Here is a 98643-nt window from a genome sequence, read left to right as displayed (position 1 = left end):
GTCATCGCCAAGCGCCTAATACTGATAAAGCCCTAACACAATGTGTTAGGGCTTTTTCTTTGCCTAAAAAAAGTTCAACCGCGGGTTTGGACACATCAACAGTTGATAGTGTGAGCGATTTGCCCATGTAAAAATAGGTCATTGCCAAGCGCCCCATATCTTTAAAATAGTGCCTCTTAATTGAGAGCAGATAGCCCGTTACTTACGTAACGGGCTTTTTTGTGTCTGGAATTTGAGCGAGATATCTAGCCGCTTATGGAAACAGATAGTGTAGTCGATATGCTCATGTAACAGTAAATAATCCCTGACTCACTGAGTCAGGGATTATTTGGTTAAGCGTTATCATTAACTAGCTGTGAAAGTAGGGTGTAATGTCTGTGTTATTAAAGCATCGCTTTATACGGACATGGCACGCGGAGGATTTTTCCTCAGCTGAACATCGCCAAGCGCTTAATTTCTCTTAATTGAGAGCAGATAGCCCGTTACTCACGTAGCGGGCTTTTTTGTGTTTAATGTGGCTTAATGAATCTGTACACCGATATGGGGTAAACTCCCCTTAAGATAAATTGGTGTAAAAATGATGACAACTCAACCTACTTACTCAACAGAATTCAAAATTGATGCGGCTAACCTTGTGATTAAACAAGGCTATAGCGTTCGAGAAGCTTGTGAAGCAACAGGCGTAGGCCCAACGGCTATTAGGCGGTGGGTTGCACAACTCAAAGAAGAATTTAGTGGTATTACACCATCAACAAAAGCGCTAACGCCCGAACAAAAGAGAATTCAAGAGCTTGAGGCTCAAATAAAGAAGATTGAATGGGAGAAAGATATCCTAAAAAAGGCTACCGCTCTCTTAATGCAAGACAACATCAAACGATAGCGTTAATTGAGTCATTATCAAGAGAGCAAAGCATTGTTAAGCAACTATGTCAGTTGTTTGAAGTGCCACGAAGTAGCTATCACTATCACCTAAAACATCGCGGCATTGTTAATCCAGATTATCAGCGATTATGCCAGCAAGCTGTTGTGATACACAGTGATAGTCGAGGCTCTGCGGGGGCTAGAACCATTGCAGGTCAATTAAATCAGCAAGGCGAAAATATCGGTCGCTATAAAGCGGCTGGTTTGATGAAGCATGCAGGTCTGGTTAGCACTCAGCTCAGAAAACATCGATACAAAATAGCGAAAGATGAGTCAAAAATTGCCCCTAACCTGCTTAAAAGACAGTTTAATGTAAAAGCGAAAACCCAGGTTTGGTGTGGCGATGTCACCTATATTTGGTCTGGAACAAAATGGTTATATTTAGCGGTAGTCATGGATTTATATGCGAGGAAAGTGGTTGGCTGGGCTTGTGCTGATAGTCCGAATACAGATTTGACCTGCGCGGCTTTAAGAATGGCTTTTGAAAGTCGTGGGCGGCCTAAAGGTCTACTATTTCATTCAGACCAAGGTTGTCACTACAGCAGTCTCCAATATCGACAGATGCTTTGGAAATATCAAATAAATCAGAGCATGAGCCGTCGAGGGAATTGCTGGGATAATGCCGTAATGGAGCGTTTTTTTAGAAGCTATAAAACGGAATGGATGCCAAAGAACGGATATCAACATTTTGATGAAGCAAAGCATGATGTGTTGAACTACATATTGAAACATTACAATACAAAGCGCGGGCATAGTTACAATAATTATATGATCCCAACGGCAGCTGAAATGGCGGCATAAGAAAATCCCCCCTAAGCGTGTACAGATTTACTTGACCACATCAGTTTGGAATTATGATATTTAAACTAAGATTTATGGGGAATTGTTGGTGTGCAAAAGATGAATTAACGAAGTTGTTAGTTGTACTTCAAGTCGAGTGTTGACATAAATCTTGTTGATTAGGCTGAAACAACTCAAATGCCTAACTTAATTAGCTATCAACTCCAAAAATTTATCAATTATTGGTTGGTTAGCTTTTGGGAAATCATAATTTTTAAGTTCCGAAGAAGGAATCCATTTAATTTGTTGTCCTTCGATACCTTCTGCATTGCCTTGGAAGTCCTTTACTAGGTGTATGCCTAGCAATACATGCTTATCAGGATAATCATGTGATATTTCCATAAATGAAGTTGTAGCGTGAACATCTAAATTTACTTCTTCTTTAAGCTCTCTAATTAGAGCCTGGGAGACACTTTCTTTATTTTCCACCTTACCACCTGGAAATTCCCACTTTCCACCTTGGTGAAGGTGCTGGTGTCTTTTAGCAATTAATATCTCTTGCTCTGTATTAACTATAATAGCAACTGCAACATGGATTCTTTTCATTTTTTTTATTCAATGTTTGAAAAAATCGCCTTCATCGAAACCTTCACTATCCAGTGTTTCGTGATCAAATTCTGGCTTCACAGGTATGGCATGTTTTTCACTTGCCCAGTCACCCAGATCTATCATTTTGCAACGCTCACTACAAAAAGGTTTAAATTTTTCGTCAGGCGTCCAGTCAACATTTTCTTGGCAGGTTGGGCATTTTACAGATATAGGCATATAAATTACTCACTGTTAGTTACAGGGAGATAGTAAAGATTTTAGTGGCAAGTTGCTAGTTTGAATTTAACTAAATTATCTGTGTGTTTTTGGTTTTCAAAACCGACAAAGTGGATGGCGTATCTATTTTTATGTCCGCTAATTGTTGGATAACAACTTTGGCTGCAATCTATTTTTACTCTTATCAAAGACAAGGTTTGAACGCTGTTTCCTTGATAAAACCCCTGCAGAGCTTCAGAGGAACGAAACTCAGCAGTACTTCTCGTTAGATCTAACAATAGCTTTATCGGTGTCAATATTGGTACAAAATTTTCAACCCAACTGCGAAGATCTGCTTGTCTTTGTGGCCAATCTTTTGATAACCAAAAATGCAATTGTGGTAAATCAAAATTACAGCAGGCTCCAGGCATGCCAAATCTTTGTTTCAGCGCTGCAATAAATCTATCTTTTTTTAAATGACAACCAATTCGCTCATTGGTTTGAAGGGGGGCTTTTGAGGCATTGAGTTGATCGATGATATGTTGAATTTGTTTTTTATCTACGTGAGGTAAAGCGTGCCACTTACTTAAAACAATGAGTTGCTTATCAATGTCTTTGAGAATATCTGTTCGATAATCACATCTGTCTGTTAATTCGGCAAGAGAAAATAATGGATAAAAACAATGGTGTTGATGATCTGATTCCGTGTGCATCGCTAACTGGTCAGCCAAATACTCTAAACGAAGGTAGCTTCTCGTTTTTTCGTTAAGCGGTTGCTCGTAAATCAGTTCGTTATTCATTATTATTATCTATGCTGTTGATACTTGGTCAAGGTAGCTTGAATGTAATAACTGAACAGTTTTCCGTACTTCTTCTAGGGGAAGTGTGTTGTCAATGACTGCATCAGCCTTTGATAATCTTAATTTCCTAGATATTTGACGGTTTATGATTTTTTCAACTTGTGTTGAATTAACCCCATCTCGCTTAGCTGTTCTTGCTACCTGTTCATGTGGTGGAATATCCACCACTAAAGTCGTATTGACTAAACTATCTAACCCATTCTCAAATAGCAAGGGTACAACCATAATAACATAGGGAGAATTAGCATTTTTGACTGCTGCTAACATTTTTTTTCTAATCAAAGGGTGCAGTAAATTATTTAACCATTGCCTTTCTTGCTCATCGTCGAAAACTTTAGACCTTAATTTAGTTCTATCGAGCTTTCCTGATGAATCTAAAATATCCATGCCATAGCGCGAAATAATCTGACTTAAACCTGTTGTACCTTGCTCAACGACTTCTCGGGCAATAATATCGGCATCAACAAGTTCAATACCGAGTTCTGAGAATTGATTCGCTATTGTGGTTTTGCCTGAGCCAATCCCCCCAGTTAAGCCAACTATGAAGTTTGCCATATTAAATCAGCGTTCCTAAATACCAATTAATGATATCTTGACCCCAAATAAGTGCTATCCAACCAGCAATCGCAATATAAGGACCAAACGGAATTGGATTATCTCTACCGAGGTTTTTAGCCAGCATCATTGATATACCCACAATTGCGCCAACTAAAGATGACAGTAGAATAATTAAAGGAAGAAATTGCCAGCCTAGCCACGCACCAAATACAGCGAGTAATTTGAAGTCACCGTATCCCATGCCTTCTTTTCCGGTCACTATTTTAAATAGCCAAAATACAGACCAAAGGCTTAAGTAACCCGCAGTCGCGCCAATAATCGCATCTGCTGGACTTGCATAAATTCCTTTTAGATTAATAATCAGGCCTAGCCATAAAAGAGGTAAGGTTAATTGATCTGGCAATAACATTTCATCTAAATCAATGCCGGTGAGTGCTACTAATACAAAAGTAAGTATTGAAGCAAACAGGAATTGCCACGTTGGCCCGAAATGCCACGCTAATGTGGCAATAAGCAAACCTGTTATTAATTCAAAAACTGGATATCTGGCATTAATTTTAATTTTGCAGTTAGCACATTTACCGCCCAGCGCTAGCCAACCTAAAATTGGTAAGTTATGCCAAGGCTTAATATCTGCTTTACATTTAGGGCAAGCGGAACCAGGAATAACTAGATTATATTTCTTTGGAAAATCATCGATGGGTTTATTTAACCTTTTCTCACCCACTTCTTTGACTATATCTGGGTGATACTCAGTGAGATAATAATTGCACTCACTTTGCCACTCACGTTTCATCATCACAGGAAAGCGATGAATGACTACATTTAAAAAGCTGCCAATAGTAGCTGCAAAAATAAAGCTGATTGAAATAAAGAGCCAAGGGCTTTGGCTCATCGAATTAAAAAAAGTGTTCGTAAATTCTGTCATTATAATTCTTATTTTTCATTTAACTGTCAGATTAGCTAACAACTTTACCCATTTGGAAAATTGGTAAATACATAGCAACAATTAATCCACCAACAACAGTTCCAATAACAACCATCATAATTGGTTCAATTAGGCTTGAAAGACCATCTACTGCGTCATCAACTTGCATTTCATAGATATTAGCAATTTTATTTAGCATATCATCTAATCCACCGGACTCTTCACCAATCATTACCATTTGAGTTAGCATGTCAGGAAAAAGACCAGTTGTTCGCATGGCTACATTCATTTGCATACCAGCCATTACTTCTTGTCGAACTTTAAGTAATGCTTTTTTATATACAGCATTACCAGAAGCGCCAGCAGCTGATTCCAGTCCGTCAATCAATGGTACACCAGCTGCGAATGTAGTAGCTAAAGTTCGAGCAAATCTGGCCATGGCTCCTTTGTGTAAAATAGGGCCTATAGCTGGTATCTTCAGAATGAAAGCATCTACTTTATCTCTAAAAGTTTTTGAGTTTCTATGTGTTCTTACAAATGCAAATATTAACGTAAAAATAATTGCAGCGATGATATACCAATATGATTGAAGTGCTCTTGATATACCTAGAACAAACTGTGTGAAAGCAGGTAGTTCAGCACCAAAGCCTGCAAAAATTTCTTCAAATTGTGGAACTACGAACAGTAGTAATAATGTGGTAACAGCTATAGCTACAATAACTACAGCTGCTGGATAAAACATCGCTTTTTTAATTTTAGATTTCAGAGCTTCAGACTTTTCTTTATATGTTGCAATTCTATCAAACACTGCATCTAAAGAACCTGAGTGTTCCCCTGCAGCGACAAGGTCAACATATAAGTCATCAAAGTAAAGTCTGTTAGGCCTTAAAGCGTCTGATAAAGGTATTCCTGATTGTATATCTGTCAAAATACTCCCAAGTAATTCTCTCATCTTAGCCTTTTCGTGACCGCGCCCTAATAATTCCACTGTGGTTACTAATGGTACGCCCGCTGAAAGCATGGTCGATATCTGCCGAGTAATCATTGCAATGTCCATAGCAGTGATTTTTTTCTCAGATTTGAATAAAGAAGCTGACTTTTTGCGGACACCTTTAGGGGTTACGCCTTGGGCCTTTAGTATACTTCTAATTTCAGAAATTGTAGCGCCTCGAAGCTCACCTGAGGTTCTTTGACCGTCCCTGTTGACACCTTTCCATTCGAAAGTAAAAACCTTAGGTTGATGTTTTATTTCTTTTTTTGTTCTGGGCTTTCTTTTTGCCGATGCTGTTGCCATAAAGCAAATCCTTTTCTATTTATTATGTGCAATGCTTAATTCAAGTAATCACAATTTAATTGAAACTTGTCACTCGATTTACTTCTGCAATACTAGTAATACCTTTAGTGACCTTCAATAAACCAGATAAGCGTAAGTCACGCATACCACTTACCTTAGCTTGACTCGCTATTTGCAAAGAGTTGCCACCTTCCATAATTGTTCTTGATATTTCGTCTGTCATTTTCATTACTTCATAAATACCCACGCGGCCTTTATAACCGCCAGAGCAATGCTCGCAGCCAATGGGCTTATAAACAGTGAAGCCTGTGTTAATAGAATCTTCTGTAAAACCTAAACGCTGTAGCTCTTCTTTTGGTACATCTTCTGGTGATTTACATTCAGGGCATAAACGCCTTGCTAGGCGCTGTGCAATTATCAGGTTTACTGAACTAGCGATGTTATAACCAGGCACCCCCATATTGATTAAGCGGGTTAATGTTTCTGCTGCCGAGTTAGTATGTAAGGTGGATAGTACTAAATGACCAGTTTGTGCAGCTTTAATGGCGATTTCTGCTGTTTCTAAATCTCGAATTTCACCGACCATGACCACATCTGGATCCTGACGTAAGAATGAACGCAGTGCCGAAGCAAATGTTAAACCTGCCTTGAGGTTTATGTGAACTTGGTTAACACCCTCCAAATTAATCTCTACTGGATCTTCTGCAGTGGAAATATTGCGTTCTTCAGTGTTAAGAATATTAAGTCCGGTATACAAAGAAACAGTCTTACCAGATCCTGTTGGGCCGGTAACTAAAATCATTCCTTGGGGTTTAGCGAGCATTTGTTCATAAAGCTCGCGCTGGTCATCTTCATAGCCAAGCTTTTCAATACCAAGTTGTGCAGACGAAGAATCCAATATACGCATAACAATTTTCTCGCCCCAAATGGTGGGCAAGGTACTGACACGAAAGTCAATCGATTTAGTTCGCGACAGTTTCATTTTTATGCGGCCATCTTGGGGCACGCGGCGCTCAGCAATATCAAGCTTTGACATCACTTTTAATCGAGCAGAGATTCGGTTGGATAGATTGACAGGTGGCTCTGAAACCTCATGTAAGATGCCATCAATACGGAAGCGGATGCGATAGCGTTTTTCATAAGGCTCAAAATGTAAGTCTGAAGCGCCTTTGCGAATAGCGTCGGTTAGGATTTTATTTATGTAAATAACAATTGGTGCATCATCACTACTTTCAGCTTCCTGTTCTTCATGTTTTTTATCAGTATCTGTAACTTCAATGCCAGCAAGTGCTTCTTCGTCGATGCCATCAAGACCAAGACCTGAAATATCTTCTTCTAGTATTTTTTCTAATGCATTTGTTAGTTTATCATCTTCAACAATTATAGCTTCAGCATGTAGCCCTAAGCTAAATTGAAAATCTTCTAATGCAGCGATGTTGGTAGGATCGGAAGTCGCAATAAATAGCCTGTTACCGCGTTTGAATAAAGGAAGGCACTTGTGACTAGCAATGAGTTTCTTATTTAGAATATCTTCGGGAATATCATTAAAATTAAATTCAGCTAGATCTAGTAGAGGTGCACCGTATTCTTCATAGCATAATTCGGCAATTTCACGAGGTGAAAGTAACTTTGTTTGAATAATTGTCGTAACCAGAGGATGTTTAGATTTTCGAGATTGACTAATAGCAATTGCAACTTGTTCTTCAGATAACAAGTTTTTTCGTATAAATAATGTTGAAAGACCTAAATTCAGACCTGATGCCGCCATGCTATTTTACTCTGCTAACATAATGATACTTTTGATTATTGCATAAACTGCTATATCTACCAAAGTCAAAAAAGCAGCATAAAGCTGCTTTTTTTTTGCAAATCTTCTAGCTTAATTTAAGCTAAATAATTGCTCTCTAAGGTAAATTTGCACCTTTTTTACATATTGTTAAATCTGCAGCAACGCCACTTGTCATAACAAATGAAACCCCGCCTTCCGCATCATAAGAAGCTGTAAGTACACATTTAGGCTCAGTCCATGCTAAAGAGAAAGTACCATCTTGAGCAGGATCAGCTGCTACTGTTCCAAATTTACTATTTTTAGCTGCTTCTGCTGCAATACCAGTACAACCAATACCTGTAGTAATACAAGTTTGTACCTTAGTTGAAAAAGATGTAATACCTTTCATTGCTGCACCACCTTGTGCAGATGTTACATAATCTTTATAAGCAGGCAATGCGATTGCTGCAAGAATACCGATGATCGCTACTACGATCATTAATTCAATAAGAGTAAAACCCTTAGCGTTTTTGATTTGGTTAATGCTTTTCATTTTTTATCTCTCTATGTGTTGCTTCGGGGTTGTTCTATTCCGTGAAACTCAACATAACTAAAGGCCCTTAGTCATGCTAACTGGTGTCCTATCACCACAATCCTTCTAGCATTAATAAACTAGTGTATTTTTTATTAACTTTTAAAACTGTTAATGCTTTTAAAAGTGCGACTCACCAAATGTTGCTATACAACGATGAAAGTAATTTGGTGGGTCAACCTATTACTTCATTCTTTAAAGTTTACAGTTACAGGATAGAGTAGAGATTAAATAATCGCCACTTTATCTACTAACGGCAACAAACAATATAACTTTACTGAAATATTGTTAAAGGAGTGTTTCAGTCAAGGTGGCTTCAATCATTTACTATCAAAAACCAACAAATGTTACGCCTGTAACGCTTTGAAAAGTAATTTGTAAAAAAGTTTAGCTTGAAATTATACTCGCCTGTAGTGAACGTTATTATAAAGTTATCAAAAAGGGAATACCTTGCAGGCTTAAAGTGTAAAAAAAGCCAGGAAAATGTAATTTAAGCCCTTGTTGGCACTGGTTTCGCAACAAAATGATGACATTTTTTGAGGTGTCGTGGATTAATTGACTGAAGTTTTTGAAAGTCAAAAATATGGCTTGTTCAGAAAATAAAATTAGTAGAAAAATGTACTATATCTTTAGTGCTTAAATATATGGTATGACCACTTGGGATGAGTTGAAAACTTCAGAAAGTTAAGCGAATGCAATATTGAGAGTTTAGATTTGTATTTTGATGCTCAGCAACAAGAGGTTATCAATATAAGCTATTCTTAAGTATGTAACCTTAGATAAACAAACTAATTCAAGTAAGCTAATACAAGCAAGCTTAGATAAGTAACCCTAAGTTAGTTAATCATCTCACTGGATGGGTATTATTTTACTTGCTAATTAGCTTTGAGATGAAGTATTAAAAAAGCACTCTTGAATAGAGTGCTTTTTGTTGGATAATTTATAGTATTAGGCAGACTCCATACCGTTATTAGTACTATGAAGTATTAGAATGAAAGCCTCGATCGTTTAGCTCTAACGTCTAGCTGCCAAAGGCTAATAACTTAGTGCTAGAAACTAGCCTTTTAACCTTAACGACAAATCCAACGCTTTGACATGCTTTGTTAGCGCGCCTACAGAAATATAATCCACACCTGTTTTCGCAAAGTCAGCAATGGTATCGATGGTGACATTACCCGACACTTCAAGCTTTGCTCCTTTCCCTTGCGCTTTGAAGTCGTGGTTAAGTGCTACTGCTTCTATCATCATAGTGACATCAAAATTATCCAGCATAATAATGTCAGAGCCTGCTTCTAATGCTTCGGTTAGCTCGGCAATTGATTCGACTTCTACTTCTACTGGTTTTTCATTATCTAGCTCTCGAGCCGCTTTAATCGCTAAATCAATGTTGCCGCAAGCCATGATATGGTTTTCTTTGATTAAGAATGCATCAAATAAACCAATACGATGATTCTTGCCACCGCCGCAAGTGACGGCATATTTTTGTGCTGTACGCAGGCCTGGGATGGTTTTTCGAGTGTCTAGTAGTCGGGTGTGGGTACCCGCTAACTTGTCAACATAGTGTTTGGTTAAGCTGGCAACACCCGATAAGGTTTGGATGAAGTTCATTGCCGTGCGCTCGCCAGTTAAAATAGCTCGAGCTGGCCCTGATAATTCACATAGCACTTGGTTGGCTACTAATAAGTCACCGTCATCAACATGCCAATGCAGCGCCACATCACCACCGAGTTGATTAAAGACTTGTTCTGCCCATGCTTTTCCGCAAAAAACGCCCTCTTCTCGAGTGATTAATACAGCTTCTGCGTATTTATCAGCTGGAATAAGTTGTGCGGTTATATCGGCAGCTAAAATATCTTTGGGTGTATGGGAAGGGGTATGACCTAAGTCTTCATCAAGCGCTGTTTTTACGGCTTGTCGGATATCGTTTTCAATCATGTGCTTAGTCCTTGCTATTACAGCGACATCAAGCTGGAGTATGTCAAATTCAGCCAGCTGATAATAAAACAGGTATGCAGGCAACTTTACCACAGTTGTTATTTTAAAATATAGCATTGAGCTGTTACATTGAGCTTGTTTAATTAACGACAAAGTTCTTTTATTATCTTCTCTCTACTCGGCATTAAGTGACTTAACTGTAATATGAAAAACATGATTCAAGCTGGGTGGCATCAAGCTGCCCGTATATGTAAGTCGCCACACTTTAATCAACGACCTTTAAATGAAGTGAGTGGCTTGGTGATTCATAACATCAGTTTACCTGCGGGTTGTTATGGTTTACCTCATATCGACGGTTTATTTCAGGGATGTATAGATACCTATGCTGATCCTAGTTTTAGCGAATTAGTGGGACTTGAAGTCTCTGCTCATTTTTTAATTCGCCGTGATGGGGAAGTTGTGCAATATGTAAGCTGTGATGACAGGGCTTGGCATGCAGGGGTTTCTAGCTTTAATGGCCGCGAAAACTATAATGATTTTACCATTGGTATAGAGCTTGAAGGGACTGATACAGAACCGTATACCAATGAGCAATATCAAGTTTTAGTACAATTAACCTTGGAGTTGTTTAATGAATATCCTATGCTTAATCAAAGTCAAATAGTAGGACATTGCGACATAGCACCTGGACGTAAAACAGACCCAGGGGAGAGCTTTGATTGGCAACGCTATTTGGGAATGCTATCGGGTTAAGTGTGAGTCTCAATTAATGCACATTCTCGATTGCAGTTGATTCATATACCAACATCAACCAGATTTTTTAAGCTTTCACTTCTAAAGCTGTAAACAGGAGTCACATGGCACTATTTTCTTTATTAATTGCGATCATGGTCGAAAGGCTTAAGCTTTTACCTGCCAATTGGCAGTTTGATTCAATGCTAGCCAAGTATCAGCAATTGTTTTGGAAAGATAACAAGTTTGATTCACCGCTTGCTGTTTCTGCAGTGGTGTTAATTCCTGCCATTATTGTTTTTCTTATATTATTTCTCATAGACGGTGTGTTTTATGACTTGGTTACCCTGTTGTTATGGGTTGCAATTGCTATTTTTTGTTTAAGTCATCAATCTCTTCGTAGTAGTTTTAAAAAGTACATGTTGGCGGCCTGCCGTGGAGATGTACAAGCTTGTTACCATTACGCTGAGCACCTAGATTGTACTGAATGTTTAGATGCCATTGATGAAAAAGATTTAGGCCAGCAAATCGGTAAAACGGTTGCTTGGGTTAATTACCGCTATTACGGCGCAGTGGCATTATTTCTGATTTTCTTTGGCCCTGTTGGCGCAGTACTTTATTGTTCAGTTCGTTTTTATGAGCAATATAATCAACAGAATAAACTCGATATGCCATTTATCAGTCAATTACTCTTTTTGCTTGATTGGATCCCGAGTCGGGTGTTCAGTTTTGGTTTTGTGTTGAGTGGGCATTTTGCATCTGGGATTTCAGAATGGCGCAAGCAAGTATTTAACGCTAACAATTCAGCTAAAAATATTGTCACTTATACCGCGCTCGCCGCTGAAACACTTCCTGAGTCAACTTCAGCTCCTGTTTGTGTACAACCAACACTGGCATTACTGGCACTCAGTAAACGTAACTTTATTTTGCTGCTTACCGTACTATCGGTGCTAACGATTTTTGGATTAGTGAGTTAGGTTGACGCGAGATTGCTAATCTTTATAAATACGAATGATTAATATTAATTAATGTATAACTAATATTAAATTGAAATAGAAAAACAGTTTTTATTTTTTAACCATTCAATTGCTGCATTTACTGCTAATGTTTAACAGAAAATGTGGCTGATGTAATCACTTTGAATAGGTTTACTTGATTCGCAGCCCTTCCGTGGTCGCGTTTAGTAAATGGTCAGACCCCTTTGAAGGTTTTTTTCGTTATGCTCTTATTCTATTACGAAGTCGAGCGTTTAAAACCTTCACCTAACATCCATTCAACACTAGCCTAACTAGACATCAAATGTTTGATTTGATAAAGTGCGCTATCTCATATAAATTGGTAAGACCAATTGACAACGGAGCTGAGGGCCAAATGGCTTATAGCAAAATAACCCAGCCTAAAATTTCAGATGTGATCATGGAGCAATTAGAGCGCATGATCCTTGAAGGTAGTTTACAGCCTGGCCAGAAGTTACCGCCTGAGCGTGAACTGGCTTTGCAGTTTGAAGTGTCTCGTCCTTCATTACGCGAAGCGATCCAGAAGCTAGAAGCCAAAGGGCTTTTAATGCGTCGCCAAGGTGGTGGCACCTATGTAAAAGAACAACTATGGCAAAGCCTCGCCGATCCTATTGTTGAGTTGATGCACAATGATTCAGAAAGTCAGTATGACTTACTGGAATTTCGTCATGCAACAGAAGGAATGATGGCTTATTTTGCCGCACTTCGTGGAAATGACGCTGATATGCAAAGCATTAAGCGTTCTATCAACGAAGTGGAAGCTGCAGCTAATGTTGAAGCACAAGCAGATGCGATTGTACGTTTTTATCGTGCTGTTGCCGAAGCTTCACATAATGTGGCGATGTTACACCTAGTACTTAGTTTAACCCCTGTGTTGCACAAGAACGTAGCACAGAACCTAGAGCTTCTAAGCCGCCGCGAAGAAGCATCTACAATGGCGAATGAGCACAGACGAGCATTACTCGCTGCTATCGTTCGTCGCGACCCTGATGCGGCACGTGAAGCCTCGAATGAACATTTAAGTTACATCGAGGAAGTCATGTTGTCTGTGAGGGAAGAAGACAGTCGGTTGCAGCGTAGCTTGCGCCGTTTAAAGAGCGGTGTTTGATACAAATTATAGTGATAATCATTATAAATTGACCGAAACACATTAATTATCAGTATCTAGAGAAGGACAGCGACATGTCTGAAGATATGCTACAAGACTTAGATCCATTAGAAACTCAAGAATGGGTAGATTCACTGCAAGCCGTATTAGAGCAAGAAGGCCCTGAACGTGCGCATTTTCTACTTGAACAATTAATCGATAAAGCTCGCCGCAATGGTACCCATCTACCATATAAAGCGACGACAGCTTATTTGAATACGATTCCTTCAGGCCAAGAGCCGCATATGCCTGGCGATCAGGAAATGGAACGTCGCATTCGTGCAATCGTTCGTTGGAATGCACTTGCAATGGTATTACGTGGTTCTAAAAAAGATTTAGAACTAGGTGGTCACATTTCAAGTTTTGCCTCTAGTGCGACTATTTATGACGTGTGTTTTAACCACTTCTTCCGTGCTCCAAATGAAAAAGACGGCGGCGATTTAGTTTATTACCAAGGTCATATCGCACCGGGTATTTATTCTCGTTCGTTCCTTGAAGGGCGTATTAGCGAAGATCAAATGAACGGTTTCCGTCAAGAAGTTGATGGCAAAGGTTTATCTTCATACCCGCATCCTAAGTTAATGCCTGACTACTGGCAGTTCCCGACGGTATCGATGGGTCTTGGTCCGATTCAAGCAATCTATCAAGCACGTTTCCTTAAGTATCTTACTGACCGTGGCTTAAAAGATTGCTCTGAGCAAACTGTTTACTGTTTCTTGGGTGATGGTGAGTGTGATGAGCCTGAAACATTAGGTGCTATTGGTCTTGCTGCTCGTGAAGAGTTAGATAACTTAGTCTTTATCGTTAACTGTAACTTACAACGTCTTGATGGGCCTGTTCGTGGTAACGGCAAGATCATTCAAGAGCTAGAAGGCGAGTTCCGCGGCGCAGGCTGGGAAGCAGTTAAAGTGATTTGGGGTCGCTACTGGGATCCATTACTTGCACGTGACACTAGCGGTAAATTATTGCAGTTGATGGAAGAAACCGTTGATGGTGAATACCAGAACTGTAAAGCTAAAGGTGGCGCGTACACTCGTGAGCACTTCTTTGGCAAATACCCTGAAACTGCCGAAATGGTTGCTAACATGTCAGATGATGACATTTGGCGTCTAAACCGTGGTGGTCATGATCCAGTTAAGATTTATGCTGCACTACAACATGCTAAAAATACCAAAGGTCGTCCAACAGTAATCCTTGCTAAAACAGTAAAAGGTTATGGTATGGGTGATGCAGGTGAAGGTAAAAACATCGCGCATAACGTGAAGAAAATGGGTGTTGAGTCGCTTAAGTACTTCCGCGATCGTTTCAATATCCCAATTAGCGATGATCAGTTAGAAGATATTCCTTACTATCATCCTGGTGCTGACTCAGAAGAAGTTAAGTACCTAAAAGCGCGCCGTGAAACTTTACATGGTGCTATGCCAAAACGTCTTGAGAAATTCTCACAAGATATCGAAGTACCATCGTTGAAGATTTTCGACTCAGTACTTAAAGGTTCTAACGGTCGTCAAATCTCAAGCACAATGTCATTTGTACGTATTTTAACTGCATTGTTAAAAGACAAAAAAATCGGCAAACAAATCGTACCGATTATTCCTGATGAAGCACGTACCTTTGGCATGGAAGGTTTATTCCGCCAAGTGGGTATTTATGCTCATGAAGGACAAAAGTACGAACCACAAGATTCTGATCAAGTTGCATACTACCGTGAAGATAAAACCGGCCAAGTATTGCAAGAAGGTATTAACGAGTTAGGTGCAATGTCATCTTGGGTTGCTGCGGCAACAAGTTACTCGGTTAACGATACCCCAATGATCCCGTTCTACATTTACTACTCAATGTTCGGTTTCCAACGTATTGGCGACATGGCATGGGCAGCGGGTGATATGCGTGCTCGTGGTTTCATGGTGGGTGGTACATCAGGTCGTACAACATTGAATGGTGAAGGTCTTCAGCATCAAGATGGTCACAGCCATGTATTAGCTAACACTATCCCTAATTGTATTTCTTATGACCCGACTTACGGTTACGAGATCGCAGTGATTGTTCAAGATGGTATTCGTCGCATGTATGGTGAGCAGGAAGATGTTTTCTACTACCTAACAACGATGAACGAAAACTACGAACAACTTGCTATGCCAGAAGGCAGCGAAGAAGGCATTGTTAAAGGTATCTACAAGTTAGAAACCCTTCAAGGTAGTGGTAAAGGTTCTGTCCAGTTAATGGGTAGCGGTACTATCTTAGAGCAAGTGCGCAAAGCAGCAGTCGCGTTATCAAAAGATTTTGGTATTACTGCAGATGTATTCAGCGTGACTAGCTTTAACGAGTTAACTCGTGATGGCCAAGCTGCTGAGCGTTATAACATGCTCCATCCGACTGAAGCGCCAAAAGTACCTTATATTTCTGAAGTGCTATCAAAAGATGCGCCAGCAATTGTTGCTACAGATTATATGAAGGTTTACGGCGAGCAATTACGTGCTTACATTCCTACAGATTACAAAGTGCTAGGTACTGACGGTTTCGGTCGCAGTGATAGCCGTGACAACTTACGTCACCACTTTGAAGTAGATGCTAAGTTCATCGTTGTTGCTTCATTAAAAGCCCTTGTTGACCGTAACGAAATACCAGTTGATGTGCTCACTAAAGCCATCAAAGAATATGGTATCGACGTTGATAAGATTAATCCACAGTACGCATAGAGAGAAACAAAATGGCTGAATTAAAAGAAGTTTTGGTTCCTGATATCGGTGGTGATGAAGTTCAGGTTATTGAAGTCTGTGTTGCAGTTGGTGATGACATCGCTGCAGAAGATTCAATTCTTACGGTTGAAAGCGATAAAGCGACAATGGATATTCCAGCACCATTTGCTGGTACCGTTGCAGAGCTAAAAGTAGCTGTAGGGGACACGATTTCAGAAGGTAAACTGATTGCAATGCTTAATGCTGCATCAGAATCGGCACCTGCGGAAGCTGCAGCGCCGGCTCCTGTTGCGACTCTAGCACCTGCGCCAGAAGCGGCAGCTCCTGTAGCACCTGTGAGTGCAACGCCCGCAGCTGGTGGTACAGAAATCATTGAAGTCTCAGTGCCTGATATTGGTGATGCTGAGAACGTCGATATTATCGAAGTACTCGTTAGCGTTGGTGAAACCATTGAAGCTGATACTGGCTTAATTACCCTTGAAACAGACAAAGCTACAATGGAAGTGCCTTCGCCTTCTGCTGGTGTTGTCAAAGAGCTTAAAGTCGTTGTTGGCGACAAAGTCTCTCAAGGTTCATTAGTACTGATGTTAGAAGTAGGCGCGACCGCTGCTGCACCAGTAGCAACACCTGCTACAAGTGCACCAGCTCCTGCGGCTCCTGCAACTAGTACTGTTGAAGTGAAAGAAGTGGCAGTGCCAGATATTGGTGATGCTGCTGATGTCGACGTGATTGAAGTTTTAGTTGCCGTTGGTGATGTACTTGAAGTCGATACGGGATTAATTACCCTTGAGACAGATAAAGCAACCATGGAAGTACCAGCGCCATTTGCAGGTAAGCTTGTTAGTTTAACGGTAAATGTAGGCGATAAAGTGTCTCAAGGTAGCATCATTGCTACCGTTGAAACCATATCGACTGCTGCAACGGGTGCTAGCGCACCCGCTCCAGCAGCTAGTGCACCAGCACCCGTTGCAGCGGCTCCTGCGCCAGTAAAAGCTGCGCCAGTGCCACATCATCCAAGTGCGGGCAGTCAGCCTAAAACAGGTGCCGTGCACGCGTCTCCAGCTGTTCGCCGCTTAGCGCGTGAATTTGGTGCTGACCTGACTTTAGTTAAAGGTACAGGTCGTAAAGGACGTATTCTTAAAGAAGACGTTCAAGCATTCATTAAGTATGAACTTAGTCGTCCTAAAGCGTCTGCTGCTACAGCTGTTGCTGGTGGCGCAGGTGGCTTAAATGTGATTGCTGCACCTAAAGTTGATTTTAGTAAGTTTGGTGAAGTGGAAGAAATTCCATTAAGCCGTATCCAGAAGATTTCTGGGCCTAACTTACATCGTAACTGGGTCACTATTCCACATGTGACCCAATTTGATGAAGCCGATATCACTGAGTTAGAAGCATTCCGTAAAGAGCAGAATACACTTGCTGCGAAAAAGAAAGCAGATTACAAGATAACTCCGCTGGTCTTTATGATGAAAGCAGTAGCAAAAGCATTGGCTGAATTCCCAGTGTTTAACTCAAGTTTAAGTGCAGATGGTGAGTCATTAATCCAGAAGAAATACTTCCACATTGGTGTTGCAGTTGATACACCAAATGGCTTGATGGTTCCTGTTGTGCGTGACGTTGATAAGAAAGGAATTGTTGAGCTTTCACGTGAGCTAATGGACATTTCTGTCCGCGCTCGTGATGGCAAGCTTAAGTCTGCAGATATGCAGGGTAGCTGTTTTACTATCTCAAGTTTAGGTGGCATTGGTGGCACTGCGTTTACCCCAATCGTTAACTATCCTGATGTGGCTATCTTAGGTGTGTCTAAGTCGGAAATGAAGCCTAAATGGAATGGCAGTGACTTTGAGCCTAAGCTCATGTTGCCTCTGTCATTGTCATATGACCATCGTGTAATTGATGGTGCAATGGCAGCGCGTTTCAGCGTGACATTATCTAGCATTCTTAGCGACATCCGTACGTTAATTTTGTAAAGAAAAAGGCTGCTCACTGTGAGCAGCCTTTTTTATCTCGTCACAGGATTGTGATCAGTATCAAACAAAGGGTAAAATGCGGCCACCTTACAAGATTTGCCCACATTTTGCAGTTTGGACGGTTTTTCCGCCAACAAGAGAAAAATAGAGGAAAACATGAGTAACGAAATCAAAACTCAGGTAGTAGTACTTGGTTCAGGCCCTGCAGGCTATTCAGCAGCATTCCGAGCTGCAGATTTAGGTTTAGAAACGGTTATTGTTGAACGTTTTAGCACGTTAGGCGGTGTTTGCTTGAATGTGGGTTGTATCCCTTCAAAAGCACTTTTACACGTAGCTAAAGTGATCGAAGAAGCGAAAGAAGTTGCGCATCACGGTGTTGTATTCGGTGAGCCAACTATTGATTTAGAAAAACTTCGCGGCTTTAAAGAAAAAGTAGTAGGTCAGTTAACTGGCGGATTAGGCGGAATGTCTAAAATGCGTAAAGTTGATGTGGTTAATGGCTACGGTAAATTCACTTCGCCAAACACTATTGAAGTACAAGGTGAAGACGGCGTTAAAGTGATCCACTTTGAACAAGCGATTATCGCTGCTGGTTCACGCCCAATTGAGCTACCGTTTATTCCACATGAAGACCCACGTATTTGGGATTCGACTGACGCACTAGAGCTTAAAGAAGTGCCTGGTAAGTTGTTAGTTATGGGTGGCGGTATTATTGGCCTAGAAATGGGCACAGTTTACTCATCAATCGGTAGTGAAATTGACGTGGTTGAAATGTTTGACCAAGTTATTCCAGCTGCAGACAAAGATATCGTTCGTATCTTCACTAAGAAGATCAAGAAGAAATTCAACTTGATGCTTGAAACCAAAGTGACAGCGGTTGAAGCAAAAGAAGACGGTATTTACGTCACAATGGAAGGCAAGAAAGCACCAGCTGAACCTATCCGTTACGACGCTGTTTTAGTGGCTATTGGTCGTACACCAAACGGCAAATCTATCGATGCTGAAAAAGCTGGCGTTAATGTTGATGAGCGTGGCTTTATCAATGTTGATAAGCAGTTACGTACTAACGTACCTAACATCTTCGCTATCGGTGATATCGTTGGTCAACCAATGCTTGCTCACAAAGGTGTGCATGAAGGTCATGTTGCCGCTGAAGTTATTTCAGGTCTTAAGCACTTCTTCGACCCTAAAGTTATCCCATCAATTGCTTATACTGACCCAGAAGTAGCGTGGGTAGGCCTAACTGAAAAAGAAGCAAAAGAGCAGGGCGTTTCATACGAAACCGCTAGTTTCCCTTGGGCTGCAAGTGGCCGCGCAATTGCTTCAGATGCAAGTGACGGTATGACTAAGTTAATTTTCGACAAAGAAACTCATCGTGTTATCGGTGGTGCTGTTGTTGGTGTTAATGGTGGTGAATTATTAGGTGAAATTGGCCTAGCAATTGAAATGGGTTGTGATGCTGAAGATTTAGCACTAACGATTCATGCTCATCCAACATTACATGAGTCTGTTGGACTTGCTGCGGAAGTTTACGAAGGTTCAATTACTGATTTGCCAAATCCAAAGGCAAAGAAGAAAAAGTAAGCGGTAACAACTGTAGCATTTTGTAATAAAGCACCTTTCGGGGTGCTTTTTTTTGGTCTAAGTTTACATGTAAGTGATATATTAAAAGAATGTATCAATAGTGATATTTTATCTGTTCAGTTACCGTCAGGCATGAAGCCTATTTTTTCTTGCAAGGAAACGCCCAAACAAAACGATTCGTCATAAGAGTACTCACATAAAAATGATAAAACGCGTGAACCAGTTTTTTACTATCGTGTTTCTGGCTATTGTTTTTTGCACGCAAGCCGCTGCGGTAAACCTTGTACAGCGACTTTTTGATGCCAAAGATGGACTCGTTGATTACACCATTAATGATATTACGTTTGATGATTACGGTTATGTGTGGCTAGCGACTCAGCAAGGTCTTTATAGAGTCAGCAGTTCAACTGTACGTCGAATAGACCAGCCAGGTAGTGCAGATGCGTTAAATTACGAAAATATCAAATCATTAATCAAAGTGGGCAAGACTCATCTGTTACTCAAAAGTGATTTATCACTCACCCTTTATGATATTTCAACAAATCAATTTTATAATCTGCTAATAGACCCTGTTGATAACTTTGATAACGACCCTATTACCAGTCACACCACACTCGCTAATGATAATGTGATGCTATTAACAGAGTCGGGACGTGTGATGACGCTTGATTGCAGCACATTGCAGTTAGATTACGGCCTTGTATTGGATGATACTTTATCCTGGAATAGCATCAATCATTTACAAGATAATCAAATTATATACTCCAGTACCAATAGGATTGAGCTTAGGAATGCCCTGGGCGAGTTACAATCTAGCATTGATTGGAATGTACCAAATACATCGATTCGTGGTTTATTTATCGACAAAAAACAAAATATTTGGGCATATTCAAACAAAGGCCTTTTTAGCGTTGATTTTACTAACAAAAACATTAGCAAAGTCAGTATTGCCCCATTTAATATCTATCAATTAGTTGAAGATAAGCTCGGTCATTTATGGATGTCGACCACTTCAGGTCTCCTTTCTTGGCAGCCTGATAGTCAAGTGATTAAATCTTATAAAGATGAATTAAAACGTGATTCTGACATTGACTATGTTGATGATATTGCTATCGATGAGCATGGTTTAATTTGGATAGGTGGATCGGGAGAAGGATTAGCTTTATTGGCCCTTAAACCTGATTTTCTATTAGATTATTTCAACAAGGCATCTCCATATAAACTGGTCAATGAAATGATTTGGAGCATCTATGCCGAGGGTGACAAGTTGTGGTTAGGTGGAGATGGAGGACTTAATATTGTTGATAAGCAAGCAGTATCGACGAGCTTATTTTTACCTGATGAGTTTGAAAGCAGTGACTCAGTGTACAGCTCTTCTTCGTTAGATGATAAACACCTTGTATTAGCAACAACCAATGGCCTTTTTGTATATGACAAACAGTCTAATCAAGAAATCGACTTTTCAGAGTTTGCACCTGATAGTAATAACTTAAGGGGAAAGGAACTATTTATTTCATACAATGACCCACAGTTTAATGGTCGTACCTGGTGGGGAACACATAACGAAATTCATTATTGGCAACCTGGTTTTTTGGATATAAGGCAGGAGCCATTATTTACAGATGACGAGAGGCATTCAAAAACCAAGGTTTCAAGTATATACCGTGATCTAAGCAATAAGCTTTGGGTCGGCGGTAACAAGTACCTAGGCTATCTTGATGAGCAGAACAAGCTAGTGTCTTTGTCTGATATCATTGTCAGTCAATATCCCAATGTCGGCATCAATAATATTCTTCAAGTCGATGATAACCATTTATGGTTAGGCACTTATCAAGAAGGTGTATTGTTATTCAATTTGCAAACCCATGAAATCACTTCATTTAACGATGTATGGAATGTGGAATGTGATACGATTTATTTTTTCGAGAAAACCGCACGTTATAATCTTATTGGTTGTGAAAACAGCTTAATTCGTCAAGATATAAAAAGTGAAGCAATAGAAGTATTTTCTGTTCACGATGGTTTTACTGCATCAGAATTTAATGAAGCAGCCGCGTTTTATGATCCCAAGGCAGGCCTGTATATCGGCAGCCCTGACGGGGCTATGCTAGTCGATGTAGAGAAGTTAGAACATCGCAGCCGTAGTCAACAAATCTCTCTAGAATCAATTTCAGTTTATTACGAAGCAGAAACCGAACTATATCTGCTCGCTGATTCATTTCAAACTGTTCGCCCAGATGCCAAGTTGATTAGTTTCCAAATGACCACGTTTGATTATATTGATACGGCACCAATTAGTATTAAATATCGTTTACGATTAGATGGTTCGAACAAGAAATCGAATTACATTCTGTTGGAAGGCCAAACTCAAATTAATATTGCTGATTTAAGAGCTGGGGCTTATACCCTGGAATTACTTCATAAACAGCAAGGGGTTTGGTCAAGTGAGCCGTTCCAATTTCAATTTACAGTTGATGAATATTGGTGGGCATCACAATGGTTTAAAATGCTGGTGTTGTTCACTATATTATTTATCGCATTTACATCGGTATGGTTACGTCAAAAGCAAGTTCGAAGAGTCATTGGTATTAATAGCGCGTTAAGAGAAAGCGAAGATAAGCTACGCCAGTCTTTAAGAGGCAGTGATTCGGATTTATGGGAGTGGGATAATAAATCAAACCGTATTCATTTTGAGAATCAATCAGGTATTTTAGGTGAAAGACGACAGTTTTCTTATTTAATTCCTGACTTACCCATTATCGATGAAGATAAAGACACAGTGAACCAACAATGGATTGGTTTACTTAAAGGTGAACACAATTCAGTGGATGTCGAGTTTCGCTACTATCGAGGTGAGGAGAAGATCGGTTGGCTGCGTATTCGTGGGCGAATGGTGTCACGCGATGCTGAATCTGGGCAATTAACTAAGGTTGCTGGGATATATACCGAAATTTCGGAGCAGCGAGAACTGCAAAACGAAATAGACCTGTTCGCCAAAGCGTTTGAGAACACGTCAGAAGGTATGTTGATTCTTGATCATGACAAAAAAATAAAAGTGCTCAATAGTGCGGCAAATACGTTATTAACTAGTAGTCATAATCAGTTAATCGGGGCATTTTTTGAGTCATTGATACCCTCACAAAACGAATCTGAAATTATTGATAACTTACTGAAAAGTGAGCGTTCATGGAATGGTGAGCTGACTTTTATTGGCGAGTCTAAGCAGTATTTCCCTGTGTGGGCCAATATTTCTGTCATGCTAGATAAGCAAGGTAATACCCAGCATTATGTGGTGGTTTTCTCTGATATCACTGTCCGCAAACAAAACGAGTTAAACCTTCGTCATTTAGCCAACAACGATATGCTGACTGGTTTAGCAAACCGTTCTATGTTCAATAGCCGATTGAGTGCTATCACACAGCAAGCTCAGCGAACAAATGAAAAACTAGCATTATTGTTTTTAGATTTAGATCGCTTTAAGCATGTGAATGACTCATACGGACATAGTATGGGTGATGCTTTGCTGGTGGAAGCCGCGAAACGATTGCAGCGCAGTGTGGGTGACAATCATTTTGTGTGTCGTTTTGGCGGTGATGAATTTGTGATTTTATTGAGAGATGCCGATGATGTTGATCAAATAAACTTGATCGCTGAAAAGATCCTTCAAGAAATTGGCGCCCCCTTTAAATTATTTGGTCGAGAGTTCTTTGTTTCGACCAGTATTGGGATCAGCATGTGGCCTGAAGACACACTCGATCCTGAAACCCTGATTAAAAATGCTGATTTGGCCATGTATCACGCTAAAGATGAGGGACGAGGCAATTTCCAATATTATTCAGCAGAGCGAAACGCCGAAGCGCAATATCATTTAAGAATTGAATCAGAATTACGTAAGGCATTGGAAAATAATGATCTAGCGCTTTTCTACCAACCACAAATAGATATTCTTCAAGGAGATAAATTTATTGGGATGGAAGCGCTCATTCGTTGGCAACACCCTGAAGACGGTTTTATTCGCCCAGATGTCTTTATCAAAGTGGCTGAATCATGTGGATTGATCATTGATATTGATCTTTGGGTGCTAAGACAGGCTTGTACAGACGGCGCACGTTGGTATGCATTGTATGACCAACCTTTTCAATTATCGGTCAATGTATCCGCCGTTCAGTTCAGACAAATTGATTTTATTGACAGTTTGAAAGCGATATTAGAAGACACGGGGATGCCACCTCACTGCTTGGCGATAGAAATCACTGAAGGCGTGCTGATGAAAGAATTACAGGTGGCTGTCTCACATTTAACCAAGCTAAAACAGCTAGGCATTGAAGTGGCAATTGATGATTTTGGTACAGGTTATTCATCTTTGGCTTATTTACGAAATTTTGAAGTGAACACACTTAAGATTGATCGTTCTTTCTTGATCGATATTGCGACAAACGAAGCTGACCAAGCCATTGTAAGCAGTATTATTGAGCTTGCGAGAAATTTAAAGTTACATGTAGTCGCAGAAGGTATTGAGTCATATGAGCAAATGGAGCAAGTATTTAGCCGAGGCTGTTACATCATTCAAGGTTATTACTTTGCTAAGCCCATGCCGCAAGAACAGCTAGATGCCTTTATTGGTATAACAGAAACAAGCTCAACTGGGATAGACGTAATTGATACTGAATAACATTGAAATTCAAACTCGAAAACGACTTAATGAAAATACTAACTGTTAATTTAGTGTTTAAAAGGTTTTATTAATGTTGGGGTTTCTTTGTTAGAATGGCGCCGATAATAACTTAAAGAAAGGGATCCTTTATATGGGGCGCAAAATCACACTGCTAATGTTACTGAGTATAGTACTGAGTATGGTCATAAGTATGGCTTATGCTCAAGAACGACCTTCAGTCGGATTAGTATTAAGTGGTGGTGGAGCAAAAGGGTCTGCTCATATTGGCGTGCTTAAAGTACTAGAGAAAAATCGCATTCCGGTGGATTATGTCACGGGTACCAGTATTGGCTCCTATGTCGGTGGTATGTATGCACTGGGTTATACCGCCACTGAAATTGAAGACATCATGCTTAACTCTCCATGGGCAGAAGGTTATTCAGATACCATTCCCCGTGAAGACCTTTCATTTCGAGACAAACAACACCGCGATAAATTCAATATCCCCATTAACGTAGGTTATAAAGATGGCGGCCTTGCTGCGCCCAGTGGCTTGTTACGAGGCCAGACTATGTCGCAGTTATTGCGTGACTCAACCGATTTGGTTGAACAGTTTGGCGACTTCGACGACTTAGCTATTCCGTTTCGCGCCGTGGCCACAGACTTAACGACCAGCCATGCTGTGATATTAGCAAAAGGCAGTATTGTCAAAGCCATGCAAGCTTCAGCGACCGTTCCTGGAGCACTTCAACCTGCTGAGATAGATGGTAAATTATTGGTTGATGGTGGTATATCCAACAATATGCCTATCGATGTGATTAAAGCGATGGGCGCCGATGTTGTGATAGCGATTGATATTGGCTCACCACTAGCCTCTAAAGAAGAACTGGATAGCACGATAGCGGTACTTGAACAGCTATCGACTATTCTGACCATGGCCACGACTCAACATCAGAAGACATTACTGGTTGAAGGTGATGTGCTTATTCGTCCTGCCATTGATGATATGAGCACCACTGATTTTGAAATTATGCCTCAGGCATTAGAAGCGGGTCGAATAGCTGGTGAAGCAGCACTGCCAATGCTGGCTCATTTAGGTGTCAGTGAGAAAGAGTATCAGCAATATCAAGCTGATAAAAAACAAATTAAAAACCGACTAGTGAATCAAGTTAACCGTCCTGCTACGCAAATTGTATTCGTCAATGATTCCAAGGTTAGCGAGCGATTGTTACGTGAGGAGTTGAACCTTAAAGAAGGTGAGGTTATCACCAAAGAAGCATTAGAGGCTGGAGTAAAGCGGCTATATTCATTGAATAAGTTCGAGCGTGTTGATGCTGAATTTGAAGACACTGAAGAAGGACGCATACTAACCATCAATACACATGCTAAATCCTGGGGACCGAATTATTTTGATGTTGGCTTTAATTGGGAAGATGACTTTACGTTAGACTCAGCGATAACCTTAAGCTTAGCCTACACCATGGGTGAACTGACTAATAATGGTGGAGAATGGCGCAATGAAGTGCAGTTAGGGTACGAGAAACGTATTAGTACTGAATTTTATCAGCCGTTCAGTAAAGACCAAGATTACTACGGCCGTGTTCATTATGAATATGAAATCAAAGATTGGGATTTCTACGATGGCAATGAACGAGAGTATGAACTAAAAAACGCCTTACATCAGTTTGCGGTTGGCGTAGGTTACAATTATTCCCATGCAGGCTTAATTGAATTAGGTGCCGTGGGAGAAGCCGGTACTTTATCAAACCGTGCAGTGACGCAAATCGATTTGGATTACAAGTCGAAAGGGGGTTACTTCATGGCAACCTTCGATACGCTAAATAGCATTAGTTTCCCAACCGAAGGACAGCGTCTCACATTTAAAGCATCAGTTCGTGATGAGGAATATAAAGGTGCCATAATCGAAGATTCCGGTGAGTTATCATGGCACTACGAAGCAGATTGGAAAGGTGCGTTAAAACTAGGTAATCACGCTATTGTGGGCAAAATAGAGCTTGCAACCGTTGATGTAGACAGAGAGTTTACATTACATGTCTCTGAGCTTGGTGGCTTCTTAAACTTATCGGGATATCACAAAGGCGCATTAGCTGGGGCACATAAAGCATTTGGTGCATTAATTTATCAATATGACTTAGGCCGTGATGTATTACTGTCAGATGTACCTTTATACCTTGGTACCAGTTTCGAAGGCGGTAATGTCTGGGTTAATAGAGATAATGTAGATTTAGATGATCTGATTTATGCTGGCAGTTTATATCTTGGTACAGACACTAGCTGGGGGCCTGCAGCTTTGGGCGTGGGCTTTACTGACACGGGTGAACAAGCATTCTATCTATTCATCGGTAAAAACTTCTAACCGTTAAATAGCATCATAAAAAAAGCTGCCATAGGGCAGCTTTTTTTATGATGTAAATACCAGTATCACCCGAGTACCTCAGTTAATAAGCCGAGATGCTCGAGTTGATGGTGACCAATTTGCCAGCGAGATTGCTGGGCAAGTTCAGCTGCTGGTATAGCCACCGTTTGCATTGAAGCGGCTCTTGCGGCGATTAAGCCATTGAATGAGTCTTCTATCGCCAAACAATTCGCCGGAGAAATACCCAGTGCATTCGCGCAGTTAAGATATACCTCAGGATGCGGCTTACCGTATTGCAGGTTTTCAGCAGACTCTATCGCCATGAAGTAATTTTTAATGCCTAATTTTTTCATGACAGCTTCAATTAAATCGGATGACGAAGATGTCGCCAGCCCAATCTTAAGCTGCTTTTGCTGGCATAACTTTAAGGCTTCAACGACACCTCGCATCGGTTCGCCTTCAGTTTCGATAAAGGCGACGACCTTATCAATAATCTGCTGAGCGACGTGCTGATTGTCATAGTTAGGCCAAGGATGTCTTTGATACCAGTAATTAACGACAGCATCGATTCTCAAGCCCGTTGTTACCTCTGCATCTACCAAATTAATTGGCACACCAAATTGATTCATTACTGCGACTTCAGCTTGTTGCCATGCAGGTTCAGTGTCGATAATTATGCCATCCATATCAAAAATAACGGCCTCTATTGGAGTGGAACTCATAACGAACCCTTTTGTTAATTGAATAAACATTCAATAAGCTTGAATAAGTACTCTTTAGAGTGTGATAACTCTATATCTGTACAAAGACTATGCAGAATAGCAAAAAAAATAGCAAAAAATCATCTATGTTATTCAATTGCTTTGTAGGATTAATTTAAATCCTGTGAGACTATTAAGGTGATGAATTAAATCATTTTTTTTGTTGTTTAAAACTATTGTCTAATTTTATTTGTTTAAAGTGGCTGTTAAATTGTGCTGCGAGCTAAAAATTAGCATCGATTTCGTCTCCATTAGAGTGTGATCTAATTCATACTTTTGCAAACCTGTAGTATACTACGGGTCGGATTTCAAGCCCGAACCTGTGGAATGGTCATTTTTTATGTTTTTCATAGACAATGACGTTCAGTTTCGCTGTTAGGCGCCAAACAAAGAGGAATGTTGCCGTGCTAGAAGCATATCGTAAACACGTCGCAGAACGTGCTGCAGAGGGTGTTGTCCCTAAGCCATTAGATGCACAACAAGTGGCTGAATTAGTGAAGTTAGTTGAGACTCCGCCTGCTGGTGAAGAGGCCGTAATTCTTGACTTATTAGAGAATCGTATTCCCCCTGGTGTTGATGAAGCTGCGTATGTTAAAGCGGCATTCTTAGATGCAGTTGCAAAAGGCACTGTATCGTCACCAATTCTATCTACTGAGCGTGCTACTGAACTACTTGGTACTATGCAAGGTGGTTACAACATTGAGCCGCTTATCGATCAATTAGATAATGATGCACTTGCGCCAATCGCAGTGACTGCATTATCAAATACCCTATTAATGTTTGATGCTTACCACGACGTGGTAGAAAAAATGCAAGCAGGCAACGCATTTGCTAAGCAAATCGTTACTTCTTGGGCTGAAGCTGAATGGTTCTTAAACCGTCCAAAACTTGCAGACAAAGTATCACTTACCGTATTTAAAGTATCAGGCGAGACAAACACTGATGACTTGTCTCCTGCTCCTGATGCTTGGTCACGTCCAGACATCCCGTTACATGCTTTAGCGATGCTAAAGAATGCGCGTGAAGGCATCGTACCTGATGCTGCTGGCACAGTGGGTCCAATCAAAGAAATTGAAGCACTTAAAACCAAAGGCAACCCACTCGTTTACGTGGGTGATGTTGTTGGTACGGGTTCTTCACGTAAATCAGCGACTAACTCAGTATTATGGTTCATGGGTGATGATATCCCTTATGTACCAAACAAACGTGCTGGTGGTTTCTGTTTAGGTGGCAAAATCGCACCCATCTTCTTTAACACTATGGAAGATGCTGGCGCATTACCAATCGAGCTAGACGTAAGCAAAATGGAAATGGGCGATGTTATCGACATTTATCCATATGAAGGCGTTGTTAAGCGTGGTGGCACTGATGAAGTCATCTCTACGTTTGAGCTGAAAACCGACGTACTACTTGATGAAGTTCGTGCTGGTGGCCGTATTCCACTGATCATTGGCCGTGGCTTAACAGACCGTGCTCGTGAAACTTTAGGTCTTGATGTTTCTGAAGTATTTGTTCGCCCACAAGATGTTGCTGCTTCTAGCAAAGGTTATACCCTTGCACAAAAGATGGTCGGTAAAGCATGTGGCGTAACAGGCGTTCGTCCAGGTCAGTATTGTGAGCCTAAGATGACCTCTGTTGGTTCTCAAGATACCACAGGTCCTATGACGCGTGATGAACTTAAAGATTTAGCATGTTTAGGCTTCAGCGCCGATTTAACTATGCAGTCTTTCTGTCACACCGCTGCATATCCAAAACCAATTGATGTGAACACGCATCAAACATTGCCTGATTTCATCATGAATCGTGGCGGTGTTGCACTTCGTCCAGGTGACGGGGTTATTCACTCTTGGTTAAACCGTATGCTACTGCCTGATACTGTAGGTACTGGTGGTGATTCACATACGCGTTTCCCAATTGGTATTTCTTTCCCTGCGGGTTCTGGCTTAGTGGCTTTCGCTGCTGCAACAGGTGTAATGCCTCTTGATATGCCTGAATCAATTTTGGTTCGCTTTAAAGGTGAGATGCAACCAGGTATCACATTACGTGACCTTGTACATGCTATCCCGCATAAAGCAATTGAAATGGGTTTATTAACGGTTGAGAAAAAAGGCAAAATTAATGCTTTCTCTGGCCGAGTATTAGAAATTGAAGGTCTAGAGCACCTTAAAGTTGAGCAAGCATTCGAATTGTCTGATGCTTCTGCTGAACGTAGTGCTGCTGGTTGTACTATTAAGCTAGACAAAGATCCTATCATTGAATACTTAAACTCTAACATCGTGATGTTGAAGTGGATGATCTCTGAAGGTTACGGCGATCGTCGTACGATTGAGCGTCGTATCAAAGGTATGGAAGAGTTCATCGCGAACCCTGAGCTAATGAGCGCTGATAGTGATGCAGAATATGCAGAAGTTATCGAAATCGATTTAGCTGACATCAAAGAGCCTATCCTTTGTGCACCAAACGATCCAGATGATGCAGTATTATTATCATCTGTTGTTGATACCAAAATTGACGAAGTCTTCGTTGGTTCTTGTATGACTAACATCGGTCATTTCCGTGCTACAGGTAAGATGCTTGATAAATTTGCAACAACGCTACCAACTCGCTTGTGGATTGCTCCACCAACGAAGATGGATAAAGACCAATTAACTGAAGAAGGTTATTACGCCATCTTTGGTCGTGTTGGTGCGCGTATCGAGATCCCAGGTTGTTCATTATGTATGGGTAACCAAGCACGTGTTGCTGAGAACTCAACAGTTGTGTCAACTTCAACACGTAACTTCCCGAACCGTTTAGGTACTGGTGCTAACGTATACTTAGCTTCTGCTGAGTTAGCTGCCGTAGCTGCACTATTGGGTCGTTTACCTTCTCCAGCAGAGTATCAAGAATACGCGAAAGAGTTAGATGCAACAGCAGCTGACACTTACCGTTACTTGAACTTTAATGAGATTGAGTCTTACACCAAGAAAGCTGACAGCGTGATTTTCCAAGCTGCAGTTTAATCTTTAATAAGATGACTTACGTTTAAAAGCGTAAACTGAAAAATGCCAGCGATTAAGCTGGCATTTTTGTGTCTGGGGTTTGGGTTTTGTAGGGTGATAGCTTGCTGCTGGGTAAAATGTCCAAACTGCGTTTGGGAAAAGTCGTGGGTTATCCACCCACACCCGACCAAGAGGGGAAACAACAGCAATCCCCCTCTTGGATCACCCATGCCGCTCCGGCGAAGTGTTAATCTTCATGCTAATTTAAGCGAATTGACTGCCGCCTCATAAACGCCATCCATGGCTTGTCTGAGGCTATGTCGGCATCCTGCCTCCATCACGTCAATTCGCTTAACGCATTCAGACACTTCCAACGGAGGATATCGAGGCTGCATGTGTTAACTAGGTTCTAAGACATTTTGGGACAATAATTACTTACAAAGCTCACTGTATTTAGCAATCCGTGAATTACATTAGCATGGCAAACTTATTGTCTTTTAAAGTGAAGTGATAGTGGCAAGGTTTATACGTGGATAGCAAATCGGTGCGCAACGGGATTTACTTTAAATCAAACGGTTTGCACTAAGTTACCTCAGGTCTTGCACATTGACTTAGCTATTGATTTTCTCTGTTAAGAAGATGGGTTATCGTTCTTTTTGTGTCTTCCATCTTTCAGTCTTGAGATAGTGCAGAAACAATTAGAGAGTGAAATGAAGGTCAGGCTTACCTCTCACATTATGCGAGATATGCAAAAATCAGACAAACGGATGTTATGTATTCATGCTGTAAATGACTTTTGAGGCAGAAATGAGTTGTTTACTCAATTGAGCTCGCAGGTTATATGGTCTCCGTGGGAAGTGTCCGAGTCTGTTAAGTTAATTTGCGTGAGCTCGGCATGGATGCCGAGATAGCCTCGGTTAAGCCATGGATGGCGCATCTGAGGCGTTAGCTAATTAACTTATAAAGATGAGGGTATAACACTTCTTCGGAGCGGGTAGGAGATCCAAGAGGGAGTAGCCGTTATTCCCTCTTGGCCAGTGCAGGATGGAATCCTGCGATTTTAATCCAAACTGAATTTGGAAATCACAACTTAAGAATACTTAATATTCATATCAATTAATGGCTCACGAGAACCTTTCTCTGCACGTAAACGGGCTAAATAACGTTCCCAGATCTCTACTTGATGGGTGCCAAATTCATGCAATAATTTCCATGAGAATAAGCCTGTGTCATGGCCGTCATCAAAAATGATTTTTACCGCATAGTTGCCTACTGGTTCAATACCCTTGATGTTTACGGCTTTTTTGTGGGTGACTAAAATCGGATTACCATGGCGCTGCACTTCTGCAGACGGAGAGTTAACTCTTAGCATTTCACAAGTGATGTTAAAGACATCACCGTTATCAAAAGTAACCTCAAGTAACTTTGATTTACGCTTTAATTTAAGATTAGTAACAACTGGGCTTTTGTCTTGCTGGCTCATGAAATAGCTCTCTTTTAAGATGCTGTCAGCAACAGTTAAGTTAGCTTGCTGGCAATGATAGACAATAAAAAAGGTGATAGGCCATTGTGGCACTAATCACCTTTATTTTGCTAATCCTGTCGATGCTAAATTAGTTTTAGATCACAGAACGTTTTAGCTTACTGAAAAAGTAAATTCAAGCAGCGCTTAAAGAATAAAGCGGCTTAAGTCTTCATCTTCAACCAAGGTATCTAGATGATCTGTTACATAAGCTTCGTCAATCACAAAGGTGCTACCGGACTTCTCTGATGCATCGTATGAGATTTCTTCCATCAGCTTTTCCATTACGGTATGAAGACGACGTGCACCGATGTTTTCAGTGGTTTCGTTAACCTGCCAAGCGGCATGGGCAATTTTTTCAATACCTGATTCAGCAAACTCAACTTTAACGCCTTCAGTACCCATTAGTGCAACGTATTGCTCGGTTAACGAAGCGTGTGGCTCAGTTAAGATACGTTTAAAGTCATCAGCTGTTAATGCGCTAAGCTCAACACGAATAGGTAAACGACCTTGAAGCTCTGGGATCAAGTCAGATGGTTTTGACATCTGGAAAGCACCAGAAGCAATAAACAAGATATGATCAGTTTTCACCATGCCGTGTTTAGTGGTAACGGTACAGCCTTCAATTAATGGCAGTAAGTCACGTTGCACACCTTCACGTGATACATCAGGACCTGAACTTTCGCCGCGCTTACAAATTTTGTCGATTTCATCTAAGAATACAATACCGTTTTGTTCAACCAAATCGATAGCTTGTTCTTTCATGTCTTCTTGGTTGACTAGTTTGGCGGCTTCTTCTTCGATAAGTAGCTTAAAGGCTTCTTGAATTTTCACCTTCTTGCGGTTTTCTTTAGTCTGGCCCATATTTTGGAACATACTTTGAAGCTGGTTAGTCATTTCTTCCATGCCAGGAGGAGACATAATTTCAACGCCAACTTGCGGTGCTGCTAAATCAATATCAATCTCTTTATCGTCTAGCTGGCCTTCACGTAATTTTTTACGGAAAATTTGACGAGTATTTGAGTCATCTTTTTGTTCAGTATTCCAGTCATCTTTTGGCTTTGGTAGCAAGACATCTAGGATACGTTCTTCAGCAAGTTCTTCTGCGCGGTGACGGCCTTTTTTCATTTGCTGTTCGCGTGTCATCTTGATGGCTGAATCCGTTAAGTCACGGATGATTTGTTCAACTTCTTTACCGACATAACCCACTTCAGTAAATTTAGTGGCTTCAACTTTAATGAAAGGCGCGTTAGCAAGTTTTGCTAAACGACGTGCAATTTCAGTTTTACCGACACCAGTTGGGCCAATCATTAAGATGTTTTTTGGCGTCACTTCTTGACGAAATGATGCTTCAAGTTGCATGCGTCTCCAGCGGTTACGCAAAGCAACAGCAACTGAACGTTTTGCATTTTGTTGACCAATGATGTGCGAGTCTAATTCGTGGACAATCTCGCGAGGGGTCATTTCAGACATAAATAATTCCTTACGTTCAATTTAGTAGTCGATTTGCTCAACCGTTTTGTGTTGGTTGGTATATACGCAAATATCACCAGCAATGGTGAGTGACTTTTCAGCAATTTCTCGCGCTGACAAGTCAGTGTTTTGTAGTAATGCTAAAGCAGATGCATGGGCGAAATTACCACCTGAACCAATAGCAATTAAGTCATGCTCAGGTTGCACTACATCACCGTTACCAGTAATGATTAATGATTCTTTAGTATCTGCAACAATTAGCATGGCTTCTAGGTTGCGAAGCATTTTGTCGGTACGCCAATCTTTAGCCAGTTCGACTGCTGATTTTAATAAGTGGCCTTGATGCATTTCGAGCTTGGTTTCAAAGCGCTCAAAAAGAGTAAATGCATCAGCTGTCCCGCCAGCAAAGCCAGCGATTACTTTATTTTGGTATAAGCGACGCACTTTACGCGCATTGCCTTTCATGACGGTATTGCCGAGGGAAACTTGGCCATCACCAGCGATGACAACTTGATTATTGCGGCGAACAGAAACGATAGTAGTCACGGTAAATCCTCTTAACGACGGCAGCAGTAAAATTGAGTCTGCTGCTGGTTGATAAAACAGATATGGGGATGGTTAGAATAAATTCAAGGCGATTAAAGGGATTGATTCAGTTATATTGTCTTTTGATTACATAATTATAATCTGCAAAATAGCTTGATGGTTTTCAGGTAACTAATTTGCCAAGCATATGAAATTGTTTGGCGAAATATAGAGTAAAAGACTAAGGAAAGTTGTATCTATGTCAAAAAAAGGAATATTGGCACTATCTGTAGTGATAGGCCTAGCTGGTATATTTTTTTATTTCAATCATCAGACTCAAGCCCCTTCTGTAAAAAGTCCCGAGTTAACTGCCCCTGTATTATCAGTATTACCGCATGATATTGTCATGGACCCACAACGATTACTTGATGACCCTACTTTAAGTACTGTTGAAGTATTGGCTTCACTAAATGAGATTAAAGCGCAGTGTCGTAAAATGAATGGCGATTTTAGCGCTCAAATTGGGCAAATACATCAAATTATAATCACAGCTTTAGAGCAATCCCTTAAGGATGGTAAAACAGTTAGGGAGTTACTGGCTTATGAAGGGCAATATACAACTCATTATAATGGCTTTGACGATTTACTGCTGAAAGCTCAAGTTAATTTAGCCAGAGAAAAACAAACGATAACGAGTGATGTGGCAGTTCTTGCTAATTGGCAAGGTTTAGACGTTATCAATGGCTTTAATCAGGATGTTATAACATCAATTGTAACTTCAATGGGCGGAATGAGTTCTGAACGTCCAGCAATGACAATGAAGTTTGAGGTTAAGCCTGACATCACTGCTGATGATTTAGCTTTGCTATTAAGCAATCAAGATAACTTTAATACCTATTTAGACTCCTTTATTCAGATTGAAAATACTGCCGCGATTTCGCCATCAATGCTTTTTGTTGCTATAGCAACACAGATGTCTATTGAAGATTTTACGCTTGAAGCAAACGCCAAAACGTTTACCGTTAATGATGTGGCTTTGGCGATAAGAAACCAACTACCTAGTGAGTACATTGAAGTATTACTCAATAATACGACGGCATATGATGAGTTCCCTGCTTTCATTCAAGACCGAGATGGAGCAGGTATTGACGATAGGGGCGGTACTTATTACAACTTGGCTGATGTTGCTGTGAGTGAGTTTGATTTAGCCACACTAAAGTTGTTAGCTAATAAAGGTGTTAAGCCTACCAATGAGCCTGGTATTTTTACCGCAATGGATATTGCGTTATTAAACCTTCCAGAGAACCAAGAGGAGCTTAATGGAGGTACCTCTTTAAATCAGTATGTTGACACCCTTACTTACCTCAAAAATCAGGGGTATAAAGCGCATGGCGTGGCAATGGAACGTGCTAATCAAGAGAATGAAGTTCACTTTAGACCTCCTTATTTAGTCGGCTTCAGATTTACTACACCCATTAAAGGTCTAGGATTAGAGGAAGTCATCAATGACATTGAATTAATCGATGATAGTACCTCAATTGTACCTGCCGCAGTTGATGACTCATTAGTCTCACAAGCGATTATCGCGGCTGATGAAAGGAAGCAACTGCTAGCTGCCCAACGTGCACCTTGCGGTCGTATTGAGCAAGATTTACATGATGCACAGCAGTTTGCTACACCACAAAGTATGGTTGAAATAGTTAAGTCATTAATGAAGCAAGAAGTTGATGTTGGTGCTGAATTACATCGTATTGATCCCGCATTAATTACAGTGTGGCACCAACAGCTGTTGTATCAAAACCAGCGTAATGAGGCTGCAAGTGTTGAAAATGAGTTTAAGCATTTAATAAAGCAGAACAGAGTGGATGAGGCTGTTATATATGCGTCCACTTATACGCTAACTCAATCAGAAACTGATTTCTTATTACACCATGTGGTTAAAGATGAAAGTTTGACAATCGTTTGGCTGTCTCGAATGCTGCCGAAGAAACCAAGTGGTTTATCGATGTTTGGTGGATTGCCATTGAATAAATGGCAGTCTTTACAAGATGAAAAGTTTGATTTTGCGCTCGAAGACACGTGGGGAAATGATCTGTTTACTGTGGCGGCTCAAAAATCAGTAGAGCATGTTGATTGGTTATTAAAATATGGCCTCAAGCCGAATATGGACATGTTAGGATTAGATCCGTTTGACCTTGCCCTTGAAGATAGTTATAAGCAGCGGAAGTTAACTCAAGCCACTATTAGACTTAGCCAGTTTGTCGATAAAATAGAGCCGAGTCATTTAGCACGAATTGCCCGTTTGAAAGTGTTTTCCCCTGAGGAATATCAAGCATTAACTGATATTAATAAGCAGTTTATGGTGACTGATGAGATTGAAATGAATCAATATCGGCAGGTGAAAATGTACTTCTAGAAAAAAAAGCGACTGAATACAGTCGCTTTTTTATGGGGTGAATATTTGAAATTAATATTCCCACAACCAGATCTGGCAGCCATTTATGCCTGCACGTTGCAGTTTATGCCTTGCACGTTCAGCGGCGCGTTTTGACTCAAATGGGCCAAGAATGACTTTATGCCAAACGCCTGTAGTACCTTGAGTCGCTCTTACTTGGGCTTCAAGACCTTGAAAAGCAATCATGGCTTTCATTTCTTCAGCGGGTTCGAGCTTTCTGAATGAAGCGCACTGCATTTGATATGGGCCTTTAGACTTGAGTGCGTCTTCAGGTACGTCGATATCAATGCTTTTGTTTGCTAATTCTTCTAAGTAAGTCCACTCTTCCGTTGGTTTTGGTGGAAGGGCATTAGGATCTTTCTTAGCAGGTTTAGATACCGGCTTTTCAACTGTTTTAGTTGCTGGAGTCACCTGTTCAGTGGCATTGTCTGAACTACCATTAATAGACCATAAAAAGTAACCAAAACCAACAACCAGTGCAATAACAATAAAGGTCGGCAAATATGGAATAGAACGCTGTTGCTGCGCTTTTTTTCCTCTAGATGCCGGACGCTTTTTAGGACTAGGCTTTTTATTAGCGTAATCTCTGCTCATGTTACATACGCTCTAGCGTTTCGATACCTAACAGAGATAATCCTGTTTTTAGTGTCTTAGCGGTAAGTTGCGATAATAGTAAACGGCTTTGCTTTTGCTCTTCAGTTTCAGCAGCAAGAACTGGGCAAGCTTCATAGAAACTTGAGAACTCACTGGCTAGCTCATAGACATAAGCACACATCACGTGAGGTAAGCCCTTTTCGGTCATGCGGGTTAACACTTCACCAAACTGAGCAAGCTTAGTACCAAGTTCTTTTTCTTTATCGTGTTCAAGTACGATTTTAGCTTGGCTCAAGTCTATGTTTTCAGCTCGTTTGAAAATACCAGCGACACGAGTGTAGGCATAAAGTAAGTAAGGCGCGGTATTGCCTTCAAAGCTGAGCATTTGTTCAAAGCTAAAGATGTAGTCACTGCTGCGGTTCTTAGAAAGGTCAGCGTATTTCACTGAGCTAATACCAACTACGCGGGCGATTTCTAATAGTGTGGCTTCATCCATATCTGGATTCTTGCTACGGACTAGTTCGATTGCACGGGTATTGGCTTCATCAAGTAGGTCAACAAGCTTAACAACACCACCACTACGAGTTTTAAATGGACGGCCATCAGGGCCATTCATAGTACCAAAACCTGTATGCTCTAATGATAAACCTTCACGAACAAATCCAGCGGTTTTAGCAAGCTTGAACACTTGCTGGAAATGCAGTGCTTGGCGTAAATCGACAAAATATAAAGCGCGATCAGCTTTTAATACATTTGAGCGGTAACGCATAGCGGCTAAGTCAGAGGTGGCGTATAAGTAACCGCCATCTGCTTTTTGAATAATGACAGGTAACGGCTCACCTTCTTTAGTGCGGAATTCTTCTTGGAATACCACTTTGGCGCCATTACTTTCGCTGAGTAAGCCTTTAGCATCGAGGTCGTTAACCACTTGCTCAAGGTCTGCGTTGTATGCACTTTCACCGTGTACGTCTGCGCGAGTTAAGCTCACCCCTAAACGCTCATATACCTCATGACAATGATGCAGTGAGATATCGTTAAATTCTTGCCATAACTTATTGCAGTACTCATCACCTGATTGTAATGAAACAACGAGGTTACGCGCACGAGTGGCGAACTCTTCTGACTCATCAAAGCGGACTTTAGCAGCACGGTAAAAAGTTTCTAGGTCTGAAAGTTCAAGTTCAGCTTGCTCACCGTTGGCTGCACGTAATTCTTCCATATAGGCTAATAACATGCCGAATTGGGTGCCCCAATCACCAACATGGTTTTGACGTATCACGTCATGACCTAAAAATTCCAGTGCACGAACGACACTGTCACCAATGATGGTTGAGCGTAAGTGACCTACGTGCATTTCTTTGGCAAGATTTGGTGAAGAGTAATCTACAACGATGGTTTGTTTAGTCGGCAATGTCACGCCTAAAGTATCATCGTTAAGTGCATCTTGTAGTTGATTGGCCAGTGCGTTTTCATCAATAAAGAAGTTAATAAACCCTGGGCCTGCGATTTCAACTTTAGCGACATGGCTAGAAGCAGGTAAATTGTCGATGATTAATTGGGCAATATCGCGGGGATTCTTTTTAGCGACTTTTGTCAGCATCATCGCCAAGTTAGTGGCTAAATCTCCATGAGTTTTATCTTTAGTTCGCTCCACCTGAATACGAGCCTGAAAATCAGCTGGGACAAGGCCTTGTTGCTTGAAAGATTCGATGGTTTGTTCTAGTAAAGATGCAATATGTGATTTCATGGGCGTTTATTAGCACTGACTTAAAGTGAAAGACTGGGGTAACCGACTATTTTAGCCGCTATTGCTATGCAATTGCTATCTCGAAGAGTCAATTATTCGAGATTTTTTTGATTTGAAATAAATAGCAGCATAATCGGCTGATTTTGCATTACGAGCTATGTTGCAATAAGGCCGATGTTGGCAAAGCGAGCGAAGCTGCCATAAGAGGTATGCTGCAACAATATTACATCAAATCTTGTGGATCTCTGTCGATGCTCCAGCGGCAGCGTTTGCTTTCTGTGAGCGCTTCGATTTGCGGTAAAATTTGCTCAAACTCCTGCTGCAAACGTTGACGGTTTTTAGCTTGAAACAATAATTGACGGCGATATTTTCCCGCTTTGCGATCAAGTGGTGCTGGCATGGGCCCAATGACTTCAAAATCTTTATCTTGGGGTAATAAATTCGCCACTTGTTGCAAAAAATTGTCGGCATCTTCAGCTAAGTGGGCATCAGCGCGAAGCAGTACCATGTGCCAAGCTGGTGGAAGTAACGCTTGTTGGCGCTCTTCTAGCTGAGCTCGGGCAAATTTCCCATAACCGTTTTTGAGTAAGTCATGCAAAATAGGGTTTTCGCTTTGGTGGGTTTGCAGTAATACTTTTCCGGGTTTGTCTGCACGACCTGCACGGCCTGATACTTGAGTATAGAGCTGAGCAAAACGCTCCGGTGCTCTAAAATCGGCACTAAACAATGCCCCATCAACATCCATTAAACCGACCAATGTGACATCAGGAAAGTGATGTCCTTTGGCTAGCATTTGGGTGCCGACTAATATTTTATACTCACCTTTTAAAATGCTATTAAGCTGCTTTTCTAATGAGCCTTTTTTACGGGTGGTATCACGATCTATTCGCACCACTGGGTATTGCGGAAACTCTTGCTCAAGAGCTTGTGCCAGTTGCTCCGTGCCTGTTCCGTGCCCCATTAACATCGTACTGCCACACTCATGACACTGGTGTGGGATAGCATATTGATTACCGCAATGGTGACAGCAAATCTCATTTAAACCCTGATGCACAGTAAAGAAAGCGTCACAACGATCGCACTCGTGTAAATGGCCACATTCATGACATAAAAGTGCAGGGGAAAATCCGCGGCGATTTAGAAACAGTAAGACTTGATTGCCTGCATCAAGGTGCATACGCATCTCGTTAATCATCGAGGCTGACATGCCTGACTTTAGCGGTTGGGAGCGGATATCAATGATACCTTGCTTAACCTTTTGAGCTGCGCCTGCTCGTTCTGCGAGTTCAAGGTGGGTGTATCGCCCTGAAATGGCATTTTGTAAGGTTTCTAGCGATGGGGTCGCCGAGCCAAGTATTACTTGTACTTTTTCTAAGTGACCACGCATAACCGCGAGGTCACGGGCATGATAACGCACACCTTCTTGTTGTTTGAAGCTGCTGTCATGTTCTTCATCGAGAATAATCAGCCCAGGATACGCCATTGGCGTAAATAACGCTGAGCGAGTACCAATGATAATTGCCGCTTCACCACAGCGAGCCTGTCGCCAAGCTTCGAGGCGTTGGTTATCAGTTAGCGCCGAGTGAATAACGGCAATAGTGACATCAAAACGACGCTTAAAACGGTTAATCGTTTGCGGGGTTAAGCCGATTTCAGGCACTAAAATAAGTGCCTGTTTACCTTGTTTTAAAATGGTTTCTAAAATCGACAAATAGACTTCTGTTTTACCTGAACCAGTGATACCTTCAAGTAAGCTGCAATGAAACCCTTTTTGTTGATTTAACACTGAAACAGCAACGGCTTGTTGCTTGTTGAGCTTTAAAGGCGTTTCAGTCATATTAAGTTGTTCACGCCAACTTAAATCGGTTTCATTAACGACGAGCTGACGCTCAACCCAGCCTTTATCTTCAAGGGCTTTTAGAGCCACTTTACTGAGTTCTTGGGTGGTGAAGTCATCTTGGCTAATGGATGATTGCTGGAGTAATTCAAACAGCTTTTTTTGTGCTGGTGCACGTTTTAACACGCTAATGTCGACAGCCTTACCTGCATCATTAAGACTAAAAAAAGTGACGGTTTGTGGTTGAGCACTTAAGCCTTTACGTAATGCAACGGGCAGTGCCTGACTGAGCATTTGCCCTTGGCTTGCAAAGTAATATCGTGCAGCCCACAAGGTCAACTTATAAAGCGATTCAGGCAGTAAGGGGGTTGTGTCCAGTAGCTCAGAAAAAGGTTTAATCTTATTGGCTGGTACGTCGCACTCTTGTTTAATCGCAGTGATTAAGCCTACAAGTTGTTGTCTACCAAAAGGAACTTTTACCCGCAGTCCAAGCTGTATTTGTGATACGTTGGATTCAGGAACTTGGTAACTAAAGGTTTGCCGCATTGGAACGGGCAGAGCAACCTCAACAAACACAGGCATAATTCATCATCATTAAGAATTGAGAAGGTCTAGTTTACTAGAGCCTGAACATAAAGAAATAGGATAAGAGAAAATTGATGTCAAAAGGAATATTCAATAAAGCTGTATTGGCTCTATCACTTTTTTTATTTTCAGTTGTGGCTCAAGCTGCAATGAGCCACATCAGTATCAACAGTCGTCAATTTGAAGTCGGCCAGCATCCAAAAATCAAACTGAATATTGTCGCGGGTAGAAATGACTTCTCTCGAATTAGCTTTCACCTTCGCCAAACTAATGGTTCAAAAGAGGTGATGGAAGAACTGATGGTTCAGCCTATCAGTGGCTATATGTTATTTGCGATTGGTGTGGATGAAGTGACCGACCCCAATGCTAAGCTTATTGTCAGTGAGTATAAGGGCAATAGCTGGCGCCAATATGCTGTATTGCCGGTATTTGATTCGCCTTTTATAAAAATTACCGACAAGACTGAAGTTAGAATTGATACGCGTAATCAACCTAAAAAAGTCGCTCCAATGCCTTATTCGGGTGATAAGATTGCACAGTCTACAGCCGTTAATAAACCACAAGCTGAATCCCATAACATAGTGAAAAAATCTATACCCATTGGTGCAGTGAGTAGATCGGGTTCAACTCCTACTGTTAGTGCGGACTGTATGATTGAGCGTGCGCCTTCTGATACCTTGTGGCGCATTGCATCTCGTTATCAAAAGCAATGGAACACCAATGTATATGGTGCGATGTTGGCAATTTATGATGCCAACCCCAATGGTTTTTCAAAGCAGAAGATTCATTTGATTAGACAAGATGTGACACTGAATTGCCCGTCACAAACTGAATTAAATCAATATGTAAACAAGTCAGAAGATAAGGCTGCCTTTGAGGCCTTACAGCAGCAACATAGAGCAAATTAATTTTCACTTGTTTGACTTGGACAGATACTGTACTATTGCGCGCCTTAACGCTATTGTTATGAACGCATGTGGTGCTCAACTTCGGGTTGGGAGAGCGACATGGCCTGCTATTGAAGGTAATCCAAATGAAATCAGGTATCCACCCAGACTACGCTGAAGTAACTGCAACTTGTACTTGTGGTAACGTAATTAAAGTAAACTCTACTGTAGGTAAAAACTTACACTTAGACGTATGTGGTGCATGTCACCCGTTCTACACTGGTACTCAGAAAGTTGTTGACACCGGTGGTCGTATCGACAAATTCAACAAGCGCTTTGGTGCACTTGGTAAGAAGTAATTGCGACTGCAATTATTTTAAGAAAAAGACGCCTTCGGCGTCTTTTTTGTTTTAAGATCAAATTCCTTTCAAAAAAATTAATTTTTTAGTTATAAATTATGTTGTGCCGCTTAGGTTAATAATATTGTTATTTAGGCAAACTATTTGTAACTTTATGAAGCTATTTCCGCTTTTTTATGTCAAATCTTGTTATTTTTCTACAATTTTAAGTCTTTGATTCTTATTGTGATGATTAATTTAAGCTTGAAAAATTATGACTTGATTAAATTCTGCTGATTAAAGATAACTTTTGTTAAATTTTCATTTATACTGCCTGCCAAAGCGCTTAATAGCTCCTTGTGATACTTTCTTAGTATTTTGCTTATTGGGTGTTTTGACTGAATTTAACTTTATTTCGCAGTATAAATTGCCTCATTCAGGAACATAAAATGTCTGACTTTCGCCAGCAAGCTCTCGATTATCATGAATTTCCAATTGCAGGTAAAACTGCAGTTAGTCTTACTAAACCCGCTCAAACGAGTCATGACCTGTCGCTGGCCTATAGTCCAGGTGTTGCTGAGCCAGTAAGAGAGATAGCGGCGAACCCTGATGATGCTTACCGATATACCAATAAAGGTAATACTGTTGCAGTTATCTCTAACGGTACCGCTATTTTGGGGCTGGGTAACTTAGGTCCGCTAGCATCAAAGCCTGTTATGGAAGGTAAAGCATTATTGTTCAAACGTTTTGCCAATATCGACTCGACAGATATTGAAGTGAAGCACAGAACCACAGCTGATTTCATTAACACGGTTGAATCGATTGCTGATACGTTTGGCGGGATTAACCTTGAAGATATCAAGGCCCCTGAATGTTTTGAAATTGAGCGTGAACTTATTGCCCGTTGTAATGTGCCTGTTTTTCATGACGATCAGCATGGTACTGCGATTGTGACAACCGCAGGTATGATCAATGCGTTAGAAATTCAAGGTAAGAAAATCGAAGATGCCGTCTTTGTTTGTCTTGGTGCTGGCGCTGCAGCGATTGCGTGTATGACCATGATGGTAAAATGTGGTGCGCAACGCGAAAATGTTTATATGCTTGATAGACAAGGTGTGATTCATACCCGTCGTGAAGACATTAATGAATATAAAGCATTGTTTGCTAATAATACGGATAAACGCACTCTACAAGATGTGATTAAAGATGCTGACGCATTTTTAGGTTTATCGGGTGCAGACTTATTAACCGCTGATGATATTGCTTTGATGGCGCCAAATCCGGTTATTTTTGCATGTTCAAACCCAGACCCTGAAATTAAGCCTGAATTAGCACACGCGACTCGCAGTGACTTGATCATGGGCACTGGCCGCAGTGATTACCCTAACCAAGTGAACAATGTGTTGTGTTTTCCTTTCATCTTTAGAGGTGCATTAGATGTACGCGCATCTGAAATAAACGATGAAATGAAAATTGCTGCGGTTAAGGCGTTAGCAGCGATTGCTAAAGAGCCTGTTCCTGCTGAAGTGTTAGCAGCTTACCCTGATGTTAATTCAATGAGTTTTGGCCCTGAATATGTGCTACCAAAACCAATGGACCCACGTTTATTGAAAAATATTGCCAGTGCAGTGTCTCAAGCTGCAATCGATTCAGGTGTAGCAGTGCTCAATACTGTTCCTACTGAATATAAGCTATAAGTAATAGCACAGCACAGTGAGAGAAAAAGGGCGTTAGCCCTTTTTTTGTATCTACAATTAATCTAAAACAGATAGAGTTTGCGTTTTACTAGCTGCTACTGAATAATCAATCTCAGTTAAGTGGATGTTATCGCTAACCAATCGTTAAATATGATAGATAGAATTGCGCTTATAGCAGGACGCCGATAAATGAAGTTAACCAAAATTTTGACTACAAAGTTAACCAGTTTTTGGCTGTTATCATTGACTGCGGTTGGTGCTATTTTCTTTATTGGTGCATTAGTTAGCTTTGTTCAACTGACATACAAATTTCAACAGCAAAAAGTGACCCAGTTAGAGACGATGCTGGTACAACATTACCAACCCGATAGTCATTGGGATTTACACGCTTGGCTACCTCCGATTTTAATTGCTTACAACGCAAACAGTTTCAAGTTAACTCAAGGCGATGACATCGTATTTGAGTATTACTCGCCAACACCGCAAAACAATCCCACCATATACAAGCACATTATTGATCCCAAAGCGGATACAGCAATGGAACTTAAGTTGCCGCAACCGTATTTATTGCATCAATTAGGTTGGTATGAACTCTTAATTATGCTTGTATCACTTGTGGCTATTGGGCTTTTTGTTCGTTATGGATTGAGATGGTTTACACATGAATTGGATGGAATTGAGCAGATAGCGCAGCGCAGTAAACTGGTTCTAGATGGTAAACATGCCGAGGCGTTAAGTGCGGCGGGTAATGGCCGACCGAGATTAATTAATCGTGCAATGACCAAATTGTTAGAGCAATTACAAGATGCGCAAAAAGAGCGTGGACGCTTTGATCAGTTTATTCGCTCAAAAACCTTTTTAGACCCTAGCACCCGCATTGGCAATCGCATTTTTTTTGAAAATAGGCTTGAAGCCTTAACCCATCACAACTGTATGATTGCCCATGGCGCTGTGATGCTAATTAATTTTGATGACTTAGACCTATTGCAACAGCAAGAGGGGGATGAAGTTATCAATGAACAATTGAATGATTTAGTTCAAGCCATCAGTACATTACTGCAACCTTATGAGGATGTTGTTTTCGCTCGTTATGACTTTAATCAGTTCGCAATAGTCGTGCCTCAAGCCTCGTTAGCTGAAGCTGATACCTTAGCGAACAAACTGCTAAAATTAGGCATTAGCCAATTAAAAAATCAATCAGATACACAAGACAATTATGTTCATTTAGGAGCTGCATTTTATAAAGCTGGCGACATGCAGGAACAGGTGCTTGAAGAAGTCGATATGGCGCTTAAAGCTGCGCAACTACAACGGACCAATAATTGGTTTATGTACGATAAAGGCGCAGTGGATAAAGAAATTGCCAAGGGCTCTGTTCGCTGGAGAAGTTTTTTAGAAAACACTTTAGTTAACCGCCGCTTTGTAGCGATAACTGAGAATGTTATCGACAGTGATGGCCATGCTTGCCATAAAGAAGTATTTAGCCGAGCGATTGATAACCAAGGTAACGAAATTAGGGCGACATTGTTTATCCCTATGGCCAATAAGTGTGGCTTAATGCCGCAAATTGAAAGGCAGTTGATTGAAACCGTGCTATTTGAGCTTATGGCACACAACAAAGACAGCTTTAGTATCAATTTGAGTTATGACTCATTAACCAGTCGAGCTTTCATACGTTGGTTAAGAACCACGTTAATGGAACAGCGACATCTTGCCTCGCGGCTGATATTTGAGGTATCAGAAGATATTGTGGTTAAGCATCAACAAGATTTGATGGAAAATTTGAATTTGCTTCGCAAAATAGGAGCGAGGCTATGTGTTGATCATGTTGGGCTGCAAGTGGTTGGCACGCATTACATTCAAGAGTGTCACTTTGACTTAGTCAAATTGCATCGCTCTATTATTCATCAAATCCATCTGAAATCCGAAAACCAACTATTTATTAGAAGCCTCATTGGGGGGTTATATCGCGCTGAAGTGCAGGTTTTTGCTGAAGGTGTGAGTCGTTTTGAAGACTGGCAAACCTTGAAGATTTTAGGGGTCAGTGCAGCCCAAGGTGATTACTTTAACCAATAAACTTCCTATCCTGCTTACCTTTAAATGCAAATCTAATACTGGATTGGTACAAGATTTGTATTAATCATCTACCGCGTCAATTTATACAACTTAATAACCTAATAGTGTGTCAGGTTGTGACCTTGTTGTGGCTTTGGATCTTGAGAATTAACAAATAACATTCTATCTTAAGTGTATACACTTTCATTGCTGTTATTTTTCTATAAAATTAAGTGATTAGCGGTTAATATGTCATACGATATTTTTTTGACATGCTTTTTAATGCTAACTGTTCTTTCTGTTACACACTTGTTGGTGTATCTGGTTTAAGTGAAAGCGTCATCGTTACATTTTTATAGCGGATATTTTTTATTTTTATATCGTCTCTTCGCTGATTATCAAGGCACAGGTTTTTGAATGAAAAATGGTTTTTTAAGTAAGTTGACATTCTGGCGCCAAACTCAAGCATCTACTGAACTTGGGTTGTATATCAGTGCGGACTCGATCTGTGTATATCAAGGCGAAATTAACACTGAAGATGAGCAAGATTCTGATCTTGAAACTCAAAATCAAACAAAGTCGGATATATCAGGGATTACTAAAAAAATTGCCTTTAATGGTGAGAATTGGACAGAAGCATTTGCCGAGATAAAAGATATTTTCGGTCATGCAAAGCTGAAAATTGTATTGGGTGAATCGTTTTATCAATTGATTGTGGTAGATAAACCCAATGTAGAAGCCAATGAGTTAAGCCAGGCATTATTATGGTCGGTAAAAGACTTAGCGACAGAGCCTGTGACCAATATTCAATTGGATTACTTTGAATCATCGCTGACAACCACTGGCAAAATTAATGTCGTTGTCGCAAATAAAATGCAATTGTCGACATTGGCTCAAGCTTGCGAACAACACGGTTTTACCATTGAAGGTATTAGCATTGAAGAACTAGCAATGCCGTTGCTGTTTGATGATGCTTCAACCCATATGGTGGTAAGTCACGTACCTGAACATGATTTATTGCTAACAGTGGTTAGAGAAGGTGAATTATTCATGCAGCGTCGAGTGAGAGGTTTTGCTCAAATCGATAAAGCCACAGCCGCCGACTTACAATATGGTTTAGCTGATAATTTAAGTCTCGAAATTCAACGTTCAATGGACTATTTCGAAAGCCAATTAAGGCAAGCGCCTGTTGGTTCTATTGATTTATTAATCGGCGGTGAATCTCAAGCATTGGTGCCATTAGTGGCGCAGAATTTTAATCAAAAAGTCAGTACCACTGACCATGAGTCGGTGACTGAGCATCTAGCCATGATGGCTTTCAAAGCGTTAACGCGAGGTGCTGTGTGATAAAAACCACAATTAACTTATATAGCGCTGACTTACTGCCTGCAAAATTAAGGCTGTCATTTCAACGAATGATGATGATGGTGGCGGGATTACTTGTTATCAGCTTTGTGAGTTGGATGCTTGGCTATTGGTTGGTTTCGAATGTGGAAGCTGACAGGGCTAAGGTATCAACAGAAAAACAGCAGTTAGATACGCAAAAGCAGCAACTAGAATTACAAGTTTCTGCGCGTGTTCCAGAGCCTGAACTGGTTGCAAGAGTCGAATTAGAGCAGCAGCGTTTAGAATTGAAAAAACTATTATCTACTGAAATAAACCAAAGAGATAATGTCATCAGTCGTGGCTATTCAAGTTTGTTGACTGATTTGGCGAGTGTTTCAGATGGCTCTGTATGGCTTAGCCACATAGCAGTAAACGAACAGCGATTTGAGTTTGAAGGCTTTGGTTCTAAACCCCAAAGTATCCCTAAGTGGGTTGAGGCTTTAAAGCATACAGAAACGCTCAAAGGCTATGCTTTTTCGACCATGACGATGAACCGTGGTGATTCGCAACCGTTAGCCTTTAAATTATCTAGCACTCCTGAAGTGGAGGCTAAACAATGAAACAATTTTGGCAACAATTAGAATCCAAGTTCGATGTGCTAAGCCAGCGAGAGCGTGTACTCATTACTGTTGCAGCACTAGTACTTATTGGCATGGTCGTTTATCTACCTGTTGAGAGCGTATTTAAAGAAAGACAAAAACTTTCAAGACAGCTTGTCCAAATTGAAGCGGAAAATGACGTTTCAAAACAACAAATTGATTTATATCAGCAACGTTTAGCGATGGATCCTAATACTGATTTTCGTAATCGTTTAAGCCATATTGAACAACAAACTCAATTAATTGATGCTGATTTAGATGCGCAAATGGTTTCAATGGTTCCAGCGAGTTATATGCCGACAGTACTCACAAATCTATTAGGCCATGTTCAAGGGGTAAAATTACAATCGTTTGCTTCTATCGCACCGACACCTCTACTACAGGTGGGTGAAGAACACAAAATGAACCTCTACAGTCACGGTATTAAATTGACCTTAGAAGGCAGCTATTTTTCAATTCTAAAATTTGTTGAAGCAATTGAAGATATGCCAGATAAGTTATATTGGAAACGCCTTAATTACCACGTTGACGAACATCCAAATGCGACGGTTGAAATTGAACTTTATACCTTGAGTATTAATAAGGAGTTTATCAGTGTTGCAGAATAAACCGATGTTTATACTCCTTGTATTAGGCCTAACTGCGGTGAGTCAGGTTGCTGATGCCAAAGTGTTAAGGGATCCGACCTTACCTGGGCAAGGGTATGTCACTGTTTCCAGTAATAGCGAACGAGCAGATTCATTAGTACTTAATAGCATTGTAAATAGCGCCAAGCCACATGCCGTCATTAATAATAAGATTGTATTTGTTGGTGACCGCATTGATGGGATAAGAATTGAATATATCGGAAAGAGTTATGTCAATTTATCTGACGGAAGAAAACTTAAACTATTTCAATCGATAACAGAGCGATAGGACAAAAATAATAATGAATTTAATCAAATATGTGACCCCTCTGCTATCTCTTTGTTTACTTGGTTGCCAAACGACAGATAGACCAGATCCTACGACGGCTAAATCTGAATTAAGTCAATCATTGGCTGAAGCAGAAACAGCAAAAAATATCATTCCTCCACCTGCGCAAATGCCTGAAGATGTTCAGCGTGAACTCAATGGTTCAAGCTTGTTAGGCAGCACAAGTCCAACATTGCCAAAAGAGCGCCGTTTTGACGTTTCAGCTAACGATGTTGAAGCAAAAGTGTTTTTCCCAAGTTTAGTTCAGGGCACGCCGTTAAGTGTTGCTGTCCATCCTGATGTGACTGGCACCATTTCAATTTCTCTTAATGGTGTAACACTCTCTGAAGTGATTAAAGTTGTTGAAGATATTTATGGATATGAGGTAAGCCGAGAAGGGCGTATTTTACGTATTTTCCCATCAGGGATGCGCACAGAAACTTACCCTCTAAATTACTTGTATATGGAGCGTGAAGGGCTATCGTTGACTTCGGTCAGCTCAGGGCGTATTTCTGACGGCAATGACAACTCAAATTCGAACTCGAATAACAACTCTTCAAATAGCAGTAGCTCAAATAGCAGTAATAACTCCAATAGCAGTAGCAATAATGACAATACTGATAACACCAATGGCACTTTTATTCGCTCAACAACCAAAACCAACTTTTGGGGTGAGTTAGAAAAAACCTTAGTGTCTATTATCGGTAATACTGGTGGTGGACGCCAAGTTGTAGTTACCCCGCAAGCGGGCTTAGTCACTGTTAGGGCTTATCCTGATGAGTTACGTCAAGTAAGTACCTTTTTAACCAAGGCTGAAACGCATCTTCAGCGCCAAGTTATTTTAGAAGCTAAAATCTTAGAAGTGACTCTATCTGATGGCTATCAGCAAGGTATTCAATGGGATAACGTCTTAGGCCATGCTGGCAGCACTGATATTAACTTTGGTACTTCTCCTGGTTCGGGTTTAAGCGATTCAATTACGAATGTAATTGGTGGTGTGACGTCAATTAGTTTAACTGGCACCGATTTCAGCACCATGATTAGCTTGCTAGATACCCAAGGTGATGTTGACGTGCTTTCGAGCCCTCGTGTTACCGCATCTAATAACCAAAAAGCGGTTATTAAAGTGGGCAACGATGAGTATTTTGTCACTGACGTATCGTCAACTACTGTAGCTGGCACAACTCCAGTCACCACTCCTCAAGTGGAATTAACCCCTTTCTTTTCAGGTATTGCATTAGATGTGACGCCGCAAATTGATGCTGACGGCAATGTATTACTTCATGTGCACCCATCAGTGATTGATGTATCAGAACAAATTAAAGAAATTAAAGTCAGTGGCTCTAGCCTTGAATTACCGTTGGCACAAAGCGAAATTCGTGAGTCTGACACCGTGATTAAAGCGTCTTCAGGTGATGTTGTGGTGATTGGTGGCTTAATGAAGAGCGAAAATATTGAAGTGGTATCAAAAGTCCCATTGTTAGGTGACATTCCATTTATGGGAGAAGCATTTACCAATCGCAGTAAATCGACGGTTAAAACAGAACTTATCATCATGCTAAAGCCGACAGTGGTAGGTGCTGATACCTGGAGTAATGAATTACAACGCTCTAAAGATTTACTAGACCGTTGGTACCCCGAGCAGGAGTAACGGTTAGTACCGTTAAGGATTGCCATGTACCAACAGCATTTTGGTCTAGATCAATTACCGTTTACATTAACCCCAAATACGCAGTTCTTTTTTGGGTTAACGCCTCATGTTGAGGCATTACAGGTATTGCAAACAGCAATCGGAAATGGCGAAGGCTTTATAAAAGTAACCGGTGAAGTAGGGACCGGAAAAACCCTTATCTGCCGTAAGCTACTGAATGAGTTACCCGATAATTATCAATGTGCTTATGTTCCTAATCCATATCTAAATCCTGATGAATTACGTTGGGCATTAGCGACAGAGTTAGGGATTTCGTTACAAGATAATATTAACCAGCAGCAATTAACTGGATTAATTCAAAACCGTTTACTAGAGCTTAATCGCCAAGGGTTAAAAGTCATTTTAGTGTTGGATGAGGCCCAAGCTCTACCCAATAAGAGTTTAGAAACATTAAGACTGTTTACTAACCTAGAAACTGAAAGCACTAAATTGATTCAAGTGGTGTTGTTTGGTCAACCTGAATTAGATAATAGGTTGCAAGACAGTCAATTACGTCAATTAAAACAGCGGATTACTTTTAGCTATAGCTTACGCCCTTTGTTGTGGGATGAGATCCAAGCGTATGTTGATTATCGCCTGTCTATTGCAGGCTATCGTGGCAAAGCACTGTTTAGCGATAAAGATATCAAGTTGATTTCAAGTGCCGCGCGAGGCATCCCACGCTTGGTGAATGTGATCGTTAATAAAGCCTTATTACTTTGTTTTGCTGAAGGCGGTAATAAAGTACTCACTAAGCATTGTAAAGCCGCGATTGTCGATACAGAGGATGCAGAGCCACTGCCGACATCAGTGCAAAATAGAGGATGGTTATACATTTTATTAATCATAGGCGCTTCACTGGTCATGTTATGGGTTACTAATGCTGACTGGTTATCGACGTTAAGAGAGTCAATATGAGCGTTATTAATAAAGTTTTAAAAGACCTTGATAAACAAAAGCAACACTCGGCATCAACGACGGGAGAAACGTCCGATTCTGGCTTTGTGAAACCAGAGGTGCAGTTTACTAGCCAAGTAGAAGCTAATGCACCCGATGAGCAGTCATCCCGAAAAGGGATGTATATGTCGATTGTCATGTTCCTTGCTATATTCCTGATTGGGCTTATGTTTTATCGTCAAGGCGTGCAGCTAAAAAACTTACAACCACTGACTGAAGCAACACAAGAAGAAGCTGAACAGCCGCTCATTGCAGGTTTAGTCGATGAGGATACGCTCACTAGTGACGATCTACCTGACTCAATAACAGACGATGAAAGCCATAGCGTTGAAATTACTAAAACAGCTAATAGCTTAGCTAAATCTGACAATGACTTTAACGAAGAGTCTGAGGTGAGCGCAGATGTAGCTGAAACTGATTTAGCAAGATCTCAGAATTTGCAAACAGTAGCGGTAGAAGCTGTACCACAGGCGAATAAATCCGTGGCAAAAGTTGATTCAAAAAATACTTCGGTCACTGTAAAAGACACATTAGCGCCCTCGTTGGATGATAAAGATAACGGTTCGGTGAAAGTCAGGTTTGCGCAGAATACACGTACCTCAACAATCGTTGAAGATGTGAAGGCCGATGTGGGGAGTAACAGCCGCGCTGCTAAGTCCTCTAAAGCAGAACAAGCTATTGTCTCTAACACGAATGCTGCAACAACAAGCAGTAATAAAGGTGTCATGGCGGTAAAGGAAGTGATACTGACAGATGCTGAGTTAGCGCAAAAGAAATTTGAAATTGCTGAGGTCGCTGAGCAGCAACAGAAAATAGATAAAGCAGTAAAGTATTACTATGAAGCACTAATACTTGAGCCTTCAATGCATCAGGCCAGAAAGCAATTAGCGTCTTTGTATTATGCGTTGAATAACTTAGGCCGCGCAGAACAAATTTTAGCTCAAGGGGTGCAACAATTTCCTGAGGAAATTGAATTGGCCATTTTAAAAGCGAAGGTTGAAAATGCTTCATTTAGCCCTATGAAAGCACTAGATACACTAGAAGCTATCAGTGATAACAGCGACTGGGCTAGAGATAAATGGATTTTACAAAGTGATATTGCCCAAAAGAATAGCCGTTATGAACTGGCTGAGTCAGCATATCGCTCGCTGATAACCATTGAGCCGTCTCAAGCACGCTGGTGGATGGGATTGGCCTACGCGCTAGATTCGCAGCAGCAGTATTCGCAAGCTGCAGATGCATATACAAAAGCTTTGTCTTATCGAGGACTGTCAACTGGCGCTATGACTTATATAGAACAACGATTAATTCAACTTGGAGGTAGCCAATGAAACCAAAACTGAAAATGCGTTTAGGCGATCTTCTGGTTCAAGAACACATTATTACTGACGATCAGTTAACCCAAGCCCTCTCTGAGCAGCGTAATTCAGGTAAAAAGCTTGGTCGTACCTTGATTGACTTGAATTGTATTACTGAAGATCAGTTACTTAAGTTCTTATCTCAGCAGTTAAACTTACCTTATTTAGATATTAGTCGACTGTCGATACCGACTGAAGTCGTTAACCTTATTCCTGAAGTACAAGCTCGTCGTTATCGTGCTTTAGTGGTTGAAGCCACCGCTGATACGGTTACATTGGCGATGAGTGATCCTGCTGACTTGCAAGCCATCGATAACTTAGAAGTCTTTGTCGCGCCTAAAAAAATTACCATTGCGGTTACCCCTGAACAGCAACTATTAGATGCGTTCGATAATTTGTATCGCCGTACGGGTGAAATTGCCAAAATTGCGGGTGAATTAGAAGAAGAGTACGCCGCTGATGACATGTTTGATTTGGCGAGTATTACTGATAGTGATAGCGACAATGAAACGACAGTCGTTAAGCTACTGCAATCTATTTTTGAAGATGCAGTGCAAATGCGCGCCTCAGATATTCACATTGAGCCTGGTGAAAAAGTGCTGAGGATCCGTCAACGTATTGATGGTCAGCTGCATGAGAACACCCTTGATGAAGTCAATATTGCCTCTGCGTTAGTATTAAGATTAAAGCTGATGGCTGGATTGGATATTTCAGAAAAACGTATGCCGCAAGATGGTCGTTTTCATATTGAAATTAAAGGTCATAAGATCGATATTCGTATGTCGACGATGCCGATATATCATGGTGAATCGGTGGTAATGCGTTTACTCGATCAATCCGCGGGTTTATTGACATTGAATGAAACGGGTATGCCAGATCATATCCTGCAGCGAATTCGTAAACAAATTAAGCGTCCTCACGGTATGTTGCTAGTGACAGGTCCTACGGGTAGCGGTAAAACCACGACTTTGTACGGTATTTTGAGCGAGCTCAATAAGCCAGATACCAAGATTATTACGGTTGAAGATCCGGTCGAGTATCAACTGCCACGTATTAACCAAGTGCAAGTTAACCATAAAATTGGTTTAAATTTCTCGAATGTACTGCGAACCACCTTACGTCAAGATCCCGATATCATCATGGTAGGTGAGATGCGTGACCAAGAAACGGTTGAAATTGGTCTTCGAGGCGCATTAACGGGTCACTTTGTATTATCGACTTTGCATACCAATGACGCCATTACTAGTGCATTACGTTTACTTGATATGGGCGCAGCGAGTTATCTTGTCGCAAGCGCGCTACGGGTGATTATTGCCCAGCGATTAGTTCGACGGGTATGTCCGAACTGCATGACAAGTCATCAACCCAATTCAGCTGAGTTGGCTTGGATTAATTCTGTCGCCAAAAAAGACTTCACAGCTGCAACCTACAAAATAGGCACTGGTTGTCAAAGTTGTAATGGCTCTGGTTATCGTGGCCGTATTGGTATTTTTGAAATTTTAGAGCTTGATGAAGCCATGGTTGATGCCATGCGTACGGGGAATCCACAAGATTTTGCTCATGCGGCGAAACAAAGCCCGACGTTTGTGCCATTAGCTGATTCAGCATTTGAGTATTTATACAATGGTATGACTACCATTGAAGAAGTGGCTAAATTAGTTGAAGACGTCAGCGAAATACCTGGTGCAGAAGCGATGTCCAGTAATAGTGGAACTGGGGTGTAATCATGCCGACTTACCAGTATCGAGGACGAAATAATCAAGGCGCATCAGTTGAAGCGTTTATTGATTCAGCTAATGAAAGTAGTGCGGCTGATGCGTTAATGTCTCGCGGCATCATTCCTCTCGAACTGCGTGAAGTGAAACAATCTCAACCTTTTAAGCTTGGCAGTATTTTCGCGAGTAAAGTGTCGTTAGAAGAGTTACAAATTTTCACTCGACAAATGTACTCATTGACTCGCTCAGGTATTCCCATTTTGCGTGCTATTGCAGGTCTTGCAGAAACAACGCATTCACAACGAATGAAAGATGCGTTGAATGATATATCTGAACAATTGACATCGGGTCGCCCTCTGTCGGCAGCAATGAACCAGCATCAAGATGTGTTTGATTCATTGTTTATTTCAATGGTTCATGTGGGTGAGAATACCGGTAAGTTGGAAGATGCTTTTATCCAGCTCTCTGGTTACATAGAACGTGAACAAGAAACCCGCCGACGGATTAAGTCTGCCATGCGCTACCCAATATTCGTACTCATCGCCATTACGATTGCGATGGTGATATTGAATATCATGGTGATCCCTAAGTTTGCCGATATGTTTTCTCGCTTCGGTGCTGATTTACCATGGGCAACTAAATTGTTAATGACGACATCGAGCTTATTTGTCAATTATTGGCATGTCATGCTAGTCGCACTCGTAGGAGCAATTGTTGGCATACGATATTGGCATCATACCGAAAAGGGTGAACGTCAATGGGATAAGTGGAAGCTACATATCCCAGCAGTGGGTTCGATTATAGAACGCTCGACACTCTCACGTTATTGCCGCAGTTTTTCGATGATGTTGGGTGCAGGTGTACCCATGACTCAAGCGTTAAGTCTAGTTGCAGATGCCGTGGATAATAGTTATATGCATGATCGGATTGTCGCGATGAGGCGAGGAATCGAGTCAGGTGAGTCAATGCTTAGGGTGTCAAACCAAAGCGGCCTGTTTACTCCATTAGTGCTGCAAATGGTGGCAGTGGGTGAAGAGACAGGCCAGATCGATCAACTACTTAATGATGCAGCAGATTTCTATGAAGGCGAAGTGGATTACGACCTTAAAAACTTAACAGCCAAACTAGAGCCTATTTTAATCGGATTTGTGGCTTGTATTGTGCTCATTCTAGCCTTGGGGATTTACTTGCCAATGTGGGATATGCTCAATGTGGTTAAAGGGTAACGAGGATGCTGAACTTTGAAAGTAAGCTGTTGTCCACATTGCAGTTAGCAATTAACAAATCTGAGTTGATTGCATAATGCGAAAACAACAGAAGTCAGAAAACGATCTACTGAAGACGTATGCACGTATTATTACGCTGACATTAGTCTTGGTGGTAATGGCTGTGATTGGCACTAAGCATTTTTCTAGTGTGGACAGTATTAGCGCTAAAAGTTTAGAGCTAGAGCATAGCCGTATGTTGTACGTGCTAGCGATGGTAAAGAGCCAATGGCTCAATCAGGGGAGACCTGATTCGCTCAAGCTAAACTGGGAGAATATTACTGTTGGTTCAGGCAATAAACAGCTTAAAACAGATAGCCTTGGCACCAGTTCAAATATTATAAAGATGTCAAAGCAAGGCTGGCCGCAACTTAATGAGCCATCTTCGAAAGGCTGCAAAGAGTTATGGCAACAGTTAATGGCAAGTGATTTGCATGATTTAAAAGCTGCGGTTTCATATCAAAATGAGACAGAAATTTGTCGTTTTTCGACAGAGCAAAGTGGCAGTATTAGCTATCAAGGTATATCAGGAAGAGTGATTTTTATTGATAGCAAGAGCTAATATTTAACTAATACAAATGTTTAAATGTATAAATGGTGCTAAAATTTATTTACAGGATAGCTTTAGCTAGGTAACAATGGTCTTACGACTGTAATTACGGTCTGACAAATGTAAGGCGTAAAATAGGTAACTTATTATGAAATTAAAACAGCAAGGCTTTTCGTTAATCGAATTAGTGATTGTTATCGTGATCCTTGGTTTATTAGCTGCGACAGCGATTCCACGCTTTTTGAATGTCACTGAAGATGCGCAAAATGCCAGTGTTGATGGCGTTGCAGGTGGACTTGCTACGGCTGTTGGGTTCGTTAGAGCACAATGGGAAGTGGATGGTCGTCGTAATACGTCGGTAATTTTAGATGGTACTGTTGTTTCGTTAGATACGCGTTTTGGCTTTCCAACAGGTACATCAAATACAGATGCGACTTCGATGAGTGATGACACTTGTCAGGAAGTTTTCGATAACGTGCTGCAAAGTGCTCCACGTAATGTAATTTATACTGATGACGCCCGCGATCAACGTTATACCGTTCGAGCTCAAGATGGTATCGGTGGTTCACCTACATCTATTGACGGTACGACAGTGACTGGGATTGATTTGTGTGTCTATCAGCAAGTAGCTTCACTTACGTTAGATCAGACTACCGGTGTACCATCTCCAGCCCCAGATTTAACGACAAGTGGTGCTAAAGGAGTGACATACAACCCAGGCACAGGACAAGTACTTAGTTTCAGTAACGACTAATTACGAGTAATAAGTGAAAGCTGCATTAATTGCAGAGGCTTAAGCTTTAAAAAATTACCACAAAATATGGAATATTGAGTGGAATTGTAATAAACAATTAAATAAACAGATGTACAAAATTTACATATTTTGTTTTCAATAAAGGGTCGACATTATGCAAATCAAACAGAAGCAACAAGGTTTTACATTAATTGAGCTAGTGGTAGTTATTATCATTCTTGGTATTTTAGCTGTTACTGCTGCGCCTAAATTTATTAACCTACAAGGTGATGCTTATAAATCAACACTTGATGGCTTAAAAGCTTCTTTGCAAGGTGCAAATACACTTGTTTATTCTAAGGCTGCGATTGCAGGTGAAGAGAAAACTGACGATACAACTTTAGATTTGAGTGATACAGATACTGTTAATATTGCTTATGGTTATCTTCAAAATGATGGCGCTTCGTTAATATTAGCTTTACAAATAGACACAACTTCGGCTTCTCCAGAATGGACGATTGTTGATGGAGCAGATTTAACTGCAGCAACAGTGTTATATCAGACTAGCTCACCATACAGCTTGGCTGATGGCAAAGATTGCCATGTTGAATATACCCCAGCACAATCTGCAGGTTCACTCCCTACATATGAAGTAAAAGCTGACGATTGTTAATGATGTGATATTTAAAAAGCCCGCATTACAGCGGGTTTTTTTATGTCTAAATATAAATTATGAGAGTATTTTTGTACCTTTGGTAACACACTTTTAATATGAGGTGGTGATAAAATTGTTGTGATAAAGGAATAAGCTCGTGAACAATATATATTGTTTCATACGGGCTGTAGTTGTTCTATTTTAATGAAGGTTTTCAAATGCAAAAACAGCAAGGTTTTACGTTAATTGAGTTAGTTGTGGTTATCATCATTTTAGGTATTTTAGCGGTAACAGCTGCACCTAAATTTATTAACCTTCAAGGTGATGCTCGCGTATCTACGCTTCAAGGTGCTAAAGCGGCAATTCAAAGTGCGAATAGCTTAGTGTATTCAAAAGCAGCGCTTGCTGGAGAAGAAAAGAAAGGGACTAATACTGACAGGGGCTCGGTTGATATTGGCGCTGCAACTCCAGTAGTAACTCGCTTTGGTTATGTTGAAGGTGATGCTGATGAACTAATCAAAGCTGTAGATATGTCTACTGATGATTGGGATATTACAGATACTGGCGGCACAGTGAAAATTCAGCAAGTAGGTGCGCCAGACACTTGCTATATTGAATATACTGAGGCTCAAACAGAAGGCAGTACTCCAACATTCCAGAGTGGGGTATCTGATGGCAGTAATGGCTTCTTACCAATGCCAACTGCAGCAGACTGTTAGAGTTTAATTTCTGCCAAATGAAAGCCTGCTTTTGCAGGTTTTTTACATTTTGTAAGTTTCAGTGTGCTGACTGTAACGAAGATAGCTTGATGTTCAATGTTAAAATCATGCTTGAAAATGAGTAAACGTCAGTTTGCGAATTAATCTTATTTCTCGCCTTAAGGTTTTAATATATGCGAAAGCAACAAGGTTTTACATTAATTGAATTAGTTGTCGTTATTATCATTTTAGGTATTTTAGCAGTGACAGCTGCACCTAAATTCATCAACTTACAAGGTGATGCCCGAGTCTCTGTGTTAAATGGAGCTAAAGCCAGTATCCAGAGCGCCAATAGCCTAGTGTATTCAAAAGCTGTCATCGCAGGTGTTGAGAGAGGCAGTGCTACTGGCAATGCCAAAGTCGATATTGGGATTAGTGATGGACAAAGCCCTGCAACTGATTATGTTGACATAGTGTATGGTTATCTTGCAGGTACTGCAGATGCTATTCAGCATGCTGCAACGTTTGATGATGCCGAATGGGACGTCACTGATGATGGGAATGGTACTGTGACCATTCAACAGATAGGCAGCCCAGATACTTGTATAATTGAATATACAGAATCGACAGGATTAGGAAATCTTCCAACATACTCAGCGATTCCTATAGCATCAAGCTGCTAATACCAATTACGAATTTAAAGGCCTGCTTGCAGGCCTTTTTTATGGGCTAAAATTAATAATATTGGTTTTACTCATGACCTGATAAGGATTTCTACTGAAAGGTATTTTTAGTAAAGGATATCAAGACGTTTATGTTATATTTTGCCATACTGTATATAGAGAAATGTTACTAAAGGCACTGACCATTCGAATGTTTCAAACTCGGGGTTTAAAAAATACATTGGGGTTTTCACTCATTGAGTTAGTCACTACTATTTTAATAGTAGGGATTATCGCTGTGTTTGTTTTGCCTAAATTATTACCTGAATCAAGCTATAGTGCCCATGCTCTTCGAAATGAATTTATCAGTGAGCTTAGACACGTTCAAATAAAAGCATTAAATAACAGTGACCGTTGTTATCGTATTAGTGTTTTTTCAGATGGTTACCAACTCAGCACTTATCAACATAATATTAATAACGCCTTTGCAGGTTGTATTGATGCACAGCTTATTCGAACTGAAGTGAAACAAGATTTTAGTAGTGGTGCAATCATCGAGCTAGCAAGTAATGGTAATACTGATTTTACTATGGATTTTGACAATCTAGGTCGAGCTAACCTTGGCTGCAATGGGGCGTGCTTTGTCGTAAAAGCAGATGAAACGCTAAATATTGCGATGGAGTCTGAGGGGTATGTGCATGCTTTATAATTTATCTTCCTCAAGAAACCTATTAGTAAAATCTCTTCATAACAGCGTGATTAAAAACTCACAGGGTGGTTTTACCTTAATCGAACTTGTTATTGGCATGCTGGTATTAAGCATTGCAATAGTGATGCTTACGTCAATGTTATTACCTCAAGCTGATAGAGCTGTTGAGACATTATCTCGAGTTCGCTCTGCTGAATTAGCGCATTCGGTCATGAATGAAATTTGGGGCAAACGTTATGATGAAAATACTAATGCTAATGGTGGTATCCCTGCTTGTAACTCTACTTCACCATTAAATCCCGGGGCGAATTGTACAGATGAAGGTGATTTTGGAGTTGATGGCGAAGGCCGAAATGATTTTAATGATGTAGATGATTATCACGGATTAAATATTACAGATCTGATGCTTGATTCCACTCAAACCTATGCTGATGTTTATATTAATTATGACATGAAAGTCACAATCGCTTACCTAAATGGCCAAGCGCAAAAGCTTATCACCATAGATGTAACAACACCTTCAGGGGAAGTTATTACTTACCAAGCGGTAAGGAGTAACTATTAATGAAAAGTAAAAGAGGTTTGCAACAAGCTGGCTTTACGTTAGTTGAAATGGTCACTGTGATTATCATTCTTGGCATTCTGATAGTAGGTGTAAGCAGTTTTGTTATATTTGGTACACGTATTTTTGTTGAATCTAGTTCTGTTGATCAAGTTCTAGGCCAAAGCCGCTTTGCTGTAGAGCGAATGACCCGTGACATTCGACATTCTGTGCCAAACAGTGTCCGACTCCGAACAGCTAGTTTAGGCATCTTTCAATGCATTGAGATGCTTCCAATAGAAGCCAGTAGTAGTTATCTTGAACTACCTATTTATCCTGATTCTGCTTCGAGTACTGGCACCATTGTTGATAATAATATTACTGTTAACAATGGCATGTTTGCGATTGTATATCCTCTTGCTAATGAAAGTATTGGCGGTGTTAATGATATTTATCAAGCATCAAGAAATAAGCGCTTTGAGGTGCAAAGTGCCACTTCAGCAGCCGATAGAATAACCCTGACATTTACTAATTCAGTTCAGTTTGCTGAACAGTCGCCAATTAAGCGGATTTACTTCGCTAATCAACCGATTAGTTATTGTTTTGAAAGCCCAGTAGGCTCATCTGAAGTGAGTTTGTATCGTTATTCAAATTATGGCTACATAATCAGCCAGCCAGTGCCATCGAATATGGGCACTGGTGTGTTAATGGCTGAAAATATTACTAATAGTTTACTTACAGAACCTGCAATTAAAGTGACAGAACAAAACTTAATGACCAACTCAATTGTGCACCTTGAGCCTCGCTTTAGTGTTAATGGTGAAACCTTCAAGTATCAGCATCAAGTGCAGGTGACCAATGTACCTTAATCACTTATCACTAAAAGACGGTCACATGAATACTAGGCTGCGTAAGCAACAAGGTAGTGCGCTGGTGATTGCCGTATTTGTGCTGATTGTGATGTTTTTACTCGCGGGTACCTTAATTCGAATGCTGGAAGATAGTGATGAGTCAGTCAATGTTGAAGTGTGGGGAGCTCGAGCGCTTTTTAGTGCCAATAGCGCTGCAGATGCTGAGTTAGCTAAATTATTTCCGCTGTCAGGTGCTGTGGGTGTTTGTAGTGCGACTTCCACTTGGACTCCACCTAGTTCAGTAGGTTTTCATGGTTGCACTGTCGCCGTGACCTGTAACCCTATTAGTGTAGATGGAGTTACGCAGTATCAAATAACCAGTAATGCAGTGTGTGAAACTGGAGATTGTGCTGGAAATGCAGCTACGAGCAATTGTTTAAGAGTCAATCGCCAAGTGGAGGTAGAAGCACGTGGGGATTAATCGATACCTGACAACTATAAAACTAATAACGCTGTTAATGGCTACAGCTATGTCATTTAGTGCGGCTTCATTTGATGAGATTGATGAATCCGTTATTTTTGCAGCGGTGGCTCAAGGACATCACAATGACAATAACAGTGGCTGTAACTCTATTAATAATCCGCAGCTGACAATATATCCTGGTTCAAGAATTAGTGGCACAAATGGCGATGATTTATCTTATTGCTCCATAAATACTAACAATGGCTTACCTACTGATAGCTGCGATACTGCTACAGGAGGTGATAGGCTGTGTACTATTACTGGCGCTTCTATTCGCGGTCTAAAAATGAATGGTAATCAGGCCTTTGAAAGTAGTGATGGCTCAGCTGGTAGTATTGGTTTTTGTAATTCTGGCGATCAAATATCGCTGGGAGATAACGGTGATACTCAGTTTAATTCTTTAAGCCTTTTTTCTGATTGTACGGTGACATTTTCTTCTGATAATGATGAATATCGATTTAATGCAATACGAGCGGGTAGTGGGTCAATACTGAAGTTTCCCGAAGGGGATTATTGGATTAACTCCCTTCAACTTGATGCGCCTAGTAAAATAGAAACGACTGGACGAGTAAGAATATTTATTGGCACGAGCTCACAAATTAACGGCGGTACAATTAATTCTCTTGCAGAAGCTGGAGTGCAAGTTATTGCCTATAACAATTTAACCTTAAACAATCAAAATGTGAATGGTACATCCATTCCAGCAACGATAAATGCCAATGTGTATAGTGACGAGAGGATTACCATAAACTCTGGTGCTATTAATGGCAGAGTGACATCTAAATACCTTGTCATGAATAGCGACGGCCAAATTAATGAGCCTGTTGAACCTGTCATACCTTTCCACATCCAATATGGCAAAGCAACGTCGACTTCTGTGGCTTTTGATGATGCCTTTCCTGCGGGCGTAACACCGCTGGTGTTTATCATGCCGACGATTTCTGAAACCAATCCACTCTCCACTGATGGCCCCCAAAGTGCTTTTTTGTCAAATATCAGCGAAACAGGCTTTACATGGGCAAGGCAAGAACCACCAGGGAATATAGTTTCTAGCGCAGATATGCCAGAAGTGCATTGGGTTGCTGTGACTCCTGGAACACATGACCTATCAAATGGAACGCAACTTATCGCAGGTTCGGTCGAATATGATTTAGCGCTTATTGGGGCGAATAATAATTATACCAGCGTGACAATGGACGCATCGCAAGACGTTTTACTGAACCAAATGCAAACAAGTAATAATGATTGCTGGTTAACCAGCACTTCCCAATTTAATAATACTGGCATTCAGTTAGCAATGGATACTTCGGAAGTGAGGAATAACAGTGCGGAGTGCCAGCCTGCAGGTCTAAGTAATGGTAATTTACAGAATGAGACCATCGCTTATTTGACCGTTGCTTCTGGTTCAGGCGCCTTGATATTAAACGGTGAGGACCTCAATTATCACTTTGGAAATTCACAAACTTTTTTCAATAGCAATAGCATTAGAGATGTGGAATATCAATGTAGCGTCACCACCCCCTTAACGGGTTTTACTGACGTTCCAATTTTAGTGGCTGGTAAAACTAATCGCCGTGGTGGTGATGGTGGTTGGTTAAGGCGTTGTCAGTTGACGAACGATCTAGTCAGTATGGTTGTGGATGAAGATACCTATCAAGATAACGATCGTAGACATATCTGGGAAAACTACAGTTTCTTTGCGCTAGAAAGAACAGAACCGGTTTCGCAATGTTTTACTGATGACTTTAATCGCACTTCTTTAGGTACCGATTGGGTGGCTGCGAGCTCGAGCGGCAGTTTTACTCCTTCAATAGTGAGTAATAAACTTCGTCTAACTCAAGCTGCTGGCAACCAAGCAACTTCAACGACTTACCAACGTTTATTCCCAGCTGCTGATAATTTAATTGAAATTGAGTTCGACCATTCTGCTTATGATGGCAATGGTGCTGACGGTATTGCAATGGTGTTTTCTGATGCATCAATAACCCCACAGCCAGGTGCTGCAGGGGGCCCCTTAGGTTATGGCTATAAACCAGGCGTTGATGGGTTTGCTGGTGGCTGGTTAGGCATTGGTATTGACGAATATGGTAATTTTTCGGCAGAAGGGGGCGATAATAATATTGGACGCCGCCAGCAAAGCGTTTCGATACGTGGCTCGGGCAGTGGCACGTCAGGCTACCCATATCTGCGCGGAACGTGTAATAACGGCACCACTAATACTACTGGCGACTGCTTAACTCCACCTGTTGATAACAATGAGAATGACAATCATCGTTATAGAATCGTCATTGACTCTCGTGTGTCAGGGCAGTCGTTAGTGTCAGTCTCTCGTGATACAGGCAGCGGCTTTGTCGAAATCGTTCCCCAGTTTGATATTTTATCTTTCGCATCACAAGCTGCAGTGCCTGATGACTTTATCTTATCGATAACAGGTTCAACAGGCGGGGCTAATAATGTCCATGAAATAGATGACATAGAATTTTGTGCGCTTGACTCAAGCCCTGTAGGGGTTGTCATTGATCATTTTGAATTCACTCATACTGGTGCGGCGTTAACCTGTAATGCTGAGCCCATAACTCTAACTGCTTGTGCTAACGCAGATTGTACTCAAACCGTGCCTGATTTTGTTACTGCGACCTTGAGCCCTGCAACCATCGCTACAGGTGGTGGTTGGGTTGGTGGCAACGTAGTCAGTTTTAGTGGCGGTAGCACTAATTTATCACTCAGAAATAATACCGCTGGCTCAGTAACGGTTGATGTCACAGGCTCAACACCAGGCGCTAAGCCTTTTAGTACCACATTATGTAGTGTTGCTGGTTCAACACCAACGGCTGAGCAATGTACCTTTAACTTTGCTGATAGCGGTTTTATTTTTACTGTACCAGACAAGTTAGCGAATAAACCCAGTGGTGTTATTAGTATTTCAGCCGTAAAAAAAGATACCAAGACGCTGGAGTGTACGCCGCAGTTTGAAAATGTGACTAAAAGTGTTGGTTTTTGGAGTGATTACGTCAATCCGAGTTCGGTTATTTCAGCTTCAAGTGTGTCGGTAACTGGAACAGGCGCAGCAACAGATATCGGCACGAGTATTGGCGCTCGAACTCCTATAGCACTTCAATTTGATGCCAGTGGTATCGCTGAGTTTGAAGTGAATTACCCCGATGCAGGCGCAATACAGTTAAATGCCCAATACGATGGCACAGGCGAGGAAGATGGATTGGTGATGGTCGGTGCAGACCCATTTGTCAGTTTCCCAGCTGGTTTATGTGTAAAACCTGTGGATGCCAATGCTAGCTGTTCAGCGGGCAATAGTAGTTGCGATGTGTATAAAAAAGCCGGAGAAGATTTTGATTTAACGGTTCAAGCAATGGCTTGGGAGTCTGATAGCGACACTGATTATTGTGACAATTTAACCACGCCAAATTATGTTCATGCAGGTATTGTATTAGGCAGTAATCTTGTGGCTCCAAATCCTGGAGAAGCAGGCACTCTCGGTCTAGGGAACTACGACCATGTGGCTGTTATTAATAGCCAAAACACCATCACTCAGTCAATTAGTGAGGTGGGTGTATTTGAATTTACCGCGAAAGCACCCAGTGAATATTTAGGTTCTACCTTTTATGATATTCCGCAAGCAAGTTCTGGCAATATAGGCCGCTTTATCCCTGACCGATTTGTTGTTAGCAGTGTGAGTGTCCTTCCCGCATGTGGGATTTTCAATTATATGGATCAGCCATTTTCGATGGCGATGAATATAACTGCATTTAATATTGGCAGTGAGGTAACTAAGAATTACCAAGATGCTTTTGCATACGCGACCGGTATTTTAGTGGGGGAAAATTCAGATGATGGTGACGACAAACGTAACCGAATGAGCGCTTTACCCGTCTCTGCAAGTTCATGGGTTGCGGGTGTTGCAACTGTAGATAGTAGTTATATGGCTAGCTTAAGTCGAACCACTGCTCCTAGCCAAGATGGGCCTTTTGAAGACTTTGATATTGGGCTGATTGTTGTTGATAACGATGGTGATCCGCTTAATCCTCAGGGCTATAGTTTTGTCGCCGACCCAGATATGAATGCTGCGACCTCTGGTACTTGTGGCAGTAATTGCGATGCAAAATTACTATCAAATCAACGTTTTCGTCATGGCCGTGTGGTGATGGACAACACGTATGGCGCTGAAAACGACACGCTACAAATGCCAACCAGAGCAGAATACTGGAATGGACTGGCTTGGGTGACCAATACTGATGATAGTTGTTCAGTCTTAACCCCTGCGTTAGCCAGTCAAGTCGATGATCTGTCGCTGGGATACAAATTTGAACCCAGTTTAACAACGGGTCAATTAATCGATCGAACTGGGCAAACAGGCAGTTTTTCTAACGGCGAATTTACCTTACTGTGGAATGCGATTATTACAGGTTCAGCTGCTGATTATCGCGGTCAAGTAACCGCTCCTTTGATTGTGCCTGAGTGGCTACAGTGGTATTGGAATTGGGAAAACGCTTCGTCGACAACTTTGTATGATCCAAGGGCGAGTGCGTACTTTGGGCGTTATCGTGGCCATGACCGAATTATTTATTGGCGTGAAAAACGATAAACAAGTTACATAATGGTGGACCAAAAGGATTATTTGCAGCCTATTGGGTTTTATATCGTCAAAATATATGCTTGAACGATTTTTTGACGGAGACACAGTATTAAATACTGTTGTTTTTTTACTCGTTATTTTGTTGTTTTTATGCACTTATGATTTAATTTGCTAATAAAGCAAAAAAAACACCGAGATTAGCGATTGTTAACCTGTTCGGTCTTGTGGAAACTGAGCTGCATTGATAAAGTTACCTGATTTTTCTTTCTTCTGACGTTACAGAATACAGGCTAGACACATGTTCAAAAAGCTGCGTGGAGTTTTTTCAAACGACCTATCGATCGATTTAGGTACGGCAAATACATTAATTTACGTTCGTGACGAAGGTATCGTGCTTAACGAACCATCTGTCGTAGCCATTCGTGGCGAGCGTGGCAGCAGCGGACAAAAATCAGTGGCTGCTGTAGGGACAGACGCAAAGCAAATGCTTGGTCGTACTCCTGGAAACATTCAAGCTATCCGCCCAATGAAAGATGGTGTGATTGCTGACTTCTATGTGACTGAAAAAATGCTGCAGCACTTCATTAAGCAAGTGCACAACAATAGCTTTTTCCGTCCAAGCCCACGGGTTTTAGTTTGTGTTCCAGTAGGTGCAACACAAGTAGAACGTCGTGCAATTCGTGAATCTGCCATGGGCGCAGGTGCACGCGAAGTATACTTAATTGAAGAGCCAATGGCGGCAGCGATTGGTGCAGGTTTACCTGTGTCAGAAGCAACGGGTTCTATGGTTGTTGATATCGGTGGTGGTACCACTGAAGTTGCTATTATCTCGTTAAATGGTGTGGTGTATTCTTCATCGGTGCGGATTGGTGGTGATAAATTTGATGATGCCATCATTAACTATGTACGCCGTAACTACGGAAGCCTGATTGGTGAAGCAACTGCAGAACGTATTAAACATACGATCGGTACTGCTTATCCTGGTGACGAAGTGCTTGAAATTGAAGTTCGCGGCCGTAACCTTGCTGAAGGTGTACCAAGAAGTTTCACTCTTAACAGCAACGAAATACTTGAAGCGCTGCAAGAGCCATTATCAGGCATTGTTAGTGCAGTGATGGTTGCACTTGAGCAGTCTCCTCCAGAACTTGCTTCAGATATTTCTGAGCGCGGCATGGTGTTAACTGGCGGTGGTGCATTACTTCGTGATTTAGACCGTTTATTAATGCAAGAAACAGGCATTCCAGTGATGGTTGCCGATGATCCATTGACATGTGTTGCTCGAGGCGGTGGTAAAGCACTTGAGATGATCGACATGCATGGTGGCGACTTATTCTCTGAAGAGAACTAAAGAGCGAAACAATGGCGGTGTAGACTCTGATGATATTATTAAGAGTGTCACCGCCTACAAATTATGAAACCCATTTTTGTTCGTGGCATATCGCAACAATTCAGATTAACACTGGCAATTTTTTTGTCGGTGGTATTACTTATCGCTAATGATCGCCTCGATCCTATTCGTCAGTCCATTTCCTCTGTATTAAGTCCCTTACAGTATTTAGCCAACGTGCCAGGTTTATTATTGGATTGGTCAGCAGACTCCATTGCAACGCGCAATATGTTGGCTCAACAAAATAAAGAACTACTACGGCAACAACTAATGATGTCAGAACGATTACAACGTTTTGAACATTTACGACAAGAAAATGTACGTTTAAGAGCTTTACTGGGCTCTCCTGTTCACATGGATGCTCGTAAAGTGGTTGCCGAAGTCATGGAAGTGGCCAGTGATCCGTTTCGTCATTATGTGGTACTGAACCATGGTGCACGCACCGGCGTTTTTGTCGGGCAATCAGTCGTAGATGCCCAAGGTGTTGTAGGCCAAGTGGTTGAAGTGAGTGAGTTAACGAGTCGGGTATTATTGGTAACCGATCCGACGCATGGCATACCTGTTCGAATAACTCGGAATGATGTCCGCGCGATGGCTCAAGGCACTGGTGATATTGATGAAATTGAACTGCGTCATGTGGCCAAAAGTACAGACATCGTAGTCGGTGATTTATTGGTGACTTCTGGTTTAGGTCAACGCTTCCCTGAAGGCTACCCTGTCGCGCGAGTGATGAAAATCTCCCGTGATGCTGGGCAAAGTTATTCTGTGATTTCAGCTCAGCCGTTAGCTGCATTAGATCGAATTCGCTATGTATTGCTGATTTGGCCTGACGATAATTTAGATGATCTGCCTAGTTCAATTCATTCAGAAATATCAACGATTGATAATCCAAGCGTGGAACCAGAAACACAAGACGAGGGCAGTCAATGAGTGCACATATTGCCAATGGCCGCTTTGTCGTATTAGTGACAATTTTTATTGGGATGATGTTTCAAATCATGCCACTGCCTAAAATCGTCGAAGCTTGGCGACCAGATTGGTTGCTAATGGTAATGATTTACTGGGCTATGGCCTTACCGCATCGTTATAGCATCTTAACCGCTTGGATCTTAGGCGTATTATTGGATGTCTTGCTAGGGGCGACCTTAGGTATACGTTCCTTGGCATTTTCGATTGTAATTTATGTGATTGTTATGCAATCACAGCGACTGCGAAACTTTACCCGTTGGCAGCAGTCTATTTTAGTAGCCATTTTTATATGTCTTTATCACTTTATTATTTACTGGGTTGAATTTGTTGTTAATGGTGTTGCCTTCGATTGGGCGATGTTTTTACCTGCTATCTCGAGTATTTTTATGTGGTGGTGGGTGTTCTGGGTGCTTAGAAATATTCGCCGTAGTTATAAGGTCCGTTAGATATGGGTTGGGTGCTCGCTTCCACTTCTCCAAGACGTAAAGAGCTATTTGCTCAAGTTGGAATCACTGAAAAGCATTTTTCATTTGACCAAGTTGCACCAGATATTGATGAGTCGCATATTTCAGGCGAACCTGCTGCGGACTTCGTTGTTAGATTAGCTAAAGAAAAAGCCCAAACAGGCTTAGCTTTATGTCCTGATGGCGAAAACCATAAGGTGCTTGGCTCAGATACTATTGTGGTATTAGGTGAGCAAATATTAGGTAAACCAGTAGATAAGCAAGATGCGCAGCGCATACTTTCTGATTTATCAGGGAAAACACATCAGGTGATGACGGCAGTAGCGGTGACCAATGGTAAGACTACACTCACTAGACTGTGCCAGACGGAAGTGACTTTTTGTCATCTGACACTAGATACAATTAATGCCTATATCGACACACAAGAGCCAATGGATAAAGCGGGAGCTTACGGTATCCAAGGTTTAGGTGGTTGCTTTGTAAAGTCGATAAAGGGTAGTTATTCAGCGGTAGTCGGTTTACCTCTTGTTGAGACGCGCGAATTACTACATGAAATGAATCAAATTGAATTAACTTAACTTTTCGTTCGCAAACATGTGAATTTTACTGCGTTGACTATCAAAAAATATATGCGTGAGTAATGCATCATCCTTGCAGCAGGGCGTTAAACAGGTGGCTTATGCAAACAAAAGCACAGCGTAAAAAAGGCTCTGAATTACTGATTAACGTCACGCCAACTGAGGCAAGGGTCGCACTTGTTGAGCACGGCGTGTTACAAGAAGTGCATATCGAGCGCCGCATGAAACGTGGCCTTGTGGGCAATATCTATAAAGGTAAAATCAGTCGTGTGCTACCTGGCATGCAAGCTGCCTTTGTAGATATCGGCTTAGAAAAAGCCGCATTCTTACACGCCTCTGACATTGTGCCGCATACCGAGTGTGTGGCTGATGTTGAAAAGGGCAACTTTGTTGTTCGTGATATCGCAGAATTGGTTCGCCAAGGTCAAGATATCATGGTGCAAGTGGTTAAAGATCCGCTTGGAACGAAAGGTGCTCGCCTCACAACTGATATTACCTTACCTTCGCGTTATTTAGTCTTTATGCCCGGCTCAAGCCATGTTGGTGTGTCGCAACGCATTGAAGAAGAGTCAGAACGCAGTCGTTTAAAGAAGATCACTGAGCCTTATGTCGATGAAGATGGCGGTTTTATTATCAGAACTGCTGCCGAAGGCGTAGGTGATGATGAACTGGCACAGGATGCCGCTTTTTTACGCCGAGTTTGGGCTAAGGTCAGTGAACGTCGTAAGCGCAAAGGTGCGACCTTGTTGTACCAAGATTTAGCGCTTCAAGTGCGAATTATTCGTGATTTTGTTGGCACTGAACTGGACAATATCCAAGTGGACTCACGCCGAACCTTCGCAGAAATTGAAGGTTTTGCGCAAGAGTTTATGCCAGAAATAGCGGCCAAAATTGAGCACTATGCAGGGCCATCACCGATTTTTGAACTCTATGATGTCGAGAATGAAATTCAACGTGCATTAGGGCGAAAGGTTGAACTTAAGTCGGGTGGTTATTTAATTATTGATCAGACAGAAGCCATGACCACAGTTGATATTAATACTGGTGCATTTGTCGGTCATCGAAATCTTGCTGAAACAATATTCAATACTAATTTAGAGGCCACCCAAGCAATAGCAAGACAATTAAGACTGCGAAATTTGGGCGGTATAATCATTATCGACTTTATCGATATGATGAATGAAGAACACAAGAAACGCGTATTGGACAGCTTAACAGCGGCCTTAGCGATGGACAGAGTTAAAACCAGTGTGAGTGGCTTTTCTGGGTTAGGTTTAGTTGAAATGACCCGAAAGCGCACACGTGAAAGTCTTGAGCATGTGGTGTGCGGTGAGTGCCCAGCTTGTAAAGGTACGGGTTCGATGAAAACGGTAGAAACCGTTTCATATGAGATTTTTAGAGAAATTATTCGTTTAAACCGAGCATATGCGGCTGATGAGTTTTTATTATATTGCTCCCCTGCAGTTTACAAGAGTTTAAGTAATGAGGAAGGCCACTTATTGGCTGAGCTAGAAGTTTATATTGGTAAGCAAATCCGCCTTCAAAACGAAACTTTATATACTCAAAATAAGTATGATGTGGTGATGGTGTAGTGCCCAAAAGTAAAACCGTAACAGTGTGTCGTTTTTTGTTCCAAATTGTAGCCGTAGTACTTGTACTATTTGCGCTAGCGGTCAGTCTCATCCGTGGTTTATTACCCCAACTACCCGAAGCTCGTTATGAAGTGATCAATTATTTGCGCGACCAATATCAAGTGGAAGTGCAAGTCGGCAAACTGTCAGCTGAATGGCAAGCGTTTGGGCCAGCATTAACGGTAAATAATTTAGTTGTTCCTCCCCAGCAAGCTTTGCCGGTAACGATCATCGCTAATAAAGTCCACTTTAAACTCGATTTCTGGCAAACCTTGCTGACTTTGTCACCTAAAATTGAAACCGTAAAGTTTGACGGCATACATGTGGCGCTTAATGTTGATGAGTTGTCTACAGAAAGCGAAAAGCCAGTGAGCAATACCAATATAGATTGGTTATATGCACTGTTACTAGAACAGCTCGAGTATTTCTCCATCAGCGACGGCACCCTTCAGCTATTAAGCCATAATCATGATTTTAGACCGATTTATATCAGCAATTTTATCTGGCATAACGGAACAGACTTACATCAAGGTAAAGGCTTTATGCACCTTGACTCAGAAGCATCAGCAAGTGAGCGACTGGCATTAAGAGTGGATTTAAATGGTGATGGTTATAACCCTGATGAACTGGTTGGACAGATTTATTTATCAGCAGAATCGTTAGATTTAGGTGAGTGGGCGTCTAGGCAACATGAGCCGTTGCTTAAACTGGACAATATTGAATTTGAAGGGGTAGTGAACCTTGAAGCTTGGTTAGGTATTGAATATCGAACGATTAATACAGGTTTATTGATGTTTGAACCCAGCTGGTTACAGTGGAATACTGCTGGCGAGCAACAAAGGTTTGCCATTAATGGTGGAGCGTTAAAATGGCAGCCAAATGAAACGGGCTGGCAAGTGAGCAGTCATGACTTAGATTTTTCAACTAATGGTGAGTCGTGGCCAGAGCTTAAATTGTCCCTAAAAACGAATTACAGTGACCTCTCTGTTAGCATTAACGAAATTGCGCCTGAAGTATTAACCCCGCTGTTACCTCTTATCCCTAAGATGGGCGAGAAAGGAGTCGCAAAATGGCGCTCACTCTCACCTAAAGGGCTTATTGGGCCTTTGCAGCTATTAAAAGAGCCAGGCAAACCTCTGTTATTAAAAACAGAGGTTAAACAACTACAGTGGCTAGCTTCAAATAATATCCCTGGAAGCAGCGCGATTGACTTTAATCTGTCTTGGGCCAATGGTTTGTTAAATGCTGAGTTTCCTCAGCAAGATTATCGATTAGACTTTCAAGATGGTTTTGAAGCGCCACTTGCGTTAACAGGCGAGGCCTTTCAAGTTCAGTACAGTGTCGATAATTCTCGGTTAACTTTGCCTAATGTGCATTTTCATAACCCAGATATAGACATTGCTGCCTCGATGCAATTAGATATGCATAATGCTGCGCACTTGGCATTAAGTGCTAATGTGGCAATTGCTGACGTAGATAATGCTGGTCTATATTTCCCGCTGCACACAATGAGTGACAATCTAGTTGATTACTTAAATGCCTCTTTATTAAAAGGGGAGATCCCTGATGCGAAAATTGTGTGGCATGGTCAACTGAACCAATTTCCTTATCAAGATAACTCGGGCATTTTTCAAGCGGGCTTTAATCTCAATGATGGTGCTTTTTCCTTTCAGCCGACTTGGCCAGCTGTCGACGATTTGAGTTTATATGCTTTATTTGAAAATGCAGCGATGGATCTTGTGGTCAATAAAGGCAACTTACTCGATGTCCCGGCTGATGGCGCCCATATCTATATCCCACATATGGGTAAAGAAACGACATTGAGAGTAGAAGCTAACGTTGGCGCTGATGCCGATGCAGCCAAAGCTGTTATTGATAATTCACCGTTAAAAACCTCAATTAGCCCTACATTAAATGTGGTGCAAATCTCGGGTGATATTGTCAGTGAATTAGATTTAACCATTCCGCTTTACGAAGGTGGAAAAGCAGATAATAAAGGCATCATTAAGTTTAATGGCAACAGCGTATACGTTACGACACCAGGACTACAACTTGAAAAAGTCACAGGTAATGTTGAATTCAATAATGCTGAGGTGAATGGTTTAGCGATAAATGCCAATTTATTTGAGCAGCCGCTGACATTTGATTTTGCCACAGAGCCAACCAACACTGGGGATCTGGCATTAACTATAGACTTGGCTGGTCAATGGGATCTTGATACGTTACCGAGCTATATTGATAATCCTTTAAGCGAATACTACTCAGGCAATATGGCTTGGGATGGTGCTGTTACGATGATATTTGACCCAACGGGTTACCGCCTTCAGGTTCAAGTCAATTCAGATCTCGTTGGTACGTCATTGTCACTTCCTGCGCCATTTTATAAGGATGCAGATCAAACCAAAGTCCTCCGTGCAGAGCTAGTCGGTGATAATAAACAATCATCTTTAGGGATAAAACTAGGTAAAGATGCTGAGTTTTGGGGAGGCTTTAATGAAGGTAATGGCGGTGCTCTCGCTCACTATGATTTACTGTTAGGGCGGCACTTTAAATTAGGTGACAAACTCGCTAAAGACCAAGGCCATATTCAAATTGATTTGCCTGAAGCTGAGTTGACTCAGTGGCTTCCTATCATCAGCAAGTTTACTGATAAAGCGAATTCAACTATCGATGCCTTGCCTGAAAGCTCGCTTGCTGCGAATGCGTTAGCAACAGCTGACACGATCGTTCACACAGAATCAATCACTCCGACGCAAGTATTAATGGCAACAGCTGACGCCCCCGCTAATAAAGCAATTGAAGGTACTGACTTACAGGTTGAGCCTGACTTGAATACAGAGTTAACAACTGCAGCTTTGGCGAAAACCAATGAGGTGACTCTTGCTGACACATCGATTCCAGCTCTACAGCCTTCGGAGCCACAGTTAAATGAAGTCTCAACAGCAGCACCGAAGTCGAGCTTTTTTCCACCTTTGATTTTAATCGATGCCAAAATAGGCTCATTAAATATCTTAAGTCAGAATTTTAATCAATTGAGTTTTTCTGCCAAGCCGTTAACACATGTTTGGCGTTTTGATATTCAGTCTGAACAGCTTGATGGTCATGTTGATTTTTATCCAAGCTGGCGCGAACAAGGACTTAAAATTGTCGCCAGTAAGCTGCATTTATCTCCAAAGGTTAAGTCTGCAGAAGAAGCGGAATTTACCCCCGGTAATTTGTTGGAAAACTTGCCTCCCTTGGCTGTCGATGTTGATGACTTTAAGTTATATCAAGCACAACTGGGTCACCTCGTTTTACAAGGTATCCCTTATGAAGATGGTTATCGTTTTCAAACCTTAACCTTAACCCGTCCCATAGTCAGTATGCAGGCTTCTGGGGATTGGACTTTTGCTGACGGTAAAAGCCTAACTACATTTGATGTGAATGTTGAAGCGAGTAAATTTGATGCTCTATCTGATGCACTGGGTATCAACCCAGGCTTGAAAGATGCGCCTGTGAATATGGTTGGAGAGTTTTCATGGCAAGGGGCACCTTATGCATTTTCTTTAGAAACGTTGAACGGTAAATTAAGATTTGATATGGGTAAGGGTTACCTTTCTGAAATCAGTGATAAAGGCGCCCGTATTTTCTCTTTGTTTAGTTTAGATTCCTTGGTGAGAAAGCTATCGTTAGATTTCTCTGATGTATTCGGTAAAGGGCTTTATTTTGATTCGTTTGGTGGTTCACTGAATATTGATAATGGCGTGGTTAAAACTACTGATACAGAAATGGACGCGATAGCAGGCAACATGAAAGTGCGTGGCTATACTGACTTAACCAGTCAAAGTTTGAATTATGATATTCGCTTTATTCCGCAGCTTGCATCCAGTGTGCCGACAGTGGTACTGCTGAGTACCAGTGCATGGACATTAGGTTTGGGTGCGTTTGCCTTAACTAAAGTGTTGGAGCCTGTGATTGAGGTTATTTCAGAAATTCGTTTCCGTTTAGGCGGCACGATGAATGACCCACAATTGGAAGAGCTAGAACGAAAAAGTAAAGAAATTGAAATTCCTGAGTCAATCTTGCCGAAAAAAGACGTCCCTGTAGGTGAAGCGCCGCTTGATTCCAACGGTGGCATAAACGTTAGTAAAAGCGATAATGCGATCAAAAGTTTGAACAATGGTGTGAGTAGCGATGAAATTCCTACTACAGAAGAAGGCGTTAAACCTGAACTCGAACCTGAACCAGAAGCTGTATCTGACGGCAAGCCAACGCTTGATGAATCAACTTCTGATTTGGCGTTTAATGAGACGATTGAAGACGCGAATGTAATCTCTTTTGCAAGTTACCAAGATAGTATCAGAAAGCTCAATATCAGCCAGAGAGGCTCAGATGCAAATCAGCTTATTACAATGCCAAAGCAGTCGAGACGTCACAGCCAATCTGGCATATATAGACTCGCAGCTTAAATGCCTTCCTCGGCATCAAGGTGAAACGCAATTAGTCGTGTTACCTGAGTGCAGTTTGTTGTTTGGCGGCCACGAGAAACAGCAACTCGATGTCGCAGGAGATGATGAGACCAGTCATCTTAAAAACGCACTAGCGGATTTGGCTAAGCTGCATCAAGTTTATATGGTGGCAGGTACTATCCCGATTTTAGCGGGAGATGGCAGAGTTTTTAGCCGTAGTTATCTATTTGATGATGCGGGTGATACCTTAGGTAGTTATGATAAATTGCACTTGTTCGATGTTGAAGTTGCTGATAACACCCAATCCTATAGAGAAAGTGATACGTTTTGCCCAGGTGAACGTATAACGGTGGTAAAGACACCATTTGGCAATGTCGGCTTAGCCATTTGTTATGATATTCGCTTTCCTGAGCTGTTTCGCGCGTTACGGCTTGCTGGCGCTGATTTTATTGCACTTCCTTCGGCTTTTACTAAAGTGACGGGTGAAGCGCATTGGCAAACGTTAGTAAAGGCTAGAGCCATTGAAAGCCAATGTTTTTTATTGGCAGCAGATCAATGGGGGCAGCATAATCAAGGTAGCCGAGAAACCTGGGGACAAAGCATGATTGTTGATCCGTGGGGGGAAGTACTCGCCGAACGTAAAACTGGCCTTGGCTGGGTTCAGCATCAGGTATCGCTGGAGTCGCTTGAAAAAATCAGGCAGCAAATTCCAGTGATGCAGCATAACCGCTTTAAAGTGCCATCGCTCATAAGTTAATTGTAATTACTCATTCCATGAGTATGTTAACTGGGTTTATACCTACTGAGCTTGTATGAAGTAAAAGCATAATAAGCACCGTTTGAATATAAAGCAGCGCCGTCAAAGTAATGATAAATTGCTTTAATAAGAAACAACAGATTATCGAGAATCGCAGCTGATATTGCGATTGATTAGCATCATTTTAGAAGCCGCTAGGCTTAAAGAGAGAATTAATGCCATTTCTAGCTCAAGTAGAACAAAGTTTATTACAAGATGGATTAACGTTAGATGGTCTTCAGGATTATCTAAACATTATTCACCAACATAATATTGATTTTTCAGACTTGTACTTTCAAGGTAGCCGCCATGAAACATGGGCCCTTGAAGATGGCATTATAAAAGAAGGCAGCTTTCATATTGAACGCGGTGTGGGCGTTCGGGCGATTACGGGTGAGAAAACCGGTTTTGCTTATGCCGATGAAATTACCCCAGCTGCATTGCAGTCTGCTGCAGAAGCTGCCAGAGGCATCGCACTCGCGGGTCAAGAGCATAAAGTACATGCCTTTAAGCGTCATACCACTCATAGTTTATATGACAGCGCCGACCCAATTGCTGCGATGGAAGAAGCGCCAAAAATTAAATTATTAAAAGAAACCGATGCTTATATTCGCAGCCTTGATAGCCGCATTATTCAAGTTGTAGTGAGTTTATCTGGCGTTCATGAAGAGATTTTAGTGGCGGCGAGTGACGGCACATTAGCTGCAGATATTCGTCCGTTAGTGCGCTTTAATTGTAGTGTCATTTTAGAAGATAATGGCAAACGTGAACGCGGCAGTGCTGGTGGCGGTGGTCGTCATGATTACAGTGTATTTATGGTAAATGATGACGCAGGATTACCTGTTTGTTTTCAGTTTGCACGTGAAGCAGTGCGCCAAGCACAAGTGAACGTGAATGCCATTGATGCGCCAGCTGGCGAAATGCCGGTTGTATTAGGGAATGGCTGGCCAGGTGTATTATTGCATGAAGCGGTAGGTCATGGTTTAGAAGGTGACTTTAACCGTAAGGGCAGCAGTGCCTTTAGCGGTAAAGTGGGCCAAAAAGTGGCGTCAGAACTGGTGACAGTGGTTGATGATGGCACCATTGCAGATCGCCGTGGTTCACTTAGTATTGATGATGAAGGTGTACCGACACAAAAAACCACTTTGATTGAGAATGGAATTTTGAAAGGTTACATGCAAGATAAGCTAAATGCGCGCTTGATGGGCGAAGCGACGACTGGCAATGGTCGTCGTGAATCTTATGCTCATTTACCTATGCCACGTATGACCAATACTTATATGGAAGCTGGCGATTCTACGCCAGAAGAGATGATTAAATCTGTTAAAAAAGGCATTTATGCACCAAACTTTGGTGGCGGCCAAGTTGATATCACTTCTGGTAAGTTTGTATTCTCAGCTTCTGAAGCCTACTTAATTGAAAACGGCGAAGTGACCGACGCGATTAAAGGCGCGACCTTAATTGGCAATGGTCCAGAAGCAATGAGTCAAATCTCGATGGTGGGTAATGACTTAGCACTTGATCAAGGTGTTGGAGTGTGCGGTAAAGATGGCCAAAGTGTTCCTGTTGGGGTCGGTCAGCCAACCTTAAAACTAGACAGCTTAACCGTAGGCGGTACAGCTTAAGTAAATTGCTAAGGTGTCTAGATGACACCTTTTTTATTTATGTGACATAGGTAAAGCATTGCTATAGTAGTGAAAAGTAAAACTAGTTATAATTCTCCATCAATAGAGTAATTACTCTACTTAAAGGATGAAGTTAATGAGGCATTTAGCTGTTTTCTGTTCGAGTATGTTTGATTCAAGTAAAAGACGAACTGCATTGCCGTCATTGCTTGCGTTATGTGCGCTTTCCCATCCTGTTGTAGCAGAACCTATTGCCTTCAATAGCGCGTGGCAGCAATTATTAACTGTCAGCGACCAACTCAAAGCCCAATCTCAAGAAGTCAGTCGTGCTGAAGCTGAAGAGCGTGCTGGCGAAGATATGAATCTGCCTTCACTGAATCTTGCAGGTAGTTATACCCGTTTAGAAAAGCCGATCGAGCTTGATTTGCGTGATCTTAACCCTCTAGCTGCCATTGATCCTTCGGGTTTACCACCGGCATTAGGTGAAGCATTAGCGGCGATCCCTGGTTCAATGTTCGTCACGCCGTTTACTGAACAAGATATTTTTCGCGCTAGCTTACAAGCGATGTGGCCGATTTATACCGGTGGTAAAATTACAGCTGCTCAAGGTATTCATGCCGCCCATGTCGAAGAGAAAAAGCATCAATACTCATTAACAACGCGAGATCTTTTCACTCAGTTAGTGGATCGCTATTTTGCCGTAGCGGTGACGCAAACCTTAGTAAATACCAATCAGCAATTAGTTGATTCACTCGCTGAACATGAATCTCATGCACAAAAACTAGAGCGTGAAGGTCAGATTGCCAAAGTTGAGCGATTGAATGCTCAGGTGGCACTAGAAAATGCCAAAGTAAATTTAGGTAGCTCAAAACGCCAACATGAAATGGCGCAAATTGCATTATCGCGAATGCTGCAGCTCACCGATGCTAATCCCACTTCTGGATTGTTCAGTTTGCCTCAATCTCCCTCGTTGCCGCGTTTAAGTCAGCTAACGTTAACTCAACATCCTGCGCTGAAACTACTTGAAGCCAAAGAAGCACAAGCGAGTGGCCTCATTCAGCTAGAGAAGGGGCGTTATCACCCGACTGTGTTTTTATACGGTAACTATACCTTGTATGAAGATGACAGCTTGTTTTCACTGATTGAACCAGACTGGATGGTAGGCGTTGGCGTCAATGTACCACTGTTTAGTCGTGATGGCCGCAGTGGCAAAGTGGAAGCAGCACAAAGCGCATTGTTACAAGCCAAGTATACAAAAGCTCAAACACAACAGGATTTAAGCTTATTGGTTGATCAAAGTTATCGCCAATTACAACAAGCCGATGAAGAAGTGAAAGCGTTAAATACATCTTTGGCGTTGGCAACAGAAAACCTGCGTTTGCGAGAGTTAGCCTTTAATCAAGGCCTATCCACCTCAATTGATCGAGTCGATGCAGAGCTTAAACTCAGCGCGGTGAAAACTCAGCAATTAGGGGCGCAATATCGTTATGTACAGGCTTACGCAAGATTAATGGCTATCAGTGGCCAATTAGATGAGTTCATTGGTCGAACCCAATTACAGGAGCAGCAACATGCGGGCTAATCGAGTTATTGCCGTTATCGCAATTATTTTTCTGCTAGGCACATTAGCTTACGGACTAAAACTAGCATTTGAGCCAAAAGAAACGGTATTACAAGGGCAAATTGAAGCGCGAGAATACAACATTTCATCTAAGGTGCCGGGACGAGTTGAGCAAGTCATGGTTCGACGTGGCGATAAAGTGGCAGTTGGGGATTTATTGTTTGCGATTAACAGCCCTGAGTTAGATGCAAAACTGATGCAAGCAGAGGGCGGACGAGATGCTGCTAAAGCCATGCAACAAGAAGCAGATAATGGCGCGCGTCAGCAACAAGTTACAGCATCTAAAGAGCAATGGTTAAAAGCGAAAGCGGCAACAGACTTAATGGCCACAACCTATCAAAGAGTGGAAAACTTGTTTGATGAAGGCGTGGTCGCCAGACAAAAGCGAGATGAAGCATTCACCCAATGGAAAGCGGCGCAATATACTGAGCAAGCTGCATTAGCTATGTATCAAATGGCCGACGAAGGTGCTCGAGTTGAAACGAAAGCTGCAGCTGCGGGTAATGCACGTATGGCAGAGGGCGCTGTTAAAGAAGTCAGTGCTATTTTAGCTGATAGCCAAATGCGCTCACCTAAGGTGGCTGAGGTCAGTGAAGTGTTATTGCAAGCGGGTGAGTTAGCACCAAGCGGCTTTCCTGTTGTTAGCCTGATTGATATTTCTGATGCGTGGGCGGTAATGCAACTGCGTGAAGACCAATTAGCTGATTTTAAGCAAGGTCAAACAGTGGCATTAACGATCCCTGCGTTAAATGTGACAGAAGAATTTACCATTTCACATATTAGCGTTATGGGCAGTTTTGCCACTTGGCGCTCCACTGAAAGTGGCCACGATTTTGATATGCGCACCTTTGAGGTGGAGCTGCTTCCGAATCGTCCAATTGCTGATTTAAGAGTCGGTATGTCAGTGCTATTGAGTGTTGATTAGCATTTTTAGTTAGAGGTTAAAGTGTCGTTAGAGGTTAAGGTGCAAAAATGCGGGCTTTACTAAAACAGGAACTTAATCGTTTATGGCACTCGCCTTGGCAACTTGCCTTGGTGACTTACATTCCGCTTATCAGTATTTTGTGTTTATGGTGGCTGTTTAGTGCAGGTTTGCCAAGGCAACTTCCTGTGGCTGTGGTCGATCAGGACAATAGCCAATTAACCCGTATGTTAACTCGCAATTTAACAGCCAACTCGGTTATTAAACCTATTGCTTATGCGCAATTAGCGGATGCAGAAGCTGCAATGAAGCAAGCTGAAGTTTATGCGCTGGTTTTGTTTCCTCATCAGTTTAAAAAGTCATTGCTAACCAGTGGTAGTCCTACCGTTGATATTCGGTATAACAGCCAATTTTTATTGGTGGGTAAGCTGTTATCTAGCCAGCTTCAAATGAGTCTAGGGGCTGGATTAATGGAAGTTGCAGGCATGAATCAACTCCTTAGCGGAGTTAATCGGGCTTCTGTGGCCGTCAACTTAAGCCCTGTCACCAGTCAAACAACAGCGTTATTTAACCGTAACAACAATTATGTGGGCTTTTTAGTGCCACCGGTGTTGATTGCGCTATTACAACTGATTGCGATGATGACGTTTGTAAATGCGTTAAATAGTACGCTAATCAACAAAGGTGATAGTTATTTATTGCCTAGTGATTTCTGGCGACAAGTCGTTTGTAAGGTTCTTTTCTACACGCCGATTATGCTGCTTCATGGTTGTTTCATTCTTGCATGGTTATATGGTTATCTGAACCTACCTGTTGCGGGCTCCTTAAGCCTTTTAGTGATGGCTTTAGTGATGATGCTTCTCGCGCTTTGGACGTTAGTCATTTTGGTGTTCTTATTAATGCGTGAGCCTGCCCGCAGTGTTAGCTTTTGTACTGCATTGTTTGCGCCAGCATTTGCCTTTATGGGAGTGACATTCCCTGTTAATGATATGCCGCAATTAGCTCAGTGGTGGCGGTTGATTATGCCTTCTAGCCACTATATTGATTCTCATATAAGCGTGATTAGCTATGGGGCACAGACACCGCAAGTATTGCAGCAATTCTTATCCTATGGGTACTTTTTGATTGTGTTGGTTCTGGCCTGGGCGCTTGAGCGAATGATCAGTAGCAAGCAATTATCGAATCAACAAAGCCAAATTCAGTCACCTGATGAATCAGTTGTTGTAGGTAATAATAAAGGGGCTAGCTTATGAGTTGGCTACAATTATTACTTGCCGAGTTTAAGGCGATATTAGCTGATAAAGCGATAGTCGTTACCATGTTTGGTGGGGTGTTATTTTATTCTGTTTTATATCCCTTACCTTATCTAAATCAGGTGCCAACAGAGCAGATGGTTGTGGTGGTTGATCATGACAATTCATCGTTAAGCAGGCAATTACTCAGGCACGCCGATGCAAGCCCTAAAATTAACATTGTGGCGCAACTTGGCAGTATTCATGAAGCAGAGCAATGGATTTCAGAATCTAAAGCTCACGGTTTATTGGTGATCCCTGAAGGTTTCAGACGCAACCTATTACTCGGTAAAGGTGCCACCTTAAGTTACGGCGGTGATGCGAGCTACTTTTTGATTTACTCAGCTATTGCAGAAGGTCTCATTAGCGCCGGCATGGATGCGGGTAAGCAAATTCAAATGGTGGGTTTATTGGCTCGAGGCCAAAACCCTATCCAAGCTCAGCAAAGCTTAAATTCAGTCAATATTAATAGTGTTCCAGCATTTAATCCCAGTTTAGGCTACACACCCTATGTAGTGCCTGGGTTATTTTTACTTATTTTACATCAAACCTTGTTGATCGGTACGGGGATTTTAGGGGCAGGGCAATGGCGTAAAAAAGGTTACTGGAATAAGGTTTCCCCAGCAGCCTTAATTGGTGCTCGATTAACGGTATTTAGTCTTATCTATGTGCTGTTTTCAAGCTTTTATCTAGGCTATTGTTTCTATTGGTATGATGTCAGTGTGCAGGCGACATTAGCCCAAGTCAGTTTGTTCATGTTGCCTTTTTTATTGTCGACTGCAGCTTGTGGTATCGCCTTAAGCAGTTTGTTTGTTAAGCGTGAGCTACCGACCCAAGTGCTGCTGTTAGTTTCAATGCCAATCTTGTTTGTGTCAGGTTTTGTTTGGCCATTAGCATTAATCCCAGATGTGTTAGTGCAATTATCACAAGTTATCCCGGCAGTACCCGCCATTTTAGGAATGTTAGAATTAAATCAAATGGGGGCGGACTGGGTGACTGTGTTGCCGCAATGGCTGCAAATGTGGGTATTATTTGCTTTGTTTTTATTGCTGGCTTACATAGGTGTAAAGCGCAGACTACCGAGTGATTTGGCGTAGAACACATCCTTTCAAATCCATAAAAAAATAGACATTGGCTTAAGCGCAATGTCTATTGGTTTCTCAGTATTATTAATTAGCTTTATTAAGCTTTGCTGTCGCTGTTGATCGTCTTCCAAATTATAAAGTTCCCGTTTCAGCGTTGTTAAGTTCAGCTTCTAGGCGAAGTAAGTTTTGCTTGTAGATTGGCTCATGAGTGGCTTTAGCTGCCTTTTTAAAGTCTTCTAAGGCACCTGTATTGTCATTGGCTAATACTTTCATCACACCACGGTTATTGTAGGCGTATGCGCGCATTTGCATCGATGGTAGCTTGTCTGCATTAACAGCCATTTTTACTGCTTCAGTACAGGCTTCTTCGGCAATTTCATACTTAGACATTTTGGTGTAACCAACGCATAAATTGAGGTTACGTGTATAAGTATCGATTGCAGAGCGTTTAGCTGATTTGGTTAATGCGATGCCTTCAACAAGATCACCCGCTTGAATGGCGTCCACACCTGGCATGTTTTCAATTAACACCATTTTGTAACTTGTGGTTTCTACTGCTGCAGCAAAAACACTTCCTGAACAAGCAATTAATAGACTAGCAGCGATCATTGAGGTCAGTTTAGAATGTTTCATTTCAATACTCCTTTATAGGTAGTAGCGGTTGCTACATCGCTAATTTAGGCAAAACTGTGATAGCTGACAAACGAGAATAATTGGATCGATAAGTGAGTTTTTTTCACTTATCGATATTTAGGGCGTATTGAACTATCACAGTTGTTTTTGCAGCGAGTTGTTGTTCATTTAGATAAGGCAGAGGCTTTGTGGTGTAGCCATGCTACATAAAAGCCGATAACGCAGTAAAAATGAACAACACGACTTAGGGTTCTATAGCGGCTTATTTTGAAAATTAAATCGCGCGACAATCCAGTCAATTAACTGTTGAACGTCTACATTAGGCTGGCTGTTGCCGTGATGAATGAGGTGATAGTTATCTCGGCTGTTGAGTGTTTGGGGAAATAAAGCAACTAAGCTTTTATTATCAAACCACTTTTGACTGATAGGTAGGGGAATAAGGGCAATGCCTAAGCCTTGTTCTGTGGCTCGTGCAACGCTGAACATGCTGTCTAACTGGATTATTTGTTTGGCTTTAAAGTTATGTATTCCAGCAGCTTCAGCCCATTGCTCCCAAGAGTGGGGTCTTGCTTGGTGAACGATTAATGGTGTTTCTGATAAAGCGTCCAGTCCCTTATCTTTAATGTGGGCATATAAAATGGGGTTACAAGCAGGAACATAGTTAAGTGGAAAGAGTTGGTATGAATGTTCACTGTTATGTCGAGTGCCGGATAACACAATGGATAGATCTGTTTGGGCGGTTTGTGCAGAGCGAGTTTTTACGGTTTCTAGCTTTAAGTTGATATGTGGATACTCTGTTGACCAACCGACGAGTTGTGGCACAAACAGCTCACTGGCAAAAAATTCAGGCATCGAAATGCTCACTTCTTGCATACTTTTTTGTTGATTGAATTGGTTGACCGTTTCTGATAATTGCACCATTAATGGCGCGACTTGTTGATAGAAACGACTGCCATCATCTGTGAGGGTTATTGAGCGAGTTTGACGCTTAAATAATGAAAGTTGTAAATTTTCTTCTAATTGTTTGATTTGGTGACTCACCGCTGAAGGGGTGAGAAAAAGTCGATGGGCAGTTTCTTTAAAGCTTAGGCACTCTGCGGCTACACAAAAACAGCGCAAACCTCGAAGTGAGGTATGTAAAGGTAACATGGTGTTCTCAATTAACTAAAAAAATATATAAGCAAATGCTAAGCCAATACTGAAGCGATAAAATTCAATGGTTTAGTATGTTAGTGAATGGTAATTCGCTTTATGATTGAGCGTCTGCACTTTTCTGGTGCGCGTGTGGTCGCTGAATTCAGTCAATAAAAAAGCCTGCATGAGCAGGCTTTTGTACAATATTTCAACTTTTAATTTGAACGATTTGACGACTAACTTAGCCGTTTATGAATAAACTTATTCAACTGTCACACTGAAAAATACTTCAGTTTTTAATCCCGCAGGTGTGGTTGTGGTTAAGGTTATCGTGTCTTGGCCAACTTCATCAGATGCGGTATAGGTAAATCGAGTCGCCACTTCATTACATTCAAGGCTTGCATCGGTAAAGCTGTAGCAGGTTTTATTTGGTACGGTATAACCATTGAAGTCGATTGCGCCATTGGTTGCTGTAACGGTTAGTGTCGTTCCTGCTGGCAAGACTTGCTTGGCACTATCATATAATTCAACAAAAATAGTGCTCATGGCTTCTGGTGCTAAAGTTAAATCGCTGATCGGATTACTATCAACATCAGTGGTGATGATTGTAGCGCCCGAGCCTGACATGGTTAATACCGTTGCGGCGCGAATGTAAGTTTTGTTTGCTTGGTCTTCGCCACATAAACTACCTTCACATTGTGGGCCATTGAACATGCCATCACCACTAAATGGGTTCACACAGTCAATGACATCGCAATGGGCGTTGTAAGTATCACCTGTAGTATTGAAATAAGGTTCACCATCACGGCGAAACCCGGATTCATCATCATCTCTGAAGGCATCACCTAAGTCACTGAAACCACCTTGATGGTAGGTTTCTCGGTCCATACCATTACCTGTACAGGCAATGGCATTTCCTACTCCATCTAAACAAGCATCTGTGATTACGCCGCCATCAGCATCATCAAAAATGTTATTACCATTGGTATCAAAGAAGGTTTCATGACCCAGCGCATAGGCTAATACAGTTACACGGTGATCGGTTGGGCGCGGGTCAGTTGATGTCCATATGACAGAGCAACTACCATTAACTGTTGAACAAGAAGGCTGTATTTGTCCACCTTCAGCAGTAAAGTTCACAGTGGTGTCGTCAGGAGCTGGGTTGCCGAAACTGTCAGAAGCAAACACGGTCATTGTGACCTCTTCACCATTGTTGTTGCCCGCTTCTGGGTTAAATAACGAAGGAGAGATACTAAATCCAAGCTGTTGAGGCAGACCTGTGTTAACAGTGAGTTGTTCAGACTGAGTGGTTATGGTATCGCCTGAATCTGTGGCTGATGCTAAAACACGCACAGGCGTCGGAATAGTACCCGATTGAACCGTTACAGAGACTAAACCATCAGAATTACTGGTTGCTTGGCTAGTGGTATTGCCATTTGAGAAGCTTAAGCCGCCAACAATAGTATCTAAACTAAAGTCTACATCTTGCAGTGCTATAGGTTGGCCATTAGCACTGCTAATTAAAAACGTCACTAATGAAGTCTCGGTAGAGCCAGTCCCGCCAGCACCTTTAATGCGGATTTGAGTCGGGTCTGCAGAAACAAAACTAAGACTTCCGAGTGTTTGACGCTCTAATGAAAAATCAAAATTTGCACTGAAGGATTCACTGCCAATCAGTGCTGTTGCAACAATTTGCTCACTTCGGACACTATTACCACTACAGCTTAAGTCTTGATAAGTTGAGCTTGCTGTACCTGTAGATGTAACCACTGGAGAGTCGATAGCTGCATCAGTATTGGTTACACAATCAGAGGTGAATGATACGCTTACTGGGCTCTGTAATGGCTCGAATGTCCCGTCAGCTGCTTCGACAATAACATCAGCATAAACCCCAAAACTCGCACCTGCACCAATAATAAAATTACCGTCAGCATCGGCAGTTAAGGTTGAGCCTAATTTACCTTCAATAAACACATCTGCGTCAGGGTCTGAGTTATCAATAAAACCAAACTTTAAAGTGCCCTCAGGGATCACTTCATCACCCGCTAATACTTCATAATCACTGGTACCAGATATTGTTTCATCGTTAAACTCAGTGCTGGTGACTAAGGTATAGGCGCCTAATTCACTACTTGAAGCGGTATAACTAATACTCGCAATGCCTTCAGCTGTAGTGAGTGCGCTATCAGGTGATAAACTGGCATTACCTGCTTGGAAGCTAACCAGTTGATTTGCGATAGGTTGGTTAGCACCATCCATTACACTGGCTGTCAGCAGTACAGCTTGATCAATTTTAAAGCGGGTGACTGTTTGACCTGCTTGAGTGATACTTGCTGTAACTGAAATGGTATCCGGTGTAGGCACGGTATTGGTATCTTCAAACTGATAATTTTTACTTGCGCTGACACTATCGGCATCATCAGGATTGAACGATACCATCAAAGTGCCCGCACCAACGGCATTGCTCGTAGAGCTAATAAATACACTCGCGAGGCCATCACTGTCAGTTAACTTACTCTCAGCACTGGCTTCACCAAAGTCAGGGGTAAAATTGACAATGGCACCACTGACGTTGCTATTGGAAAGTTTAAGCTGAGCTACCGCACAAAAGCTTTCGTTGATATCAAATGTCAGTGAGTCGGTATCGGCATCACATTGTCCATTAACAACTGTTTGGTAGCTAACACTAATGCTATAACTTCCATCTTCTCCACCACCATTGTCGTTGTCATCAGACGGGCCATTACAGCCAGCAAGTAACCCGAGTAATCCAAGTGAAGCAATTGATAAAGGCAGTGCATGTATTATTTTTTTTAGTAGCATCAGCAACATCCTTGTAAGTAAATTTTATTCAGCTAAACCGGCGCGTAAGTATTTGAATAATTCTTTATGAGACTTTGATTCAGGGCCTTTGGCTAACTCTTTAATTGATTGGCGAATAAGTTGGCGCAGCTTTTGACGATCAAATGCTTCATGTTGAGCAAGTAATGTTTCAACTTCTTCGTTTGGATTTTCAAGTAAACGGGCACGAAGTTTTTCAATAATCTGCACTTGAGCAGTTTCATTATTGTTTTTATTCAACACATTATCTAGTGCTGTAATGATGGGTTCGTGCTCAAAACCGCGCATTAATTTACCGATGTACTGAAGATGACGTCGGTATGCCTCAGTTTTCTGTTTAATGCTTTTAGTTTTTAAGACAGCATCATACAAAAATTCATCTAAACCAATTTTGTCTAGTTGCGATTTGCTTAAAGCAATAAGGCGCATGCCTAGCTCTTGTGCATCTTCGCTTTCTTTCTTGAATTCTGTTCTGCTGACGTAATCATCGTCATTGTCATATGGCTGGTGGAAGTGATCTGAATCGCCGACAATTTTCATAGTAAATAACCTCTAATAAATATCATCGAATAATAACACTTCAGAGGCTATCGCGGCCACTGAATATACGTTAAGAAGACGATTTACTTTAAAACACATTTGCACTCATTAAGTGATAATTCAACACGATAACTAAAGGTTAGTTTATTTAACCCTATTTGTGGGGCTAAATCCTTGTTTTGTTGGTTATCAATACAGTTTTGAATTTGATATGCTAGGCGCAACAATGGAAACTGAAGAGTAAGTTTGTGTCTACCAATAATATTGATACTGAATTATCGGCGTTAAAAGATGCCGTTGCTGTAGCATTAGAATATGCAAAAAAATTAGGCACGAGTGCTGCTGAAGTTGCCATTAGCAAACAACAAGGACTGTCGGTTTCAACGCGAGAGAAAGAAGTTGAAACCGTTGAGTTTAATAAAGACGGTGCTTTAGGTATTACAGTCTACCGAGATGGTTGTAAAGGCAGCTCATCAACATCAGATTTAAGTCCAGATGCGATTGCTATAGCGGTAAAAGCAGCGAATGACATCGCAAAATATACCTCATCAGATCCATTTAGCGGCTTAGCGGATAAAGATCTAATGGCGCAAACCATTCGCGATCTAGATTTATATCATCCACAAGATATCAGTCCTGACGAGCTGGCTCAGCTAGCCATTCGCGCTGAGGAAGCCAGTTTGTCGGTTGATGAGCGAGTGCAACATTCAGACGGAGCAACGGCTAATGCACATACCGCTGCTAAAGTGTACGGTAATAGCCATGGCTTCTTAAATGGCTATTGCAGCTCGCGTTATAGTTTAAGTTGTGTGGTGATTGGTGAAGAAGCTGATGGCAATATGCAACGCGATTATGATTACACTATTGCCCGTAAATATAACGAATTAATGACGCCAGAGTCAGTGGGATTATTAGCCGCAAATAAGACGGTAAACCGTCTTAACGCACGTAAAATCCCAACATCGAACTTACCTGTTTTGTTTTCACCTGAAATCGCGACAGGCCTGATTGGTCACTTGATTGGTGCGATTAGCGGCAGTAGCTTGTACCGTAAATCAAGCTTCTTACAAGATTCTATCAATACTCAACTGTTTCCTGATTGGTTTAGTATTGAAGAAAACCCGCATATGGTTGGCGCACTTGCAAGTGCAAACTATGACAGTGAAGGTGTGGCAACTCAGCAACGTCAAATCATTGATCGTGGCCAATTAGAAACATATCTATTGACCAGTTATTCTGCACGTAAGTTATCTCTACCTAATACTGGCCATGCTGGTGGTATTTACAACTGGACTTTAAGTCACTCTGGGCAAACCTTTGATGAACTTATTAAACAGATGGGTACAGGGTTAATTGTCACTGAGGTGATGGGTCAAGGCGTGAACATGGTGACCGGGGATTACTCTCGAGGTGCAGCAGGCTTTTATGTCGAGAACGGTGAAATCCAATACCCAGTGGAAGAGATTACTATCGCTGGTAATTTAAAAGACATGTTTATGGGCGTGCAAGCGGTTGCTAAGGATCAAGATTTACGTTCTTCAATCCGTACCGGCGGTATCTTACTGAGTGAGATGAAAATCGCAGGTAGCTAATCTGCTTAAGCAAAAACATAAACCTTATTAAGCACTGCTCCAGCAGTGCTTTTTTGTATCTCACTTTCAGATATTTAACCCCTTTACGCTGGCTTTCTTATCTTTACACTTCTTTACGGTCAATTACATCCACGCTTTGTCCTATCTCTTGAGAATGTAATTAAACAGTTAACGGAGTAGATATGTTTAACAGAAATGTGTGCAGTTTGATGATGGTTTGCTTGGGAAGTGTGTCATTGATGGGGTGCGACTCTATTGATGGTGATAGTGATGATGACTCAGATTCCGTTGCGTATGTGCAATATTATAATGCCTCAGCGAACAGTACTGCCACGTCGCTAGTGTTAGATGATTATGAATACAGTTATATTGAATTTGGAGATTCCATGCCGCGATATGGCTACGATACAGGTAGCGTGGCAATGGAAATATATGGTCAAGATGAAAATGAAGACACGGTCACGATTTATAGTGAGGATATGAGCTTCAGTAATGAAGATAATCATTTATTTGTTTTATATGGAGACTATCAATCGCCAGAATTATTAGACATTAGCTACGAACGTAGCGATATGGATGATATGAATGATGATGATGATGACGATGAAGATTACAGTAAAATGCAGGTCTTGGTAGCCAATGTTACGTCTGAAGATATGGCCTATGACGCTTATATTTCGCTAGACAGCGATGAATATCAAGATGCGACAATGTTAGGCAGTATCGGATACCGTGGTTACACTACTGAGCTGATGTTAGATACCGATGAATATATTATCTATTTAACTGATCAGGGGACTGATAACGTGGTTTACACCACAGAAAGTATGAGCTTAACCACTGAGACTGTTTATAAATTTGTGCTGCGTAACAGTTTTGGCTCGGGTGATTTAAAGGTCACGCTAGACAGTGTGGACTCAACATCGACGCCAGTTACTTATACTAATATTGATTCTACCGCTGACTTCAGGGTATTTAATGGCCTTGAAGACATCACGCTAAATGTCGATGTGGTGAGTAAGCTAGAGTCGCATTATCTGCATGATATTACGCCATTCACTGTTAGCGACTTCCAGCAAACGGGTTTTAATGACTATGGCGTAACAGTGACTAATACCGATACCAGTGAAGTTATCTTGGATAACGTGTTAGTGACCTTTAACCAAGATGATATCCGCACCTTACTGTTGTACCAAGAAGATGACAGTATCAAAGGTATGGTGATCGAACATGACATGCGCCCAAGAGCTTATGAATACAATGTTGATGTGGCGAACTTATCAGAAGATTATGATGACTTAACTGTGTATTTTGTTAATAGCACGGAAACCATTGAATCAGCTGAATACACGATTGAGGATATTGATTTTACTGAACAAGAAAGCCTTGTTATGCCTCAAGATGACTATGAAATCAATGTGGTGTATGAATCTGATAATGGCACCCAAACCTTACTATATCAGTCAGACCTTATCACGTTTGATGGTGATACTAACTATAGCTTTGTATTAACCAAAGACAGCGAAAGTCAGTTTGGCTACACCTTACATCAGCTATAAAACTCTTATGTTTATTCAGTAAAATGTAAAACATAAGACCCCATAAATACAAATGCCGATATGTTGAATATCGGCATTTTCATTTCTAGTGATCTGTAAAGAGGGCTTATTTACATAAAGCGCCCTTTAAGCTGTTTGGTAGTTACTTAAAATTCTGCCCAAATTAGCTGATGCGGCAGATAGTTCAACGACACCATTTGAAGACTGGCTTGCAAGATCGCGGATGGTGTTTGATTTAACACGAATTTCCGTTAACTCTTTAGCAATATCATTAGCCACTGCGCTTTGCTCTTCAGACGATGTTGAAATATGGAAGCTCATATCCATAATCGAACGCGATGACTCAGCAATGGCGTTCACATCAGTCCCAATATTAGTGATTAAGTCGCTACTGCTTTGCGCTTGCTTAACGGTATCTTGAGTAATGCTATCAATATTTTGCGTTTCAGATTGCAGCTGCTCAATCATAGATTGGATTTCAACAGTTGCTGATTGTGTGCGACTTGCAAGGGTACGCACCTCATCGGCAACGACAGCAAAACCGCGACCCATTTCGCCGGCGCGAGCGGCTTCAATTGCCGCATTTAATGCCAGTAAATTCGTTTGCTCAGAAATGGCATTAATTGTGGTGATCACCTCATTAATTTTAGTGGCATTCTCTTTCAGGCTACCAACAGAATCTGAGGTTTTTTCAATGTAAGTCGATAACTGCTGAATCTCTTCAATCGCACGTTTCACCCGAGTATAACTCTGCTTAGTGTATTCAGAATCTTGCTCAACTTGCTGAGTGGTATTTTTAGCAATATTTGATACTTCAAGTGATGACGCGGTCATTTCTTCCATTGCAGTTGCAACTGAATCTAATGAAATGTATTGCTGATCGATTTGGTCTGCACTTTGCTGGGTTTCATCTGCAAAGGAGCTTGATGTTGTATGTAGAGTGTCAGCACTTTTCTTAACCGTAACAACCAATTCAGTTAATGTATCCATTGCTTGGTCTAGTGCGCAGCCAATAGTACCAAATTCATCGCGACCAGGATGGAAACCTAAGCGCGAAGTTAAATCGCCTTTGCCAATTTTAGCTGTGGTATCCCATAGTACCCACAACGCCCCCCCAATGAAGGTCGCATTCCAATAAATCACCAATGCAAATGGCAACACCCACAAGAATGACAGTAACAAGCTATAAAATGCATCTTGTTTAGCATCATTTTCAAGTTGATAAACTGATTGGTTTAATGAGTAATACTGGCCATTAGCTTGGACAACAGCAGTGATATTATTGTCGTTACGCTGGTTTTGTTGATTATAATCAGACACAGATAAACCTGCACTACTTGCTTGGTCTAACTGGTTTGTGGCTTCAAGCGCATTAACGGTCGCGGTGACTTTTTCTGTCAGCACAGTCATAGAGTGTTGTTCTATTTGGTTAATGCTATTGAAATAACTGTTAACCGACACACTGCCGATAATCAGTAAAAAGAGTGCAAAAATAGCCCAGAACTTATCGTTAATAGACATTTTGATAAAAAGCTTATCAATATTACGAAATTCAACTTGCTTCATAGTGCCGACACTTAAATGATGGAAATTAACCAAATTCTAGAGCAGCTTGATCGGTTTGGATACGATTTTTTGACAAAATATATTCTTTTTTATTCGATTTGTTACATGTGGTTGCTGTAAACAACATAACTAAAAGTTGTTTCATTGTACCTCTTTGTAAACAAGGTCTTTTTTTAGATTTTTTATCATTATTAATTCATCACCTTAAACAAAAACCGTCTAAAAGCATTTTCAAATGCATGGATTAAATCTGGTGTTTGTTGCTCTGACAAAATATGCAGCATTCCAGCATACGAAACAGCTTGATGTGCATAGCAAATACTTTCAGCAAGCTGCCATGCTCGTTTTAATTCATCTTTGGAGCCATATTTTGACCATTGATTTAAGTAAGCATCAATAATTTGTTGCTTCCCCTCACTGTCATCCATTCTAAATAAGTAAGTGCCATCGATAAAAGGGTGACTAATGCAGCCGTCGCTCCAATCAAAGAAGGTAAAGTGTTCTTTTACGCCATTACGTGGAGCAATATTTTCGATGTGTAAATCACTATGAACCAAGCTAGAAGGCAACTGATAAGCGGCTAATGCTGTGACAGATTGTTTGAGCTTATTGAGTACTTGGCTTAGGCGTTCAGTAGATAGGTCAATATCTTGGGGGAAGCGAGAAATAATGGCCTTATCATTAAAAATGCGCTGCAGCTGTGTTGGTAATTGGGTAATGTCACGACGAATACAGCCAGCCGCTTCTAACTCTTCAATGTGGTCAACAGAAGCCAATTGTAGATTGGCGAACTCAGTAAAAGGTTTAACCCAGTCACAAAGCGGCACGGTATCGACAAATGCCTCACCAAAACTTTCGGTTAACATCCATTGCAGATGGGCGTCGAATGCGATGACTTTAGCGCTATATTGTGGAAACAGTTCAAATAACTTTGAACATAGACTAGCCTCATTTGAAAACAAAGGTAAGAAAGCCGTGGCCTTAAAGAAAGTATCACCTGAGCCAGTTGATTGCTTGAGTACATGACCCAAAGCCCACGTTTTAACAACTTGTAATTCATCGATTAAACGAATGTTTTGTTTGCTTAACTCAGCTTCAGTCCAGCGCTGAGCGGTTTGCGGCCAATTGGCTTGTTGCCAGGATTGTAGTGTCTTGCTCATAAAGGGTTTCCTAGGCAGTCATTAATTCAGCTGATACTGTAAAATAAAATGTGAATGTACGTTTGCTTACGATTATTGTTAATTTTATTAAGTCTTTAAAATTAGTTGGTTATAGGTAATTGTTGTGTTGAAGTTGCCCATAGGATAACACTTTGATTGCACTGTGAGACATTTGGACATTTAATAGACGCACACAAATACCCTAGATTAATAAAAAAGAGAACCGGTATGAAGGCTATTACCCTCGCAGCGACGCTGCTTTGTTTTTCCCCCCTATTGGCGACAACCTCAGTTTTAGCGGAAGACGACACTAACAACACTCGCTCATCATCTATGGCTGAGCACAGTCGTAAAATCGCTGTTGATGAAACCGTGGTGACAGAACATAAAACGAAAGTGAATGGTAATAGTTTTTCCTATACCGCCACGGTAGGTACCCAACCAGTATGGAATGAAAATGGCGATGCGGTGGCAACCCTTAACTACACCTATTACCAGCGTGAAAATGTGCGTAACACAGCGAAACGCCCTTTATTGATTTCATTTAATGGTGGACCAGGTTCTGCATCGGTATGGATGGATATTGGTTACACAGGCCCGCGTGCGATTAATGTTGATGAAGAAGGTTATCCGTTGCAACCATACGGGGTAAAAGCGAACCCTCATTCAATTCTTGATATTGCTGACATCGTTTACGTAAACCCTGTTAACACTGGTTACTCAAGAGTACTGGCCAATAAAGATGGCGAGATGCCAAGCAAAGATGAACAACAAAAAATGTTTTTTGGTGTGAATGCTGACATTAAGTATTTGGCTGAATGGCTAAATACGTTTGTGAGTCGCAATGAACGTTGGCGCTCGCCTAAATACCTTATTGGCGAAAGCTACGGTACAACTCGTGTCTCTGGTTTGGCATTAGAGTTACAAGACCGTCAATGGATGTATCTTAACGGTGTGGTATTAGTGTCACCGACAGACATAGGTATTGAGCGTAAAGGGCCTGTTAAATCGGCTAATCGCCTACCGTATTTTGCGGCGGCGGCTTGGTATCACAAGGCCTTGTCTGCAGAATTACAAAATGCTGATTTAACCGAGTTTTTACCAGAAGTTGAAGCGTTTACGATTAATGAATATATTCCTGCATTAGCCATGGGTGGCTTTATCGCGCCTGATCACAAGCAGAAAATAGCTGAAAAAGTGGCTTATTTTTCAGGCTTGAGTGTGGATGAAGTACTTAAATCTAACCTTGATGTATCGACACGCTTTTTTTGGAAGGCGTTACTTCGAGAGCGTGGCCAAACGGTAGGTCGTTTAGATTCGCGTTACCTGGGTATTGATAAGCAGGATGTGGGTGACAGCCCTGATTACAATGCGGAGTTAACCTCATGGTTGCACTCGTTTACCCCAGCGATTAATGCTTACATGCGTGAAGAGTTAAATTATAAAACGGATATCAAGTATTACATGTTAGGTAATGTACACCCTTGGGATCGTACCAATAATAAAACAGGCGAAAACTTACGTCAGGCAATGGCGCAAAATCCATACTTAAATGTGATGGTGCAAGCTGGTTATTATGATGGTGCGACCAATTATTTTGATGCTAAATACAGCATGTGGCAACTTGACCCAAGCAGTAAAATGAAAGACCGTTTAAGTTTTAAAGGCTACCGTAGCGGTCATATGATGTACTTGCGTTCAGAAGACTTAAAGCAATCTAATCAAGATTTACGTGAGTTTATTGAAGCGACTATGCCAAAAGAAAATGAGGCTGCAAAATATTAACTGCTTATGCTTGCTAACAGATTGTCGAACTTATTGAGCAATTAGCAATTAGCGATGAGAAATTAAGTAATTAAGTGATAATAAAAAAGGAGCTTCGGCTCCTTTTTTATCTATCAAATCAACCTGTTTAGTAATATTGTTCAATGTATTAGCGACCTAGTTCTTCAGCTAGTGCTTGATCTAGTCCTTGTTGAATATATTGCATCAATAAGCATAAAAAATAATAAATTGGAATGTAAAATGAGAGTGAGCATATTATCTGCGGTGTCGTTGCCTATCATTCTGGCTATGCCAATGTTGGCACAAGCTAAATCGGTTATCACTAAAGCGGCTATCACTAAAACGCCAATGGCGAGTGAGGTTTTGTGTGACGTTGAAAACATCACCCCGATTTATCAGATCCAAGGCACAGGCTCTACTAGTCCATTTGTTACTGCGCAAAGCAATGAATCCGTTAAGGAAATCACCACCACAGGTGTGGTCACAGCTAGAGCGGAAAGATTATATAAAGGCTTCTTTATTCAAGATCCACTAGGTGATGGTTCACCTTTGACATCTGACGGTATTTTTGTCCATTGGGGCGCTTCTGCGCCAGCTGAAATCGTCCCAGGAATGGAAATCTGCGTAACAGGTAAAGTACAAGAATACTCAGGTTTTACCCAAATCAATCTTGAGCCCCAGCAAAAATATAAACTCGGTAATCAAGTTGGTGAGATAGCGGCTACTCCATTGCAGGTAAAAGAGGGTCAAAGCTTAGCTCCAGCCCTTGAACGATTTGAAGGCATGAAACTGGTGTTAACCGCTAAAAGTGACATGACAGTCACACGTTCATTCAGTCTTGATTATGACTCTTATCGCAACAATATGGTGCTATCCCATCAAGCGCCATTAATGAAAGCCACTCAGGTTTATGCGCCTTTATCTGCTGAGGCGATAGCATTAAATAAAGCCAACATCAGTAATCAGCTGGTGGTTGAATCAGACTATAAAGCTGACCATGGCAAGGTACCGTACTTTCCAAGTTTTAATGCCGAGAATGGTTATATTCGCATCGGGGATACATTGATCAATTTTGAAGGGGTCATCGGTTATAGCTACGACAAATATCGCTTTATGCCAATCAACGAAATCAGTGCCAGCGATTTTATTCGCAATCAGGATCGCAGCGCGGCGCCAGCGATAGCGAATCAAGGTGATTTACGTGTAGCCAGTTTTAACGTGCTGAACTTCTTTAACAGTCCATTCGGCGGTGATGCTAATCCATTAGGTCACAATCGCGGCGCCAAGATAGAGTCAGAAATGCTGCTGCAACGAACAAAAATCATTAATGCGATGGCGGCAATGAATGCTGACATTATTGGCTTAATGGAAGTTGAAAATAATGGTTTTGGTGAATTAAGTGCAATTCAAAACTTAGTCACTGCGCTAAATGACAAACAGCCTACTGAGCTTGCTTATCAATTTGTCGAAGTGACTGACAACAATGGTTTGGTTGGCAGTGATGCGATTGCTGTCGGCATATTATATCGACCTGCTGTGGTCACTTTAGATGGCCTAGCAAAGGTTATCGCGACGCCTGAACAACACGTGAAAGAGGGCGTTGTTTCACGTATTAAAGATGGCGTAAAAGAGTTGAATCCAGCTTATAAAAAATATCAACGTCACAGTTTGATGCAAGGTTTCAAGGTTAATGATCAAAAACTGACTATTGTAGTTAACCATTTTAAATCTAAAGGCTCAGGCTGTTTAGAAGATTGGTTAAGCTTTAATGAAGATTCAGAACCTGAGGATTTACAGGGAAAGTGTAATGCGTTTCGTGTTTCCGCCGCCAAGGTGATTGCTGAGTCGATAACAGACTTAGACGGAGATGTGCTGGTTATCGGTGATTTGAATGCCTATGGCAAAGAAGATCCATTAGTCGTGTTAACTGACTATGATGCCAGCCTGACTAAACATGTGATAAAAACCGCCTCAAACACCAGTTTAAATGGCGTTGACTATGATGTACAAGGGCGCGTGATTGATAAGGGTTATGGGTTAATCAACTTAAACACCCAAGCACATGGGCCTGCTACATACTCGTACAGTTATCGTGGTGAATTGGGCAACTTAGACCACGCCTTAGGTAATTTAAGCTTAGCAGCGCGGTTAGTGGCGATTGAAGATTGGCATATTAATGCCGTTGAATCGAGCTTATTTGAATATAGCAGTAAATATACTGGAGAGCTGGCTAAGTCTGACAATGTTTACTCTTCATCTGATCACGATCCTGTGCTCATCGCTCTGTCATACCCTGAGGTGCAAGCATCTAATGTGGCAGTGATTAAAGATAAGGCTGCTGGCGCGAGTTTAAGCTTTTTAGGTTTATTATTGTTATCCGCATTAGGGTTTGGCCGTAAGAGCAGACGGCTCACTGTTTAATGAACATGATAGCTTAACAACAGGCGTGACTTGTATTTGATTTTATTGCTTGGTTTTATTGGATAGATAGATAGATAGATA

The 98643-nt window shown here is 41.3% G+C and carries 72 protein-coding genes; 50 read left to right on the top strand and 22 right to left on the bottom strand.

Annotation, left to right across the window (positions count from 1 at the left end):
• Positions 1-577: 577 nt before the first annotated feature.
• Positions 578-1722 (top strand): IS3 family transposase gene (locus AB4153_RS11695; RefSeq protein WP_371997520.1). Its coding sequence is split into 2 segments (ribosomal slippage): positions 578-833 and positions 833-1722, totalling 1146 coding nucleotides; the frame shifts between segments, so codons are not numbered across the junction.
• Between the two features lie 186 nt (positions 1723-1908).
• On the opposite strand, the gene mutT is transcribed toward AB4153_RS11695, so the two are convergent.
• From mutT to nadC, 9 genes are all read right to left on the bottom strand, one after another.
• Positions 1909-2307, bottom strand: coding sequence for an 8-oxo-dGTP diphosphatase MutT (mutT, locus tag AB4153_RS11690; RefSeq protein WP_303513541.1), 399 nt, complete (start codon positions 2305-2307; stop codon positions 1909-1911).
• Between the two features lie 9 nt (positions 2308-2316).
• Positions 2317-2526, bottom strand: a complete 210-nt coding sequence (gene yacG / locus AB4153_RS11685) for a DNA gyrase inhibitor YacG (protein ID WP_102527406.1) — start codon at positions 2524-2526, stop codon at positions 2317-2319.
• Positions 2527-2567: 41 nt separating this feature from the next.
• Positions 2568-3305 (bottom strand): cell division protein ZapD, encoded by a 738-nt coding sequence (zapD, locus tag AB4153_RS11680; protein ID WP_303513545.1) that lies wholly within the window; start codon positions 3303-3305, stop codon positions 2568-2570.
• A 9-nt stretch (positions 3306-3314) separates the two neighbouring features.
• Positions 3315-3920, bottom strand: coding sequence for a dephospho-CoA kinase (gene coaE / locus AB4153_RS11675; protein ID WP_303513548.1), 606 nt, complete (start codon positions 3918-3920; stop codon positions 3315-3317).
• A 1-nt stretch (position 3921) separates the two neighbouring features.
• Positions 3922-4851: an A24 family peptidase gene (locus AB4153_RS11670; protein WP_303513552.1), complete on the bottom strand. Its 930-nt coding sequence runs from the start codon at positions 4849-4851 to the stop codon at positions 3922-3924.
• 31 nt (positions 4852-4882) lie between these two features.
• Positions 4883-6145 (bottom strand): type II secretion system F family protein, encoded by a 1263-nt coding sequence (locus AB4153_RS11665; RefSeq protein ID WP_303513554.1) that lies wholly within the window; start codon positions 6143-6145, stop codon positions 4883-4885.
• Between the two features lie 55 nt (positions 6146-6200).
• The gene (pilB, locus tag AB4153_RS11660) at positions 6201-7913 is read right to left on the bottom strand and encodes a type IV-A pilus assembly ATPase PilB (protein ID WP_303513556.1); all 1713 of its coding nucleotides are present in this window, start codon (positions 7911-7913) and stop codon (positions 6201-6203) included.
• A gap of 136 nt (positions 7914-8049) precedes the next feature.
• A complete protein-coding gene (locus AB4153_RS11655) occupies positions 8050-8466 on the bottom strand; it encodes a prepilin-type N-terminal cleavage/methylation domain-containing protein (protein WP_303513558.1) in 417 nt (138 codons plus the stop codon).
• A gap of 1095 nt (positions 8467-9561) precedes the next feature.
• Positions 9562-10440 carry a carboxylating nicotinate-nucleotide diphosphorylase gene (gene nadC / locus AB4153_RS11650; protein WP_371997519.1) on the bottom strand — a complete coding sequence of 293 codons (879 nt, stop codon included), beginning with the start codon at positions 10438-10440 and terminating at the stop codon, positions 9562-9564.
• A gap of 204 nt (positions 10441-10644) precedes the next feature.
• On the opposite strand from nadC, the gene ampD reads away from it, so the two are divergent.
• The 8 genes from ampD (at position 10645) to AB4153_RS11610 (ending at position 26619) form a co-directional block, all read left to right on the top strand.
• Positions 10645-11193 (top strand): 1,6-anhydro-N-acetylmuramyl-L-alanine amidase AmpD, encoded by a 549-nt coding sequence (gene ampD / locus AB4153_RS11645; RefSeq protein ID WP_371997518.1) that lies wholly within the window; start codon positions 10645-10647, stop codon positions 11191-11193.
• Between the two features lie 104 nt (positions 11194-11297).
• The gene (gene ampE, locus AB4153_RS11640; RefSeq protein WP_102527413.1) at positions 11298-12149 is read left to right on the top strand and encodes a beta-lactamase regulator AmpE; all 852 of its coding nucleotides are present in this window, start codon (positions 11298-11300) and stop codon (positions 12147-12149) included.
• Between the two features lie 394 nt (positions 12150-12543).
• Positions 12544-13296 (top strand): pyruvate dehydrogenase complex transcriptional repressor PdhR, encoded by a 753-nt coding sequence (pdhR, locus tag AB4153_RS11635; protein ID WP_102527414.1) that lies wholly within the window; start codon positions 12544-12546, stop codon positions 13294-13296.
• A 74-nt stretch (positions 13297-13370) separates the two neighbouring features.
• Positions 13371-16034 carry a pyruvate dehydrogenase (acetyl-transferring), homodimeric type gene (aceE, locus tag AB4153_RS11630; RefSeq protein ID WP_229369670.1) on the top strand — a complete coding sequence of 888 codons (2664 nt, stop codon included), beginning with the start codon at positions 13371-13373 and terminating at the stop codon, positions 16032-16034.
• Positions 16035-16045: 11 nt separating this feature from the next.
• Positions 16046-18004, top strand: coding sequence for a dihydrolipoyllysine-residue acetyltransferase (gene aceF, locus AB4153_RS11625; protein ID WP_371997515.1), 1959 nt, complete (start codon positions 16046-16048; stop codon positions 18002-18004).
• A 156-nt stretch (positions 18005-18160) separates the two neighbouring features.
• Positions 18161-19588, top strand: coding sequence for a dihydrolipoyl dehydrogenase (gene lpdA / locus AB4153_RS11620; RefSeq protein WP_371997513.1), 1428 nt, complete (start codon positions 18161-18163; stop codon positions 19586-19588).
• A 214-nt stretch (positions 19589-19802) separates the two neighbouring features.
• Complete coding sequence (locus AB4153_RS11615; protein ID WP_371997512.1) at positions 19803-24260, top strand: EAL domain-containing protein; 4458 nt, start codon at positions 19803-19805, stop codon at positions 24258-24260.
• 133 nt (positions 24261-24393) lie between these two features.
• Positions 24394-26619, top strand: a complete 2226-nt coding sequence (locus tag AB4153_RS11610) for a patatin-like phospholipase family protein (RefSeq protein WP_371997510.1) — start codon at positions 24394-24396, stop codon at positions 26617-26619.
• A 65-nt stretch (positions 26620-26684) separates the two neighbouring features.
• Here the strand turns inward: AB4153_RS11610 and hxpB are convergent, their stop codons facing one another.
• Positions 26685-27341: a hexitol phosphatase HxpB gene (gene hxpB, locus AB4153_RS11605; RefSeq protein ID WP_371997508.1), complete on the bottom strand. Its 657-nt coding sequence runs from the start codon at positions 27339-27341 to the stop codon at positions 26685-26687.
• Between the two features lie 443 nt (positions 27342-27784).
• Between hxpB and acnB the strand changes: the two genes are divergently transcribed.
• On the top strand, positions 27785-30382 hold the full coding sequence (acnB, locus tag AB4153_RS11600) for a bifunctional aconitate hydratase 2/2-methylisocitrate dehydratase (protein ID WP_371997507.1): 2598 nt from the start codon (positions 27785-27787) through the stop codon (positions 30380-30382).
• A 1069-nt stretch (positions 30383-31451) separates the two neighbouring features.
• Here the strand turns inward: acnB and AB4153_RS11595 are convergent.
• From AB4153_RS11595 to hslV, 3 genes are all read right to left on the bottom strand, one after another.
• The gene (locus AB4153_RS11595; protein WP_102527495.1) at positions 31452-31844 is read right to left on the bottom strand and encodes a gamma-butyrobetaine hydroxylase-like domain-containing protein; all 393 of its coding nucleotides are present in this window, start codon (positions 31842-31844) and stop codon (positions 31452-31454) included.
• 186 nt (positions 31845-32030) lie between these two features.
• Positions 32031-33356: an ATP-dependent protease ATPase subunit HslU gene (gene hslU / locus AB4153_RS11590; protein WP_371997506.1), complete on the bottom strand. Its 1326-nt coding sequence runs from the start codon at positions 33354-33356 to the stop codon at positions 32031-32033.
• Between the two features lie 21 nt (positions 33357-33377).
• Positions 33378-33902: an ATP-dependent protease subunit HslV gene (gene hslV / locus AB4153_RS11585; RefSeq protein ID WP_102527422.1), complete on the bottom strand. Its 525-nt coding sequence runs from the start codon at positions 33900-33902 to the stop codon at positions 33378-33380.
• Positions 33903-34140: 238 nt separating this feature from the next.
• Here hslV and AB4153_RS11580 point away from each other — a divergent pair, with 238 nt between their 5' ends.
• A complete protein-coding gene (locus AB4153_RS11580) occupies positions 34141-36297 on the top strand; it encodes a hypothetical protein (protein ID WP_371997504.1) in 2157 nt (718 codons plus the stop codon).
• Positions 36298-36348: 51 nt separating this feature from the next.
• Here the strand turns inward: AB4153_RS11580 and AB4153_RS11575 are convergent, their stop codons facing one another.
• From AB4153_RS11575 to priA, 3 genes are all read right to left on the bottom strand, one after another.
• Entirely contained in the window at positions 36349-36930 is a 582-nt protein-coding gene (locus AB4153_RS11575) for an SPOR domain-containing protein (RefSeq protein ID WP_102527423.1), read from the bottom strand.
• 1 nt (position 36931) lies between these two features.
• On the bottom strand, positions 36932-38677 hold the full coding sequence (gene argS, locus AB4153_RS11570) for an arginine--tRNA ligase (RefSeq protein WP_102527424.1): 1746 nt from the start codon (positions 38675-38677) through the stop codon (positions 36932-36934).
• Between the two features lie 223 nt (positions 38678-38900).
• On the bottom strand, positions 38901-41096 hold the full coding sequence (gene priA, locus AB4153_RS11565) for a primosomal protein N' (RefSeq protein WP_229369702.1): 2196 nt from the start codon (positions 41094-41096) through the stop codon (positions 38901-38903).
• 77 nt (positions 41097-41173) lie between these two features.
• Between priA and AB4153_RS11560 the strand changes: the two genes are divergently transcribed.
• The 35 genes from AB4153_RS11560 (at position 41174) to AB4153_RS11390 (ending at position 83343) form a co-directional block, all read left to right on the top strand.
• A complete protein-coding gene (locus AB4153_RS11560) occupies positions 41174-42007 on the top strand; it encodes a FimV/HubP family polar landmark protein (RefSeq protein ID WP_371997502.1) in 834 nt (277 codons plus the stop codon).
• Positions 42008-42132: 125 nt separating this feature from the next.
• Positions 42133-42345, top strand: coding sequence for a 50S ribosomal protein L31 (gene rpmE / locus AB4153_RS11555; RefSeq protein ID WP_102527427.1), 213 nt, complete (start codon positions 42133-42135; stop codon positions 42343-42345).
• A 428-nt stretch (positions 42346-42773) separates the two neighbouring features.
• The gene (locus AB4153_RS11550; RefSeq protein ID WP_102527428.1) at positions 42774-44021 is read left to right on the top strand and encodes a malic enzyme-like NAD(P)-binding protein; all 1248 of its coding nucleotides are present in this window, start codon (positions 42774-42776) and stop codon (positions 44019-44021) included.
• 189 nt (positions 44022-44210) lie between these two features.
• Positions 44211-46097: an RNase E specificity factor CsrD gene (gene csrD, locus AB4153_RS11545; RefSeq protein ID WP_229369706.1), complete on the top strand. Its 1887-nt coding sequence runs from the start codon at positions 44211-44213 to the stop codon at positions 46095-46097.
• A gap of 396 nt (positions 46098-46493) precedes the next feature.
• A complete protein-coding gene (locus AB4153_RS11540; protein ID WP_371997500.1) occupies positions 46494-47423 on the top strand; it encodes an MSHA biogenesis protein MshI in 930 nt (309 codons plus the stop codon).
• Positions 47420-48022: a PilN domain-containing protein gene (locus AB4153_RS11535; RefSeq protein ID WP_371997499.1), complete on the top strand. Its 603-nt coding sequence runs from the start codon at positions 47420-47422 to the stop codon at positions 48020-48022. The genes AB4153_RS11540 and AB4153_RS11535 overlap by 4 nt, the downstream gene beginning before the upstream one ends.
• Positions 48019-48669, top strand: coding sequence for an MSHA biogenesis protein MshJ (locus tag AB4153_RS11530; RefSeq protein ID WP_371997497.1), 651 nt, complete (start codon positions 48019-48021; stop codon positions 48667-48669). Before AB4153_RS11535 ends, AB4153_RS11530 begins: the two co-directional genes overlap by 4 nt.
• Positions 48656-48976 carry an MSHA biogenesis protein MshK gene (locus AB4153_RS11525; protein WP_241906381.1) on the top strand — a complete coding sequence of 107 codons (321 nt, stop codon included), beginning with the start codon at positions 48656-48658 and terminating at the stop codon, positions 48974-48976. The genes AB4153_RS11530 and AB4153_RS11525 overlap by 14 nt, the downstream gene beginning before the upstream one ends.
• A 13-nt stretch (positions 48977-48989) precedes the next feature.
• The gene (gene mshL / locus AB4153_RS11520) at positions 48990-50666 is read left to right on the top strand and encodes a pilus (MSHA type) biogenesis protein MshL (protein WP_102527433.1); all 1677 of its coding nucleotides are present in this window, start codon (positions 48990-48992) and stop codon (positions 50664-50666) included.
• Positions 50667-50690: 24 nt separating this feature from the next.
• Positions 50691-51623, top strand: coding sequence for an ExeA family protein (locus tag AB4153_RS11515; protein WP_371997496.1), 933 nt, complete (start codon positions 50691-50693; stop codon positions 51621-51623).
• Entirely contained in the window at positions 51620-52993 is a 1374-nt protein-coding gene (locus AB4153_RS11510) for a tetratricopeptide repeat protein (RefSeq protein WP_371997494.1), read from the top strand. Before AB4153_RS11515 ends, AB4153_RS11510 begins: the two co-directional genes overlap by 4 nt.
• The gene (locus AB4153_RS11505) at positions 52990-54744 is read left to right on the top strand and encodes a GspE/PulE family protein (RefSeq protein WP_303513630.1); all 1755 of its coding nucleotides are present in this window, start codon (positions 52990-52992) and stop codon (positions 54742-54744) included. The genes AB4153_RS11510 and AB4153_RS11505 overlap by 4 nt, the downstream gene beginning before the upstream one ends.
• A 2-nt stretch (positions 54745-54746) precedes the next feature.
• A complete protein-coding gene (locus tag AB4153_RS11500; protein WP_229369743.1) occupies positions 54747-55961 on the top strand; it encodes a type II secretion system F family protein in 1215 nt (404 codons plus the stop codon).
• A gap of 76 nt (positions 55962-56037) precedes the next feature.
• Positions 56038-56562 carry an MSHA biogenesis protein MshF gene (locus tag AB4153_RS11495; RefSeq protein WP_371997493.1) on the top strand — a complete coding sequence of 175 codons (525 nt, stop codon included), beginning with the start codon at positions 56038-56040 and terminating at the stop codon, positions 56560-56562.
• A 136-nt stretch (positions 56563-56698) separates the two neighbouring features.
• The gene (locus AB4153_RS11490; RefSeq protein ID WP_371997491.1) at positions 56699-57304 is read left to right on the top strand and encodes a prepilin-type N-terminal cleavage/methylation domain-containing protein; all 606 of its coding nucleotides are present in this window, start codon (positions 56699-56701) and stop codon (positions 57302-57304) included.
• A 154-nt stretch (positions 57305-57458) separates the two neighbouring features.
• A complete protein-coding gene (locus AB4153_RS11485; protein ID WP_371997490.1) occupies positions 57459-57956 on the top strand; it encodes a type II secretion system protein in 498 nt (165 codons plus the stop codon).
• A gap of 200 nt (positions 57957-58156) precedes the next feature.
• Entirely contained in the window at positions 58157-58657 is a 501-nt protein-coding gene (locus AB4153_RS11480) for a type II secretion system protein (protein ID WP_371997489.1), read from the top strand.
• 173 nt (positions 58658-58830) lie between these two features.
• Positions 58831-59319, top strand: a complete 489-nt coding sequence (locus AB4153_RS11475; protein ID WP_371997488.1) for a type II secretion system protein — start codon at positions 58831-58833, stop codon at positions 59317-59319.
• A 190-nt stretch (positions 59320-59509) separates the two neighbouring features.
• Positions 59510-60007, top strand: a complete 498-nt coding sequence (locus AB4153_RS11470) for a type II secretion system protein (RefSeq protein ID WP_371997486.1) — start codon at positions 59510-59512, stop codon at positions 60005-60007.
• Positions 59997-60572 carry a prepilin-type N-terminal cleavage/methylation domain-containing protein gene (locus tag AB4153_RS11465; protein ID WP_102527443.1) on the top strand — a complete coding sequence of 192 codons (576 nt, stop codon included), beginning with the start codon at positions 59997-59999 and terminating at the stop codon, positions 60570-60572. Before AB4153_RS11470 ends, AB4153_RS11465 begins: the two co-directional genes overlap by 11 nt.
• On the top strand, positions 60572-61417 hold the full coding sequence (locus tag AB4153_RS11460) for a prepilin-type N-terminal cleavage/methylation domain-containing protein (RefSeq protein ID WP_371997484.1): 846 nt from the start codon (positions 60572-60574) through the stop codon (positions 61415-61417). Before AB4153_RS11465 ends, AB4153_RS11460 begins: the two co-directional genes overlap by 1 nt.
• Positions 61418-61442: 25 nt before the next feature.
• The gene (locus AB4153_RS11455) at positions 61443-61880 is read left to right on the top strand and encodes an MSHA biogenesis protein MshP (RefSeq protein WP_371997483.1); all 438 of its coding nucleotides are present in this window, start codon (positions 61443-61445) and stop codon (positions 61878-61880) included.
• 49 nt (positions 61881-61929) lie between these two features.
• Complete coding sequence (locus tag AB4153_RS11450) at positions 61930-66522, top strand: DUF6701 domain-containing protein (protein ID WP_371997481.1); 4593 nt, start codon at positions 61930-61932, stop codon at positions 66520-66522.
• A 289-nt stretch (positions 66523-66811) separates the two neighbouring features.
• Entirely contained in the window at positions 66812-67861 is a 1050-nt protein-coding gene (locus tag AB4153_RS11445) for a rod shape-determining protein (RefSeq protein ID WP_055022908.1), read from the top strand.
• Positions 67862-67924: 63 nt separating this feature from the next.
• Positions 67925-68830 (top strand): rod shape-determining protein MreC, encoded by a 906-nt coding sequence (mreC, locus tag AB4153_RS11440; RefSeq protein ID WP_102527447.1) that lies wholly within the window; start codon positions 67925-67927, stop codon positions 68828-68830.
• Entirely contained in the window at positions 68827-69315 is a 489-nt protein-coding gene (gene mreD, locus AB4153_RS11435) for a rod shape-determining protein MreD (RefSeq protein WP_102527448.1), read from the top strand. The genes mreC and mreD overlap by 4 nt, the downstream gene beginning before the upstream one ends.
• 2 nt (positions 69316-69317) lie before the next feature.
• The gene (locus AB4153_RS11430) at positions 69318-69911 is read left to right on the top strand and encodes a nucleoside triphosphate pyrophosphatase (RefSeq protein WP_371997478.1); all 594 of its coding nucleotides are present in this window, start codon (positions 69318-69320) and stop codon (positions 69909-69911) included.
• A 101-nt stretch (positions 69912-70012) separates the two neighbouring features.
• A complete protein-coding gene (gene rng / locus AB4153_RS11425) occupies positions 70013-71503 on the top strand; it encodes a ribonuclease G (RefSeq protein WP_102527450.1) in 1491 nt (496 codons plus the stop codon).
• Entirely contained in the window at positions 71503-75990 is a 4488-nt protein-coding gene (locus AB4153_RS11420) for a YhdP family protein (protein WP_371997476.1), read from the top strand. Before rng ends, AB4153_RS11420 begins: the two co-directional genes overlap by 1 nt.
• Positions 75914-76747, top strand: coding sequence for a carbon-nitrogen hydrolase family protein (locus tag AB4153_RS11415; protein WP_248956072.1), 834 nt, complete (start codon positions 75914-75916; stop codon positions 76745-76747). The genes AB4153_RS11420 and AB4153_RS11415 overlap by 77 nt, the downstream gene beginning before the upstream one ends.
• A gap of 215 nt (positions 76748-76962) precedes the next feature.
• Complete coding sequence (gene tldD, locus AB4153_RS11410) at positions 76963-78411, top strand: metalloprotease TldD (protein ID WP_229369780.1); 1449 nt, start codon at positions 76963-76965, stop codon at positions 78409-78411.
• A gap of 136 nt (positions 78412-78547) precedes the next feature.
• Positions 78548-79993, top strand: coding sequence for a TolC family protein (locus AB4153_RS11405; RefSeq protein WP_371997475.1), 1446 nt, complete (start codon positions 78548-78550; stop codon positions 79991-79993).
• Positions 79983-80957, top strand: coding sequence for an HlyD family secretion protein (locus AB4153_RS11400; protein ID WP_371997474.1), 975 nt, complete (start codon positions 79983-79985; stop codon positions 80955-80957). Before AB4153_RS11405 ends, AB4153_RS11400 begins: the two co-directional genes overlap by 11 nt.
• A 47-nt stretch (positions 80958-81004) precedes the next feature.
• Complete coding sequence (locus AB4153_RS11395) at positions 81005-82207, top strand: ABC transporter permease (protein WP_371997473.1); 1203 nt, start codon at positions 81005-81007, stop codon at positions 82205-82207.
• On the top strand, positions 82204-83343 hold the full coding sequence (locus tag AB4153_RS11390; protein WP_371997470.1) for an ABC transporter permease: 1140 nt from the start codon (positions 82204-82206) through the stop codon (positions 83341-83343). Before AB4153_RS11395 ends, AB4153_RS11390 begins: the two co-directional genes overlap by 4 nt.
• Positions 83344-83463: 120 nt before the next feature.
• On the opposite strand, the gene AB4153_RS11385 is transcribed toward AB4153_RS11390, so the two are convergent.
• The 4 genes from AB4153_RS11385 to yjgA form a co-directional block, all read right to left on the bottom strand.
• On the bottom strand, positions 83464-83964 hold the full coding sequence (locus tag AB4153_RS11385) for a hypothetical protein (protein ID WP_102527458.1): 501 nt from the start codon (positions 83962-83964) through the stop codon (positions 83464-83466).
• Between the two features lie 252 nt (positions 83965-84216).
• A complete protein-coding gene (locus AB4153_RS11380) occupies positions 84217-85113 on the bottom strand; it encodes a LysR substrate-binding domain-containing protein (protein ID WP_303513681.1) in 897 nt (298 codons plus the stop codon).
• Positions 85114-85359: 246 nt separating this feature from the next.
• Complete coding sequence (locus AB4153_RS11375; RefSeq protein ID WP_371997468.1) at positions 85360-87921, bottom strand: Ig-like domain-containing protein; 2562 nt, start codon at positions 87919-87921, stop codon at positions 85360-85362.
• A 24-nt stretch (positions 87922-87945) separates the two neighbouring features.
• Positions 87946-88479 (bottom strand): ribosome biogenesis factor YjgA, encoded by a 534-nt coding sequence (gene yjgA, locus AB4153_RS11370; protein ID WP_303513688.1) that lies wholly within the window; start codon positions 88477-88479, stop codon positions 87946-87948.
• Positions 88480-88727: 248 nt separating this feature from the next.
• Between yjgA and pmbA the strand changes: the two genes are divergently transcribed.
• On the top strand, positions 88728-90071 hold the full coding sequence (pmbA, locus tag AB4153_RS11365; protein ID WP_303513691.1) for a metalloprotease PmbA: 1344 nt from the start codon (positions 88728-88730) through the stop codon (positions 90069-90071).
• Positions 90072-90253: 182 nt separating this feature from the next.
• A complete protein-coding gene (locus AB4153_RS11360; protein ID WP_371997467.1) occupies positions 90254-91630 on the top strand; it encodes a hypothetical protein in 1377 nt (458 codons plus the stop codon).
• Positions 91631-91756: 126 nt separating this feature from the next.
• Here the strand turns inward: AB4153_RS11360 and AB4153_RS11355 are convergent, their stop codons facing one another.
• Together AB4153_RS11355 and AB4153_RS11350 are read right to left on the bottom strand one after the other, a co-directional pair.
• Positions 91757-93196 carry a methyl-accepting chemotaxis protein gene (locus AB4153_RS11355; RefSeq protein ID WP_102527464.1) on the bottom strand — a complete coding sequence of 480 codons (1440 nt, stop codon included), beginning with the start codon at positions 93194-93196 and terminating at the stop codon, positions 91757-91759.
• A 191-nt stretch (positions 93197-93387) separates the two neighbouring features.
• Positions 93388-94356 (bottom strand): phosphotransferase, encoded by a 969-nt coding sequence (locus AB4153_RS11350; protein WP_102527465.1) that lies wholly within the window; start codon positions 94354-94356, stop codon positions 93388-93390.
• A gap of 333 nt (positions 94357-94689) precedes the next feature.
• On the opposite strand from AB4153_RS11350, the gene AB4153_RS11345 reads away from it, so the two are divergent.
• Complete coding sequence (locus AB4153_RS11345; RefSeq protein ID WP_371997525.1) at positions 94690-96141, top strand: S10 family peptidase; 1452 nt, start codon at positions 94690-94692, stop codon at positions 96139-96141.
• A 240-nt stretch (positions 96142-96381) separates the two neighbouring features.
• Entirely contained in the window at positions 96382-98562 is a 2181-nt protein-coding gene (locus AB4153_RS11340; protein ID WP_371997465.1) for an ExeM/NucH family extracellular endonuclease, read from the top strand.
• The last annotated feature ends 81 nt before the right edge of the window (positions 98563-98643 follow it).

The sequence above is a fragment of the Shewanella sp. 10N.286.52.E4 genome (assembly GCF_041468785.1).
In the GTDB taxonomy this organism is placed as follows: domain Bacteria; phylum Pseudomonadota; class Gammaproteobacteria; order Enterobacterales; family Shewanellaceae; genus Shewanella; species Shewanella electrodiphila.
Note: the sequence above shows the minus strand (reverse complement) of the source record. Positions and strands in the feature narration are given on the sequence as shown.

Excerpts from the sequence above, each read along its gene's own strand:
- mutT (WP_303513541.1), bottom strand. The coding sequence starts at position 2,307 with ATGAAAAGAATCCATGTTGCAGTTGCTATTATAGTTAATACAGAGCAA.
- yacG (WP_102527406.1), bottom strand. The coding sequence starts at position 2,526 with ATGCCTATATCTGTAAAATGCCCAACCTGCCAAGAAAATGTTGACTGG.
- zapD (WP_303513545.1), bottom strand. The coding sequence starts at position 3,305 with ATGAATAACGAACTGATTTACGAGCAACCGCTTAACGAAAAAACGAGA.
- coaE (WP_303513548.1), bottom strand. The coding sequence starts at position 3,920 with ATGGCAAACTTCATAGTTGGCTTAACTGGGGGGATTGGCTCAGGCAAA.
- AB4153_RS11670 (WP_303513552.1), bottom strand. The coding sequence starts at position 4,851 with ATGACAGAATTTACGAACACTTTTTTTAATTCGATGAGCCAAAGCCCT.
- AB4153_RS11665 (WP_303513554.1), bottom strand. The coding sequence starts at position 6,145 with ATGGCAACAGCATCGGCAAAAAGAAAGCCCAGAACAAAAAAAGAAATA.
- pilB (WP_303513556.1), bottom strand. The coding sequence starts at position 7,913 with ATGGCGGCATCAGGTCTGAATTTAGGTCTTTCAACATTATTTATACGA.
- AB4153_RS11655 (WP_303513558.1), bottom strand. The coding sequence starts at position 8,466 with ATGAAAAGCATTAACCAAATCAAAAACGCTAAGGGTTTTACTCTTATT.
- nadC (WP_371997519.1), bottom strand. The coding sequence starts at position 10,440 with ATGATTGAAAACGATATCCGACAAGCCGTAAAAACAGCGCTTGATGAA.
- ampD (WP_371997518.1), top strand. The coding sequence starts at position 10,645 with ATGAAAAACATGATTCAAGCTGGGTGGCATCAAGCTGCCCGTATATGT.
- ampE (WP_102527413.1), top strand. The coding sequence starts at position 11,298 with ATGGCACTATTTTCTTTATTAATTGCGATCATGGTCGAAAGGCTTAAG.
- pdhR (WP_102527414.1), top strand. The coding sequence starts at position 12,544 with ATGGCTTATAGCAAAATAACCCAGCCTAAAATTTCAGATGTGATCATG.
- aceE (WP_229369670.1), top strand. The coding sequence starts at position 13,371 with ATGTCTGAAGATATGCTACAAGACTTAGATCCATTAGAAACTCAAGAA.
- aceF (WP_371997515.1), top strand. The coding sequence starts at position 16,046 with ATGGCTGAATTAAAAGAAGTTTTGGTTCCTGATATCGGTGGTGATGAA.
- lpdA (WP_371997513.1), top strand. The coding sequence starts at position 18,161 with ATGAGTAACGAAATCAAAACTCAGGTAGTAGTACTTGGTTCAGGCCCT.
- AB4153_RS11610 (WP_371997510.1), top strand. The coding sequence starts at position 24,394 with ATGGGGCGCAAAATCACACTGCTAATGTTACTGAGTATAGTACTGAGT.
- hxpB (WP_371997508.1), bottom strand. The coding sequence starts at position 27,341 with ATGAGTTCCACTCCAATAGAGGCCGTTATTTTTGATATGGATGGCATA.
- AB4153_RS11595 (WP_102527495.1), bottom strand. The coding sequence starts at position 31,844 with ATGAGCCAGCAAGACAAAAGCCCAGTTGTTACTAATCTTAAATTAAAG.
- hslU (WP_371997506.1), bottom strand. The coding sequence starts at position 33,356 with ATGTCTGAAATGACCCCTCGCGAGATTGTCCACGAATTAGACTCGCAC.
- AB4153_RS11580 (WP_371997504.1), top strand. The coding sequence starts at position 34,141 with ATGTCAAAAAAAGGAATATTGGCACTATCTGTAGTGATAGGCCTAGCT.
- AB4153_RS11575 (WP_102527423.1), bottom strand. The coding sequence starts at position 36,930 with ATGAGCAGAGATTACGCTAATAAAAAGCCTAGTCCTAAAAAGCGTCCG.
- argS (WP_102527424.1), bottom strand. The coding sequence starts at position 38,677 with ATGAAATCACATATTGCATCTTTACTAGAACAAACCATCGAATCTTTC.
- priA (WP_229369702.1), bottom strand. The coding sequence starts at position 41,096 with ATGCCTGTGTTTGTTGAGGTTGCTCTGCCCGTTCCAATGCGGCAAACC.
- AB4153_RS11560 (WP_371997502.1), top strand. The coding sequence starts at position 41,174 with ATGTCAAAAGGAATATTCAATAAAGCTGTATTGGCTCTATCACTTTTT.
- rpmE (WP_102527427.1), top strand. The coding sequence starts at position 42,133 with ATGAAATCAGGTATCCACCCAGACTACGCTGAAGTAACTGCAACTTGT.
- AB4153_RS11550 (WP_102527428.1), top strand. The coding sequence starts at position 42,774 with ATGTCTGACTTTCGCCAGCAAGCTCTCGATTATCATGAATTTCCAATT.
- csrD (WP_229369706.1), top strand. The coding sequence starts at position 44,211 with ATGAAGTTAACCAAAATTTTGACTACAAAGTTAACCAGTTTTTGGCTG.
- AB4153_RS11540 (WP_371997500.1), top strand. The coding sequence starts at position 46,494 with ATGAAAAATGGTTTTTTAAGTAAGTTGACATTCTGGCGCCAAACTCAA.
- AB4153_RS11530 (WP_371997497.1), top strand. The coding sequence starts at position 48,019 with ATGAAACAATTTTGGCAACAATTAGAATCCAAGTTCGATGTGCTAAGC.
- mshL (WP_102527433.1), top strand. The coding sequence starts at position 48,990 with ATGAATTTAATCAAATATGTGACCCCTCTGCTATCTCTTTGTTTACTT.
- AB4153_RS11515 (WP_371997496.1), top strand. The coding sequence starts at position 50,691 with ATGTACCAACAGCATTTTGGTCTAGATCAATTACCGTTTACATTAACC.
- AB4153_RS11510 (WP_371997494.1), top strand. The coding sequence starts at position 51,620 with ATGAGCGTTATTAATAAAGTTTTAAAAGACCTTGATAAACAAAAGCAA.
- AB4153_RS11505 (WP_303513630.1), top strand. The coding sequence starts at position 52,990 with ATGAAACCAAAACTGAAAATGCGTTTAGGCGATCTTCTGGTTCAAGAA.
- AB4153_RS11500 (WP_229369743.1), top strand. The coding sequence starts at position 54,747 with ATGCCGACTTACCAGTATCGAGGACGAAATAATCAAGGCGCATCAGTT.
- AB4153_RS11495 (WP_371997493.1), top strand. The coding sequence starts at position 56,038 with ATGCGAAAACAACAGAAGTCAGAAAACGATCTACTGAAGACGTATGCA.
- AB4153_RS11490 (WP_371997491.1), top strand. The coding sequence starts at position 56,699 with ATGAAATTAAAACAGCAAGGCTTTTCGTTAATCGAATTAGTGATTGTT.
- AB4153_RS11485 (WP_371997490.1), top strand. The coding sequence starts at position 57,459 with ATGCAAATCAAACAGAAGCAACAAGGTTTTACATTAATTGAGCTAGTG.
- AB4153_RS11480 (WP_371997489.1), top strand. The coding sequence starts at position 58,157 with ATGCAAAAACAGCAAGGTTTTACGTTAATTGAGTTAGTTGTGGTTATC.
- AB4153_RS11475 (WP_371997488.1), top strand. The coding sequence starts at position 58,831 with ATGCGAAAGCAACAAGGTTTTACATTAATTGAATTAGTTGTCGTTATT.
- AB4153_RS11470 (WP_371997486.1), top strand. The coding sequence starts at position 59,510 with ATGTTTCAAACTCGGGGTTTAAAAAATACATTGGGGTTTTCACTCATT.
- AB4153_RS11465 (WP_102527443.1), top strand. The coding sequence starts at position 59,997 with ATGCTTTATAATTTATCTTCCTCAAGAAACCTATTAGTAAAATCTCTT.
- AB4153_RS11460 (WP_371997484.1), top strand. The coding sequence starts at position 60,572 with ATGAAAAGTAAAAGAGGTTTGCAACAAGCTGGCTTTACGTTAGTTGAA.
- AB4153_RS11455 (WP_371997483.1), top strand. The coding sequence starts at position 61,443 with ATGAATACTAGGCTGCGTAAGCAACAAGGTAGTGCGCTGGTGATTGCC.
- AB4153_RS11450 (WP_371997481.1), top strand. The coding sequence starts at position 61,930 with ATGTCATTTAGTGCGGCTTCATTTGATGAGATTGATGAATCCGTTATT.
- AB4153_RS11445 (WP_055022908.1), top strand. The coding sequence starts at position 66,812 with ATGTTCAAAAAGCTGCGTGGAGTTTTTTCAAACGACCTATCGATCGAT.
- mreC (WP_102527447.1), top strand. The coding sequence starts at position 67,925 with ATGAAACCCATTTTTGTTCGTGGCATATCGCAACAATTCAGATTAACA.
- mreD (WP_102527448.1), top strand. The coding sequence starts at position 68,827 with ATGAGTGCACATATTGCCAATGGCCGCTTTGTCGTATTAGTGACAATT.
- AB4153_RS11430 (WP_371997478.1), top strand. The coding sequence starts at position 69,318 with ATGGGTTGGGTGCTCGCTTCCACTTCTCCAAGACGTAAAGAGCTATTT.
- rng (WP_102527450.1), top strand. The coding sequence starts at position 70,013 with ATGCAAACAAAAGCACAGCGTAAAAAAGGCTCTGAATTACTGATTAAC.
- AB4153_RS11415 (WP_248956072.1), top strand. The coding sequence starts at position 75,914 with ATGCAAATCAGCTTATTACAATGCCAAAGCAGTCGAGACGTCACAGCC.
- tldD (WP_229369780.1), top strand. The coding sequence starts at position 76,963 with ATGCCATTTCTAGCTCAAGTAGAACAAAGTTTATTACAAGATGGATTA.
- AB4153_RS11405 (WP_371997475.1), top strand. The coding sequence starts at position 78,548 with ATGAGGCATTTAGCTGTTTTCTGTTCGAGTATGTTTGATTCAAGTAAA.
- AB4153_RS11400 (WP_371997474.1), top strand. The coding sequence starts at position 79,983 with ATGCGGGCTAATCGAGTTATTGCCGTTATCGCAATTATTTTTCTGCTA.
- AB4153_RS11395 (WP_371997473.1), top strand. The coding sequence starts at position 81,005 with ATGCGGGCTTTACTAAAACAGGAACTTAATCGTTTATGGCACTCGCCT.
- AB4153_RS11390 (WP_371997470.1), top strand. The coding sequence starts at position 82,204 with ATGAGTTGGCTACAATTATTACTTGCCGAGTTTAAGGCGATATTAGCT.
- AB4153_RS11385 (WP_102527458.1), bottom strand. The coding sequence starts at position 83,964 with ATGAAACATTCTAAACTGACCTCAATGATCGCTGCTAGTCTATTAATT.
- AB4153_RS11380 (WP_303513681.1), bottom strand. The coding sequence starts at position 85,113 with ATGTTACCTTTACATACCTCACTTCGAGGTTTGCGCTGTTTTTGTGTA.
- AB4153_RS11375 (WP_371997468.1), bottom strand. The coding sequence starts at position 87,921 with ATGCTACTAAAAAAAATAATACATGCACTGCCTTTATCAATTGCTTCA.
- yjgA (WP_303513688.1), bottom strand. The coding sequence starts at position 88,479 with ATGAAAATTGTCGGCGATTCAGATCACTTCCACCAGCCATATGACAAT.
- AB4153_RS11360 (WP_371997467.1), top strand. The coding sequence starts at position 90,254 with ATGTTTAACAGAAATGTGTGCAGTTTGATGATGGTTTGCTTGGGAAGT.
- AB4153_RS11355 (WP_102527464.1), bottom strand. The coding sequence starts at position 93,196 with ATGAAGCAAGTTGAATTTCGTAATATTGATAAGCTTTTTATCAAAATG.
- AB4153_RS11350 (WP_102527465.1), bottom strand. The coding sequence starts at position 94,356 with ATGAGCAAGACACTACAATCCTGGCAACAAGCCAATTGGCCGCAAACC.
- AB4153_RS11345 (WP_371997525.1), top strand. The coding sequence starts at position 94,690 with ATGGCTGAGCACAGTCGTAAAATCGCTGTTGATGAAACCGTGGTGACA.
- AB4153_RS11340 (WP_371997465.1), top strand. The coding sequence starts at position 96,382 with ATGAGAGTGAGCATATTATCTGCGGTGTCGTTGCCTATCATTCTGGCT.